Below are 115,343 nucleotides of genomic sequence, written 5' to 3' on the forward strand. Positions count from 1 at the left end.
TGAATTCTAAAGCCTGTACCATAAGGCATCGTGATACTTTCACGCATTGCTTTATAGTGTAAGGTCAACATGCGTTTTACGGTCATTTCAGGTGACATCGAACGGACCATTTGCATGACACAAACTGAAATAATTGGTCCAATCACCGTTGCAATTGAAGCATCGAAAAAGGTGACTTGATCCATCATATAGCGGTTTTGTAAATTCAATCCCATGACAGTACTCATAATCAGCGGCAAGCCCAGTGCATGTAAAGGTGGATGCAAATACAACATCACACAAAACATAATGAAAGGTGCCAATACGATAGCTAATTCCCAAAAAGCGGTCACATGAGGAAAAATGCCATAAGCATAAATAAAAACCAGAAATGCAGCATAAACACTGGCACGAATAAAAATTTTTAATGCAGGTACAGGATCATCCATGAATGTCAGAATACAGGCAGTAATTGCCGCCATCTCAGCCAACATAAAGCCCATTTTCCAACCGCTTAAAATCCAGAATGTACAAGCAAGTAAGGTGGTGAGAAATGCGGAAATTCCACCTCGAACAGCAACACCGTAATCACGATGCAAACTTGGATAGGTGGTGGTTAATGGTGTAATGGATTCTGGTAAGGTGTTGTCTCCCCGTTGCATACATTGCCAAATCAATTTCACCGCACGCACATTTTGAATAAAATGACGAATATCCATTTTCAAGCTGCCCAGAATAATCTGTTGCTCAGGAGATGCATGATCAACAATGGCTTGAAAATCGGATTCAAAATGCTCAGGTAAATGTTTTAGCTGATGTTCAAGAATGACACGTTCATTATCTAAAAAGTCATCTACATTACGATGAAACTTTTGCAAATACGGACGATAGTTCAGATCAATTTGATCCAACTGTTTCATTCTTTCAGACATCGCGACCAAATTTGCCACCAACATCGTCACTTGATGCAATAGTTCCTGTAATGGCTTGGTCATCCCTTTAAATTTAGATGTTTCATAACTTAAATGCACCGCCATGGTATGAATATCAGTGGTGTCACGTGTGATATTTGCCAAGAGCTGAGTATAATTTTCAGAATGTTGAGCATCTGACAAAATAGAGTCAAATGCCTGTTTTGTGTCTTGCATGGTTTTAGATACGCGCATTTGAATAACAGGTCCAATATGCATGGGAAATATCGTTGCTGAGACAACTGCACTACACACAACGCCCAAGGAGATTTCTAAAAATCGCCCCACTGCCATATCAAAAATTGAAACGGTATCAATGTAAAAAATTGAGTTAAAACAAATAATAACTGCGGTATAACCTGCCAACATCACCACATAACTGCGTGGTGAGCGATCAATTAAAGACAAATAAAGACACAACCCTACCCAAGCTGCCAAGACAAAAGTAAATAACCACGGCGTATTGACCAAATGAGGCATCACGGCAATTGCAAAAATCGCCCCAAACAAGGTCCCTAAAATCCGATAAATACTTTTAGATGCCAGCATTCCCGAATACGGATTAGCAATCACAAAAACTGTACCAATCGCCCAAATGGGATAACTGAGGTTGAGTTCAAACGCAATATATAACGCCAACATGCCAGCAATAAATGTTTTAGTCGCAAAAATCCAATCCAGTTTATTGGGTCTAAAAGCCAATAGTGGTTTGATTAATAACATGTTTGCGACTCACGATGATTGAATAATGTTGGTTTTTGAGCTGTACGATTTATCTTTTGTTTTATTCACGACCAAAAAAACGCACTGCTTAAAGAAATAAACAGTGTGATGAATAAAAACTGAATAGAGGAACAAATTTAGGATTTTGCTCAGTACAACCATTGAGTAGAGAAAGACTCAATTGACAATGAAAATTTATGCTCAAAATTTAAACTATTTTTCAATAGATAAATTTCGTCATTGGATATTCATGTAGACAATTTTTTCAAAAAACCTCAAATAAGTCAATAAAAATATCTTATTTTGATAATAAACCACAATATAGTTTAAATCATTACTTAAATGTAGTGCATTTTCTCAAAATTAGCACTAAAGTAAAAAATCTAGAATCATTTGCAATTACATTGCAAATTCGGCTGTTTTTTCTTGAACAATTTGTTATAAAGTAACATTAATTTTTTATTTTTTGATTCTCACTTATTGAGTAGGTCATCAATGGCACTTTCAAGTTTTGGCAAAATTCTCACCGTCTTAGATTTATTTTCGGTGTCTCGCCCAGTAATTAATGTCGATGTGATTTGTGAAGAGCTTGGTCTATCGAAACCGACCAGCTATCGTTATTTGAAAGAATTAGTGTCGGCTGATATTTTGCAACGTTTAAATGGAACCTCAGGTGACTATACACTGGGTCCTAAAATTGCAGTCATGGATTATATTTCTAGAACGACAGATCCATTGGTGCGTATCAGCAAGCCATTTATGCAAGAAATCTCAGAACGTACAGAACTGTGTTGCCTGTTGACACATTTAAATGATGACTACTGTATCGATGTTCATCATGAGGTTTATCGTGATGAAACGTTATTATCTTATGGGCGTGGTTGTCCTCGTCCAGTATTTATGGGTTCATCACCCAAAGTGATCATTGCCCATTTACCTAAGCAAAAAATTCATGACTATTACAATCGTTTTGCGACCCAACTGGCAGAGGTCAACTTTGCTGAAAATGCTGAAACTTTTATCAATAAAATGAAAAAAATCAAAAAACAAGGCTTCTATTTTTCGCAAGGTGAATTAGATCCAAATGTTTCAGGTCTGTCTATTCCAGTTAAATTCTCAAGCAAAGAAGCACCTTTAGCGCTTACTGTACTTGCCTCTAAAAATCGTTTTGAATACGTCAATACTCAAAAGCTGATTGAAACCTTACAAGATTCAGCTGCTCAAATCGAAAAACGTTACCAAGCTCTTTCTGCCAATGATCAACTTTCTGCCTTTCATCCACAAGAAGGAATAAATTGATAATTTAACATTTTGTAATGTTTTTCTCTCTTGATAATGTTTTTACATTCTCATAATATGATTATGTTCTTCAGTAATCCATGATATTTTGGCATTGTTTTTCAGAAAACAATGCCTCCTCAGAGTAAGAAAGCCTATGCCCTTAAACATAGGCTTTTTTATGCGTACTAGTTTATTTATGATTAGACGACTTGTATTAAAAATTTGATTTACCCAGATGACCTAAAAAAAATAATTCAGGTGATTGGCGAATCATGCTTTTTTAGAAATAATCCAAATATCAAACAATAAAATCATCATTATTTTTCAAGGACTGCTATGAATATTCTTATCGTTCACGCTCACCCTGAACCACTTTCGTTTACCACAGCACTTAAAGATCATGCTGTGCAAGTCTTAGAAAACATAGGACATGCTGTAGAAGTCTCAGACTTATACGCAATGAACTTTAATCCCGTTGCATCTCAAGCAGACTTTGATAGTCGAAGCAACCAAGAATATTTGAATTATGCTTTAGAACAACGTCACGCATCGAAAACCCATGATCTTGCACAAGACATTCAAATTGAAATTGAAAAAGTGCAAAAAGCAGATTTATTAATTTTCAGTTTTCCCATGTATTGGACTTCTGTACCTGCCATTTTAAAAGGATGGATTGATCGAGTCTTTGTTTCAGGTATTTTTTACGGTGGTAAACGTTTTTATAATCATGGTGGTATGTTAGGCAAAAAAGCAATGCTCAGTTTTACCCTCGGTGGTCGTGACCATATGTTCGGGCAAAACGCAATTCATGGCGCTATTGACGATTTATTGCTTCCTATTCAGCGTGGCACACTGGCTTATGTTGGATTTGACGTACTACCTCCATTTATTGCCTATCATGTACCCTATATTACCGATGAAGCTCGCCAGCAATTATTACAACAATATCAGCAACATTTGCAGAATTTAGAACAGTTACAAGCTTTAGAATTTCCAAAACTAGAACAGTTTGATGACAAACTTTATCCACTTTAACAAGTATTCGTTGAGATAAAAAAAGCCATTATTTCGTAAATATCATTACTGCGATTCAGTTGGATAAAAATAGCGAAAAGTCAAATTTACCCGTGGCTCCACCACGCGTGTAGATTTGGCGAGCATATGTTTCCAATAACGTTGTGTCCTTCCTCGCATCAGAATCAACTGTCCACTTTGTAAGCTTAAATCTACCTTTTCAGCTTTCCATTTGTGTTTGAAACTAAACTTTCGTGTTGCACCAAAACTCAGTGAGGCAATCACAACATTTCTTTCTGGCGACTCCAAAGAAGGCTCATCATCACTGTGCCAACCTACGCCTTGTGTGCCATTTTCATATAAATTGGCAAGACATGAATTATAAGTATACCCAGTCAATTGCTCGATATGTTGCTTTAGTCGGAATAATGCGGGATTCCAAACATGTGCCTGTTTTGCCATGCCTGAATAATGATATTGATAATGATCATCGCCATACCACACCACTTTACGCTCAGTTTGATAATATTGCCCATGCAAATACACTTCATCGTGCTGCCAAGCCAAATGTTGTAAGAAATAAAATAAATATTTTTGACTTTGTTCATGGTCTAAGATCAAGCCAAAATCCTTCACTTCCCCATCACAAGGCAGTAAATTATCTTTCGCTTCAGGTTCAAACAGTTCTAGATTCATCGCTAAACAATCATACACATGTCTACTTAAAGTTTACTTTAGCGCTTCACAATTCAAAACACATGAAGTACTTGTGACAAAATTTATTCAGTTCTAGACTAAAAGCAAACCTAAAAAGCAAAAACTTATGAATTTATGGCAATTATTTCTAAAACTACGCCCCTTTGTACGTCCCTATCGCTGGCTCGTCATCGTGACCTTACTGTTAACACTGATCGGTTCACTGACTGCACAGGTCAATGCACTGACCCTTAAATATGCCGTAGACAATATCAATCAGCTGATTCAAGCAGGACAAGGGTTGGCGGATGGATGGCATATCATTATCACCATCACCCTTGTTTTATTGGGAAAGGAGGTCATCAATGCCATTGTGCAATTCGGGCAAAAGTCATTTGGTGAAAAACTAAGGATTTTAATTTCACAAGACCTTTCGCAAGGAATCATTGAGAAATTCATTACCTATCGGCTGGCTTTTTTCGATCAACAGAATAATCAAGCAGGCAAATTACAAACACGTATTGATCGTGGAGTCAGCTCACTGACTCGTCTTGTACAGATCTTTTTTATTGATATTTTACCGCTATTTAGCAGCGCAATTATCGCTTTAGCTTTAATGTATTATGCCAATTTTTGGGTCGGTTTAGTTGCTACCATTATTGTTCCTATTTACTTCTGGTTGACCTTTAAACAGTCGCAAAAACTGTCTGGTAAACGGCGTGCATTGCGCGATAATTTTGAAAAAAAGAATCAAGGCATTCTCAGTATTATCAATTCAATTACTGTCATTAAATCCTTTAATAAAGAAAGTGTTGAATCAACCAAACAGTTGAATCTACAAAAATCACTCACCGAAAATCAAATGCAAACCCGCCAAACCAGCTATCTTTTTGATGGTTTGAAAACGTTTATTGAACAAGTGGGTGTGGTTTTCATCATCATTTTAACAGCTTATTTTGTGTTAGATGGTCAAATGAGTATCGGTATGATCATGTACCACGTGTTGTTGTTTAATAATGTCTCTGCACCTATTCGTTCTTTACATCGTATTTATGATGAAATTAACTCGGCAATGATTTACTCCGAAAGCTTCTTTAATATTTTAGAAGCGGACAATGAGATCGAAGCCAGTGGCTCACGACAACCTAAAATTCTAGGCAAATTTGAACTTGAACATGTCGATTTTACCTATCCCAATGGTTATCAGGCTTTGCATCATATCAACATGACCATACAACCTAATAAAATCACTGCATTGGTGGGCTTATCAGGCGCAGGAAAATCTACACTGATCAGTTTATTAGATAAATTTTATCTTCCGAATGCAGGCTGTATCAAACTGGATGGGATTGATTTAGAAGAAATTGACACCCACTACCTCCGTGAACATATTGGTTTAGTGCTACAAAAAAATCATATTTTTCAGGGTTCTATTTTAGAAAATATTCGTTATGGCAAACCTCAGTCCAGTAATGAGGAAGTAATACAAGCTGCAAAAAAAGCTTCAATTCATGAACAGATTTTAAAACTGCCACATGCCTACGAAGCTGATGCTTTATTGTTATCAGGTGGTCAGCAACAACGCATTGCGCTTGCCCGTATGTTTCTTAAAAATCCACCCATTATCTTTTTAGATGAACCTACAGCAAGTTTAGATGCAATCGCGGCTGAACAAATTAAACAAAGTCTGGACGAAATCAAGCAAGGTCGAACGGTGATCATGATTTCACATAGTCTTTCGCAAATTATTGATGCTGACTACACTTATGTCATGAAGGATGGACAAATTGTCGAGCATGGCGAACATCATGAGCTTTACCATCAAGATGGCACTTATAAAGAAATTTTTGATGCCATGGCAAAAAGTTTGAATATTGAAAAAATTGCTCAAACTTTTGAAGATGATACTGAGGAAGAAACCCATAGCTAATGATAGTGATGGACTATTGTTCAAATCAGTGTATTTAAACATTCAGTATTCAATCGCACTATGATGAAAATAGTCTCGTTCTATCATTATGTTATACAATTATTAAACAATGATTTGATTGAATAGCTTCAACCCTAAATAGAACAAGATAACCTGAGTTCGATAAAAATCCTTGATGAAAGATGATACATCCAAAACGCCTGATTATTCATACAAGTGATTTGGATGATTCATTTATTTTGTATTTTTGAATCATCGATGGTCTTGCGATCGTGAGGCGACATGGATGTCGCCATGTTGAGCGGGGGTATAAGGATGTACCTCTCGCTCAACGAAAGATTTTTGTCACTTTTCATCTCTGAAAAGTGAGGCATCGCCTAAACTTTAGCACTAAAGCGTGGCAGTGCAAGCTCTAGATCATCAAACAATCTATTGATCGCTTTCATTTTATTGATCAAGAGAAATGAAACGCTATTGATGGTTGCGCTTGCGGAGCTCCGCTCCTCATCCTAAAATTGGATGAAAACGCAGCAAGACTCCATAGAGATTTATTATTTTTCAATGAGTAGAAGATTTAATTACATCAAACTCAGGTCAAGATAAGACCAATAAAAAAAGCCATTCTCAATTGAAAATGGCTTCTTTGTTTCGACAAAATGACTCTTAAACTTTGAAATGGTTCAAAAGCACATGCAGATTAAGTTATTTCCATTTAACTGCTTGCACTTCTGATTTTTTAGAAGTATCAGGTTCATTGGTACTACAACCGCACCCACCACCACAACCACTCACCATTGCAGGCTGAGTCCATTGTGCTAAACGCGTCCAACCTCTCGCTTGAAAGAATTGAGACAGTTTAGAAAATACCGAATATGCCGACTTAGGAAATACTTTCTTAAACACAAAGATCGCACTCCATATCACCAATACCGCAACAATCAATGATTCAATCATCTCGAACTCCTTTAGCTCAAAGGTTTAAGGTTTTTTAATTCACCTTATAGACCAAAATAGCGTGATGCAATTTGATAAGTCAGGAATGCCATAAGATATGCTAGACCAAATAAATATATGGTCATACCTGCCACAGTTTTCCACGAACCTGTTTCACGTCTTACTGTTGCCAATGTCGCCAAACAATGAGGTGCATAGATAAACCACACCAGTAATGATAAACCTGTTGCCACTGTCCAGCTCAAGTCACCTTGGCTGATCAAATGAGATAGACCTTGAGCAACAGCATCATCATCTGCTGCTGACAATGCGTAAACCGTACCCAATGCAGCAACAACAACTTCACGTGCAGCCATCGCTGGAATTAAGGCAATACAAATCTGCCAGTTAAAACCTAATGGTGCAAAGATCGGTTGCATGACATGCCCCAGCATCCCTGCAAATGAATAGTCAATCGCAGGTAAAGTTGCGCCTTCAGGCGGTTGAGGGAAAGTACACAAGAACCATAACAAGATCGACAAAGCGAAGATAATTCCACCCACACGCTTTAAGAAAATCTTGGCACGGTCTAATAACCCAATCCAAACGCTTTTTATATCAGGAATACGATAACTTGGTAATTCCATCAATAACGCATGTTGAGATTTATCCTTTTGGAAAAATTTCAGTACAGTTGCAACAATCAGTGCACTGACAATGCCTGCCATATACAGACCAAACAGCACCAAGCCTTGTAGGTTCAGAAAGCCCCAAACCATTTTTTCCGGAATAAATGCTGCAATTAACAAAGCATATACAGGTAAACGTGCCGAGCATGTCATCAGTGGTGCAACCAATATCGTAACCAAACGATCTCGCGGATCACTGATACTTCGTGTCGCCATAATACCTGGTACAGCACAAGCAAAACTTGATAATAATGGGATAAAAGCTCGACCACTTAAGCCAGCTTTAAACATCAATTTATCCAGCAGAAACGCAGCACGTGGCAAATACCCAGATTCTTCTAAGACCAAAATAAAGAAGAATAAAATCAGAATCTGTGGCAAGAAAACCACCACACTACCTGCCCCCGCGATCACACCATCAACCACCAAACTATTAAGCAATGGCTGTGAAATAAATTGTCCAATCCACTCACCAAACCAAGCAAAGAATTCTTCAATTCCATCCATAAATGGTGCAGCCCAAGCAAAAACGGCTTGGAACACGACAAACATCATGAGTGCAAGGCTTAGAAGCCCTAAAACAGGATGCAGGAAAATTTTATCGAGAAAATCAGTACGTTTATCTTCATGATCTACAAAAACCACCACATCCTTTAAGATTTGATCGATTTTTTCATGATTAGAACCTGAAAGCTTCACATCACTCAATTCTGCGCTTGGGGTACGGAATTTCTCATCTTCCAAAGCCGCCATCAGGTTTTCAATACCAGCATTTCGCACAGCAACTGTTTCAACGACAGGAATACCTAAACGTTGTGATAGTTTCTGAGTGTTGATTTGCATACCACGGCGACGAGCCTCATCCATCATGTTTAATACAAGTAGAATTGGTTTGCCTTGTTCAATCACTTCAAGAACCAGACCTAAATGCAATTTTAAGTTGGTCGCATCGACCACACATAAAAACGCTTGTTGATCTTGTTCATCTGTAATTTTACCCAAGACCACATCACGGGTAATGGCTTCATCTGGACTTGTTGCATTTAAGCTATACGTTCCAGGTAAATCTAAAACACGAACCGCGCGACCTGAAGGTAAATTAAATGCTCCAACTTTACGTTCAACAGTCACCCCTGCATAGTTGGCAACTTTTTGGCGTGTTCCAGTAAGGTGATTGAAAAGAGAAGTTTTACCGCAGTTAGGATTTCCCACTAAAGCAATACGTAAAGTTTCGCTCATGCGGAAGCCCCTTCTAATGCCTGATGAATTTCAATTTTCTGCGCTTCCACTTTACGTAAAGCAAATCGAGTAAAACCAATTTGAATTAAAATAGGATCACCACCAAAAATCCCTTTTGTGATCACTTGTACACGTGTGCCAGGCACAAAACCTAGTGTTTCCAAACGGCTTGCCACTAAATCTGGCTGATTGACATTATCTTCTGAGGTGCGACTGACCTTTGAGATAATGGCAGTTTGCTTTACTTTCAAGTCTGACAAACGCACTGCAATTAACCCTAAAATGAATACGATATATAGTTTATTATACATACAAATGAGAATAATTACCAAGTAAGGTTCATTACAATTCTCATTCACTTTAGGTATTCGACTTCTTTATTTTTTTAGTCTACATTCATCTCACAGAGACGCTTTAAACTTTGCTAAGACCATGTTAAATAAGAAACCACGTATTCCAACTGCAGTTGCCATTCCTGAAAATTTAAGCTTTTTACAAGGTTTTCGTGATTATTTAATTGCTCAAACGGTCAGTCCGCATACAAGAAATGCCTATTTATCCGACTTAATCCAATGTAGTGAATGTGTAAATACTTATTTACCCGATTGGACACATGACGATATTTCCGATGTCCTCATAGAATTGACCAAGCAAGGTAAAAGCCCACGCTCGATTGCACGCTCACTTTCAGCACTCCGTTCATTTTTTAAATTTTTACGTGAGCAAAAGATTCGTTTAGATAATCCAGTTGCCATGCATAAAACTCCCAAACTTGGACGAGCATTGCCTAAAGATCTATCTGAGCAAGATGTAGAGGCGCTGATCCAAGCACCTGATATAAGTACAGCATTGGGCTTACGTGACAGAGCCATGTTTGAAGTTCTCTATGCTTGTGGATTGCGTGTATCAGAACTTTTAAATTTAAGACTCGATTTGATCAATTTAAAACAGGGTTATTTAAGAATTACAGGTAAAGGAAATAAAGAAAGATTGGTCCCATTAGGTGAGGTTGCTTGTGAATGGGTTGAACAATACCTAAATACCTCTAGACCGCAGCTGTATAAGTCAGCAACCGATTACTTATTTTTAACCCAGCATGGTGGCATCATGAGTCGGCAAAACTTTTGGTATGCCATCAAACGCTATGCTTTACAGGCAAACATTCAAGCAGAGTTATCACCACATACACTCCGCCACGCCTTTGCAACACATCTACTCAACCATGGTGCTGATTTACGTGTGGTGCAAATGCTTTTAGGGCATAGTGATCTATCCACCACTCAAATTTATACTCATGTGGCACAGGTGCGTATGCAGCAATTACATGAAAAATATCACCCACGCGCATAAGATTTTCAAATGGAAGTAATACTGATAATTTACATCCCTTAATCAAGTTTTAAAGTATGGCTTTGATTTTTTTGCTATGCTAATTCCCCACACAATAATGCTGAAGAAACATAAAAGAGTTATTTATGCAATTGAATCGTTCAAAATTGATGTTGGCTTGTCTGATTGCAAGCACGATGGCAGTGAGTGCTTGTTCAAAAACGCCAGACTCAAAAAAAGATGACACTTTGACTGCAACAGCACCCGCAACTGGTGAGGCATCAAATTTAACTGAACGTGACGCTAAACAACGCCTCATCCAAACACTACAAGCCAATTTCAAGAAAGCAGGCGTGAATGCTAAAATCTTGGATGCTAAACCGACTGAAATGCCAAATCTGTATTGGATCAGTATGGAAGGAATGAGTTCAGTCTATGCCACTGCTGACGGTAAATTTTTAATCCAAGGTGATGTCATTCGTTTAGGCGGTGAAAAACTCAGTAGTATCGGTGACAAGCTTCAAGCAGCTGAAAATAAAAAACACTTTGCTGATTTAAATGTTAAAGACCTCTTGGTTTATCCAGCACAAGGTAAAGTTAAACATGTGATTTATGTGTTTACTGATGCAAGCTGCCCGTATTGCCATAAACTGCATGAACATATTGGTGAAATCACCGCAAAAGGTATTGAAATACGCTATATCCCTTGGCCTCGTGGCGAACAGTTTATTCCAACCATGGAAAGCATTTGGTGTAGTGCTGATCGCCATAGCGCATTCAATCAAGCCATTGCAGGTACTGCCCTTCCACCTGCAACATGTAAAAACCCAGTCCGTGACCTTTATGCTTTAGGTTTAAGAATGGGCGTAAATGGTACCCCTGCAATCTACAATGCAGATGGTGAATATCTGGGCGGTTACATGACAGCTGATGAAATCGAAAGCCGTTTAAATAAATAATTTTTATCAGTAAATTTACTATTATTTATAGCTCAATATAAAGATGCGCCAGACTCTAGAGTCTGGCGCATTTTTTAGCTATGATCTAAGCTTAATATAATTTATATGCATAATTGGAGTGTGACGTGAAACCAGTTCGTCTGGCAATACTCGGTCTAGGAACCGTAGGCGGTGGAGCCCTTAAACTACTACAAGAAAACGCTGCTGAAATTAGACGTCGCACCGGTCGAGAAATTGAAATTACCCACGTAGGCACTCGTCGTCCACGTCCAGATCTAAATTTACCAGCAAGTGTGAAGCAAAGTGCAGATCTGTTAGAGATCGTTCGCCAACCCGATGTAGACGTTGTGGTTGAAGTTATGGGCGGAATTCATCCTGCTTATGAAGTCATTATGGAAGCCATCAAACATGGTAAACAAGTGGTGACTGCAAATAAAGCCTTACTTGCTGAACATGGTAATGAGTTATTTAAAGCAGCAGATGATCATCATGTACAGATTGCCTATGAGGCAGCTGTTGCAGGCGGCATCCCAATTATTAAAGTCATTCGTGAAGGCTTGGCAGCCAATAAAATTGAATGGCTTGCAGGTATCATCAACGGAACAGGTAACTTTATCCTCACAGAAATGAGTGAAAAAGGTCGTGCCTTTGCTGATGTTCTCAAAGAAGCACAAGAGCTAGGCTATGCAGAAGCTGACCCAACATTCGATGTTGAAGGGATTGATGCGGCACATAAACTGACGATTCTTGCATCATGTGCATTTGGTATCCCTTTACAGTTTGACAAAGTCTATACTGAAGGAATTACCAAAGTAACGGCACAAGACGTTAAATATGCTGAAGAGCTTGGGTATAAAATCAAACATTTGGGCATAGCACGTCGTTCAACTAAAGGCATTGAATTGCGTGTTCATCCAACATTAATTCCTGAAGAAGAATTGATCGCCAATGTAAATGGCGTCAAGAATGCAGTATTGGTACAAGCCAACGCTGTTGGACCAACACTTTACTATGGTGCGGGTGCGGGTGCAGGTCCAACTGCCTCTGCTGTGGTTGCTGATGTGGTCGATATTGTTCGTGACATCATATATACAGAAGATGGCTCAGGTACAATTCCACAATTGGCTTTTGAAGCCCTTTCAGACTTGCCTATTTTATCTAGTGATGAAATGACTACAGGTTACTATTTGCGTTTAAATGCTGAAGACCAAACAGGCGTACTTGCAGATGTCACCACTATCTTAAGCCGTACAGGAATCAGTATTGATGCAATTATGCAGCAACCTCGTTTAAAAGATTTAATCCCGATTGTGATTTTGACAGATCCAATCGTTGAATCAAAAATGAATGAAGCGATTGCACAAATTCAAGCCTTACCTGCTATTCATGGCGAAATCGTACGAATTCGTTTAGAATTGCTCGATAACTAATCGGATTTAATCCTCCCCTCATCTGCATCGATAACAAAGATGCAGATAAATTCGCCATTTCAAACAGACCAAATGGTGAATTTAGCTTCTTTGATAAGAGGCTAGAGGCGAAAGAATACCTTTATTTGCTCTACATACAACTGGAACACCATCATGTCTAATGCCAATCGCTATACAGGACTTGTTGATCGCTATCGTGACCGCTTACCCGTATCGAAAACTACACGTGCTATCTCTTTAAATGAAGGGAACACGCCTCTCATTAAATTAGACAACATTCCACGTCTTATTGGCAAAAATGTTGAAATTTATGTGAAATACGAAGGTTTAAACCCAACGGGTTCATTTAAAGACCGCGGTATGACCATGGCTGTGACCAAAGCAGTTGAAGAAGGTTCTAAAGCGATTATTTGTGCATCTACAGGAAATACCTCAGCGGCGGCTGCTGCTTATGCTGCGCGTGCAGGAATCAAAGCATTTGTCTTGATCCCAGAAGGCAAAATTGCCATGGGTAAAATGGCTCAAGCGATGATGTACGGTGCGATTACCATGCAAATCCGTGGTAACTTTGATGATGGTATGCGTCTAGTGAAAGAAGTTGCAGATAAAGCGCCTGTAACTATTGTAAACTCGATCAATCCATATCGTTTGCAAGGTCAAAAAACCATTGCCTATGAAATTGTAGAAGCACTTGGTCGTGCACCTGATTACCATTGCTTACCTGTAGGAAACGCAGGGAATATCACTGCACATTGGATGGGCTATACTGAAGCAGTGGCGAACCAACCCGTTGAAGCGTTTGAACAAGTGGTTTATGACGCTGAAACAGATCAGTTTACAGGTCCAAATCCTGAAGGTCGCCCTATCATGGTCGGCTATCAAGCTTCAGGTGCTGCACCATTCCTACGTGGTGGCCCAGTTGAAAATCCTGAAACGGTTGCAACAGCAATCCGTATCGGTAATCCACAAAGCTTTAATCATGCAAAAGCCGTTGTACGTGATTCAAAAGGTTGGTTTGATGAGTTAACTGATGCTGAAATCTTAGAAGCGCAACGTTTACTTTCTATGTATGAAGGTGTATTCGTTGAACCAGCATCGGCTGCATCAATCGGTGGTGCTATCCGTGATATTAAAGCAGGTAAAATTGCGGAAGGTTCTGTGATTGTTTGTACTGTAACTGGTAATGGCTTAAAAGATCCAGATACTGCCATCAAACAATGTGAAGATGCTGTTATGTTGTCGATTGATGCGACCTTGAATCAAGTTCGTGACTCAATTCTTTCAAATATGTAATAACGCCTTCGCACTAAAAAACCAGTTGTTCGCAACTGGTTTTTTTATGTCCAACATCAACAGTTACTTGAGTCACTTCATCATTTTGGTTTTATTCTTATTCAGCATAAACTCATATTAAGATGAAGCGCATATAATTTAAAGGCATTCCTTTTTGATTTAAGTTTCTAACAGACAAAAAAAGCTCCTCATGTCGAAGAGCGTTTTTGAAACCCAAATACTTAAATACGTTTTGGTAAATTACTCACCCAATTCAATAAATTGGTTGCGTCATTGGTACGTGCCTGAGAAGAACTTGCACCCAATAACACTACAACAGCTGGACGACTATTCACCGTAGTGTGCATCACTACACAACGTCCAGCTTCATTGATATATCCTGTTTTGGAAATATTGATATTCCATCCACCATTACGAACCAGTGCATTGGTATTATTTGACTTCAGGATACGATAGCCTAAATTGAAATCATAATGCGCTGTAGTCGAGAATTGACGAATTAAGCCATACTGAGATGCCGCACTCACCAAAATGCCTAAATCACGCGCAGAAGACACATTATGAGGATCTAAACCTGTAGACTCGACATAACGTGTAGACGTCATACCTAATTGACGCGCTTTCGCGTTCATGGCTGCAATAAATGCTTGTCGCCCACCCGGATAGGTACGTGCTAAAGCTGCTGCAGCTGGATTTTCAGATTTCATCAACGCCACAAGCAACATTTCAGCACGATTCATGCTATCGCCAACTTTTAAAGTTGAGCTGGAGTTCTTACCACCTGCTCCAGCAAAATCAATTTGTTGAAGTGTAATCTCTTCTGACATATTCAAACGTGCATCTGCTGTAATCACCGCAGTCATTAACTTGGTAATAGAAGCGATTGGCATCGAAGTATTGGTATTTTTACTGTAAAGCACTTCACCCGTTGTTGCATCCATCACGAGTGCAGCACGAGCATTAACTGAAGGTTGACTGTTATAACTATTGGTATCATAAATCTGCACAGACTTGTTAGTCAGTGTTGTTGGTGCAGCATTTGATGGACGAATTGTTGTGGTTAAAGTAGTTGAGCCTTTAGGTGAAATATCTTCACCATCATCATCAACAGAGTCGCCATTTAATAATTGGCTTGCGTCGGAAGATGACCAACTTACACTCGCTTGTCCGCTTCCCCCTGAATTCATGATGATTTCAGCAAAACTTGTTGAACTCAAACTGAGTAGTACTGACAAACTCAGCACATGCATTAACGTTTTTTTTGGTTTTTTCACGATAACTTACTCACCTCAGGGAGGTATTCACAAACTTGCTAATTACCTCAAATATGACTTACATTTACACTCAAACGTGACTATATTAAAACGAATATTTCAATCACAATGTATTGTGCGCAAATATTGAATAGATATTAGGAATAGGATTGCCAATTTTGTTATGTCATTGCAAGTCTTTTTTGCTTTATGTAACAAAAATGTTGATATTGGAAAATTTAAGGAGGTGTAAGTGATTACTGTTTTAGTGGTAGATGACCATGAATTAGTAAGAACAGGCATCTGCAGAATGTTAGAAGATCAGACTGATATTCAAGTCATCGGACAAGCAGAATCTGGTGAAGAAGCCATTACCATTGTAAGGCAGCAACACCCTAATGTCGTTCTTTTAGATGTCAATATGCCTGGTATTGGCGGGGTAGAAACGACCCGTCGTTTATTACAAACTGCTCCTGATACCAAAGTTTTAGCGGTAAGTGGTTTAGCTGAAGAACCCTACCCGTCTCTGCTACTCAAAGCAGGTGCACGGGGTTATATCACCAAAGGTGCACCCATTACAGAAATGGTCCGTGCAATCAAAAAAGTCATGCAAGGTGGAAAATACTTTAGCGCAGATATTGCAGAGCAACTTGCCAGCTCATATTTATCAGATACCCAAACTTCACCCTTCGACGCACTTTCAGAACGAGAAATGCAAGTTGCGATGATGGTGGTGAATTGTGTCAGCGCTCAAGAAATTTCAGACAAACTCTTTGTGAGTGTAAAAACGGTCAATACTTATCGTTACCGTATCTTTGAAAAACTGGGTCTCGATAGTGATGTCAAACTTACTCATCTAGCCATACGTTATGGTCTAATTAAGCCATAAATCTTATAAAACAATGATCTACCTTTGAGTGTGAGTATGTCGTCTACGGTATCTGTGCCTATTTATCAAACAATTTACCGTCTAGGCACACTTTACTCAGGTTATCGACTGATTATTGCCTTTTGTTTAATCATTATTTTTCTGATTACCTTAGAAAATCAGCCTGTTCACTACGAATACCCAAGTTTATATTTTTATTCGATTGCGACCTTTACCATCATTGCAGCATTGCAAATGATGTTGTTGAAATTTTACCCTCATGGCGTTGCACAGCAGTTTATTGGCTTTTTTATTGTTGATATTCCATTCCTCAGTATCTTGGTATTTGCGCTGAATGGTCCAAATTTAGCCATCAGTATTTTATTTGTGATTGCAGTCTTTACTGCAAATTTTTTACTGAGTAAAAACAAAGCATTATTTATTACCTTAGTGTCTGTCATTGCCATTATCTATCAGCAATTTCTGGGCAGTTATTTTGATTTTTCTAATTTAAATAATATTAGTAATAGTGCCTTATTGGCTTTCTTGTTTTTTATGGTGTACGGAATCGGGCAAATTGCAATCAACCGTTTTCAGGTTCTTGAGTCCTTAAATACGTACCAATCTTTAGAGCTTTTTAAGCTACAAAATATCAACCGCTATATTTTAGAACAAATCGAAGTCGGTTATTTGGTACTCGATGAAAAATGTAAAATTATTGTCAGTAATCCTGCCGCATGTTCACTATTAGGAATATCACCCCTGTATGCACATGAACAATATCATTTATCCAATTTCCAGCCTGATCTCTATGAAATTCTAAAAGATGCGATGTTTCGAGATGGTGAGCGTTTTCAATTTGAATCACAGCAATCCTCATTTACCGTTGATATTCGGGTACAAAAACTGATTGTTCCACATCAGGCGCTGACACTTCTTGTACTTGAAGATGCACAAAAAATAAATCAAAAGGTACAACAGCTTAAACTTGCAGCATTGGGACAATTATCAGCAAGTATTGCTCATGAAATTCGTAATCCACTCGCTGCCATTGCGCAGGCAAATGATCTTTTTCTGATGAGTGATGAACAGCAGCAAGCATTACTCCATCAAATGATTACCAAGCAGACTGTCCGTATTAACAGTATTATCAAAGATACTTTAGATATGGCAAAAAACAAAAAAACCCATGCCAGTCAAATCGACTTACCACTATTTTTAGAAGATTTATTGTTACACGATTTAAGTGATGCTCAAGCTAAAATCCAAACTGAAATTGAAGCAGATCTTGTGATTTATTTTGATGATTCTCAATTAAGGCAAGTACTTGTCAATCTATTGCGTAATGCATTACGCCATAATGATCAAAATGCGGAATACGTTTTGGTCAAGGCGTTTAAAAATGACACGCATATTTGTATAGATGTGATTGATTATGGGAAAGGCGTCACAAAACAAGACCTTTCACAATTATTTCAGCCATTTTTTAGTACCGAAATCAATGGAACTGGTTTAGGATTGTACCTATCGCAAACTATATGCGAAGCAAATCAAGCGAAATTAATTTACGTTGAGCAAAAACAACAAGGGGCATGCTTTCGTATCGAATGCCCACGCATGGATTAGATTAGGTTTTTGGGGATATGACTACACGACAACCATTGGTGTTACTTGTAGATGATGAACAAGATTTATGTATGTTGATGCAAATGAGCCTATCGCGAATGGGTATCAAAACACATATGGCACATCATTTACAGCAAGCCAAATATTTTTTTAGTGAATATAAATATGATGCCTGTATTACAGATTTAAACTTGCCTGATGGGAGTGGTTTAGATTTAGTCAAACATGTATCGCAACATTATCCTAAAACGCCAATCGCTGTACTCACAGCATATGGCAATATGGAAATCGCAATTGCATCACTTAAAGCTGGGGCTTTTGATTTCGTTAGCAAACCAATCAATCAACTACATTTACAGCAACTTTTACAAAAAGCTTTACATGTTCCTCAGTTGAGTGAAACTGTAACTAAAGCCCCACTTGAAGAGTCCATGCTCATTGGCGACTCGCAAATCATTCGTAAATTAAGAGAATCGATTAAAAAAATTGCCCGTTCACAAGCACCTGTTTTTATTACAGGGGAGTCTGGTACAGGGAAAGAAGTGGTTGCGAATCTTATTCATTTACTCAGTAACCGCAGTGATAGTCCATTTATTGCAATCAACTGCGGGGCTATCTCTGAAGAACTGATGGAAAGTGAGCTTTTCGGACATAAGAAAGGCTGTTTCTCTGGCGCAACGCAAGATAAACAAGGCTTGGTTCAGGCTGCCAATGGTGGCACATTGTTCTTGGATGAAGTCGCAGAATTGTCTTTAGCCATGCAAGCTAAACTTTTACGTGCTGTTCAGGAAAAGAAAATCCGTCCTTTGGGTAGCGATACTGAAATAGAAGTTGACTTTCGAATCATCAGTGCAACGCATCAAAATATCGAAGCTCTGGTTGAACAAGGGAAGTTCCGCCATGACTTGTTTTTTAGAATCCATGTCATGGATATTACACTCCCGCCATTACGTGATCGCGAACGTGACATCTTGATTTTAGCCAATCATTTTATTCAACAAATTTGTACTGAATGGCGAATTCCGAGCAAATCATTCACAGATGCAGCAAAAGCATTTCTTTTACAGCAACATTATTCTGGTAATGTTCGTGAACTGCGCAATATTATTGAAAAAGCCATCACGATGTGTGATGAGGATTCTATCGATATTCAACAACTCCAACCTGCGCCACAACGGAGCAGTATTAACAAAATTGAATCCTTTGAGTCTGTTCCGACCAACCATACGGCGATTGAACTTCCAAACAAAGCACCGAATATTCCGAAAGAAGGCTTGGAGCAATATTTGGAAAATGTTGAAAAAGAAGTCTTGTTATCTGCATTAAATCAAACCCATTGGAATCGGACCTTAGCTGCGAAAAAACTCGGCATGACCTTTCGATCTTTACGTTATCGTTTGAAAAAGTTTGGTCTAGATACTGATGATGAATAGAATCTGCTGATATTGATCTCGAACAATAATAAATTTTGTTCATAATCAAAAAAAGCTGAGCATCAAATACTCAGCTTTTTTATGTCATTCACATTCGATCAGCGATGTTTTAATAATTGGTCTGCAACATTATTTAAATAAGTTTCTTCTTTTTGATCCAATGCCCAAGGATATTCCCAATTCGGACGAATCCCCTGCCCATCAATCATATTGCCATTCGGGGTATAATAATGCGAAACAGTCATCTGTAAAGCTGCGCCATTTGGCAACGGAAATAACTTCTGTACCACACCTTTGCCATAGCTTTTCTCACCTGCCACCCATGCACGTTGATGTTCTTTCATGGCAGCAGTAAATACTTCAGCTGCTGAAGCAGAACGACCATTGATCAAAATACCCAATTTAATATTTGAAAATTCATCACCGGGTAGAGCCTGAAACTGTTGATTTCCTTCGGAACGACTTTTGGTTGAAACAATAATTCCCTGATTTAAAAATAAATCGGCTGTTTCAACGGCCGCAGAAAGTAAGCCACCCGGATTATTACGCAGGTCGAATAAAACTGCCTTGGTTTTTTGAGTGCTATATTCTTCGATTAATCGTTTAATTTCGTTCGCAGTATCTTGTTGAAAAACTTTAACTTTAAGCACCAAAACCTGATTATGCAACATCACAGGTTCAATATCAGCAACATCAAGCTTACGATTTCTGACTACTGTGATTGCAGGGCTTTTCTCATTCAGTTGTAATTGAAATGTAGAGCCGATCGAACCATGCAACAAATCTTCGACTTGTTCTGCATTTAAATTTTTCAACTCTTGATTTTCAATTTTAAAAATGGTGAATCCATTTTTTAAACCTAATTTAAATGAATCAGCATTGTCTCGTAGATTCTGAATTTTCCACTGATGAATATGGCTATCAAAGCCCAATTCAAAGTCTGCTGTTGCAAGATCACTCTCGGTATATTGCATCAGTTGTTTATATTCTTCAGGGCTTAAATAACGCGAATAACGGTCTAAGCCACCGACCAAGCCTTTAATAGCTTGCAGGAACAGTACATCATCCGGCTTTTCTTGAACATAGTTGTCTTTGACAATCCCATAAATCTGAACAAATTGTTCAATTGATTCAATTGGAACTTCTGCAATGCTTTCTTCAACATCACCATCAAAATCAAGTGTGGCAGCATTTTCGGCTGCCCAAACGGAATGGCTTCCACAAGTTAATAACCCTGTTAATACAGCAACATACTTCCAAGCTTGAACCATTCCCGCACCTAAATTTGAATAATGATATTTAGACTTTTAACGTAATTAAATTGCGACCTTGCATTTCTTTCGGTACAGGAAGCTGCATTAAAGTTAAGATTGTTGGAGCAACATCTGCAAGCACGCCATCTTCTGCAATTGCTGCTGAAGTCGGACCAACATAAATAAACGGTACAAGTTCTGTGGTATGTTGAGTATGCACCTGACCACTTACATAGTCTTGCATTTGCTCAACATTACCATGATCGGCAGTAATCAACATATGTCCATGTTTTGCCATAACAGCGTCATATAAACGCCCCAAACTTACATCAACTGCTTCAACTGCTTTGACTGCCGCATCAAATACACCTGTATGCCCGACCATATCACCATTTGCATAGTTCACGACCAGAAGATCAAACTCACCTGAGTTAATCGCCTCGACAAGTTTGTCAGTGACTTCAGGTGCGCTCATCTCAGGTTGTAAATCATAAGTCGCGACTTTAGGTGACGGGATTAAAATGCGCTTTTCCCCAGGGTATTCATCTTCACGTCCACCACTAAAGAAGAATGTCACATGGGCATATTTTTCTGTTTCCGCAATACGCAATTGCGTTTTACCTAAAGATGAAAGGTACTCACCAATTGAATTTTTTAATTCTTCTGGCATATAAGCCACAGGCGCATCAATAGTTGCTTGATAGCGAGTCAACATGACAAACTTTGACAGTTGAGGAACCACTTTACGCTCAAAGCCAGCAAAATCTTTTTCTACAAAAGCTTTGGTGATTTCACGGGCACGATCCGCACGGAAGTTCATAAAGACAATGCTATCACCATCTTGAACTTTGGCGATGTCGCCAATACGGGTTGCTTTTACAAACTCATCATTTTCATTTGCTGCATAGGCCTGTTCTAAACCTTCAGTTGCTGAATCAACAACACGCAAAGCTTCACCTTCAGTCATTAAGCGATAGGTTTGCTCTACACGGTCCCAGCGATTATCACGATCCATTGCGAAGTAACGACCAATCATTGTCGCAATACGACCTTGTTGAGGGTACTGTGCGAAGACTGCATCCAATTTTTCCAAAGAAGGTTTTGCACTGCGTGGAGGAGTATCACGACCATCTAGGAAGGCATGTAAATAAACTTTTGCACCACGTTTTAAAGCCAACTCACACATTGCAATAATATGATCTTGATGTGAATGTACACCACCTTCTGACAACAAGCCCATAATATGGACAGCGCCATTTGCCGCTTTGGCTTTTTCTACAGCATCAATCAATACTTCATGTTCAAAAAAAGCACCAGTACGAATGTCTTTGGTAATACGAGTGAAGTCTTGGTATAACACACGACCTGCACCCAAGTTCATATGCCCCACTTCTGAGTTGCCCATTTGCCCATCAGGCAAACCAACGTCTTCACCTGAACCTGAAATTAAACTATGCGGATGCTTTTCTTGCATCATGGTTAGATTTGGCGTCTTGGCTGCTAAAAACGCATTATCTTCGACCGCTTCACGATGACCCACACCATCCATAATCACCAGAACGTGAGGGATTTTGCCAGCAGTTGCATCCGTCATGATTTACACTCTTTTTACTGTTTACAAATTAATCATCATATCTTACCGTTTTTTTACGGCAGACTCTATCCTTAGACAATGGCAATAACTGTTTGCCACAATCTAAAATTCTTATCTCATTCGCTGTAGTTGATTGCTATATACCGATTTCTTATATAACGATTTCTTATCGAGCCCGATACAATAAGTAGCTCCCTATACCAAACATAAATACGATCGGTAAAAAAACAAACCATGCGGGTGATGGAGCATAAATCAGACTGGCATAACCTAAAAAGTCCTGCACATAATAAAATGCCAAACCCACAAATAAGGCAATCACCAAACGGAATCCCATAGATTGCTGACGCAATGGTCCAAAAATAAATGAACAAGCAATCAAAACCAGTGCCAGCAAGGCAAAAGGTGAACCTACATTTTTCCAGAATGCCAATAAATAGGTTTTCGGTACTTGACTATATTCATGCATATAATCCATAAAACTTAACAACTGACTTGGTGCTAAATCTTCTGGATCAATCGTCACCATATGGACATACTTAGGTTGTAGCGCAAGAGCTAGATTTTGCTGATTTTGATCAACCACTTGTGCTTGACCATTGGCAAGTAAATTGACTTGAGCCGTCTGTTTTAAATTCCATTGCCCTTCTTTTAAAAATTGACCTTCTTCAGAATTGAGCAAAGATTTCATTCGATAATTTTCATCGAAATCCACCACCTGAACTTGTTTCAACGTACCTTGTGAATTGGCATAATCAATATAAATAAACCGTTGTCCCTCGCGTGTCCAATAGCCTTTTACTTCACCCAATGCTGCAACGCTACGGTGACTTTTAATGCTTTTGGCTTGCTCATTGGTATAAGGAATCACAAATTCACTCAAAGCAAAAGAAAGAATCACCAAAAGCATTGCAGAACGCATTACCCATCCAACAATGCGCCATAAGCTAATGCCTGCAGCACGCATGACAATTAACTCACTATTTGATGCCATAGAGCCTAAACCCAAAACGGCACCAATCAAAGCTGCAATAGGAAGGATTTCATAGAGATAACGAGGTGCCCCCCACAAAACATACTGCAATGCATTCCACGCTGTATAATTGTCTTTTAAGCTACTGAGCTCACCTAAATAGGTAAATAAAATTTGCAAAATGGAAAGCACAGCTGTTGCGCCTACCATAGCGAGTACTGTGGTCTTGGTCACATGTTTTGCGACAATTCTACGTGCTAACATTATGATTTCACTCGCTGTATTTGCTTCTTAATCTTCGGTGCCAACTTCTGCTTTCTTGAAAATAAAGCAGCGGCAATCGCATAGAACAAGAGTATTGCAGGATATGCCCAAATCCCAACTTCATCTTTACTGATCCTTGTTCTAATCGCCATCAACGCCACAATCAAACTGGCGAAAATCAATAAGGCTGGGAAGAGTTTAAGATAGCGACCTTGACGTGGACTGACTTCACACAAAGCCGTTGCTAACATTAAAGCTACAATCATTGAGAATGGGACAAATAACCGCCATCCCAATTCACTTTGTATGACTGGATCATCTTTATTTTCAAGTAATTTGCCAAAACCGAGTGCTTCAACCTCATCACTTTCAAACTTTGCTTCTTTATTATTTTCTAAACGTAAACGGTAGGTTTGAAATTCAGTTTGACTATATTTCGGCGTACCTGGATAAATTTCATAGCGTCGCCCCAGAACCAAGTCCACAACACTTGCAGTTTCATTCGCCATTTCCACACGGGTCGCTTCTTTCGCCAAAATCATGACATCAGGCTTACCTTCTTTCTCTGCACGCTGATAAAAGAAAATATCTTTAAGATTTTTTCGATCTTCAGACAGAGAACCAGCATAGATGGTATATGCACCCGATGAAATAAATTCTCTGGGTCGAACTAAATCAAATCCAGTTCGTACAGCTTGGGTAGAAACCAATTGCCCATACTGACGAAGTCCCCAAGGTGAAATCCAGATCATTAATGCACTTTGTACAAGCAAATAAACAATGGTTAATGGAATTAATAATCGAGCAACCTGAATGCGACTGATTCCACTCCCGTTGAGCACGGCCATTTCATGGTCAACATATAAACGACCAAAAACCAACATCAGCCCAATAAAGAAACCCAAAGGAAGGATTAAGGTCAAGAACTCAGGTAAACGAAATCCAATAATACTCAATAGAATACTTGGGTCTACACGCCCCATTGCAGCACGACCAAATTGCTTAATCAATTGCCCACCCATCATGATGAGTGTCAATAATGCAACCACCACTAAGGAGGTCGAAACGACTTGTTTGACAAGGTAGCGTCGAATAATCAAATTAATCTTCCAAATAAGGGTAGTATCATGACGTAGCGCTAGTTTACCCGAAGTTAAAATTATAAAACTAGATTGAAATTCTACCATTTGAAGTGGTTCAATGGTTTAATGATTTGAAATGTACAACAGGCACAAAGACAACATATGAAACTTACGATTAACACGTCATTTTCAGCGTCTACATCTCGCCAGGCGTTATTTATTCTGGTGGATTCTGAAAACTTAAAACAGGTCCAAGAAACATATAAAATCAATGACTTAAACACATTGATTGATAGCGTTCAATATAAAGCAAGCTTGAATGAAACTTTACCACTGATCGGAAAGCTAACTCAAGTTGCGCAATGTACCTTAATTGGTTTAGATAAAGCATCTGATGTCAAAGTTGCAAAATTAGCAAAAATCGCACAAACCATTATCAAAGCGTCACAAAAAAAATTCCAACAAGTCAGTATTGATATTTCTGCGCTCCCTTCAGGGTTGCACTATTTATTTGCATTAAGCCTGACTCAAGCCGCGTATGGTTATGATGAGTATAAATCTAAAAAGAATGAATTTAGCTTAGAAAGTATTGAATTTATTGCGACACAATCAGATTTAAATAGCGAAAAACTGCATTTGATCTCTGCTGTGCAAAAGGGTCAAAACTTTACCCGCGACTTAGGCAATTGCCCACCAAATATTTGTTTTCCAGAATATTTAGCAGAACAAGCGCGTGCTTTAGCCGCTGAATTTCCTGATTTGCTGAAAGTGACTGTACTCGAAGAACAGCAATTGGCTGATTTAGGCATGAACGCTTTTCTCGCTGTCAGCAAAGGTTCTGATCGACCAGGACGTGTAATTACACTCGAATATAAGGCAGATATAGACCAAGCACCAATTGTATTGGTTGGTAAAGGTGTTACTTTTGATACAGGCGGTATTTCACTAAAACCAGGCTTAGGCATGGATGAGATGAAATTTGATATGTGTGGTTCAGCATCGGTATTGGGTACTATCCGTGCCCTATGTGAAGCAAAACTACCGATTCATGTGGTCGGTGCAATTGCTGCCGCTGAAAACATGCCATCAGGTCATGCAACCCGCCCTGGCGATATTGTCACCACCATGAGTGGGCAAACTGTTGAAATTTTAAATACTGATGCAGAAGGTCGTTTGGTACTTTGCGATACGTTAACCTATATCAAGCGTTTCAATCCTGCGCTGGTTATTGATATTGCAACATTAACAGGTGCTTGTGTGGTTGCACTAGGTTCTGTTGTCTCAGGCTTATTTACACCTGATGATGAACTCGCAGAAGAAATTACGGCAGCAGGACACGCATCATTTGACCGTGTATGGCGTATGCCAGTTTATGAGGACTATCAAGAGCAACTTGACTCGCCATTTGCGGATATTGCCAATATCGGTGGTCCAAAAGCAGGCGCAGTCACCGCAGCGTGTTTCTTGGAACGCTTTACTCGTGATTACCGTTGGGCGCACTTGGATATTGCAGGTACAGCATGGAACTCTGGCGCAAACAAAGGAGCTACTGGTCGTCCAGTACCATTACTCATGCAATTCATTGCCAATCGTGTAAAAACTAATGGCTAAAATTAGCTTTTACTTGTTTGAAAAAAGCCCTGAACGACAAGTTGAAAGTGCTTGTCGTTTATGTCGTAAAATTCTACGAAATGCAGCTAAAATTTGGCTGCATTGCCCTGATGTGAATATGCAACAACAACTGGATGAATATTTGTGGTCTTTTGATCCCACTAGTTTTTTGGCGCATGGTATTGATCAAGTCGATGCACCGATCTGTATTTCCCCCAAACTTCCCGAATCATCTGAATGGATTGTGTTTAATTTTAACAGTCAAGCACTTGAACAAGTGACACAATTTAGTCACATTATAGAAATTATCGAAAATGATGAGTCTGCTAAGCAAGTTGGTCGAGAGAAATACAAAGCCTATCGACACATGGGTACTCAGCCTCAAACCTATAAGTTATAAATTTTAAACATTTTCCCAAGGAGATATGCGGTGACATTAAATGTCGGTCAAGATTTTAAAAAGCGTTGGTTAGACACGCCTGAGGCTGTACGCCAAACTTTTGTAGATGACCTCAATCGCATCTGTGATCTTCTCAGCCCAAAAACGGATGTACAACAGTGGTTAAGCAACGACCAACGTGAAATGCAAGTTGCTCAACTCAAAGTAGAACAAGCTTATGCTGACTTAAAAGCTCAATTGATCGAAGAAGCCCGTGTTCGTAAACAATTAGCACTAGAGAAAGCTTTAGCTGAAAAACGTGCACAACAAGATGCTTATAATTTAGAACTACAAAAAGATGAAACTCAGCAATATGAACAACAAACACTAAACTTACAAAATTTACGTCAGCAAATTGATCTTGAAATTTCAATTTATAGTGAAAAATATACCAAGAATCCTGATACACCAGCGATCGACTATGCCAATGGTCAATTTGCTGTTGCAGATGCACAGATCACCTCGGAGCTAGAAAGTGTCCGTCTTCGTCTTGAATTAGAAGCTGAAACATTGATTGAACAAGCGGTAGATGCCTTTCGCAGTAAACTTCAAACAGCAGCAAAAGATGAAATAGAATATATTTTAGCAAATTCCAATTTCTCAGCAGAAAAATAGAAAAGCTTATCTATTTTATATCTAAAGCCTTTTTGACTTGTCACGAAAATGCAATATCTTTGTCACAAAATAGTCATGCTAGATAGCCTTGATAAATGATCTTGTAACAATTAGGGCAAAATAAATGATGTGATAAATACTATTTTTATATGCTATAGCAAAGTATTTATCACCTTAATCAGGATGAATAAAATGGATCTGCTCAAGCAAATTTCGACCCGAATTGCTCAACTGCGTTCAGGAGAAAAATGGACCCTGTCTATACAAGATTTATTCATTAGTCGTGCAGATTTTCAATCACTGTCGGTATTTCTTTGTCGAGAATCAGAGAAAGGCAGTTTTTCACTCAAAAATACTGATCAAACCAAATCACGATTTGGTCATACATCACTCACCATTATCAAAAATTAATGTGTGCGGTATTGATAAAAGAAACGTCAAACCTGAGTCAAAATCAACTGCTCATCCTTAGGACTTTTTAATGAAGCATCACCTAGATGAAGCCCTATGTTATTTAAGCTTTAGCGGCAAAGTTTGGCAATAAAAGTTTGATATGATTCAACAATAGATTGATTTTATTGATCAGGAGACATTATATTTTATTGCAGGTGTTTTTAAGCAGATTGACCATATGTAATGATAGCACTTTCAAGTTGGTCAAGCTGAATCATATTTAAAAACATTGCTAAGCTGAATTCAAAAAAACGCTCCATAAAGAAAACGCTCAATGACGTTTTCTTTACTTCAAAAATGACAATATCATCCACAAATAATCTTTGAAATTAGCTTAGCTTCAATTCTAAGATGCTCATTTTGATCTGCATCAAGTTCAATTAAATATTTTCCATTGGAATAAAAAATAGTGTCATCTTTTAAAGCGAAGCTCATCACCCCTCGCTTTAATGTCGTCATTTCACCCGTGGGTGACATTTTAACCAACTCCCAAGACTTTGGAATCATGCCAGGGTATTTTTCTCCAGACTTCTGATTACGCTCTAAATTTTGTTGAGCTTTGATCAGATTACCTTCAACAAATAATTCTTCTTCTGACTTTTGTTGAGACTTGGCAGGATTATTCCCTGATGTTGTTTTTAACGATTCCCCTGTATAACGCTGTGTAAAAAAATCTAACCAGCCCACAATTGCCCGAATAATTTTAAATGGTGCAAAAATAATATCTTTTATTGTGGTCACTGGCGAATGATGACTACCATCACGTGAATAAGGTCTTTTAATAAAATATAAATTTCCTAAACTATCCATTTTAGGTTTAAAGAAATCAAATTTCGGGTCCGAAGCAACCGTTTGTAACTCACCTGTCCCCATATCTAAATGGTAGATTTCCTTTGGGCTATAAGCAATTCGATGCTCGCCATAAGCTAGACCACAAGAGTCATAATAAAGTTGCATAGTATCTTGTGGATCAAAACATGGATTTGAGTCCTGACAGTCGCCTTCAGTTAAATACTGTGTCCGATTCGCGTCTAAAGGTAAAATACAAATATGGCGCTCATAACCATTTGAATTGACAGAGAGTGCTAATCGTTTTTTCGCTTCATCATATGCCATGTCCTGAACCACAAAATCATTTTTTCTGAGTATTAAACCTTCTGTTTCTTGCAAGTCATTGAGAGATTTAACATTAATTGATGTTCCTTCTTGTAAGCATGCGGTATAAATCATTTTATGATCCGATGTTAAGACCACATCGGTTGGAAAAATATAATTTAAATCAACTTGATCATCTTGTGAAAAATTTCCCGTAAACTGAGCACCGGTACCTTTGGTTTTCCACTCTTTACGCTGCTGAATCTCAACTAGATTTTTCTTATATTGGTCAATCGCTTGGCAAGGTACGGTTATACTTTTATTTCCATCCAATAAATATAAATTTTGATTTGATAAATAAAACAATGATGACATAAATATTCCTTTGTTCTACTGATGACGATGTAGTTGACGAGAACGTCACAACAGTATTTTTTCTAATCTTGTTCTTCAGCAATATAGCATAAGATCACAGTCAATCTTATATTTTAGTCTTGGTACACAGCAAATAATTTAAAATCAAATACTTAAAAATTTTTTAACAGACTAGCTATATGTTGCAAGTTTTCTTGAATGGTATAAGTTCTGATCACGAGTAACGAGAAAAGCAAAGGGAAAGTAAATTATTTTATCTTTGAATGATGTCGTAATGGTGAAATACATTAATTTCCCATTACGACCATAAGTTAAACAACAACTTTTGTTTCTTAAGGTTGCTTCAAATAAGGCCACGCTGCTTTGAGATAAATAAACATCGACCATAACGTCAAAATGACTGCTGTATACAGTAATGCGTAAGCTAACATTTCAAGAGGTTGCCAATTTAACAGAAATACCGTGATCGCAATCATTTGAAATGCTGTTTTATATTTACCTACAGTCGATACCGCAACATTGGTACGTGCACCTAATTCAGCCATCCACTCACGTAATGCTGAAACGGTAATCTCACGAGAAATAATTACAATTGCGGCAAACGCCATTGCGATCGTAGGTTGCCATTGCACCAATACAATTAAAGCTGCTGCAACCATCAATTTATCTGCAACGGGATCTAAAAAACGCCCAAATGCTGAGGTTTGGTTCAAGGTTCGAGCCAAATAGCCGTCAAACCAGTCCGTCACAGCAGCAATCACAAAAATTGCAGTCAAAATAATATGTCGTGTCATGCCACCTGTATGTCCACCTACTCCAATTGCAGGTGGCCAATAGGCGATGATTAAAAAAACTGGAATTAACGCAATCCGAGCAAGCGTCAAGATATTTGGAATATTCAGGATACGACCTGTAGTCATAGACACCGCCAGTGAGTCCCCTATTTACCCAATTTAATGGTAAATAATCATGTAGAGTAAAGCTCTATTTCATTCATACTTTATACGATTCACATAAAACTGTCGACTAGGCAAATACAGTAACTGTCTGTCTTGCAATCGCAATGAGGCGATTTTGCTCGTCCCATAAGTAGGCATGCTCTGTTGCATAGCCATGTTCAGCAAAGTCTGTGATCACTTGATATTTAAACCAATCATTCAACTGATTGTTAAGTGGATGAACCAAGGTGACATGCCAAGTGAGTGAACTGGCAGGCGCGGGTATTTTAAACATCGGCAAGACTCCTGGTGGCCAAACATCCATCAGCGTCAACAGATCTGCAACATGCATTTCACGATTACTGTGTAGATCAGGGTCAAAACGACAACGCCCAGCAAAATCAGGTTGCTTACTGCCTGACATGGGATAATTACCCTCGGTCCATCCCAATTGAAAATTCTTTACACATTCAGGAAAAGGTAAATACTTCGGCACAATACTCATTTGATCAAGTGATGGAAAATCAGGCACTTGCGGCTCTCTTGCGACCTGAATTTTTGAATCGCGCTGACTTCCAAAACTGGCAATAAGAATACTTTGCACAGCTTCATTTTGCCAAAGTCGAACCTCAATTGTTGTCACAGACTTGCCTTGACGAAGAATTTCAGCAGTTAATTTAACTTGTGCTTCTTCAACTGGACCCACAAACGTAATGCTACAGCTAAGCAGCTTTTTCCCAGTATCAGCAATGGTAGTGATGGCTTTATGAATCAACATACCAGCGACAAGACCGCCAAAAATTGTACGTCCTTGTAACCATCCTTGAGGAATATCAATCCATTGCTTTTGCTCAATCTGCTGAAACAGCGATTCTAATGACATGATCTGTCCAATTTTTTGACCTTTGCTGTACTGTTCCATATTTAAAGCAAGATGAAAATGATCAATGACTCATGCGTCAATGGTCGTTTTGGCAAATGTACCTTATCCCTGATAACAATGTATTACGGATAACAGGGGCAGTTTACTCATGCAAAACTTTATAAATCATACGTGCCATGACATCACCAAGACCCGGAACATTTTTTAAATCATGTTCTGAAGCCTTGAGTACACCTTGAATACCACCAAAATGGGTAAGTAAATCACGGCGGCGTTTTGGTCCTAAACCAGGAATTGCTTCAAGCACTGAACCACCTCGACGTTTATCACGCTTAGCGCGATGTTTGGTGATGGCAAAACGATGCGCTTCATCGCGGACTTGTTGAATCAAATGCAGGGCTTTATGGTCTTCTGGGAGTTGTATTTTTGTACCATCGGTAAAATGTAAGGTTTCTAAACCCGGTTTACGCCCCTCACCTTTAGAGACTCCAACCATAAACGCTTCTAAGCCCAACTCTTGCATCACTTCCATCGCCATATGTAACTGACCTTTGCCCCCATCGATCAGCAATAAATCGGGCAACATGGCTTTTTTATAACGTCGAGTCAGTGCTTGACGCATCGCAGCATAATCATCACCACCTGTAATGTCTTCGATGGAGAATTGTCGATAATCGCGCTTACGTGCCCCACCTGCATCGAACACCACACATGAAGCAATCGTTGCCTCACCCATCGTGTGGGAAATATCAAAACATTCAATACTGTCAATTGGGCGACCACACACTTGCTCAAGCTGATAAAAACGCTCATTTAGCTCTAAATGGTTGGCAAGTTTACCTTTGATGGCATGCTGTACATTCATTTCAGCCAACTCCAGCCATTCAGCACGTGTTTCTCGAACATTGTGTTTAATCTGAATTTTCTTTTCGAATTGTTGATGCAATGCTGCTTCTAATTCTTTCCGATCAGAAACCTCAACATTCACAATCAATTCAGCAGGGACTTCATCTGCCACTTGGAAATAGAAATTGGCAATAAAATCTGCCAACATTTGCCCCAGATCATCACCAAGCATATCTGGAAAATAACTTTTTCCACCCAGCATTTTGCCATTACGCACATGCATGATCTGTACACAGGTCACTCCTGCCTGATAGGCAATTGCCAAGATATCAGCCTCGCCTTTCACTTTATAAATGGCTTGTTGTGCCTGAACATCTCTAAGTAAAGCCATACGATCACGATAAAATACTGCTTTTTCAAATTCTAGATTCTCGGCAGCCTGTTCCATTTTTTGAATCAACTCCTGATTCAACTCTTTGGTATCACCATTGAGAAAGCGAATCGAGTTCTGAACGTCTTCATGGTAGGCTTCTGGGCTAATCAGTCCAACACAAGGTGCAGTACAACGTTTGATTTGATATTGTAGACACGGGCGTTTGCGCTGTGAAAAATAGCTATTTTCACACTGACGTACATTAAATAATTTCTGTAAAACGAGCAGGGTATCTCGCGCATTATATGCACTGGGATAAGGTCCAAAAAACTTACCCACTTGGTGTTTCCCTTTACCTCGTCCTGAGGCAATACGCGGGTAAGGTTTATCTGCGGATACAAAGATATAAACATATGACTTATCATCACGCAGCATAATGTTATATGGTGGACGATGCAGCTTAATTAGATTTTGTTCAAGCAACAATGCTTCTGTTTCAGAACGAACTACCAAGGTTTCAATATTATAGATTCGTGCAACCAATGCTTGAGTTTTGGGATGTTCAATGGTTTTGACAAAATAACTTGATACACGATTTTTTAGATTTTTGGCTTTTCCCACATATAACAATTCGCCATCTTTTCCCAGCATTTTATATACACCAGGTAAGGTGGTCATATGGGCTAAAATCTTTTCAATATTTGCACGTACGTTTTCGTTCACATTAAACCTGTTGTTCCGCTCTACACCTCATAATGTGATGCTTTAAAGTCTATTTTCAAGCATTTTTATTGTATTTAATTCTGAAACTGATTGTTAAAAATGAGGCTTTAACGATTAAAATATTTTTTTTAAAATATTGCGGCATTCGTTACCTCGCTCATTCGTTCTTCATCATATAATTTTGTTTGTGGATAAGGGCGATCGACATAGATTGGCGGAGCAGAAAAACAACCTCTAAACAGCCATTGTTTTGGATCAAAACGCTCCTCTTCTAGTGTATACCAGTCTTCACTGGTGTAATCTTTATTAGGATAGTAATCAGAATTCACGGTATATTGCGCGATTTGATCCTTTTTACAATGTATTGAAGCACGTGCAGAATCTACTTTATATTCACCCTGACCATCTAGAATATAAACAGGTGAAATATATTGATCTTGTGAAAGTTCAATTAAAAACTCATAATCTGAGTCAACCTTAATCGCCTTAGCCCAAACATCAGCAATATAAACCGGCTGTTGAAAACGTGCTTGTTCAAGCCCTGAAAGCGTTAAATAACGATAACGACCACCATCGTCATGCGCATTATATGCATTGATTAATGTTCCTTGAGGAAATACAAAACCATCATAAACATAATCCACTGGCAATATAAAACGTTTACGTTTTTCTTTATTTTCCATCGATACATTGACCTCATCACTTACTCGTTCTGACAGAAAAAACAGATAGATATTCCAGATATTGAAAACCGCAAAGAATACTAAAAAACCTTTTACTTTCAGTGACAAAAAATGCTGATCTGGAACCTTATTGATAAATTTTTGAATGAAATAGTTCAGTCCCAAGACAACCAAGATGATGCATGAAATCCCCCCTAATATTGGGCAGATAAATAACAAAAAGAATTGTAGAAAGCTAAAAGTACCAATAGGGATCATTATTGTTCTCGATGGTTCATGTTTAATTTAATGCTTAAGCCGCGTTTTCTGATGCCTATACTGAAGTAGATTCAATCGTTATTTGATAGCTTGTTGTTTCTCTACAGCCGCAATAAAGGCATGCTGATTTCTTGGAGAAATCAGAACCTGCTTAATTTCACCATCTTTACTATATTCAATTTTTAACCGATCTAAAGATAAAGCAGGTGATGCAATCGAATGATGAGTAGGTGTGATCTTTTGAATGCTTGCCAATGGAATATGCCATTTTAAAAATAAGCAAGAAATACTCAATATTCGGTCTTGAATCCTATAGCGAGTATTGAATGCAGGCCACCAAATCACAGCAATCGTGAGAATATAAACTATTGTATGCTCAGGATATTCAACCATTGTTCCTTTGGCATACATCGTAAACAGCAATTGAACCAGTAAACCTGTCATTGCAATTAAGAAACCTAATACCCACCAATCAATTTTAGTATGAAATTTTTGCATCACGTTCTTTATCATTTGTTTTACAAAATAATATTCTAGCTGAAATATGATCATTGAATCATTTATTTATACAATAAAAAAACGCCCAAAATGGGCGCTTTAAATCAGATTAGCTTTTGAATAAAAGCAATAATCTGCGGCATATAAGGACGAATAAAAATCAGGAAGAAAATACCCAACATCAAGAACCATTTTAAAAAATAGTACAATGAGCGATTGGATTTTTTCAGCGCTTTCGCCTTGATACGAATTTGATAAACATAACCAAAAACTTTATTTAAACCGCCAGTTTGGTCGCCTGCTTCGTTTGGAGAGCTGGCAGCCGTCATAACTTTTTTACCAAACCAATGGTTAAAGCGCTCCATTAACTTGGTTTTTAAAGGACGTTCAACATCAGCAAAGAAAATAATACGATTTTGATCCGTGGTATTTTCGGCATAGTGAATATAAGTTTCATCAAAAACCACACTTTCACCATCACGCCAAGAATAACGTTGACCATCTACGTCAATAAAGCAGCGGTCATCATTCGGCGTAATCAATCCCAAATGATAACGCAAAGAACCTGCATAAGGATCACGATGACGAACAAGACGACTATCAGGTGCAAGTTCAGTAAACATTGCTGCCTTGATGGTCGGCAAAGTTTTCAATAAAGCCGTTGTTTTTGGGCAAAGTTCCGCAGCAGATGGATGAGCAGAATCATACCATTTCAGATAAAAACGCTTCCAACCTGTTTTAAAGAACGAGTTAAACCCTAAGTCATCATATGTACTTGAAGCTTTAATTCCACCTTTAGCATATAAAGCTTGCGCTTCGTCGCGAATCATTTCCCAGTTTTCATCCAATACTTTTAAATCTTTAAAATATTGCGTGTCGATATACGGCTGATTCGGCACTTTTGAAAACATATACATGAGAAAGTTAATCGGTGCGAGTATCGTTGAATGATCAAAAAATTGACGATAAAACGAATGTCGTACTTTACCGCGATTTTGGATATACAAAGCAGAAATCACAAAAATCGCCAATATGATCCATTTAATCATATAGCACTCTTTTTTAAAAAATCGGGATGTTCTACAGCATTGTGAACATTAGAATTAGATAGCGTAACTTTTATTATATCAAATCTACAAATCAAAAAAACTAAAACCAAGTAATCAACTGTTTTTATTATATTTATTTTAAAAAACTCCAATGTACAATAATTTTTATACATTGAAGTTTGGATTTATTTACTTAATTACGCTTACCTATTAATTTAATTCCAATCAATCAATTTCAATGAACTTAAAGTAGAAGCAGCTGTTGAATTATAAACCGTACAACCATTTTTTAATCTTTCAATATTCAATTTTGGTATTCTTTCTTTATCTGTCGTGGTTCTACCTAATAGATTTTCCCACTGTCTAATTTCTTTACCGTTGGTCCATTCGATACGACTGTTGTACTCGGCTAAATATGTTTTATTTTGATATTTTACTGCAACAGCATCTTCGTCTCCAATGCCCAGTTCAATTTCATAAATCGTTGTCCAAGGAATCCCTTGCCAATTACCACTTTCGTAGCGATAACTCAAACCTAAAGGTTTGTAATGTTCATTTAAATAATCTACATAGCCAATATTATCTTGATTGAAGTCTTCAAAATCCTGATTAAATTCTTGGTTAGTCTCAAAGCTAAAATAATCTTGGTTATTCTTAGTTGAGATAATTCGATAACAATTGCTGCCTTTTGGAAAGTTTTCTTTACCATATGAAGCTAACAATTTTCGTGCTTCTCCATAATTGTTTTCATTGTCAAAGCCTAAGCTACGGTAACCAGGTAAAACCGTATCAAAAATATTTCTGCCAGAAATATCTACTTTTTCGAGCTTAATATCTGTTTTTACATCACCAATTAATGTTGATGTCCATGATGTGGTCGAATTCAATATGACTTTGTTAGTTGCAATATCTCGTGGTGTGTATAGCTTATTTGCTGTAAGAATATATTCATCCAAACTTGTATTTGATTGAAGGTTCTTAAACTGTTTATTAAAAACTTCGTAATACTCCATCGTTAAATTATCTGAGTCATCATTAAGCTCATAATCGACAAAATAATATCGAGTTCCATTTTCTAAATTGTCTTCGGTTGTTGTAGAGTTTGAGGAATTTGATGAAGAAGAATCTCCACCACCACCACAGCCGACGACAAGAAGACATACAGAAATAGCCATCAGCGTGAGTTTTTTGTTTTGTATAGGCATGATTAGTTCTTTTTTGTGATAAACGTCGCATAAAATATTATATATATAACAAATATTATTCAATTGTTTTTTAAGAATTTCTAAAAAATTAATTCATATTTAAGACTCAGTTGACCTAAATGACAGAAATAACAAACCTAATTTAATATTTCAGTTCAATCCTTTTGTGAAAGAATGCTCAATAAAATATAAATTAAATTTATAAAATATAAACACTTACACAAAAATCACTTACATTTCTTAAAATTCAACAGGTTAAATCAATATGATATCCAAAAAAAATTGATGACCCTTGCGTCACGGCTTGATACAACTTGTTAGGTTATTTTTAGATATAGTTATCGTAAGATTAGTGAAGTCGAAATGTGTGCGGGAAAAGCATACACACTTCAGAACATCAACTTAGAAGTCCTCCAAAAAAGGAGATCAGGGCATGATCCACGCTGGCAATGCCATTACCGTCCAATTGCTTTCGGACGGAATTGCAGAATTCCGCTTTGACTTACAAGGTGAGTCGGTTAACAAATTCAACCGTGCAACGATTGAAGACTTTAAAGCTGCTATTGAAGCTGTAAAAAATAACAGTGAAGTGAAAGGTTTAATCGTTACTTCTGGTAAATCTACATTCATCGTTGGTGCCGACATCACTGAGTTCGGTGATAACTTTAAGCAAGGCGAAAGTGCGATTGTAGAATGGGCAATGCCTGTTCATGAAATCTTCAATGCGTTTGAAGACTTAGAAATTCCTAAAGTTGCTGCGATCAATGGCATTGCTTTGGGTGGCGGTTTTGAAATGTGTCTGGTGTGTGACTACCGTGTCATGTCAACGACTGCAACTGTCGGCTTACCTGAAGTTAAATTGGGAATCATCCCTGGTTTCGGTGGTACAGTTCGTTTAAGCCGTTTGATCGGTATTGATAACGCTGTAGAGTGGATTGCAACGTCAGCAAATAAACGCCCTGAAGCTGCACTTAAAGACGGTGCAGTAGACGCTGTTGTCGCTGCTGACAAATTACAAGAAGCTGCGATTGATCTTGTCAAGCAAGCGATTTCTGGTCGTTTGGACTGGAAAGCAAAGCGTCAAGAAAAATTAGAGCCTGTTAAATTAGACATGCTTGAACAAATGATGGCGTTTAACTCATCTAAAGGTGTGGTACTGGCTAAAGCAAATCCAGCCCAATACCCTGCGCCAAAACTTCTTCTTGATTCACTTCAAGCAGGCGTTAGCCAAAAACGTGATGCTGCGTTAAAAATTGAAGCTGAAGCATTTGCTAAAGCAGCGATTACACCACAAGCAGGTGCTTTGATTGGCTTATTCATCAACGACCAAGTTGTGAAAAAAGCATCTAAAAAGCATGAAAAAGGTGCTCACCCTGTTAACCAAGCAGCTGTTTTAGGTGCGGGTATTATGGGTGGTGGTATTGCTTACCAAGCGGCGAGCAAAGGCACACCGATCATCATGAAAGACATTGGTAACCCACAACTTGCATTGGGTATGTCTGAAGCGAACAAATTGTTGACTAAACAAGTTGAACGTAAAAAGATGACACCTGCAAAAATGGGGGAAACGCTTGCACGTATCCGCCCAACTTTAAGCTATGACGAGTTTAAAGAAGTCGATATCGTGATTGAAGCGGTGACTGAAAATCCAAAAATCAAAGAAGCTGTATTGAAAGATACTGAAGCGAAAGTGCGTGACAATACGATCATTGCATCGAATACTTCAACGATTTCTATTACACGTCTTGCTCAAGCCTTGGCTCGTCCTGAAAACTTTGTCGGTATGCACTTCTTTAACCCTGTGCACATGATGCCGTTGGTTGAAGTGATCCGTGGTGAAAAAACTTCTGAAGAAGCAATTGCCACAACTGTAGTACTTGCTCAGAAAATGGGTAAAACACCAATCGTTGTAAACGACTGCCCTGGCTTCCTTGTTAACCGTGTATTGTTCCCTTACTTTGGTGCGTTTGACCTTCTTCTTAAAGATGGTGCTGACTTCCAGCAAGTGGATAAAGTCATGGAAAAATTCGGCTGGCCTATGGGTCCTGCATACCTCATCGACGTTGTAGGGATCGACACAGGTGTTCATGGTGCAGAAGTTATGGCTGAAGGTTTCCCAGACCGTATGAAGCCTGACTACAAAGGTGCAATCGAAATCATGTATGAAAACAAACGTCTTGGTCAAAAGAACGACGTTGGTTTCTATAAATATGAACTCGATCGTAAAGGCAAAAAAGCTAAAACTGTTGATCCAACTGCATATGATCTTGTTGCAACTATGGCAACAACTGAAAAACATGAGTTTGATCCACAAGAAATTATTGACCGTATGATGCTTGCGTTCTGTAACGAAACTGTTCGTTGCTTAGAAGACAACATTGTTGCAACTGCGTCTGAAGCAGATATGGCAATGATCATGGGTGTTGGTTTCCCTCCATTCCGTGGTGGTCCTGCGCGTTACATCGACCAAACTGGTGTAGCTGAATATGTAGCACTTTGCGACAAATACGCACACTTAGGTAAAGCTTATGAAGCGCCACAAATGTTGCGTGACATGGCTGCTAACAACAAAAAATTCTACGGTTAAGGAGCAACGTGAATGGCTACTTTAAATCCACGTGACGTTGTCATCGTTGATGGCGTACGTTCTGCAATGGGTAAAACCAAAAACGGTATGTTCCGTAATGTACGTGCGGACAGCTTATCTGCTGAATTAGTACGTGCTTTAGTTGCTCGTAACCAGTTTGATGTCAATGAAGTTGAAGATCTAATTTGGGGATGTGTGAACCAAACTTTAGAACAAGGTATGAACATTGGTCGTAACATCGTATTGTTGGCTGATTTACCAAAAACTGTTGGTGGTCAAACGGTTAACCGTCTTTGCGGTTCTTCTATGCAGTCTATTCATACTGCTGCTGCTCAAATTGCAACAAACCAAGGTGATATCTTCATCGTGGGTGGTGTAGAGCATATGGGGCACGTAGGTATGATGCATGGCATCGACCTTAACCCTGAAGCATCAAAACACTATGCAAAAGCATCTAACATGATGGGCTTAACTGCTGAAATGTTAGGTCGTATGAACGGCATTAGCCGTGATGAACAAGATGCATTTGGTGTTGAATCTCACCGTCGTGCTTGGGCTGCAACCCAAGAAGGTCGTTTTAAAAACGAAATCATTGGTGTTGAAGGTCATGATGCCAATGGCTTTAAAATTCTATGTGACATCGATGAAGTGATTCGTCCAGATGCAAACATTGAAGCATTTAAAGCATTGCGTCCTGTATTTGACCCTAAAGGCGGTACTGTAACTGCTGCGACTTCTTCTGCATTGTCTGACGGCGCGTCTGCAATGTTATTGATGTCTGCTGAACGTGCTCAAGCTTTAGGTCTTAAGCCACGTGCGGTGATTCGCTCTATGGCAATTGCAGGCTGTGATGCTGCAATCATGGGTTATGGTCCTGTTCCTGCAACTCAAAAAGCGCTTAAACGTGCTGGCTTAACGATGGATGATATCCAAACCATCGAGTTAAACGAAGCGTTTGCTGCTCAGGGTCTTTCTGTAATGAAAGGCTTGAACATCTATGACAAGCAAGACAAGATCAACTTGAACGGCGGTGCGATTGCATTGGGTCACCCATTGGGCTGTTCTGGTGCGCGTATCACCACAACATTGTTGAACGTGATGGAGCAACAAGATACACAAATCGGTCTTGCAACCATGTGTATCGGTCTTGGTCAAGGTATCGCGACAATTATCGAACGTGTTTAAATTTTAATTAAAACACCTCGAAAAAAATCCTCGCTTATTGCGGGGATTTTTTTATTACATTTAAGTCATTAATCAAATTTAAACTTTGAATTAATAAAATCTTAAATTAATATAAATAATGTTAATTAGCAAAATATTTATTTGGCTAACTTTCTAAAATATCTAAGAAAAAACGTCTTGATTATAAAAATGGATAAAGTGTGTGTTCATCATTTTTTATTGGATAAATAACGCTTAATCCATTCAAAAGATAAATCCATACAAGGTGAACATTATGATTTTCAGGAAGATATTATTATTTCTATGCTTATTCGCTGCCAGCATGTCGGTCTTTGCCCAAAACTGTCCACAAGGCATTCCTCAAGGTACACCGAGTTGTGTTCCACCTGATCAGCTTGGTTACTCCACTGCTCCGCCAGTAAATACCGCTTACTGGAAAAAAACGTGGGGGGCTTTAGCTCAATCACCAGATGTACCTATAGGCACTTCAACTGGACATTTTACCAAACGTGCTGCATCAAAAGAGGCAATAAATAAATGTAAATCTCAAGGTGGTAAAAACTATCAAATCATTTTTACTTATCAAAATCAATGTGCTGTAGCAGCAAGACCTGTTAATGAAAATAGTCAAATACGTAGAGCTTATCAAAGTGCGGCAACTATTGAAGAGGCTACACAACTAGTACTACCTTATTGTGCTGAAATTAATTATGGAAAGACCTGTGAAATCTTTTATTCAAATTGCACAGCACCCGTTTTAATACGCTAATTCAATTCATGCTCAATGATTTAGAGCGTTTAAAACAAGAATTCACTTCTCAACGAGTCAATCAGACTTAAAAGGACAATAATCATGAATAAAAAGAGATTTGTTTTAGCCTTTTTAACAGCATTTACATCGTTATCTACCTTTGCCCAAAACTGCCCACAAGGCATTCCTCAAGGTACGCCAAGTTGTGTTCCACCTGATCAACTTGGTTACTCCACTGCACCACCAGTCAATACGGCTTACTGGAAAAAAACGTGGGGAGCGATGGCATCTTCTCCAGAGATGCGTGAAATCGGTACATCGACTGGTCAATTTAGTCGTCGCTCTGCAGTAAAAGAAGCGATTCGTAATTGCAAATCGAAGGGTGGTAAGGCATGTGAACTATCACTCGCCTATCACAATCAATGTGTTGTAATGGCGCAACCAATTAGAGAGTTTGGTCAATCTTCATCTGTTACATCAATATCACAAGGCGCTCAAACAATTGAATATGCTTCTCAACTCGCCTTACCTACTTGCTCAAAGCTCAATGAAGGAAAAAAATGTGAAGTCTTTTATTCAAACTGTACTGAACCCGTTTTAATACGCTAATTCAATTAATAAATTAAAAGCCTAAAATAGTAAAAGCCAATCAACAGATTGGCTTCAACATATATTTAGAACACTGTTATATTGATTATTTAGGCAGACCACTTTGCCACTTATCACCTAACATCAAGTCTAAACGTGCTTTATCAAAATTCAACTGAAACGTTCCATTACGAACAGCTTCCAAAGCTTTATCACGGTTCATACCCATTGAAAGTGGTTCAATCATGGTAAATAAACCTGTAGTCGGGTCAGAAGACTGTAAACCATTTGCAACAGCTAACACATATTCTCTGAGTAATGCTGAAGGAATTTGATTAAAATTAGGTTCAAGCGCTTTAGGCTGAATATCCAATACACCGATATTATCGCCAATACTATAATTTTGAATTTCGTTCTCTTTTTTAATAACTTGATGTTGCAATGCTCTACGCACGGCTTTGTCTTCTTGATAAGGCGTAACACCTACCGCTTCCTGACGAAGCTCAGAATCTGCCATCACTTTAATTGTCGGCAATGACGCAACCTCTTCCGCCTGTACAGTGGGTAACCAAACAGACAATGCCGTTGCAAGTATAGAAACTTTGATAAAGTTCATACATTTCACCTAAAAAAATAAATCAAATTATCGATGCAATAAAATGATTTTTAAATGTTGAATATTGTCTATTAAATAGGCTATAACAATTTAAAGTTGGATTCACTAAAGCTCAGATAAACGGTAACGAGGTTTAACTTTCTTATTAAAAATCATATATATTTTCTTACTAAACATTCTAAATAAAAAAGCCATCATTTATATTTTACTGAGAGATGTTGTATTTTTTGGCATCTTTAAGATTTATAAATTTTCATTTTCAAGTGATCAATCAACTAAAATATTCAATAACCTTAGGCTTATAATTTTCATTCATCGACTTTTATAAACGTCTTGGCTTAGTCAAAAAACAGCATTCTAAGCTAGTCAATATTATTGAAATATAGATGGTCTGCCTATCTTGGGCGATATGGATAATCGTTCAGCAAATATTTGAATTGATTCTTTTTCATTATGTCGTCCAAATTTAGGAAAAAATAATTCAATATCTTCTGTATATGGCTCAAGTAATTTTTAATCTAGGTCACCGATATTCAATATATTGAAAAGACTTTCAGATCAGTTGTTGCTTCTGTTCAAAGTCCATCATTGCTTCAGCTTGTTTGGTCAGTGTATTGACGATAAACTCAAACAGTACTGTTACAGTCAAGAGGTATATGATGAACCTTGCTAAAGTTGCTGCACTGACTCAAATCAGTCCTCGTATGCTCCGTTATTATGAAGAATTAGGATTAATTCATCCTCTACGAACAGCAAATCATTATCGCTTTTATAGTCAAAAAGATATTGAAGATATTCATAAAATTAAAGTGCTCAACGATGCTGGAATGCATCTAAAAGACATTAAACTTTTACTGCCCTGTTTTGACTTGGGTGAGGAAAAATTTACTTTATGTCCAATTGCCAAATACGCATTAAACATGGAGTTAAAGAATATTTCAGAGAAAATTTTCAAGCTAAAACAATCAGAAGACTTATTAAAATCTTTTCTAATCATGGGAAAGGTTGAGTAAGAATATAATTTTCTAAAACTCACTTTCACTCATTTTATTGCGCTCAGATCATTCGTTATTTGATTGAAATAAACTGATCAATACATCAATGACTGTATTGATCGCATTGCTTACACTTTCAATGTTCAAGCACGCTGACCCGTTCTCTTTCTCCAGAATCCAAATCATTCCAAGATTTTCGCTCATCCCAAAACCAATAACCATTTTTATCCTTTGCGACACATCCAACATCAGCGCCACTTTTAAAAGTGGCATAATCAGCATCCTTAAGCTGACCAAAACGTTCTTCGTAAATATGATGGCGATCTTTGGCATAGCAATCGCCTAATAACTTAAAGGTTTTTGGATCTGCATCTTCCAAAATAGAAAAATTACCACCATCAAGCATGTTGAAATAACGATAAACATGACGTTTATCTTGATAAAAGTTGGAAGGGTTTAATCTCTTAAATGTCGAGCTATCAATTGTTCCTGTCAATGAAAGCTCGTTATCCCCACCGAAACCGAAATGTGTATAAAAACGATCGCTAAACATAGACAGACTCTTGCTGGGCTGAACATGTTCAGAGAATAAATGGCTGCAACGATTTGCGTAGTGAAACTTTAATGCCAATTGATGATGAGCATTGATATATAAATTATCCCGTACATGGACCCATTGTTTATTTTCCTGCTCGGCATTCAAGGCTGCTTGCTTCTCTTCGCTAACACATTTGTCGTACTCAATTTGTTCAGCACAGAGAATGGCTGCTATACCTAAAAACTGTTTCCAGCCATAAACCTTTTTATAACGATCAAACCCAAGAATTGGATCACGATCAATTTGATAGATACCAAAATGATAACGATATAATGCAACACTTTTGCAGTCTTGTTTAACCAAAAATGGCGTCTGATAGACATAACTTATGCCACCAACCAATAGCAGTATAAATATTGCAATAGGCATCCATCGTTTTATATTTCTCATTGATCCAATTCTATGTATTGAGTTCACAAAGCTTCTTGTAACACCTCAGCATTCTGTTCCTTTTTCTGATTGATCTGACTATTTAGTTTAAGGACGTCTTGATACAACTGGTTAAACTGTTTGACCTGGGCATCTTCTTTAAACAAAATTTGATTGCCTTGTTTCTGCCATTGATATTTTTTCAGCATGTCAAACATGGTTTCAGCTTTTCCTAAAATTTGTAATTCATTTAAAATCAACGCATTTTCAGGATCAAGTTGTGCACTTTGTTCAAGTTTATCTTGTAAAGGTTTTTTCAGATCTTTACGTAAAGTAGATTTTTTTAATTCAGCAAGCGCCTCGTTTTTATTTTTCATATTGTTCTGTTGATATTGTTGCATGGCTTGACGCACAGTTCCTAGCATCTGAGTGGTTTCAACATAATTTTGCTTACGGTCTGCATCCAAACGATTTACATCTAAAAAATGGTCCCACTTAGCCGCTGCAAGCTGATTTAAATAAGCATTTCGTGTATCAATATTCTTGATCCAATATTTAAGCAAGAACTCTGACAAAATTTTATAGTCACCTTTTAATCGAGCATCGTGAATATCAATATTGACAGGCTTAGCGCGATCTTGTGCTTGCTCTGAAAGTTGGCGCATCTTGTCGGTCATGACCATATCGAATGCTTGTCGATTTGCTTCTTCATTTTTGATTGAAGTATGGTCGTAGTAGAAAAATCCAATAATTGCCAGAAAAATGATACCGAACACGATCAAAATTCGACGCATACCAGTCTCCAAACCATGTTATAGATATCTTAGAATATCCTAAGCAACTCATTTCTGTATATTATTTCTACAAAATTATGATAAATAACGTAGTCTACTTTTGATGATCAAAATTTGACTTTAAATTTTCCTTACTGAACCCCATCATAAGCAGTAATTAGATTGTAGAGATTTCCTATGCGCGTAGATATTTGGTCAGATGTAGTTTGCCCATTCTGTTATATCGGTAAAAAACGTTTAGAAGCAGCGGCAGAACAAGCAGGTATCGAACTTGAAGTCCATTGGCATAGTTTTGAACTTGATCCAGATGCGCCACCACGCCAAGAAGTTTCAAACTCAGAACGTCTTGCGCAAAAATATGGTCGTACTATTGCAGAAGTTGAAGACATGCAACGTAATATTGCAACCATGGCACTTGAGGAAGGCATTCAATTTAATTGGGAAAATGCCAACTCAGGAAATACATTTAACGCCCATCGCATCATCCATCTTGCACAAAGCAAAGGACTTGGTTCAGAAGCGGAAGAAGCATTTTTCTATAGTTATATGACACAAGGCTTACCGATCGGTGAACGTGAAACCATTGAAGATGTAGCATCACGTATAGGTTTGAACCCTGTAGAAGTCGATGATGTATTGGACTCTGAAGAATATGCCGACTTTGTAAAATTTGACGAGCAAGTTGCCCATGAGCAATTGAAAGTCACAGGTGTACCATTCTTTGTATTTGATCAACGTGTTGCTCTTGCAGGTGCTCAACCTCGTGAAGTATTTGTTCAGGTCTTACAAAAAGCACTGGAAACTGCAAGTGATGAAGATGTTGAACAACAAGATGCTCCTGTCTGCAATGATGACGCTTGTGATGTACCGAATAAATAAATAGCAATATTGAAGAACTCTTCAAATGGAGTTCTTCAATATATATTTAGATCAAAGTTGAATATTCATTATTTGAAAAGTAAAATAAATTAGCATCTAAGAGCACAATATTATCAAACATTTCGATTACTTATTTTGAATTGACTTTTTAGATATATTTACGTGTCATTTTTGCAATACAGCGTTGCAAAAAAGCAACTATTCAGACTTTTTTTCTTAGATTATGATCAGCACATATTTTTCGTTTCCACGAAATTCTTGCGCTGTAGTTTCTTATTTTTTCTTGTTTTATAAGACAGAAGAGCCTCCCTTTGGGAGGCTTTTTTGTATATCACCAGATAAAATATCACTTGAGGATAAAAACAAAGTTATCCACAATCCTGAATGATTTTTAGACATTGAAGTGATTTTTTCTACTTTAAAATATATTCAAAATAAATCCTTCATTTTTAATTAATAATCAGTTTTACTGATGAAATGTACTTTTTGCATGGTTCTGCCCTTTGATTTATACACTTCATTTATCAATACTTTATGTTTTTTGTACCTATTCTCAGTATTGAATTGAAATTTACTGTTTTTTTCAGGCATAGTGATGTTGAAAATTAAAAACTGAATGACTCAACGTTTAAGAAAGTATGCATATGAAGAAAATTCCATCGTTAATTTTCTCAAAATTACCTTATGCCTTATTATTAGGTGGTCTTTTGGGGAATTCTGCTTTTGCAGAGCTAAATCATAGTCTCGATGCCAATGTCGATGCAAAGAAAGCTGACTCAAGCAAATCATTATCTTCGATTGAGGCAGAGGAAAAAGGCTTACTCAACTATATTCCAAAAATCGTTGACTCAACACCAACGATTTTTCCTGAACAATCTGATCAAGTAATTGTGCCTCCAACACAAGCCACAGAAGACCAGACATGGGCGGATAAAAAGCAGAAAAAACTCAGCGATTGGGTAGATCGTACAGCCAATAAAATGGATGGATGGTTTGGAGAAACTGACCCAACTCGCCCTGCAACTGCAACATTACGTATTTTGGTTGATAATCAGTGGAATAAGCATGATGGCTATGATGTAAATCCACGTATCCGAGGTAAGATTAAACTCCCTACCTTAGAAAATCGTTTAAGTGTGGTTTTTGGTGATGATTCATTAGATGATGAAATTGCCAACAATATTGCGATTTCAAATAATCATTCAGATGGTGATCCAAACAAAAGAATCGATGGTAAACAAATCAGAGATGATAATAGTTCGATTGCACTGCGTTGGTCACAACTGTCAAAACGTTTGCCCTTTGATTTAGATGCAGACTTAGGTATCCGTTCAGGGGATGATGTTTATGCGCGCTTAAAAGCACAAAGAGACTGGTCTTTGGGAAATGATTTTACCTTCCACGCTGAACAGATTTATCGTTATGGGATCGACAGTGAGAACTACCTAAGAACCAACTTAGAATTGACTCACGCACGACCAAATCAGCCGTTTATTTCCAACCAATTTTATCTGACCTATGCCGATGAACAAGACGATGATCTAACTTGGGATAACCGCACCTATCGTCAACATCAATTCTTTAAAAACAATCGTTTTAACTACGGTATTTATACTGGAGGTTATTATAATAATAATGACCTTAAACTGAACAGTTGGGGACCGTTTATCTCTTGGCGACAACCTGTTTGGCGTGAATGGTTCTATGTCCAAGGTGATTTAAATTATTTTAATGACCGTCGCGAAGACCGTAGCCACTTTCCAAGTGCCTTGGTTCGTTTAGAAGCGTTATTTTAAGCATTAGATGAATATTTAAACGCAACTGTGGATAAGTTCTTACTTATCCACTTCGCTTGAGACAAGTCTGTTGATCCGCACTAGCGTATAGCTTCTATAGTATAAAGTTCTAATTTAAAACTATATAAAGTTTCAATTGAATTCGGCATCGACATCGTTTCATAAGTCATGCGTCCAATCGCTCGGACTTCTTTTCCCACTAAATCATCATCTATTTTAAGACTTGGATGCACAGCTATGGGAAATGAACCACCACGCTGACCATCCGAGCTCGCCAATTCATAGTTTTTCCCACTTTTTTTTAATATTCCCAATACAGAAGTTTCAGTGCCTTGTCTTAGAAACATCGCATTGTGTACAGATAAATCTGTAGTATTGGCACGGCGTTTTTCAACAGCAGGAAGCTCATATGCGGATACTGGGGTTATCAGGGTAGAGCTCAAGACTAAACCGCTGATCAATTGAATTCTTTTAAGTTTGATCATTTTATATTTTTCAACAAAAAGCCTATCTTAAAGATAGGCTTTCTGAAAAACAACAACGATTTATTTCAATAATAAATTATTGATACGTTTTACATACTCAGCAGGATCATCTGGTAAACCGCCTTCTGCGATTACCGCTTGATCGAAAATCACATTGGCTAGATCATCAAACTGCGCAGAACCATCCAATTTTTTCACCAAAGGATGTTCTGGGTTAATTTCCAAAATTGGTTTAGATTCTGGGACAGCTTGCCCTGCTTGCTTCAACATACGAATCAATTGTGGAGAAAGCTCACCTTCGCTAGTGACTAAACATGCAGGTGAATCGACTAAACGAGTCGTTACACGCACTTCTTTAGTTTTGGCTTTTAAAGAATCTGATAGTTTCTCAACCACTGGCTTGAATTGCTCAGCCGCGGCTTCAAGTGCCTTTTTCTCTTCAGCATCTTGTAAGTCACCGAGATCAACAGCTCCTTTTGCGACATTCTGCATCGGTGTGCCATCAAACTCATGTACAAATTCCATTGCCCATTCATCAACACGATCTGCCATCAATAGCACTTCAATGTCTTTTTTACGGAACAATTCTAATTGTGGTGAGTTTTTAGCAGCAGCAAGGCTATCCGCAGTCACATAATAAATCGCCTTTTGCCCTTCTTTCATACGTGCTTTATACGCTTCCAATGAAGTTGAAACATCATCATTGGTCGATGTAGAGAAGCGTAAAAGTTTAAGAATTCTTTCGCGATTACCAAAGTCTTCACCCAGACCTTCTTTGATCACTGAGCCAAATTCAGCATAGAAAGTTTTGAACTTTTCTTGATCTACTTCATCTTCAGATTTCGCCAAAGCATCTAATGTGGTTAAAACACGGCGTGTATTACCTTCACGAATGGTTTTCACATCACGACTTTCTTGTAGAAGTTCACGACTGACATTTAATGGAAGATCTGCACTATCTACAACACCTTGCACAAAACGGAGATAGTTTGGAATCAAATTATCTGCATCATCCATAATAAACACGCGTTTTACATACAATTTAATGCCAGCTTTCGCTTCACGTGTGAAAATATTACTTGGTGCTTTGCTTGGAATATAAAGTAGTTGGGTATACTCCGTACTTCCTTCAACACGATTGTGTGCCCATGCAAGTGGTGCTTCGAAATCATGTGTCAGGTTCTTATAAAACTCAACATACTGCTCTTCTGTGATGTCGCCTTTACTGCGTGTCCACAATGCGCTTGCAGAGTTAATGGCTTCCCATTCATCCGTTTTAACGTATTGACCAGGCTTTTTCTCTTCGCCTTCAACCGCTTCTTCTTCCTGCCATACCTCTTTCTGCATTTCGATTGGCAAACTGATATGATCAGAATATTTATTGATAATTTGTTTTACTTTATAGGCTTCTAAATAGTCCAGAGCATCATCACGTAAATGCAAGATGATATCTGTTCCACGTGAAGCCTTATCAATTTGAGCGACTTCAAAATCACCCGTTCCACCACTGATCCAACGGACACCTTCAGATGCATCCAGACCCGCACGGCGAGATTCAACTGTGATTTTGTCTGCAACAATAAAGCCTGAATAAAAACCAACACCGAATTGACCAATCAACTGTGCATCGGCTTTTTGATCACCAGACAACTTAGACATAAAGTCTTTGGTTCCAGACTTGGCAATCGTACCCAAGTTATCGATGGCTTCTTGTTGGCTTAAACCAATCCCATTGTCTGAAATCGTAATGGTTTTCGCATCTTTGTCTAGACTGACACGTACGTGTAGGTTCGGATCATTTTCATAAAATTCTGGATGATTAATTCCTTCAAAACGCAATTTATCACATGCATCTGAGGCATTAGAAATCAGTTCACGCAGGAAAATTTCAGGATTTGAATACAGTGAATGCGTCACTAAATGTAAAAGCTGAGCCACTTCTGCTTGGAAGCTGTGCTTTTTTGAATTTTGTTGTGCGTTCTGTTCGCTCATAAAATCACTCCGTAAATTCATAACGCTTTTTTATCGAATGCTGTATGAAATGGAGTGGTTTGAGCATATTTCAATAGTAAAACCAAATTTTTTTTAAAATGGACCCTGTTCATAGACTCGATTCATATAAGTCTCAAGCTTTTGTTGTCGCATTTGATATGCATCGGTCAAACAACGCACATTATCCTGACATTGATTACGCAGTTGTAACCATTTCACTTGTTGGTCTTGAATGACTCCACGTGTTCCCATAGGAACTAATTTTCGGATAATGTTGTAGGTTGTCGCCATTTTAACATCCGCATCATTTAGACTGCGTTGTTCGCAGATACGGTGCTCTGTTTTGGTTTGGGCATGATCACAGTTAAAACTGGCTGCATGAGTAATTGAAATGCCGCTGCTAAATAAAAATATTATTGGAATTCGTAATTTCATATTCATTCAAAAAAATAAAGTGATGAGTTTTAGATTAAATTGATTTTGTACATTGTTATATAGTCAAAAATGACTATTTTTTATGGTTTCTTGTTTCAAACAAAAAAAAGATCGGTTTAAAAATAAAAAGCTCGGTATGTACCGAGCTTTTTAATGTATCTACTTAGAATCTATAGCTATAACCTAAAGTGTAGATTACTGGATCAATATCTAAGTCAAATTTTGCAGCAGTTGCACCATCCGCAGTCACTTTCACTTCTGGGCTAAGTTGCGCATAACGTGCATCAAAGAAAACCCCCCAGTTTTTTGCATCGGCTGGTTGGAAATTAAAACCAATTTGACCAGCAAAACCAAAGTCATCTTTCACTTTTACTTTCGTGCCAGTTAAAGCGCCAGTTGATTCTTCATCCCACGCAACAAATGCTGTACCACCTATACCAATGTATGGTGTAAAACGTGTTGAGTTTTTAAAGTTATATTTAAAAGTAACAGTTGGTGGTAAATGCTTAAGTTTAACTGCTTTTTCACCATCCAAATTTACATCATGGCTGATCGGTGCAGCTAACAAAAGCTCAGCTGAAAATGGTGTTTCACCAAAGAAATATTCTACTGATGGTGTAAAAGCATATTCATGATCAGCTTTCACAGTACCAACACCTGCAACATTGGTGTCTTGAGTAGGTGAAATCACCGAACCACCAACTTTGACTTGCCAGTCTGCAAATGAAGCAGAAGAAATTCCCATTAATGTAATAAGAGCAAGTTGCTTTAACATTATAAATACCCCGCGTTGTTATTAATTAACATTAAACATAGGTATTAATTATTTTGCAACATTTATTTAAATACAAAAATAATCTTTATTTTTAAGCAATTGTTATATAAATAAATTTATTTTAATCATATTAAAATAGTTGGTTTTAAAAACCAACCAAATTAATCAAGATTATTGAGAATTTTTCATAAAATAATCAGTTTATTATTATAAATTAATAATGCATACAAAATACATGTTATATTTAAAATATAAAATGTATTTGATCGGATTAAAAAACCATTCTCAACCAATCTGACCAATTATCCACCAACTTAATTTGACTCATTTTCACTCCATACAAAGCTAAAAGTGAAAGAACTTATCGTTATCACAAGTAGCGTTTTATTTTCTATCTTAACGATAATGCTGCCTCAAAATGATATTCTGATCTGTCAAAAATTGAGAGCAATCTCATTCCACTGGCGCCGATTAAAAGAGTTAAAAGCTAAGTCCATTGCCTCAGTTCCATAACTAAGACATATTGAAAGCATTAATAGTGTTGAAAACTACTGAAAAGTCTCACAATTACCTACTTAATGGTTTTAGAAAATATGAATAGTTTAGAAAGAGAAAATTTAGAATCACGAGAACAATCGGAACAAAAAGAATCTAGCACTGTAAGTGATATAATTAATTCTGCGGATCCTATCGATCTTGTCGATCTAGTGGTTGAAACGAGTAAAATTGTAGTCAATACCAGCAAGGATATTGTGTCTAACCTTGCAGATCACATTGATATTGATATCAGTTTTTAGAAAATTTAAAGATAGAAAACTCAGCAAAAAATCTAATTTAAAAGTGATTTGAAAATTAAAGAAAAAATCAGACTAAGCTATAAATTCATATAAATTTCAGTATAACCCTGTGGAATCATCGTACCTTGTTGAATACCTGCAATTAAATCAGCCCATTTATCTTCAACAAAATCCACTAAAGGCTCTGGATAATTTCCCGTTCGATTATAATTTTCCCACTGATCTATTGAAAGCCCTAGAAATTGCTCAATCGACTGTATTGCTGTATCAAGTGACTCATATTGAAGGTTAATGTCCACACCAGTGTCATCACCACTTCCATCATAAAAATAGTAAGATACTAATATTTTATTGTTTTTTAAAAAACCAATAACCCTTATGTACCGCCCATACTCTTCTAATAAGGTTCGATCTACGACAACAGGCTGAGTCATACCGACTTCAATATAATTAACTAATTCGTCTATATTCATATTTATGATTTCCCAATGATAACAATTGATGTCTTATCGCATCTGAAAATCAGATATTAGATATCTCACTACAGCAGACAAAAATAGTTCTTTTGAATCAAACCAGCAAAAAAAGCTGTTTAGATTGCATCATAAACAGCCTCAAATATTCGCTATAACACTCTATAAAACCATAGCTGCAATCCAGCCAAAGACCAATAAAGGAATATTAAAATGGATAAATGTAGGTACAACAGTATCCCAAATATGATCATGCTGCCCATCCACTCCTAAACCTGCTGTAGGTCCGAGTGTAGAGTCTGAGGCAGGAGAACCCGCATCACCAAGCGCTGCCGCAGTACCGATGAGTGCGACCGTTGCCAGTGGCGAAAAACCAAATTGCACACACAATGGCACATAAATCACTGCAAGCACAGGAACGCTTGAGAAAGATGAACCGATTCCAATCGTCACAAATAAACCAATGAACAGCATTAAAAATGCCGCCAAAGCTTTATTATCACCGATCAGATGTACCACACCATTGACCAAATGATTGATATCTCCTGTATGCGTCATGACTGAGGCAAATCCAGCAGCAGAAATCATGATAAAACCGACCAATGCCATCATGCGCATGCCTTGCACAAAAACATCATCCGCTTCTTGCCATTTAAAAATTCCTGCCGCGGACAATACAGCAAAACCAACCAATCCCCCAAGAATCATTGAACCAGAATACAGTTGCGAGATCAGCGTTAAAACGATTGCCAACAAAGCCATTAAAATGGTTTTCGTTGCAATTACAGGGGCTTGTTTGGCTTGCTGTCCTAAAGCAATACCATCTGCTTTGAGTTCTTCCACATTGACTGCACGAAGCGGTTTGTCTAAATCAATGGTGGTGATGGGTGCAACATCACGATCAACATATAGACGAGGTTTACGGTAACTGATAAATACTGCAACCAAAGTGCCGATCACCATACCAAGCACAGGAATTGCCATCCCGATAGGCATCATGCTTCGTTCTACATGAAGTTGATATGCTGCTCCGATTTTATTGATGTTACCCATCAAAATTTGCTCTAAGAAAATGGCACCAAAACCAACAGGAAGGAAAATGTAAGTTCCAACTAACCCTAATGTCAGGACACATGCTGCCGCACGGCGATCAAGTTTTAAATGGTTCATTACTTTTAATAATGGTGGAACCAGTACTGGAATAAAAGCAATATGGACAGGAATCAAGTTTTGCGAACAAATAGCGGCAATCAACAAAATTCCCAACAGTAAAAATTTTACTTTTGTTGCTTGTTTTTGAGTCGCTTCCATCCCCAACAAACCAATTAACTTGTATGCCAATAAATCAGGTAATCCTGACTTGGACAATGCCAAAGCAAAAGCACCTAATACAGCGTATGCCAATGCCACTTCAGCACCATCACCCAAGCCCGCATTAAATGCTTGAACTGTGTCAGCTAAGCTTAAACCAGCGACCAAACCACCTATAATTGCTGAAATGACCAATGTTAAAACAACAGAAACTCGTGCCAGTGATAAAATAAACATCACGGCAATCGCAATAACGACAGCATTCATAGAGAAATTTACGAAAATTTGAAAGGCGATATTTTATCAGATTCATATCAGCGAAGCTGTAAATTCATCCAATTGATGGTGAAATAACGAGGTAACCAGTATTGATCACCTCGATTCAGGGTATCAGCTTTTAATTATTTTTCAGTGCAAATTCTTGAATATATTGTGCAATTTCTTGAGGTCGACTCAGTACCGCCCAGTGATTTGCATTAACCTCAACACGTTCAAATTCAGTTGCCCACTTTGGCACTTCATCAATCAACGCAGGACTGACAAATTTATCTTTTAAAAGAACCACTGCTTGCACAGGGCAGATCGCAAAACGCTGACGTGGACGTGCTAAACGTGGTAAAAAATTAGCGCGATATAACCCAATACCATGTTCACCATCTTTCGCAATATTTGAGTTTAAAGGTAGATCTTTCGTCTTCTCCAATTGCGCTAAAATTGCACCCCAACGCTGTGGACTGAAAAAATGCCAGACGGTAGGTGCAAGAATCGGAAGTTGAAAAGCAACAATGTACCAAGATTTCAATAATTGTTTAAAAAATTTAGGTTTTTCATGTAAAAACTGCTCACGCATCCAAAATGCGGCATGATCTAAACATGGTCCCGACATGGTGGTATAAGACAAAATACGATTTTTAAACTTTGTTTCAGTAACCGACTCCCAAGATTGAATTGACCCCCAGTCATGGGCAGCTAAATGAAACTGACGTTCGGGCAGTAATTCATTGACCACACATTCCAAATCTAGCGATAACCGCGGTAAAGCATAATCACGGATACGTTTTGGAATAGAGGATTGCCCTGCGCCACGAACATCATAGGTCACAATATAAAATTTTGAAATCAATTGCTCTATAATCGGTTCCCAAACTTCCTGATTATCAGGATAACCATGCACCAAGACCAACGCGGGGTTTTCAGCATTCCCCCATGTTTTTGCATAAAGTTTTTGCTTATCCTGCGTCGAGATCCAATAAGTTTGCGCTTGCATTGAGTCACCTTTTATTGTTTTCACCATTGGCTATGATTTCGCTCTAGAGGGCATTTCGATCAATGCCACTTTGCCTTGAGTTCTTTATTATGGTTGAAAAATAGATAACTAGAATTGACCATGAATGCGCTAATCAAGAAACTACAGACAATTCCATTTGTATCTAGATTTATGTTGAATCATTTTTCTCCATACAAAGGTGCAGGAATTGAAATCGAAAAAATTGATCTGAAAAACTATCATATTCGGGTCAAAATGCCACTGACACGCAACAATCAAAACATTGTTGGGGTTCACTTTGGTGGCAGTTTATATTCGATGGTCGACCCATTTTATATGCTTCTTTTGATGCATCACCTTGGTCCTAAATACATGGTGTGGGACAAAGCTGCGAGCATTAATTTTCTATCACCCGGACGCAGTACGGTTTATGCCGATATTCGATTGGATGCTGCTGAAATCGAACATGTTAAAGATCTGGCACAGAACTATAAGCCTGTGTATCGTAACTACACATTAAATATTTTTGATGATTCAGGGTTACGAATTGCTGAAGTACAAAAAACCGTTTATATCCGTCGTAAGAATCCACATCCGTTAAAACGTTAATGACTTTAGTAGACGACATTCAATATCGTTTAAACCTGTTTAATGGTCTACTAAATAAGTTAAATATAAACGATAGAAATAAAAAAACGCTATGCTGAATCAATACAACATAGCGTTTTTATCGTTCATTGAGTGACTTATTTGTTTTGCTCAATGGCTGCACCTGCGCCACCACCAATTGCACCACCAATTGCAGCACCAGCGTCACCACCTAGAATACCTTTACCAATCACTGAACCAATACCTGCACCAACACCACTATAAGTTGCGTTGCGATTTGAACCATTACTTGCCTTGCTTCCTACAGCCGCGCCACCACCAGCACCGACAGCCGCACCAATACCATTACCTGCATGATTACCTAAGCCACCACCAACAGCACCACCAAGCGCTGCGGAACCGATACGCTTATCATTTGCAGACATGTTTTCACAACCTGTCAGCATCACGATAGGTAAAGCTACACACATCATGGTCATTATTTGCTTTTTCATGCTCTTATTCCTTCTGTTATTACAAAAAGTCAATCAAACAGCTCTTCCACTTGAAATTATCTCATGGAAAGTAAAGATAAATTCGTGAGGAAATGATTGCTTTATTGCATCCATTTGTAACTTTGTTTAACACTCGGCAATGACTTAAGCTTTGATCCAATCGCTACAAATGGTGCATTCATGGAAGGTAAATTGCTTATTTTACGGATAAAAGCATGAACTCGTTATCAAGCTCCTATAAACTATAGCTAAGACTGGAGCTTATCATGTCACAAACTTCCACTTTAAAACGGGGACTCAATACCCGCCACATCCGTTTCCTTGCTTTAGGTTCTGCTATTGGCACAGGTTTATTCTACGGTTCAGCCTCGGCTATACAGCAAGCAGGTCCATCTGTACTACTGGCTTATATGATTGCCGGTATTGCAATTTATATTGTGATGCGTGCACTAGGTGAAATGGCTGTCCATAATCCTGTTTCAGATTCTTTTAGTCATTACGCTTCTGAATATATCAGTCCATTTGCAGGTTTTACCACAGGTTGGACCTATGTCTTTGAGATGGTCATTGTTGCGATCGCCGATGTCACTGCCTTTGGAATTTACATGGGTTTTTGGTTTCCCGATGTTGCACGTTGGGTTTGGATTCTGTCTCTAATTTTCTTTTTGGGTGCGATTAACCTGATCCATGTCAAAGTCTATGGTGAATTGGAATTTTGGTTATCCATCGTTAAGGTCACTGCCATTATTGCCATGATTTTGGGTGGTTTTGGCATCATGCTCTACGGTTTGCATATTCCACATACTGAATTTAGTTCAGGTATATCGAACCTTTGGACACATGGTGGTTTCTTTCCCAATGGTATTGCTGGTTTTATTGCCTGCTTTTCTGTGGTTGTTTTTGCATTTGGTGGTATAGAAATCATTGGTGTGACTGCTGGAGAAACCAAAGATCCTAAAGTGGCAATACCTCAAGCCATCAATGCTGTTCCTTTTCGCATCATCCTATTCTATGTATTGACTATTTTTGTACTGATGTCGATTTTTCCTTGGAATCAAATCGGTTCTCATGGCAGTCCATTTGTGCAAATATTTGAAAGCCTAGGGATCAAATCAGCGGCTGCCGTTCTAAACATTGTGGTGATTACTGCTGCTGTTTCTGCAATTAACAGTGATGTTTTTGGCGCCGGGCGAATGATGTATGGCATGGCAATCAAAGGCAAAGCGCCAGCAAGTTTTGCCAAAACATCAAGAAATGGCGTACCGTTTATGACCGTAATCGTCATGGCAAGCGTGCTTTTGGTTGGGGTACTCTTAAATTACCTGATTCCTGAAAATGTGTTTGAAATCATTGCCTCGATTGCAACATTTGCAACTGTTTATGTGTGGTTAATGATTTTATTAGCCCAGTTTGGCATGCGGAAAAAACTCAGTGCTGAAGAAATTAAAAAGCTCGATTTCCCTGTAGTTGGATGGCCTGTTGCACCGATTTTAGCCACAGCATTTATGGTCTTTGTCATTGCCATGATTGGTTATTTTCCAGCCTCACGTCCTGCACTTTATGTTGGGGCGATTTGGCTTGCTTTATTGGCTGTTGCTTATCAACTCTGGGTGAAACCACGATCTTCATAAATAAAAATTTGGGTTTCACTGAACTTAAAACCGCTGAATTCCAGCGGTTTTTTTTGTTCCCTTAGTTCTGCGATTTATTAAAATTTATCATTCCGACTTGTACATTAATCGTTGTTTGATATTGATGATGATTGCAAATAGAACACCTATAATCCCTGTCAGTGCTAAAAGGAGAATGCCAAAGTAAAACAGTTCAGCCAAAATAATTCCCAATTTGTACTCATACAAAATTCTAAATAAATAACTGTTTTTAACACGGATAGACACCAATGAAGGATTTAAATGCCATAGGCTCAGTATCGTTGCAAAGCCAATGCAAAATGAGAAACAAGCAAAAATGATCACCGCATCTAAAGGTTTAAACTGATTGAGTTTAGGTTGCTCAACTTTATCGTCTTTATATATCGCATAAATAATCAGTAACGCCCACAGTGGACACAGCAAGCTCAGGTAGGTCTTAACAAACAGGCTAAATTGTTCCAGCTCACCTGTGGTGGTACTTTGAATTTTTAAAAATTGATTGATCCATTGCATCATATCAATTTGCCAACCATGTTCTAATGCAGGTACAGGCAGCAACATCATGAACAATAATGGACAAATCGTCATCAAAGTTAAGGTCTTCACTACAGTATTTATTTTCATTCTAGATTGATTTTAATTTCCATTTTTTGATTATATAAAAAAAGACGCCCTGAGGCGTCTTCTTCATTTCAAAAGCTGTTTAACTTAGAAAGAATCTTCGTTTAAAGCCTGAGAGAATGCTTGATCAACTTCGGAGAAGTCATTTACAAGCTCATGCTCAGCAGCTTCTGCTTCTTGACGACGACGTTCTAAGTGGTATGCAAGACCAGTACCTGCTGGAATCAAGCGACCTACAACAACGTTTTCTTTCAAGCCACGTAAATCATCTTCTTTACCTGTTACAGCCGCTTCAGTTAACACACGTGTGGTTTCCTGGAACGATGCAGCAGAGATGAACGAGTCAGTAGAAAGCGATGCTTTGGTAATACCCATCAATTGACGCTCATACTTCGCAGGGAACTTGTTCTGAGCCAATACCGCTTGGTTTTCGCCCACAACGCGGATGTAATCCACTTGTTCGCCTTTGATGAAGCTTGTATCGCCGCCATCAGTAATGTCAACTTTACGCAACATTTGGCGCACGATCACTTCGATATGCTTATCGTTGATTTTTACACCTTGTAAGCGGTAAACGTCTTGAACTTCGTTCACGATGTAGTTGGTTAATGCAACTTCACCTTTCAAACGTAAGATGTCATGTGGGTTCTGTGGACCATCAGAAATGGTTTCACCACGGTTCACATGCTCACCTTCAAACACGTTAATGGTACGCCATTTAGGAATCAACTCTTCATAAATTTCAGAGCCATCATCTGGTGTAATCACTAAGCGGTTCTTACCTTTGGTTTCTTTACCAAAGCTTACAACACCTGAAATTTCAGCAAGGATCGCATGCTCTTTTGGCTTACGTGCTTCGAACAAGTCAGCTACACGTGGCAGACCACCGGTAATATCACGAGTACGTGAAGTTTCTTGTGGTACACGACCAATGACATCACCCACACCAATCGTTTCGCCATCACGAACAGTCACGATTGTATTTTGTGGCAAGAAGTAGAACTGTTCGCCGCCATCGGTTGTATCCAACACGATTGCAGGACGTAAATCTTTACCAGAAGCAGGACGAGCTGTTACAGGTAAGATTTCAACAGTCGTCATACCTGTTGCATCATCAGTTTTCGATGTTGCAGTTACACCATCAGCAATTTGGCTGAAACGTGCTTTACCAGCAACTTCTGTTACCAATGGATGTGTATGCGGATCCCAAGTTGCAACAATACCGCCGCCTTCTACAGGTTGACCATCTTTGATCAAGATAGACGCACCGTATGGAAGTTTATAACGTTCACGCTCACGACCTAAGTCATCCGCAATACCGATTTCACCTGAACGTGAAACAGATACCAAATGACCTTTGGCATGTTGAACAGTTTTAACGTTATGGAAACGAACTGTACCTTTGTTACGTACTTGAACACTGTTTGCAGCAGAAGTTCGGCTTGCAGCACCACCCACGTGGAATGTACGCATGGTTAACTGTGTACCAGGTTCACCAATTGATTGTGCAGCCATAACCCCAACAGATTCACCTGGATTCACCAAGTGACCGCGAGCCAAGTCACGACCATAACATTTCGCACATACACCGAATGTTGAAGCACAGTTTACAACTGAACGTACTTTAACTTCGTCAACACCGTTATCTTCAAGGAACGTTGCAAGTTTCTCGTCGATCAATGTGTTACGTGGAAGAAGGACATCATCTGTACCTGGTTTCTTGACATCTTCAGCAAGTACACGACCCAATACTCGAGCACCTAAGTTCTCGATGACATCGCCACCTTGAATGAATGGAGTCATTACAAGACCGTCATAAGTACCACAATCTGGCTCAGTAATGACCAAATCTTGTGCTACGTCGACAAGACGACGTGTTAAGTAACCCGAGTTCGCAGTTTTAAGTGCTGTATCTGCCAAACCTTTACGCGCACCGTGTGTTGAAATGAAGTACTGAAGTACTGTCAAACCTTCACGGAAGTTTGCTTTAATCGGTGTTTCAATGATCGAACCATCTGGTTTAGCCATCAAACCACGCATACCTGCAAGCTGACGAATCTGAGCTGCCGAACCACGGGCACCAGAGTCAGACATCATGTAGATACTGTTGAATGATTTTTGCTTCTCATCTTCACCCTGTTTATTTTTAACAGTTGTGAATGACAAGTTATCCATCATCGCTTTTGCAACTTGGTCGTTGGTACGCGCCCAAATATCGACAACTTTGTTATAACGCTCACCAGCAGTTACGAAACCTTGCTCGAATTGTTGTTCAATTTCACGAACTTCAACTTCAGCTTTTTCAATAATTGCTTGCTTTTGTGGTGGAATCAACATGTCTTCCATACCCACAGAAACACCTGAACGTGTTGCTTGACGGAAGCCCAAGTACATCAATTGGTCAGCAAAGATAACAGTATCTTTCAAACCTAATTTACGGTAGCAAGAGTTAATCAATTTAGAGATGTTTTTCTTGGTCATCTCTACGTTGATTTGTTGGAAATCCATACCTTCAGGAACAACTTCCCAAAGTAAGCAACGACCCGGTGTTGTATCTACAACAATAGTTTGATGTTCACGGTTACCGTTGTCATCAATCACTGTTTGGTGTACACGCGCTTTAACACGAGCATGTAAATCAACTTGACCTGTCGCAAGTGCACGGTTTACTTCATGTGTGTCCGCAAACACCATGCCTTCACCTTTGGCGTTTACTGCATCACGTGTGATGTAGTAAAGACCCAATACAACGTCCTGAGAAGGTACGATGATTGGCTCACCATTTGCAGGTGACAAGATGTTGTTTGTCGACATCATTAACGCACGAGCTTCTAACTGAGCTTCAAGTGTTAATGGTACGTGAACCGCCATTTGGTCACCATCGAAGTCGGCGTTAAACGCAGCACATACGAGTGGGTGTAAACGAATCGCTTTACCTTCGATCAAAATAGGTTCAAACGCTTGAAGACCTAAACGGTGAAGTGTTGGCGCACGGTTCAACATTACTGGATGCTGACGAATTACAGATGCAAGAACGTCCCATACTTCTGGTGTTTCACGCTCAACCATTTTCTTCGCAGCTTTAATGGTAGTTGCTTGACCTGAAGCTTGTAATTTCGCAAAAATGAATGGCTTGAATAATTCAAGTGCCATTTTCTTTGGAAGACCACATTGGTGCAAACGTAATGATGGACCTACGGTAATCACCGAACGACCTGAATAGTCAACACGCTTACCAAGTAAGTTTTGACGGAAACGACCTTGTTTACCTTTGATCATATCAGCCAAAGATTTAAGCGGACGTTTGTTCGAACCTGTAATCGCACGACCACGACGACCGTTGTCTAACAATGCATCGACAGACTCTTGTAACATACGTTTTTCGTTACGTACGATAATGTCTGGCGCAGCAAGGTCAAGAAGACGTTTTAAACGGTTGTTACGGTTAATCACACGACGGTAAAGATCGTTCAAGTCAGAAGTCGCAAAACGACCACCTTCAAGCGGTACTAACGGACGAAGATCAGGTGGAAGTACTGGAAGTACATTCATCACCATCCATTCTGGCTTGTTGTTTGACTCTTTGAACGCTTCCATCAACTTCAAACGTTTAGACGCTTTTTTAAGCTTAGTTTCTGAAGTTGTGTTTGGAATTTCTTCACGTAAACGAGAAATTTCAGCTTCAAGATCGATATCTTTCAACAAGTCTTGAACTGCTTCAGCACCCATTTTAGCGCTGAATTCATCACCGTGTTCTTCTAACGCAGTAAAGTATTCTTCATCATTAAGAAGTTGGTACTTCTCCATTGGCGTCATGCCTGGATCAGTCACCACATAAGATTCGAAATACAATACACGTTCAATATCACGCAAAGTCATATCAAGAAGTAAACCGATACGGCTTGGTAATGATTTCAAGAACCAAATATGAGCAACAGGAGAAGCCAATTCGATGTGACCCATACGCTCACGACGAACTTTCGCAGTTGTTACTTCAACGCCACATTTTTCACAAATGACGCCTTTGTATTTCATACGCTTGTATTTACCGCACAAGCATTCGTAATCTTTTACTGGACCAAAGATTTTGGCACAGAATAAACCATCACGTTCTGGCTTAAACGTACGATAGTTAATGGTTTCTGGCTTTTTAACTTCACCGTGAGACCATGACTTAATCATTTCTGGTGACGCAAGACCAATACGGATGCGATCAAACTCTACTGGAGCATGACCGTCTGAGTCCGTCTTTTTGCGCATGATATCGAGCAAGTCTTTCAATTTTTTTCTCCGTGTGCCGAAGAGGCATTTTCTCTACGGCTGGGTCACAAATATTGTTTTTTCACTGAGATTTGGAATCTCCCCTGCCCCCTCTTTAAGAAAGAAGGGAAATCCCCCCTTTAACAAAGGGGGATCAAGGGGGATTTAGTCACCATTTTTCAGTTCAATGTTGATACCTAAAGAACGGATCTCTTTGGTCAATACGTTGAACGATTCAGGCATACCCGGATCCATATAATGGTTACCATCTACAATGTTCTTATAGATGCGAGTACGACCTTCAACGTCATCCGATTTCACAGTTAACATTTCTTGAAGTGTATAAGCAGCACCATAAGCCTCAAGTGCCCAAACTTCCATCTCACCGAAACGCTGACCACCGAATTGTGCTTTACCACCAAGCGGTTGTTGAGTCACCAGTGAGTAAGAACCAGTAGAACGTGCATGCATCTTGTCGTCAACCAAGTGGTTCAACTTGAGCATGTACATATAACCTACTGTTACTGGGCGGTCAAAACGCTCACCTGTACGTCCATCATACAATACTGTTTGACCTGTACGTGAGATACCACCAAGTTCAAGTAACTCTTTGATTTGTCCTTCTTCTGCACCATCAAATACTGGTGTAGCTAAAGGAACACCTTTACGCAAGTTACCTGATAACACCAAGATTTCTTCATCAGTCAAGCTATCAAGATCTTCTTGCTCGCCACCAACTTTGTTATAAATCTTGTCTAAGAATTCACGAAGTTCAAGAACAGTACGTTGCTCTTTCATCATCTTGTCGATCTTATCGCCAAGACCTTTCGCTGCCATACCCAAGTGAGTTTCAAGAATCTGACCCACGTTCATACGTGATGGTACACCGAGTGGGTTAAGTACCACATCCACTGGAACACCATGGATGTCATGCGGCATATCTTCAACTGGTAAGATGTTTGATACAACACCCTTGTTACCGTGACGACCCGCCATCTTATCACCAGGCTGGATACGACGTTTAACAGCAAGATAAACTTTAACAACTTTCAACACACCAGTTGTCAGTTCATCACCCGTTGAAAGTTTACGTTTTTTCTCAGCAAACTTCTCATCGATCTCGTGGCTCTTCTCTTTCAAGAACACTTGAATCTGCGTTAAACGCTCAGCAATACCTTCGTCTGCTGGTTGAACTTCTAACAGATCAACAAGCTCTAAGTTAGACAATACGTCTTCAGTTAGCTTGTCACCACGTTTCGTTGTACCACCACCATTTGACTCTTGACCTTTCAATAAACGCACAATACGTTCACGAGCAGCTTCTTCGAAGATTTTGAACTCTTCTTTCAAGTCTTTACGGTAAGCATCAAGTTGCGCTTTTTCAATTGCTTGAGCACGCTCATCTTTCTCGATACCGTCACGTGTAAACACTTGAACGTCAATCACTGTACCTTTTACGCTTGAAGAAACACGTAAAGAAGAGTCTTTTACATCCGCAGCTTTTTCACCGAAAATTGCACGAAGTAATTTTTCTTCAGGTGTTAATTGTGTTTCACCTTTAGGCGTTACCTTACCAACAAGGATGTCACCTGCTGAAACTTCAGCACCGATATAAACAATACCTGATTCATCAAGTTTAGATAAAGCTGCTTCACCCACGTTAGGAATATCTGCAGTAATTTCTTCTGCACCTAACTTGGTATCACGCGCTACACATGACAACTCTTGGATGTGAATCGAAGTCAAACGGTCTTCTTGAAGTACACGCTCAGATAATAAGATCGAGTCTTCGTAGTTATAACCGTTCCACGTCATGAACGCGACACGCATGTTTTGACCAAGCGCTAATTCACCACCGTCAGTCGATGGACCATCAGCAAGAACGTCACCACGACCTACTTTATCGCCCAAGCTCACAAGAACTTTTTGGTTGATACAAGTGTTTTGGTTTGAACGTGTGTATTTGATCAAGTTGTAGATGTCTACACCTGCTTCACCCGCGATCATTTCATCTTCGTTCACACGAATAACAACACGAGAAGCATCAACGAACTCAATACGTCCGCCACGTTTTGCGATTACACACACGCCAGAGTCATGCGCTACGTTTGCTTCCATACCTGTACCAACAAGTGGCTTGTCAGCAAGCAATGTAGGAACAGCCTGACGTTGCATGTTTGAACCCATTAATGCACGGTTCGCATCATCGTGTTCAAGGAATGGAATAAGTGATGCAGCAACAGAAACAACCTGCTGAGCAGATACATCCATATGCGTCACTTTTTCAGGAGGCATACGAACGAATTCACCTTGATGACGTACAGAAACGAATTCTTCAGTCAAGTGACCGTCTTTATCTACACCAGAATCGGCTTGTGCAATTACAGTGCCTACTTCTTCAATCGCAGATAAATACTCAACATCATCCGTTACACGACCATCAACCACTTTACGGTATGGTGTTTCCAAGAAACCGAAGTTGTTGGCTTTTGCATATACAGAAAGTGAGTTGATCAAACCAATGTTTGGACCTTCAGGTGTCTCAATTGGACACACACGACCATAGTGAGTTTGATGTACGTCACGTACCTCAAAGCCTGCGCGTTCACGTGTCAAACCACCAGGACCAAGCGCTGAAACACGACGTTTGTGCGTAATTTCAGACAATGGATTGTTTTGATCCATAAACTGAGACAATTGGCTTGAACCAAAGAATTCTTTGATTGCAGCTGCAACTGGTTTCGCATTGATCAAATCTTGTGGAGACAAGTTATCTGTTTCAGCTTGGTTTAAACGCTCTTTTACAGCACGTTCAACACGAACTAGACCAACACGGAATTGGTTTTCTGTCATTTCACCAACAGAACGTACACGACGGTTACCTAAGTGATCGATATCGTCGACTTCACCTTTACCGTTACGGATTTCTACCAATGTTTTCAATACATCAATGATGTCATCGTTAGAAAGAATACCTTCTACTTCACGAGACTTCTGATCTGTACCGACTTCATAAGGACGACCCAAACGACGATTAAACTTCATACGACCTACAGGAGACAAGTCATAACGCTCTGTAGAGAAGAATAAGTTATTGAATAAGTTTTCAGCCGCTTCTTTTGTTGGTGGCTCACCTGGACGCATGACTTTGTAGATTTCTACAAGTGCTTCTTCACGACCTGTTGTCGTATCTGCACGTAGTGTATCTGCAACAAACGAACCACGATCGATATCATTGGTGAACAAGATGTTAAATTGTTTAACACCACCTTCAGCGATTTTAACCAATACTTCATGGCTTAAAATGGTATTAGCAGCAATCACTTCACCATCACGTAAAGTAATATCTTCAGCTGTAATACGCTCATACAAGTATTCATCAGGAACAGAAAGTTTAGTTAAACCCGCAGCTTCCATTTGACGCACATGACGTGCATTGATACGTTTACCTTGTTCAACAATCACTTTACCGTCATTGTCTGCAATATCGAACTGCGCCATTTCACCGCGAAGGCGTTCTGGAACAAGGTCAATCTGATAGCTACCCATATCAAGATATACAGGTACTTTCTCATAGAACATATTGAGAATTTGTTCATTGCTATAGTTCAATGCACGTAGAATAACAGTCGCCAACAATTTACGACGACGGTCAATACGAACAAATACTAAGTCTTTAGCATCAAATTCAAAATCCAACCATGACCCACGGTAAGGAATGATACGTGCTGAATAAAGCACTTTACCACTTGAATGAGTTTTACCCTTATCGTGATCAAAGAAGACGCCCGGAGAACGGTGTAATTGAGATACGATTACACGCTCAGTACCATTGATTACAAAAGTACCATTCTCAGTCATGAGTGGCATTTCACCCATGTACACTTCTTGTTCACGTACGTCTTTGATAGATTTCGTTTCACGATCTTTGATGATCAAACGAATTTTAACGCGCATTGGTGCCGCAAAGGTTGAACCGCGAAGAATACACTCGCGAACATCAAACTCTGGTTTACCAAGACTATACTCAACGAATTCTAAAGCAGCATTGCCCGAATAACTTTCAATAGGAAAAACTGAACGAAATGCAGCTTGGAGACCGATATCTTCGCGATTTTTTGGAGTTTTGCCATCTTGCAAGAATGTTCTGTACGAGTCGACTTGAATCGCGAGCAAGTACGGAGCATGCATGACTTGGGGCAATTTACCAAAATTCTTACGGATCCGTTTCTTTTCGGTATATGAGTATGCCATCTGGAGTCCTCGGAAAGTAAACTAAGCCCGCCTGCAGAACGAACTTAGAAGGAATTACGCAGGTCGATATGACCACCACTTTTATACAAATGCTGCAAATTTCAGTGGTACAAAACGCTTAACAATATTTTTAAAACTGAAAAATATTGGTAAGCGTTTGATTATGTTTATTTATTTTAAAAATTGATGATTTTTATATCAATCAATCTAAAATCGAGCCGATTATTGTAACGCAAAAAGGCTGATGACCCAAGAGCCATCAGCCAATTTGTGGAGCCGATTATAAAAAAATCGACTCCCCTTAAGATTACTTAAGTGTAACTGTAGCACCAGCTTCTTCAAGTTTCTTCTTAAGTTCTTCGCCTTCTTCTTTAGAAACCGCTTCTTTAACAACTGAAGGAGCGCCTTCAACAAGATCTTTAGCTTCTTTAAGACCAAGACCAGTAGCTTCACGAACTGCTTTAATTACAGCAACTTTGTTAGCACCGAAAGAAGTCAACTCAACGTTGAATTCAGATTGCTCTTCAGCAGCAGCAGCGCCAGCACCTGGAGCAGCAGCTACAGCTACAGCAGCTGCAGATACGTTGAATTTTTCTTCGAAAGCAGAAATAAGTTCAACAAGTTCAAGAACAGTTTTTTCAGCAACTGCGTTTAAGATTTCTTCGTTAGTTAAAGCCATGAGAATAACTCCAAATGGATATTGAATGGTGTGTGAAAATTTTTAAGCTTAAGCTGCTTCTGACTCGTTTTTCTCTTTGAGTGCTGTAATAAGGCGACCCAATTTCGAAATAGGAGCTTGAAGAACATTGGCAAGCATAGTAAGTGCTTTTTCTTGGTTTGGAAGATTTGCGATAACGCTAACATCTGCACCTTGATAAACTTTGCCATCAAATGCAGCAGCTTTAAGTTCAAATGCTTTGTTAGTTTTAGCAAAATCTTCAAACAAGCGAGCAGCTGCGCCCATGTCGTCTTCAGAAGTTGAAAAAGCTAGAATAGTTGGACCAACAAGGTTCTCATCTAAAATAGAGAATTGAGTACCTTCAAGTGCACGCTTAGCCAAAGTGTTACGCACGATACGTGTTTTAACACCTAACTTACGAGCTTCTACGCGAAGTGTAGTCAATTGTTCTACTGTTAAACCTTGGTAGTCAGCAACAACAGCAGCAAACGCCACAGAAGCAACTTCATTTACTTCAGCAACGATCTGTTTTTTGTCTTCGATAAGAAGAGCCATTGTAAAACCTCCTAACGGTGATTTATGCAATCCACAAATGGACTGCACTCCCAATTCGCAAGTCAATTTCTCAACTTACACGCGGAGGAGGAATCAATCACACCACCGCGTCTACTCAGACTGGTATTTTAAGAAGCAAATCCTGAGACCTGCCTCGCCTGAGGTCTTTGACGCTGATAAACTTACATCTATCAATTCAAAGTCCGCCTGAGAACCCATCAGCAAGTAAACCTTGCCAACTCACAAGATGAGAAAACCTCGAATGAAGCTTTCCTCATTTTGCGCAAAGTTTAAAAACCATGTTTTAAACTTCACTCAGGACTTTAAAATTCTTTTATTGCAAATAATTATCTATAAAATAATTATTTAGTAACGTTCTGTACGTCTACAACAAGACCAGGACCCATCGTTGAGCTCAAAGTGATCTTTTGGATGTAGATACCTTTAGAAGTCGCAGGTTTTGCTTTCTTAAGGTCAGCAATAAGTGCTTCAACGTTTGAACGAACAGCTTCAGCAGTAAAACCTACTTGACCGATCGCAGCGTGGATGATACCCGCTTTGTCTACACGGTAACGTGCTTGACCTGCTTTTGCATTTTTAACTGCAGTTGCAACGTCAGGAGTTACTGTACCCACTTTAGGGTTTGGCATTAAGCCACGTGGACCAAGGATCGTACCTAACTTACCTACAACGCGCATTGCATCTGGAGCAGCAATCACAACATCAAAGTCTAAGTTACCTGCTTGAATGCTTTCAGCAAGATCATCAAAACCAACAACGTCCGCGCCTTCAGCTTTAGCAGCTTCAGCAGCAGCGCCTTGAGCAAACACAGCTACACGTACAGTTTTACCAGTACCTGCAGGAAGTGTAGTCGCGCCACGAACAACTTGGTCAGATTTACGAGGATCAACACCTAGGTTTACCGCAACATCCAAAGATTCTTTGAATTTTGCAGCAGGAAGGCTGCTAAGAACTTGTACCGCTTCTTCCAAAGTATAAACTTTGTTTGCTTCTACAGCAGCAGCAATGGCTTTTTGACGTTTAGTTAACTTTGCCATGTCTTATAGCTCCACTTCCAAGCCCATAGAACGCGCAGAACCAGCAATGGTACGTACACGTGCGTCTAAATCAGCACCAGTTAAATCTGGTTCTTTAGTAGTCGCAATTTCTTCTAATTGAGCACGAGTCAACTTACCAACTTTAGTTTTGTTTGGTACAGATGAACCCTTTTGAATACCAGCAGCTTTCTTAAGAAGAATAGATGCAGGTGGAGTTTTCATGATGAATGTGAACGACTTATCGTTGTACACAGTGATCACTACAGGAATTGGAAGACCTGGTTCAACTTTTTGTGTAGCAGCATTGAATTCTTTACAGAATGCCATGATGTTCACACCACGTTGACCTAGTGCAGGACCGATTGGTGGAGATGGATTCGCTTTACCAGCTGGAACTTGCAGCTTGATATAGCCGTCAATCTTCTTAGCCATTTCAAATTACCTCTGGGTACAAACGCCTTTTAGAGCTCCCCAAGTTTTCAAGTAACGATACCGTTACAACAACAATGCCCGATCCATAACAAATCGGGCGCTTTTGAACAATTCAAATTAAATTGTTTTTTCGACTTGGCGAAATTCCAATTCAACTTGAGTTGGTCGATTAAATACGTTAATCGTCAACGTTAAACGTGATTTTTCGTACTGAACTTCTTCCACCACACCTTTAAAGTCTGTGAATGGACCGTCAGTAACAAGTAATTCTTCACCCGGCTCGAACATCGTCTTAGGACGAGGTGCTTCACCTTTGTTGTGCACACGTGCAAGAATCGCATCAGCTTCTTTTTGCGTAATTGGTGCTGGTTTTTCAGCTGTACCACCAATGAAACCCAATACTTTTGGACATTCTTTAACAATGTGCCAAGTTTCATCATTCATTTCCATTTCAACTAATACATAGCCTGGAAAGAATTTACGCTCTGATTTACGTTTCTTACCATCCTTCATTTCTACCACTTCTTCGGTAGGAACAAGGACTTCACCAAAACTATCAGCAACAGCGCTACGCTGGATTCGATCATTAAGTGAACGCATCACTTGTTTTTCATAGCCTGAATAGGCATGAATAATGTACCAACGTTTCATAGCTCTCTTACCCGATAATAAACTTCATAAACCAACCGATGATATAGTCAAAACACCACAAAATAATTGCGGCAACTACAACAACGAGGAGAACCTGCCATGAAGTGGTTACTGTTTCATGTTTCGTAGGCCAAGTGACTCGACGCAATTCGATACGCGAATCTTTAAGCAAACGAACAAAGCCTTTGCCTTGATGGGTGGCGTATAATAAACCTAAAGCTACGATGATACAAGCTATAATTACCCCAATACGCACCCAGATACTATTTGCTGGTGCCCAATACGCTGGAAGATATTGATTTGTCATCAAAGCACAGCCAAATAAAGCCAATGCAATGATCCACAAAATAAAATCAAATGGAGAACTTGTCTTCACCATTTCAGCTGAATTGTTGCTTTGAGGAATTGCCGCGCCGCCTGTTGCGTCACGTGATTTATCGTTCGACATTTTTGTACTCGTCGTAGGTTTCGCGACTTATTATATGACCAGTTTAGCCGACATCAAGTTTTTTATTTAAAAACTGGCAGGTCAGGAGGGACTCGAACCCCCAACATTCGGTTTTGGAGACCGACGCTCTACCAATTGAACTACTGACCTAATAAGCAAACCGAGAGCCGAAACTCTCGGTAAGAAAAAACATTTTAGCGATTATGCAGTTACTTTAGCAACTACACCAGCACCAACTGTACGACCACCTTCACGGATCGCAAAACGTAGACCTGGGTCCATTGCGATTGGGTGGATCAATTCTACTGACATTTCAACGTTGTCGCCTGGCATTACCATTTCAACACCGTCTTGTAATTGGATTGCACCAGTTACGTCAGTTGTACGGAAGTAGAACTGTGGACGGTAACCGTTAAGGAACGGAGTATGACGACCACCTTCTTCTTTAGAAAGTACATATACTTCTGCGTCGAATTTAGTGTGCGGCTTGATTGTACCTGGTTTAGCAAGTACTTGACCACGTTGTACGTCTTCACGCTTAGTACCACGTAAAAGTACACCACAGTTCTCGCCAGCACGACCTTCGTCTAGAAGTTTACGGAACATTTCTACGCCAGTTACAGTTGTTTTAACTGTATCTTTAATACCAACGATTTCAACTTCTTCGCCTACTTTAACGATACCAGATTCTACACGACCTGTTACCACTGTACCACGACCAGAGATTGAGAATACGTCTTCGATTGGCATCAAGAATGCTTTGTCGATTGCACGCTCTGGTTCTGGGATATAAGAGTCAAGCGCTTCAACAAGTGCAAGAACTGCAGATTCGCCATACTGACCAGCATCACCATTAAGTGCAGCAAGTGCTGAACCACGGATGATTGGAGTGTCATCACCCGGGAAGTCATAAGTAGAAAGAAGTTCACGAACTTCCATTTCTACTAATTCAAGTAATTCTTCATCATCAACAAGGTCACACTTGTTAAGGAATACAAGAATATAAGGTACACCTACTTGGCGAGAAAGAAGGATGTGTTCACGAGTTTGTGGCATTGGACCATCAGTCGCAGCACATACAAGGATCGCACCGTCCATCTGAGCAGCACCAGTGATCATGTTTTTAACATAATCGGCGTGTCCTGGGCAGTCTACGTGAGCGTAGTGACGGATTGGAGAATCGTATTCTACGTGTGAAGTATTAATTGTAATACCACGTGCTTTTTCTTCTGGTGCAGAGTCGATTGCTGCGTAGTCTTTAGCTTCACCGCCGTAAGTTTTTGCACAGATAGTTGCAATTGCAGCAGTTAAAGTTGTTTTACCATGGTCAACGTGACCAATTGTACCCACGTTTACGTGCGGCTTATTACGTTCAAACTTAGCCTTAGCCATTTGTTCTTCCTCGTTTATGTCGAACACGAGTTAAACAACTCAGCATCGACAATCGTCTAAAAAACTAGACACCTAATACTTGAAAAGCAGACTAATAAGCCTGCTTTTTAAAAACTGGTGTAGAATAATCTACTAAATTGTATCTGGAGCTCTTATCGAGATTTGAACTCGAGACCTCTCCCTTACCAAGGGAGTGCTCTACCACTGAGCTATAAGAGCAATCATCTTCGATGGAGCGGGAGACGAGGGTCGAACTCGCGACATGTAGCTTGGAAGGCTACCGCTCTACCAACTGAGCTACTCCCGCTTAATGTTGGTAATTAACCACTTATCGAAGTTAATGGTGGTGAGAGAAGGATTCGAACCTTCGAAACTTTCGTGGCAGAGTTACAGTCTGCTCCCTTTGACCGCTCGGGAATCTCACCATTTACACTTACTTTCAGTGCCGTTCCTCTACATTATAACACAAAACTTTAAGATGGTGCCGGCACACGGATTCGAACTGTGGACCTACTGATTACAAGTCAGTTGCTCTACCAACTGAGCTATGCCGGCGTTTCTTAGTGTTTCGTACGTTTCGTATCGGAACGGTGTGCAGTTTAGCAAAACTCAGAATCCTTGCAAGTGTTTTTTTTAAAAAAAACCCCAAAAACTCATAAAATCAATCCGTTTGATGATAATTCAACCGCTTTGATCACTGCGCGAGCTTTTATTTGGGTTTCATTCCACTCTGATTCAGGATTTGAGTCCACAACAAGCCCCGCTCCAGCCTGTACATAGACTTTATTTTCACGAATTACACAGGTTCTAATCGCAATCGACATGTCCATTTCACCATGCCAGCCTAAATAACCAACAGCGCCACCAAAAATACCACGCTTTACCGGTTCAACTTCGTCAATAATTTCCATCGCGCGAATTTTTGGCGCGCCAGAAAGTGTCCCGGCTGGGAAAGTTGCTTTAAAAACATCCAAAGCGTCAACATCATCCAACACTTCACCCTGCACATTGGAAACAATATGCATGACATGTGAGTAACGCTCGATCACCATTTGATCAGTCACTTGCACTTTACCGATTTTTGAAACGCGTCCAATATCGTTACGCCCCAAATCAATCAGCATTAGATGTTCTGCAATTTCTTTTTCATCAGAAAGCAAATCTTTTTCCAGTGCCAAATCTTCTTCTTTGGTTTTTCCACGAGGGCGTGTTCCCGCAAGTGGTCGTACAGTCGCAATACCATTTTCAAGGCGGGAAAGAATCTCTGGTGACGAACCTACAATATGAAATGGTTTTTGGTCAGCAATGGTCTGTCCTTGTACTAGGAATAAATAAGGAGAAGGATTCAAATGGCGTAAGGCACGATAAACCTGTAATGGATCACCATCGAAATCCGAGACCATTCGATGCCCAGGTACAACCTGCATCACATCTCCAGCACGAATATATGCTTTGACTTTTTCAATCGACTCTAGAAAACGGTCATGCCCAGTTAAAGATTCAAAATGTGGTGCTGTATGTTTTTTTGCAACCAAACTGATCGGCGTTGCCAATATGGCTTCCAAAGCATCGAGTTGTTGTTGTGCCTTGTTATAAGCTTGTGGATCATTAACATCTGCATGTACGATCAAAAACAAAGTGTCTTTTAAGTTATCAAACACCACCACTGTCTTTGACAGCATCATCCATAAATCAGGTAACCCAACAGGGTCAGCTTCAGGCACATTGCTTAAGCGTGGTTCAATATAACGTACTGCGTCATAACCAAAATACCCAACCAAGCCGCCTGTAAAATTTGGCAACGCAGGTAAATCTTGTTGCGTAGGCACTTTAAACTGTGCCTGAAAGTCACGAATATATTGAAATGGATCAGTACATGTCTGTGTCTCAACTCGCCCATCTGGAAATTTAACTGTAAGTTGTCCAGCATTGCAGGAAAATACAGTTGACTCACCCAGACCAATAATCGAGTAACGTGCCCAGTTTTCGCCCCCCTCGACAGATTCAAATAAATATGCCTGTTGGTGCTGTTGTAACCGTGCAAATACAGACAATGGCGTATCCGTATCTGCTAAACGTTGGCGATAAACAGGAAGCAGGTTATATCCCGCCGATTTTAATTGTTCAAATTGCGCTAAAGTTGTCATGAGGAATTCTCTCTATTTTCGATATTACTAAGTATTGATTTGCATACAGCTCACTTAGTGACGCCATCGAAAAGTACCTTTTCCATTCATTCCTCTTTCCTTTTCTCACAACAATTTCAAATATAGGGGTTAAGCCAAAAGCTCTGTTAAATCGTCGACCACCTGTTGCGGTTGACAAAGATGAATATCTTCACCGTGATTATAGCCATAGCTGACCACAATACAATCAACCTCTGCACGGCGGGCAGCTTCTACATCATTACTTGAGTCACCAATCATCAATGTTTTATCGACTGAAGATTGGTATGTTTCCACACAATACAACAATGGTTTTGGGTGTGGTTTTCGTACTTCAAAACGATCTCCACCAATCACATCAACAAAATAGTGATCCATTTTTAATTCTTCTAAGATTTTTCTGGCAGGCTGTTCAGGTTTATTGGTCACACAAATCAGCTTCTTGTTATTTTGTATTCCCCAATCTAAAAACGCTAAAATCCCAGAGAATGGCTGAGTATCTACACATGGTTCGGCATTGTAAATTTCCAAAAATGTATCAAGCAACTGCTGATGCAATACGGGATCAACCTCGCCTTTTAAATATTTTAAAGTACTTTCACAAAATAATGATGTGCCTTTGCCAATCCAAACGCGGACTTGTTGCTCAGTGATTAAAGGAAGATTTAAACGTGCCAAACTCAGATTCATAGCACGATATAAATCAAATGCTGAATCAACCAATGTTCCATCCAAATCAAATAAAATAAGTTCACGTTGGTCTAGCTTTGCCACATTCATGCTGTACACCTAAAATAATTTTTTAAAACTTATTGCACTAAAAATAAAATCCAACTTTAGTCTTTGTATAGACTTTACATAAAACAAAGGCATGCGATTGCATGCCTTGAGTGTATCGCATTCACAGATTATTTAAACAACAGCCATGCAATAATTGCCAAAATGATTAAGACAACCACCGTCATCAAGCCAACTTTGGCATTTTTCTGAGTTTCTATCTCTTTTTCAACGCGTGCTTCTGGCGCTTTAACTTGTTCAATGTCAGGTTTTATTGGCGTATGAATGTCAACACCATCAGGAATTGGAGCTGGCTTAGGTACAGCTACGCCTGATGGCATTCCTTCACGAGTGATTTGTACATTACTATCTCGTGCCGAAAGCTCTGGCATGCCCTGTTCACTCATTTTTTCTGCCGCACTCGGTTCAACTGATACAGGTGTATCAAGTTCTGCGGTTGCAATAGCCTCAGCAGGCTGTTGTACTTGTTGTTCGGCTGGTTGTGAAACTGATGGTTCAACTTGTGCAATCGCTGGTTCAGCATCTGCAATGATAGAGGTAGGCTCTATGATCGGTTGCTCAGCCACTTCAACTGCTTTTACAGGTGCAAGTACATTGAATTTAATACTGGCAAATTGAACAATATCGCCATCCATCAACATTTTATCTTGATCGATACGTATATCGTTCACAAAAGTTCCGTTTGATGACTTTAAGTCCTGTACCCATAATGCATCGTCTTTCAATAAAAATGCGGCATGGCGACGTGAGATTTCCGCAGACTGCAATAAAAGATCCGCATCTTGATGGCGACCCACCAACATGTCACGGCCAATCGTCACTTCCTGTCCTTCTAGCTCACCCGAAATTGCTTGTAATTTCCAAGTCATCGTCATTCTCTCATTCCAATTTACATTTATTTTAACACGACACATCTAGAGTTCTAAATCAACTTAAAACCATACTTTAGCTCATGAATCAAACAAGCCATTGCAACAAATTAACTGTAAATCTTAAACATTCAATCAAACAACTGATTTAATTTTAACACTTAAAATATCCGCTACTGCTTACGGATATCGTTGGGTTCCTCTGCAACAGGGGTTGTAACCGCATTGCTTTTGTTTGGATTTGTTGCTACGCCACCTGCGGGTACTTTCTGATATTGACTGGATGGCTGTGCCGTCGGCTGTGGTTGAATCAGTTTAGGCTGAGTATTTGGTGATGAGGTAATAGGCAAGCGCTGTTGGAATACATCATCAACATTGGCAGGCAGTTTGGCAAAATTCCCATCTTTATCCATCGCCAATTGCAAGCTGTATAGCTGGTCATAACGCTGTTGGGATAAACGACGTATTTCTGCATCACCACCCACTATTGTTGGATGTATAAACACTAAAAGATTACGTTTAATATTCGATTTACCATCTGCTCTAAACAGACGCCCTAAGCCAGGAATATCGCCCAAGAACGGTATAGACTGACGTGAATGTTCGCTATCATCTGAAATCAAGCCACCCAATACGACCGTTTGCCCATGATCAGCAAGCACTGTGGTTTTAATCGCACGTTTACTGGTCACCAAATCCTGAGCTTGCCCTTTACTAGATTTGACCCCTGAGACTTCTTGTTCGACTTCCAAACGAATTGAACCACCCTCACCAATATGGGGAACAACTTTTAAGGTGACCCCGACATCTTTACGTTCTATCGAAGTATAAGGATTGACCGTTCCGCCCGTGCCTGTAGATACCGACCCTGTTACAAAAGGTACATTTTCACCCACAACAATATAAGCTTCTTCATTGTCCATGGTCAGAATAGAAGGCGTAGAAAGTAGATTTGATTTCGTTCGTTCTTTTAATGCCTGAATCACTGCACCATAGAGCTTACGAGAACCATCTGCCCCTTCTTTATAATCCCCTAAAATAAGCGACGTACCTGGACCGACAGCACTTCCTAAACCAGCCGCACCACCTGATAGATAGCCTGCTGCCAATTTAGCTAAACTTGTACCCACATTAGAGAAATTGACAACCCCCACACCACTACTAATGTCACCCATTGCCCATTGCACACCCAATTGATCTGTATCATTTCCTGACACTTCAAGGATAGTTGCCTCAATCAATACCTGTTGACGGCGTACATCCAATTGCTGGATGGCGGCTTCTATTTCTCGCATCAATTGTGGTTCGGCTTTGACCACCAAGGCATTTTGTGCACCGTCCGCAATGATACTTACCCCATTAGCATTAAAGCTGGTGACACTGTTTTGATTATTGTTATTGGAATTGCTATTTAAATTAATCCCCGGCGTTGAAATAGTACTCCCTGAGCTGGAATTTGAAGAAGAGTTATTACTGTTATTGTTTAAATTACTGCTATTACTAGAATTATTATTGGTCGAAGAATTATTTGAATTTGAATTGACTGCTTGCCCAGTGACTAAGCCTTGTAAAATTTCAGAGAGATTTTTTGCACTGGCGTATTTGAGTTTAAATACTTTTAGTCCACCTAAACGATCTGCTGATGGCACATCGAGCATTTCAATCATATTACGAATACGTTTGCGTGTACCTGTATCGCCTTTAATTAAAATACGGTTGGTGCGTACATCTGCAATAATACGTACCCGTGCCCCTGCGAAATCTTTTGATGCGCCAGTCGCACTCATTGCATCCAATTGTTTAATGATTTCTTCAGCCTGACTTTGCTGCAAAGGTACAGCTTCAATATCATTTTGTCCTGTACCATCCAAATTACGAATGATGGTTTCAAGTTGATAAATATTTGCCGCTCGATCTGAAACAATTAACGCATTGGTGCCTTGTATGGCTGCCAAATGAGCAAATTGAGGCATTAACGGTCTAAGTGCAGGAATTAAATCATTTGGATTAGTATTTTCTAACCAAATTACCCGTGTGACCACCTGATCACCGCGTGCATTATTGCGTGGATCATAAGGAACACCAGAGTTTTTAACATTACTGTCAGGCACTAAACGTATGGTATTGCCTGATGGAATCGCCACTACACCATTGACATTGAGCACACCTAAAAATAGGTCATAAACTTCGTTTTTATTGAGTGGTTTGTTTGAAATAACAGTTACATTGCCACGTACGCGCGGATCAACAGCAAAGTTTTTACCCGTAATATCTGCAACTTCATTGATAAAAGCCGTGAGATCAGCATCGCGTAAGTTAATCTTCCACGTCTGAGCATATGTTGCTGTACTAACTGCAACCATCATGGGTGCTGCTGCAACGATAGCCCAGAGTGGTCGATTGTGAGTCAAAAAAGCCATAACTTATTATCTATCCTAATTTTATTTGTAGTCCTAGCCACTTACAAACTTTGCTGAATGGTCATCACCTGATCACCACGCTTAATTTCAATTTTTACTTTTCCTTCACGCTTTGCTTGTTCTAGCAGTTGAACATCACTCTGTCCTTGACCGACTGACTGCCCATTGAGTGAAAGAATGCGATCCCCAGACCGAAGTCCTAATTTATTTCGAAGTGCTGCGGGGGTTTGTTCTGTCACCTCATAGCCTTGTCCGCTATTGGTGTTCACCCCCATGTTCTTTAGATATTGTTCTCGATTTTCATTCATTCGATCAATTGCCTGCCCCAACGCATTCTGACTGGTATTTTGTGGTGGCGGTACAGCTTGATCTGGATTACTGGTTGGTGTTGCCATATTCGAATCTGCAGGCTGCCCAGGTAAAGGCTGATATAAATTATCCAAACCTGTAAAACGTAACTCTTTACTATTATTGCCACCTTGGCTTAAAACGATATGATCCCAATATACTTCTGACAACTGATAACTGGTGCCTTCTATGGTTTCACCAACCACATAACGATCTGCCGTTTCCTTTACTTTAATCACAGCCGATGAAAAGCGTGCAGGATAACTCACCACAACACCCTGCAATACCATTGGAATGCTGTCATCTGCTGTTGCGCTTGAACCCACTTCATTAAACAAGGAAAAACTTGAAATATTAGGAACTTGTGCTTGTTGCGAGCCTAGACTCACTTGTTCAGGTTGCATCACTTGAGGTGGTGCGACCACCCACCAAAAAATAGAGGCTAATTTCCAACACAATGCCAAAATCAATATAAATAAGGCAACAGGTGCGAGATGTTCTGCTTTTTTCCAAGAAATGTTTTCAAACTGTTCTTTTATATTCATTAGAAACCACCTTGAATCAGTGGTTGTCTTGAACTGATCACAAATGTATCCAGTCCAGCTTTTCCATCATAAGATGGAACATTGAGTAACATTCTTTGGGTCAATTGTACATCCAACATCATACTTGGATCTAAACTAATATTCGCCATTTTTTGACTGCGTTGATCTTGAATATCAAAAATCAGTTTACCCGCTTCATCTTTTAGCTGTGCATTTAAAGAAGGGATATTCATTTGATCTTGCCGTTGACCAAAAGTATAGCGAAGTTCACCACCAGCCCAATGCAGCTGACCATCAACATCACTAAATCCAGTATCTTTTTTAAAACGAAGGCTCATGTCCGAAATCTGTATGGCGTTTGCAGGCCATTGCCAGTTGGCTATATTTTTCAATGTTTCAGGAGCAATCTGACCTTGCATTTGATTAACAATGATTTTTTTACCCAAGCCATAGCCCACAACCCCACTAAGTTGCGTTTGTCCACTATGAACCTCAACATTTGCCCCAACACGCAATAAGATTAAATCCCAAGGACGCGTACGCCATGAAACTGACCCACGTAAATTACCTTTATGCCAATCCGCTTGCCCTTGCCAAATATTGCCACTGACATTGTGTAAGGTTTGATTATTTTTATAAAATTTAGCAATTAACCATGTTGCAGGAACTTGTAAAAGTACAAAAATTAAAAAAGCGACAACTCCAGTAATCCACCAGGTCATCTGTTTTGATTTTTTATTCATCCAGCTTTACCATCATTGATTTATTCTTCCATGCAAGATGATGCCCTCTTGTTTATACATTATGCATAATTTTTTCATATCGCCAATTCACTCGTATAAAAAAACCAAGCAGTTTTGCTTGGTTCTTTTATTTTATCGTCATTGAATGACACTTAGATGAAGATTAGATCAAGAAATCTTCTAATTTAGCGCCTTTTTCAATTTCAGCAACCAACCAGCGAGGTTGCTTACCACGACCCGTCCAAGTTTCAGCTGTATTTTTCTTATTGCGGTAGCGTGGCTCAACAGCTTTACGTGTTGTCTTTTTACGTTTTTGAGCACCATACTCAATAAACTGCTCTAGGCTTAAACCCGCAGATTCTGCAATTTCAACAATCTTATTATAAGCATCTTCGATCGCTTGATCTTTTTTACTCTCAATTAAAGCTTCAGCTTCAGCTGTTAACTTTCTTAACTCTTCAACAGATAAATTACTAATATCAGGCATCATTAACACTCCACATTAAACTTCGCAAATATATTTAAAATAAATTCACAGCAATAGTATTTTTATTTATACCAATTGGCAATACATATATTCCCCAATAAATACATAAAACAACAAAAAATGATTATAACATGCCAAAAATGTTTATTTATCCCAGTCAAAATAAACATACAACAAAAAGTAATTTTTGATACACGTTTTAAATATAATGATGATAACTGTAGCGTTTTTATAAATTCAGCAAATTGTTTTGAACTGTTGCTTCGAGATCAATTATAACTTTTCTTAAATTTTCAGGTATTAATGCTTTTTTCATAGAATCTTTATCTACAAATACGATGACCGCTTCACCATCGGCAACAATCTCCTGTTGCTGTTCACTGAATAATACATAATGCATGCGTATTGCACTATTGCGCATTTCCGCTATACCTGCACCAATATGTAGCACATCTGGATAAAATACTGGTTTTAAATATTTACATTGACTTGAAGCAACCACAGTTAAAACATCTTGTTCAAATACATTTAAACGATCAAAATATGCAATACGTGCACTTTCTATATAACGATAATACTGCACATTATTCACATGACCAAAAGCATCCATATCTCCCCAAGCGACCTTTTGTTCATAAACGATAGGGAATTGTGCCAATAGATTCATAATGTATTCTCAAATTTTAAACTGAATGTAGTTGCTGTCTTTTTCAAAAATTGAATTCAATTGCTGAATTAATTCATCATTGCCATTTAGAGTGGCTTTAATCCGTAAATAATTCATCAAAATATCATTTGGATATAATGCTAAGAGCTGATCCGCTTCTGTTTCACGTTGTGTCGCCGTATATATATGCCACTTTGCAAAACTAAATACAGGAATATTTATATACTTACTTTCCAGATGAATAATCTGTTGTTCCAGATATTCATAATCTGGATTTTGCCGAAGCAACTGTTGTTGAAACCATAAGTAGAAAACATCCTGATCGAATTTCTCATCCAGCAATTGAATGGCAAGTTGTTGCTGTTGCTGTGCCAGCTCAGGTAGACGAGTAATTAACTTCAACCATAATACTTTGGTGTCATAGGGCATTTGATCAAGTAAAGGTGCGATTTCAAAAAACTTGTGCTGTAATAACTCCAAGTCCTCAAATTGCGCTTGGTCATAGCAACCTAAAAGCTGAATCAACCATTGTTGTTTGGTCGCGACTTCCAACTGTCCAAATTGACTTGAATGTAAATAGTGCCAAGGTGACTGGATTGCAAACTGTCCCCATAATTTTTGTACTGATAATTTATAACTTTCTGAAAGTTGACTGAGCCATGGCGACAACTCATGACCATTTAAAAACTCAAGATGTGTCAAAGCTTGCTGACTGTCATGCTGCGCCAAATAAATTTCGATACGGAGAATTTCGGCTAATTCAAATGCTGAGGGTGGGCTATTTTCCAAAACTTGCAAAGCTGCTGCATAATCACCTTGCTTGAACAATATTCGGGATTGAATAATCGCTTTTAATAAACCCGATTGATCAAAAATATTTTGAATAACCTGTTCTTGCTCATCTTCACCATCTAATAACCACAACACACCCAATTGTTCAAAGGGATGCAAATCACTAAAGTTTAAAACCTGTTCTAATTTTCTTTTTTCTCGGCGTAAGTAACGGTTTAAGGCATACCACATCACATGCATAAGAAAGCTGATGATAACGCCTAAAAATAACAACACCCATAAGTTCGTCTGGATTTGAATATTATGCCAAAGCACATAAACATAACCTGCCCCTGCGGTATAACTGAGTACACTTAAAATCGCAAAAATAATCAGGCTAATAAAGGCATAGATCAAGAAAATATGTTTCATCTCACAACCCCAACACTGCCAAGCTATTCAGCTTAGGAACAGGAGATTGTGAGCTCTGTTTAATTTTTAATAATTGTTGTTTGATGTTCTGACTCGCAGCATCAGGCAACAGTTCAAGCTGTTGAATCGCCTGATTCAGCATGGCTTTATATTCAACATTTTGACCTTTAACTAGAAGTTGTTGAGCGAGCAAGAGTCTCAATTGAGTTTCTTTTAAAATAAAGCGGCGATTGCTCAATTCTGGTGTATCCGCACTAAGTACATCGACCTTGAACCATTTCTCCCAAAAGTGGGCACTCTGACTGGTATTTAATTTGAGTTGATTATTTTTCAGTTCTGCAGTCAAACTTTGATCAACTTGTTTGATTAAGCTATCCAACTGATCTTGCTGTGCATTTCTTTCAATCACAAACTGTTGGATATTCTGCATATCTTGAGCAATGCTTTGATGCAGACTTTGCTTGACTGCCTCTGCCAATGCGTATTGATCTAAAGATTGGTTAATTTGGGTTAAATGCTCCAGCGCGTAGACAAATTGCTGTTGTTGTATCGCAAACTGAACCAACTCGAGTTGCTGTTTAATCAACACACTTGGGTTGATTCCCGTACTGGGTTCTTTGAGTACAGGAGGTTGCTTGCTTGTTTCTTGACTCGGTTCATCCGCTTGTCTTTTTACTGCCACCAATTGATCGTTCAAACTGGCATTTTTTTGTTCACTTTTATGAAGTTTTTGTTGAATCTCATCCAACTGTTGTGAAACATGATAGAAGTCATAACTCAACTTAATGAGCCATCCTAGAGCGATCAACAATAAGATATAAATAAACTTCTTCATAATTTCCTTTGCAACTGCACAATGCTATGTAGAATTGCTTTTGGTTCTAGCGTTAAAATTTGAGTGATATTAAAACATTTTTGAGTCGTATTTTTATCATGCATTAATAATTGATACAAACGCTCACCCAAAACTAAATAATGACAGGCATCAACCAAATGAGGATGCTTTTCTGTCAACGCCAACCAATTTCGCCAGCTTGCTTCACTACTGATACAAGTCCAGTAAGGCGGCTCAAATTGATTTATTTGATTGAGCAAAGCAGAAAACTGTATTTGGGTTTCTGGTGGGCATAAACGCTCGTATAAAACAAAGTTTAAAACATCAATATGACGTTCTTGGCACTGTTGCATCATAAATTGGCGACCACCTTTACCGCGCCAAAATGCAATTTTCTGAATATTCTCTATGCTGTTAAATATCGGTAAACTCAGCATACCTTCGGAGCTTTCCACTTCGGGTACATGACTTGCTATCCCAAACTCAGCCAAGCATTGAGCCGTTTTTTTTCCAACAGCAATCCATTGAATATGTTGAATTTGTGCAAGTGAGAGTCCTGACTGTTGTAGATATTGCATCCCAATCTGCACAGCCATCGGGCTGACTACGACGATACACTGTGTTGTTAAAAGTTTTGAATACAGTGTAGCTAAAGTACTGTCATATGGACGGGGCTTTAACGCTAATAAAGGCAAATCAACCACAGTAAAACCTGATTGACGCAAGCATGCTGTTAAAGGCTCAGCTCGGTCAATCGGACGTGTATTGATAAACAGCATCGCAATCCAATTACTGTGTTTGATACAGTGCTTTAAGTAAATCCCCAGCACCAAGTTGCAATAAATCTTGTGCGAGTTTTACACCCAACTGCTCTGCTTGTTCGGCAGTACCACTGACCTTGCTACACAGCAATGTCTGACCGTCAGTACTTCCAACACGACCTTCTAAAGACAATACTTGATTGTCCAGTGTTGCAAAGCCTGCAATTGGTACCTGACATCCACCCTCAAGATAAGCATTGAAGGCGCGTTCAGCACGTACACACGCATTGGTTTCATTGTGCATCAAAGGCAGAATCAGATTTAAAGTTTCAGGGTCATTAGAACGACACTCTAAACCTAATGCACCTTGTCCCACAGCAGGCAAGCTGAGTTCTGGTGCGAGACTATGACGGATACGTTGTGCAAGCCCTAAACGCTTTAACCCAGCACTGGCGAGAATAATCGCATCATACTGACCTGCATCAAGCTTAGACAAGCGTGTACCCACATTGCCTCGTAAATCAATCACATCCAAATCAGGACGCTGTTTCAGAATTTGACATTTACGGCGTAGACTGGAAGTACCAAGTTTGGCACCTTGAGGTAAATCTTCAAACTTTGCATAATGATTTGAAACAAAGGCGTCAAATGGATCTTCACGCTCACAGATCACCGCCAGCTCTAAACCTTCAGGCAATTGCATAGGGACATCTTTCATAGAATGTACAGCTAAATCTGCACGTCCATCCATCAATGCTGCTTCAAGTTCTTTGACAAATAAACCCTTTCCACCAATCTTAGCCAAGGGCGTGTCTAAAATTTTGTCACCTTGAGTGACAAAAGTCACCAACTCTACTTTGATATGCGGATGCAATTGTTCTAAACGATCACGAATATGTTCTGCCTGCCACAATGCAAGCGGGCTTTGTCGAGTTGCGATTTTCAAGGTTTTCATCATTTCAGTTTTGCCAAACTTTTAAACACTCTAAACTTACCCTGCAATCTTAAAAATGCAAGTAAATTATCAAAATGATTTATCTTTCACACAAAACTATAAATTCTGCATGCGTTCCCTAAGCAATGGTAAATGTCGACGACTCACCGCCAGACGCTCCTCAAGCTCACGGCATCGCGCTTGATACTGTCCTGAAGCAACCATTTCCAGACCATCCAAATAATCCAAAGAAATGAGTGCATTACGGTGTATTCGTATAAAACGATCTGAAAATTCAGTTTCCAAATCCTTTAAGGTTTCATCAATCAAAACGCTCCCATTTTTATGGCGAACGGTGACATATTTTTGATCTGCTAAAAAATAATAAATATTTTCAACAGGGATCAGTTCCAAACCTCGATAGGTTTTTGCAGCAATTTGCTGCCTTTGCACTTTTTCTTCCATGAGTTCTTTTTTTTCTATCTGAGTTAATTGAGCTTGCGTCAGTTTAGTCACATTCCCTAAAACTGTTTCCAATTCATCCTTGGCAATTGGCTTTAACAAATATCCTTTTGCTTGAGATTGAATCGCCTGTAAAGCGTGCTCATCAAACGCTGTACAAAATACGATTGCAGGCATCGGGTTAAAATGCGCCAAATGTTGCGCACAACTTAAGCCATCCATTTCTGGCATCTGAATATCCAGCAACACGACGTCAGGCTCAAACTGTTGAACCATCTCCAATGCTTGCTTTCCATGTTGTGCTGTGGCAATAACCTGATGCCCAAGTTGCGACACCAACCGTGATAAGCGTTCCACTGCAAGCGGTTCATCATCACAAATCAGGATGTCCATTGCTCCTCCTTACCCAAATACCTACATTATTTATTTTTAATACATGTCCCAATCATCTATTTTTATACTGATATTGAATGACCATTGTAAATAATCCATTCCCTGCATAATTCCGAAAATAAACAGAATCGCCAAAATGTGCTTTTAAACGCTGTTTTACATTTTCTAAAGCAATTCCATGCCCTTGTCTCACTTTTATTCTATCTTGTAAAAATGGGTTGGTAATGACTATATTGACTTGATTTTGCAATATTTCAACCAGTATCCCAATCTTGGCATCTTTCATTTGGTTTTCGACCCCATAAAAAATACTGTTTTCAATTAAGGGTTGCAGGGTTAATAATGGAATTTGCACATATTCCAATAATCCTGGCTGTGGAATATTCCACTCGACATTTAAACGCTCGCCCAAACGGATTTGTTCAATGGCAATATATTGTTTCGATAATTGTATTTCTTCTTTTAAGGTCACCAATTTTAATTCTTGAAAGCTTGCTCTAAACAATTTTGACAAGTCAATCAGCATTTGTTCTGCTTTATCTGGATCAATTGCAATTAAACTCACCACACTGTTTAAACTATTAAATAGAAAATGAGGATGAATTCGCGCCTGCATGGCTTGAACCCGTGCATTTAATTCACTGTGTTGTTGTAAAACGGCTTGCTCGCGAATATACATATAACGCAAACAAAATGCACCGAGTAATATCCCATAACTTAAATGCAAAATAAGATTATGACTGATATCGCTTGTCGAAATATTTTGTAAAGAAAAATGAACAGCCCAATAATGCACAATATTCAGCACCAAAGTTGTGCACATGACGATGACCTGTAAAAGTATAAAACTGAAAATCATCACCGACAAATAAGTATATTGCGCTAACCTTTTGGCAAATAGATCTTGAAAGGCAGCAAATGCCAATAATATCCAGTTAATATATAAAATATATTCTAAAACATGCCAAACATTTAGATTGCTCCACGACTGTGCTTCTGCCAGTGCTAATAAAAAAGCCAATACATTACTGGAAATAAATAATTCCAATAAATACTGACGATGCCCCATTTTGCTAAAAAAATACGAAGGCTGAAAATGCGAAGTAGATTTTCTTGATGAATGATTGTGCTTTACTTCGGCAAGTGAGGCTGAATTTGTTATACTGCGTTTAGTTCTACTGCTTTTTTTCCTACTGAGCCGATATGACCACATCTTCTAATTCCTCTAATCCGTCACAAGCCCAAACTTCAGGCATGTGGGGCGGTCGTTTCTCTGAAGCTACTGATGCCTTTGTTGCTGAATTTACTGCTTCTGTCCAGTTTGACCAACGCTTTTATAAACAAGATATTGCTGGCTCTATTGCACATGCAACTATGTTAGCAAAAGTTGGGGTGCTTACAGAACAAGAACGTGATGACATTATCAATGGTTTGAATACAATTAAAACTGAAATTGAAGCAGGTCAATTCGAATGGCGCATCGATCTTGAAGATGTGCATATGAATATCGAATCTCGCTTGACTCAGCGTATTGGTATCACAGGCAAAAAGCTACACACCGGGCGTAGCCGTAATGACCAAGTTGCGACAGATATTCGTCTCTATGTTCGCGATGAAATTGACGCAATTTTAAAATTACTGGAAAAACTACAAAAAGGTATTCTTCGCTTAGCCAGCAACAATACCCAAACCATCATGCCTGGGTTTACTCATTTACAAACTGCACAGCCTGTGACTTTTGGTCATCATTTAATGGCTTGGTTTGAAATGTTGGTACGTGACTCTGAGCGTCTGATTGACTGTCGTAAACGTGTTAACCGTATGCCTTTGGGTTCAGCGGCATTGGCAGGTACGACCTATCCGATCGATCGTGCGTTCACTGCGGAATTATTAGGTTTTGAAGCAGTTGCTGAAAACTCGCTAGATGCTGTATCAGACCGTGACTTTGCCATTGAATTCAACGCAGCTGCTTCACTGATCATGATGCATTTATCACGTATGTCAGAAGAATTGATTCTTTGGACGTCTGCACAATTTAAATTTGTGAATATTCCAGACCGTTTCTGTACTGGTTCTTCGATCATGCCACAGAAGAAAAACCCAGATGTTCCAGAATTGGTTCGTGGTAAAACTGGTCGTGTCTATGGCGATCTTATGAGCCTGTTAACCTTGATGAAAGGTCAACCCTTGGCATATAACAAAGACAATCAAGAAGACAAAGAACCATTATTTGATGCCATTGATACCATCCGTGGTTCATTGATGGCTTTCGCAGACATGATTCCTGCACTGGTACCAAATGTTGATGTAATGCGTGAAGCAGCACTTCGTGGCTTCTCTACTGCAACAGATTTGGCAGATTATCTGGTTAAAAATGGGGTCGCTTTCCGTGATGCCCATGAAATCGTAGGTAAGGCAGTTGCATTGGGTGTTCAGGAATCTAAAGACCTTTCCGAATTAACGCTTGAACAATTACAGCAGTTCTCTGATTTAATTCAGGCAGATGTATTTGAAAAAGCATTGACATTAGAAGCTTCAGTGAATGCCCGTAACCATATTGGTGGGACTGCACCTGCTCAAGTGGCAGCGGCGATTGAACGCGCTCATACACGTTTAGAAAAACTTTATGCATAAGGAGTTTTGATATGACTCGACAAGTATTTTGCCGTAAATATCAAAAAGAGTTAGAAGGTTTAGACTTTGCACCTTTCCCAGGCGCAAAAGGACAGGAATTATTTGACACTGTGTCTAAACAAGCTTGGCAAGAATGGTTAAAGCATCAAACCACATTGATTAATGAAAAACGTTTAAATGTATTTGAAGCGGATGCTAAGAAGTTTTTAGAAGAACAACGTGAAAAATTCTTCAATAATGATGAATCGTTGGAAAAAGCTGAAGGGCTTAAACCAGAGTAGTATTCAAAGATCTATACAATGGTCATTTGAAAGCAACCTGTGTATTGTGCTTCATAAAGAAATCCCCTGATGGGGATTTTTTATAGTCTATTGATGCTCAAAAGAACAAAGCACTTAAAACATTGCCAGAATCTAATCGCATTTCTCTAAATGAGATTAAATTAATATACGTTCAACTTAACGCTATTCTTTCAAATATTTTATATAGCGCTTAGGTTGTAGAAAGATTTTGTTTTCCCTTCTACCAATTTGACCGACATCTATCAATTTGACCAGCATCGCTATCGCGTTTGGCGACATGGATGCCATAGATTAAGCTGTACTAGCTTAGCTCTGATTTGATACTCATCAAACCCCATTAGCTACGCTGATCGTGCCATGTGAGAAGTGCGATTTTTGTTTTTGTAGACATAAAAAAAGGAGTCTTGGAGACTCCTATAAACTTCAGAAACGACAGCTATTTGCATTCTGAAACATATCTTGATGCTAGCCAGTATAATCATGAAAACATGTTATACATTGACCAAACATACATATTTTGTGACAAATCACGACAATCGAACTGATAATTCGCGCTTTCAGATCAATGGAGACAAGAATAGCGCTCCAAACCAATCAGATGAGTCAAAGCTAAACTTTAACAAAACACAAGATCAGGCGACTGAATCTACACGGTTCGCCGAATGTTCTTCAATCACTTGTGGTTTTTTCTCAACCCATTTTGCAGGAAAATACTTTTCAACGGTTGTTGAAACCCAGTGTGCAATCGGCTGAGGTAGCGTGATTCCCAACGGATTTTGCTCTTGTAAATCTGCGGATGAGATCACCCGTGTTCCCATCAGATAGTCAAACCACGGCTTGGTCACACACCAGTTTGCATCTTGATTTGCATTCATATGATGATCATAGTGCCAAGGAATTTTCTTCATCGCCCATGCTGGCTCTAAATGTGCACGGCGGTGAATATAATAATAATTACATGCACTATATAAAGATGCAGCCACCATGCCTTTTGAAATCGGATAAAAAATTAAACTCGCAGCACCTGCAACCACTGCCAATGAAACAATTTCATTTTTGGTGCGCCAATTCGATATACCTTGCACATAACCATCATCATGAAAATCCTGCTTACGGACTTCGCGATGATGTTCCCAATGCGATTTCATACTTCTTGGAACAGGGCTAAAACGTGGCTTTCCAGGACGGTGCTGACCATGCAAAATATAATTATGTGCAATCCACTCAAAGCCGTTCGCAAAGACCAATCCAACTAAAAAGCCTTTTAACATGTTTTTTCTCCTCTGCTTATTTTTTAATATAAAACTGTGCTGAAAAAAGATATTGACATGGAAAAGTATTTTCATTGACAAATCACGACATGAACACTATAGAAAATCTATCACCAACCCCATAAAATGCGACTTGTTTGCTGGATTTAAACTCGCTTAAAATAGCACCAAGTTTGATCTTACATGATGTAAATCGCACAACAACAAGATGTGTCAATGATGCTATTAAAGGATTATGCAGGCTCCGTTTATGGAGGGCTTGGGCAATTACTCTATACCTTTAGCGAAGCTAGAGGCTTAAACATTTCACCCAAGTTACAACAGGTTCAAAATCTTGAACGCTTTGACTATACCGTTTGGCGTGAAATTTTGGATGAGATACAGTCACAAGTACAAAGCCCTGCTTTAGGGCTAGAAATCGCACCTTATGTACAACCGAAGCATATAGGGATTATTGCCTATATTGCACAGTCCTGTGACAGTTTAGGAGAAGCCCTCAGCCGCTATCATGATTTTCATCGTTTAATTTATGATGGTAGCCCACTTAAAGTCGAATATTATGATGAACAACATATTTCGGTGGGTTGGGCAAATCTACCGGCTCACTTCACCACTCAAATCACGGATGAAATCGCGATTGCTGTGATGATTCAATTTTTACGTTTATTTGTTTCTGACAATATTCAACTTTATCAAGTCAATTTTATTCACCAAGCACCCAAAAATAGCATGGCATATGAAAGCTTTTTCAATTGTCCAGTAAAGTTCCAACAACCAAAAGTTGAGATGATCTTCCCTATTTCTGCTTTAACCATTCCGGTTAAACAAAGTGACCAAACCTTACAAAAGTTGCTGATGCAACAAGCACAAGCTCTACTGGACAGCTTGCCGAATACCACCCAATTAGATGAGCGCTTACAACAAAGTATTTTATTGGGGCTACAAAAAAATAATTATCAAATTAAGGAAGTTGCCAAGCAGCTCAATATGTCTACACGCCAATTACAACGTCATTTACAAAGTCAAAATACCACCTATCAACAACGTGTCCAAGATGTTCGGCAACTACTCGCCTTTCAATATTTGCAGGATCGCTATTTAGGACTACATGAAATTGCTTTGCTTTTGAGCTACTCCGAACAAAGTGCCTTTCAACGTGCTTTTAAACAATGGACTGGGCTCACACCGCAACAATGGCGACTTCAAAATCGAAATACTTAAACATCATCGTGCCTGATTTAAATGATAAATATTTATTAAATTTCCTCTATTAATGCTTTATTTAGATCATATTTTTGGCAAATCTTTGCGGTTTTTTCCACAATTAAATCAGAACATTAAGTGATAGTATTATCAATAAATTATATTTGTGATTCAATTTTCATATTTTTAAACTATGATAATGATGCTGAAAATATAAAGTTGTACCTCATCGAAAGATTATCAACTATTTAAAAAATAGCGACATAACCCATTCCGTTCAAAAAAATAAATAGGAATCAATATGAATAAATATCTTGCAGAATTTATCGGAACCTTTTGGCTGGTCTTTGGAGGATGTGGTAGCGCGGTACTTGCTGCTGCTTTCCCAGAATTAGGCATAGGTTTTGCTGGTGTAGCACTGGCATTCGGTCTTACAGTACTTACTGGTGCTTATGCACTCGGTCATATTTCAGGTGGACACTTCAATCCAGCAGTCAGTGTTGGTTTATGGGTGGGTGGTCGTTTTGATGCCAAAGACCTCGTTCCATATATCATTGCTCAAGTCGTCGGCGGTATTCTCGCGGCTTTTATCTTATATTTAATTGTTCAAGGACAGGCTGGGTTCGCTGGAACAGGTGGCTTTGCAACCAACGGTTATGGAGATTTGTCTCCTGGAAAATATTCTTTGGTTTCAGCATTGATCATTGAAATTGTTTTAACCGCAGTATTCTTAATCGTAATTTTAGGTGCAACGGATAAACGCGCACCAGCAGGCTTTGCACCGATTGCGATTGGTTTGGCGCTAACCCTAATCCATTTAATCAGTATTCCTGTAACCAACACTTCCGTCAATCCAGCACGCAGTACCGCGGTCGCTTTATTTGCAGAAACCGCTGCATTGAGCCAACTGTGGTTATTCTGGGTTGCACCGATCGTGGGTGCTATAATTGGTGCAATTATTTATAAAGTCGTTGGAAATGAAGCACGCAGTTAAATGCTTTGGTTTAAACCACACACATTGAACTTTAATTCAGTCTGTTAAATTTTAAAAAACCTGCTGAAGCAGGTTTTTTATCTCAATCTTTAAATAGAAATTAAATCAATAGCGCTTAAAGAAACGGATTTTCTATTTCACCTTCATTTTGACGAACAATCTGCGCGGGCAGATCACTTTGCTTCTCCAAAGTTGCCACAATGTCATTCAAATAACTTTGTAAAACTTTAGCAGCTTTTAAGCCTGCTTGATCCTTAGTAATCTGCAAGTTGCCATAGACATTGATACAATCCAGTTGATTTTCTAAGGTCAAATCATGAATTGCATGCGATTCCGTATCATTTTCAAAAGCTTTAAACATTTTAATTTTCTCTATTGTTAACGTTATAAACAAAAACCTGCTTGTATATACTCTTTTAAGCACCATCATACCCAGCCTCTCGCAAAGCGAGTAGCCACTTTCAATATCCATATGATTGAGCTTTGATCATCATTTTTTGATGGATAAAACAGCTCTAGTATAGATAGATTCTCCTCTAATACGGCTTTAATTATTTCAAAATTTGTAAAATATAATGCAACAAAGCTTCAGCCAATTGTTTTACCAAGGCATCTTTGGTTTCTTCATCTACTTTAGGCAACTCAATATTGCTGGTCGATGTAGAACGACTGGCAGGCTGGAATTGCTTTTGTACCGTGGTAATCTGATCCTGTGGCACAGCTTCAGCACACTGACTTTCTGCATCCCAATGAGAATATTCGATTTCTTTATTGGCTTTTACTTGATTGGCATTTAAAGGCAATTTATAGGTATTGCGCTTTTGTTCTTCGGTGAGCTGTGGAAATAAGTTCATTCCTAGCTGCTCTTCCAAATAACACACGCTGACCACTTTGACCTGCAATGAATTATTATTAGGCGCGTAATAAGCACCAATAATGCCATGTTTAGGCAAATAGATCGCTTTAAAGACAGCGGTTGGAACAATCACACCACGACCAATGGTTTTAAGTTTTTTGCCACTAAATAATGGTCCCGTAACCACATAAACATCTTTCTTTTGTTTGGTCACAATCGCACGTGTTGCTTCCTCTAACTCTCGCCAGACTTGCTGATTATTTTTAGGCGCTTGCGGCACCATATTTGCCAAAGAAAAGCTATCAAACTGAGAGGCTTTGGTCGACATATCGGCATTGGGCGACATATGTCCACGGTCATAACCAGAACCACGATAATCAGACAGTAGTGCTCGATGCTGACTGCTGATTCGCTCCTCTTCATGGAAGCTGTCTTCACGTTTAATCTTTTGGCTTAACCGTTGTGGTGATAAATACTCCGCTGTCCAAAGTGGTGTTTTGGAAATGCCCGAATACATCACATTAAAGCCATTAAAACACAAAGGATAACTGTTCTTTTTTAAACTGTCTTTCATCAAGATCGGCGGTTGATCTCGATAGAACTGATTTAAGCACTCAGAATTAAGAGAACTGCCTTGAGTAAAAGGCAATAACTGCAAAATTTTCTCTTGACCAAATGCAATCGCAAAGCTTCCAGTAGCCACCAGACCCAACACCAATTTAACTACTGAATTTTTCAACAAAAATCATCCTAAGCCACATAACAGACAAGATATTCAGAACCAATCCATACTTGGTTTTTGAATTCAATAAAACAGCTTAACAAGCTCAGGCAACGAAAGATATTATGTGAATATTCAACTGAATAAAGCTTCTACAATTTTTACCTATTCAAACAATTTTTTAAATTTCTCAAGCATTGATTGCTTGCAAAAAAATTAAGAAATTAAATTACTTCCATCGAATGACTTGCTGCTGTCATCGAAATTATGGCATGTTAAAATCAGATCTTCGACAGCTTTGCGACACAATTTGTCGCAGGGTTTATATTCATCCATCATGTTTATGGAATAACAGACAGTGCAAATATTCCGACGATTCAAACTTCAAGCAAAATATGGGATGATACTGCTCTGTGCTTTGCTAAATTGCGCTGCTTTTGCTGCTTCACCAACCGCTAAGCAAAGTATTGAAAATCAGTCCAAACTGACAATAAAACCTCATTTACAGAATAAAAGCCAACACCACCAGCACTTAAAAACCACAGTGCCCCCAATTAAACCTGCTCCACGCATATTGGAAACCATCCCGAAAGATCCGAACTCAACTGAATCACGCCGAATTATCGATATTTCCCCACCTCCTCAACATCAAGACCTCTCGCAACGTCCATCGTCCGCACCAACATCAACGCAAGCCAATGATTGAAATAAAAAAAGCCAGAATGATTTCTGGCTTTTCATATTGTGAGACTTTTTAAATCTCGATTTGACTACCCATTTCAACTACACGGTTCGGTGGAATTTGATAGAAGTCACTCACAGGGCTGGTATTACGTTGCATTGAAATAAACAGTTTTTCACGCCATGGTGCCATACCCTCACCCACGGTATGAATTAAACGATCACGTGAGATAAAGAAGCTGATATGCATCATATCGAACTCAACTTCAAGTTGCTTATATGCCAATTCAAGTGCATTCGGAATATCTGGTTGATCTTTAAAACCATAATAAACAAAGACACGTTGGAAGCGATCATCTAAGACTTCAACACGAATCCGCTCTTGCTCAGGTACATAAGGCACATCACGGGTAATCACCGTCACCATGATGTTACGTTCATGAAGCACTTTATTATGTTTAATATTATGCAACATCGCATGCGGTACAATATTTGGATTGCCTGTTAAGAATACTGCTTGTCCGGGTACAAACTGAGTTTCATCACTCAAGCTGACGCTTTTAATAAATAGGTCCAGTGGCAGGGCATCTTTTTCCAAACGGTTAAAGACAATTTCCCGTCCAGTTTTCCATGTCATCAGAATGGTAAACACGATTGCACCGATTAGGATCGGCACCCATCCCCCAGAGATGATTTTTAATGAGGTTGAACCAATAAAAACACTGTCTATCACTAAAAAGGGCACCGCAAATAATGCCACTTTCCACTTTGGCCAACGCCAGAAACCATAAGCTAAAAATGCGATTAAAATCGTGTCACACAGCATAGTCATTGTGACCGCCACACCATAAGCATTGGCAAGGTTGGCACTGTTTTGGAAAATCACGATAAGCAATAGGATCGAAACAAATAGAATCCAGTTAATAAACGGCAAGTAAATTTGTCCCTGCTCAACATCAGAGGTGTGATGTACGGTTAAGCGTGGTAAATAGCGCAGTTGAATGGCTTGGTTTGCCATGGAAAATACGCCTGTAATCACCGCTTGGGAGGCAATCACTGCCGCTGCTGTTGCCAAGGCAATCATCGGATATAAACCCCACTCAGGCACGAGTAGGTAGAATGGGTTTTCGATCGCACTTGGATCACGTAGCAACAGCGCCCCTTGCCCTGCATAGTTGAGTAAGAGGCACGGCAATACGATAATAAACCAACCTAAACGAATCGGCAGTCGCCCAAAATGCCCCATATCAGCATAAAGTGCTTCCCCCCCTGTTACGGTTAAAATCACCGCTCCCATCGTTAAGAAGGCAACAAAAGGCTGATGAAAAATAAAGTTCAATGCCCAATGTGGACTCAGCATGGTGAGTACATACGGTGTTTGGCTAATACTGTGAATACCAATTAAACCGATGGATGCAAACCAAGTCAGGGTGATTGGACCAAAGAATTTACCCATGGTCCCTGTACCATGTCGTTGCACAAGGAACAGTGCGGTAAGGATTCCAATCGCCAATGGCATTAACCATTTGTTAAACATCGGTGTAGCAATACTTAGCCCTTCAATCGCAGAAAGCACTGAAATCGCTGGGGTAATGATACCGTCGCCAAAAAACAGCGATGCCCCGATAAAGCCTAAAGCAATCAGAAAGATTTTTCGGTTATCTGGGATTCGGTTGGAACGCAAGTTGAGCGCCAGCAAAGACATGATCCCGCCTTCACCATTGTTATCTGCTCGCATGATGACGGTAACATATTTAAAGCTGATGGTGAGCATCATGCACCAGAAGATCAGCGATAAGATCCCCAGCACTGTTGCTTCAGTGATGGCGATGTGTGCGGTGAGAAAACATTGGCGTAGGGCGTACAAGGGACTGGTTCCGATGTCTCCAAATACCACCCCTAGTGCTGCGAGTGTGATCGCAGGTAACGCGGCTTTTTTTGCAGTACTTTGCATAGATTCGTCTTCAAAAATTAGACACTATTTTTGCGCAATCATATCACTGTGAAATTTTTTTTGCTCTAACTCAATTGTTGCTTGGCAGAATTCTTTTTTTTGGTTATCATCCCTCGCCTTGGTGAAGTGTCCGAGTGGCTGAAGGAGCACGCCTGGAAAGTGTGTATACGTTTATAGCGTATCGAGGGTTCGAATCCCTCTTTCACCGCCAAATTTATTCCAACCTCATCCACTGGAAGCTAAAAAGCCTAAACTGTCGTGGTTTAGGCTTTTTTGTGATTAATTATCCTCTTTCTTATTCCTCTCCACAGTAATATATTCATTCGGTATTACGATCTGCTTTTCAATATTTTTAACTTTATAAGAAATTAAAGTATTTTTACCAATACCCTGAAATAAGACTTTGATATCTTTAAAAATAAATATTTGATCTTGGTTAAGTTCTTTGGTTGTCGTTTTAGGTAAATCAATTAAATTCGCATAAGGAGCTTTGATATAGAGTGTCGTTTTTTCAGTACGGACACCTGTTTTTTGCATTGTATAATCCAAAAATAACTTACCAATATCCCCAATCAAAAACATCGGTACAAGCGGTGTCAGAACAATAAAAAACGTCATTTGTATACTGTCTTTAATATGTATTTCTAATCTTTTAAGTTTGGTCGTTGCAAAGGTTTTAAGGTTATCACTCGCATTTGGATCATCAATTATTTCTTTTAAGTTTTCAAATTTATTACTAAATTCTTTTATTTTCAGCCGATTTATATAAAAAGGATAATAAAATAATGCAATGAAAGCAGATGTAAGCGCTACATATAGGCTAATTTTCCAATGTAATAACAGCAAACCTCGAATGACATATAAAAAGTAAATTGATATAAACAATGTAGTTATGCTGATCTTTGGAAAAGTGAGCTTTTTTCCTATTCTTATATGAGGTGGTAAATATTTATCAACTGTACTGAAAATTAAATATACCAATGGTGTAAGAGATATACCAAAGAAAAATAATACCATGCTCATTCCGCCATAGACGAGGGAACATGCCACAAAAATTAGTAAAAAAACAAGGGTATCACCAAAGCTAATTTCCGATGGTATGTAACCAATGCTTACTAGATACGCAACTAAACACATTATTCCTATTGCAATAATAGCTTTAATGCTTGTCAGTACAAGTTCATGCCACTGATTAAAATTATTTAAAAGTCTTGTTGCTAATTCATACATAAATTATTGAACCAATTCTAGTAATGATATTTTTAATTTCTCTAATTTAACTGCCTCTATTTCTAATTATATATTTATTGCTTAACTTGTCTTTCCTCCCAATCCTTATAACTTGTTTTTGGTTCGCCTAAAAGTTTCCATACAGTAGGTCCTGCAGTTGGACGACCAAATAACATCGCAGCTGGTGTTGACGTACTGGTAAAAGCAACATCTTGGGTAAACTCTATTTTCTCATCATCGATTCGAATCATTCCCTTATCTATTAAAGATTGACGTTGATTAATAATATAATTGTGTTGAGATTGAGTTTGTTGCTTCTTTCCAATAGATCCTTGGCGAACATAAAAAACTCCATCCTTGATATAAGCCTGCCCCGCTACTTTATGATCACGGCTTGAAATCATAAACTCTACATCACCACGCTCTTTTAAAGCTAATATAGAATTACTGTGATGATCAGGAATAGAAGTAATCGGTGTAAGAACATTTACGCCTAAAGCAGGTAAAACAAAACTTAAATTATCAAAGAACGTTTCCATATCCGAAATATCAGCATCAGATAGCTTTCCTGCATAGTTTTTAAGTTCTTGCTTATTTTCTAATTGGTACAAGGTTTTTTCTTTAATGAATTGATAGGTTCGATACTCTAAATAAGCACAATGTGTTTTGGTTAAAGTTGTATCCTTACATTGAACCAGAATCACAGTATCCCAAAAGTCTTTATTGTAATCATGGTGTTGCATTCTTAGGATACCATTAACAGTTTCCCCAATATAAACACTGTACTTTCCTTCAAGCTCTTGGGCTTTACTTATCAAAAAGTAAATTCCTGAGCCGTGTGCATCTTCTTTTTCAATCAGTTGTTTTAAACTTGCCCTTGGTGCTGCATAAACATAACCCGTCCAATTCATAAGCTCTGCTCTTACGATACCGTTATGCTGTCCATCTACATAAAACAGACGAATTTGACGACCACGCTTTTGCATTTTTTACCCTTAGAATGAATTGTCTTAAAAACAAATTTTTATAGGTTAATTTTATCTATCAAAAGCATATCATTAATTTAATAGTCACTTGCAAAAATATCTTTTCTAATCAGCATTAAAAACTATACACATTTAGTTCGATTTTTTAAATCACGATATTATTATCATAAATCAATTTATATATTTCATCTCGCCCACCACTCCCAATTGACTAAACCCACCCCAAAACTTATCATTCAACTGCTGACCTACATTGTCAGTCGGTTTTGACAGACCGTTTCCTAAGAGCACTAAAAGAGTTCATCTTTTGGTGTGAGTTCTCGTGCTCCCTCTGCGGTAGAACGGGAGGGGGACACCTTCGGGTGTGCTGATTCTTAGGTTCAGTCTGTCAACCCCTTTTCGTTCTGCCACCATAATCAATTGACAGTGATTCGGCAGGACTTCTTTAACCTAAGGAGTCAACCATGACTAAGCATTTCTTATTTTTATTCCTTTCTCAAAAACGTTTTAGGCATATCCCCTGCCTTTGGCAAAATTAATAGATTTTATTTCAGCTTAGATTGATCTAAAGGCATAACAGCTCTTTGGACAGGCAAGCTATGCCTTGAATTTGATCAAATCGCTGAATCTAAATTTAAAAAATAACCACAACAATAAATGAGAGAGAATGATGAACATTCACACTTCAATTTTAATCATTACCTGTTCACTCCTGACACTCGGTTGCGCCAGTAAATCAGAACGCGAGTTTATCAGTGGCTGTCAGTCTACAGGTATGGACCGCAGCGCATGCAAATGCGCCTATAAAAAACTCGAAAGCAAATACGGAGAAGACAGTTTAAAGAACAACCTCTACACACTGACCCAGAGCGAATCATTTCAATACGACTTGATGCAAAGCGGTCTGCAATGCTTGAGGGAGTAAGTCATGAGAACGATAGCAGCAATCGTTTGTGTGATCGTGATCATCTGTTTTCTAGGGCTTCCCTTTATCGGCTTGATGATCATGTTTGGACTGTTTTACCTACTTCTTAAATTTGCACTTGGGGGAAAATAAATGAATACATCCATTACATCTTGGCTCATTCGTGGTTACTTCATCATTGGCTTACTATTTGCCCTCTACCAAAACTATTGGGGATCACAAAGCTATAAATCATTTGCCTACCATTTAGGGCAAGGCGTGATTTGGCCTGCGGTGATGTTTCCTTCTGTGGGTAAATTTATTGGTGGTGTACTGATTCTTTTGATTGTGGGCGGATTACTGCTCAAGCCTAAATAAACTTTAGCATTGATCAGCTATTAATAAAAAACTAAAAAGGAGAATGACATGAAACTTCAGCCACAAATCATCATCAATCTAATCATGATCGTCGCACTGATCGCGATTATTTATATTTTATTCAATCAATCCAAGTCAAACCCACAAGAAAATGATCATGAGACAATCATCCAGTCTGAACCAACACAAAAGTCGGCGTCAGAAGTCGCAATAGATAAGGTATCTGCACAACCTTCCGCTAGCCTTACTTCATCAGCTCAACCAATACAAAGCGTTAAAAAGTCATCAAACTCAGTGATTAAAATGCAGCATTGTGGAGCAAATGAATACAGTGTTGATTGTTCTAACACTGCATATCCACTGATTTGGTTTATGTATAGCGCTGACCCTAGACCCAATGTTGATCAGATGATCAGTATTGAATTTATGAAAGCCAATCAATTCAAAGACCTGTGGATCGACGAATTAAAAATTTCGACCCAAGATAACAAATCATGTCAAGTGGTTACGTGGGGAGCGGATGGTGAAAACTTAACTGATGAAGGCTTAAGTATTATTTTAGATCACTGCCCGATGAAACAAATCAAATCTGTAGACCTTAAAATAGAAGGTCAGGTTTATCGGTTCACTTAACTGTGATTGATCTGCTTAAAACATCAAGCACAAGTAACCTGTAATTTTTACTGAAACCGATCTGTTTTAGACACATCGGTTTTATTTCAATCTGATCGAATGGGATGATCTGAAATTGTCTGACTTCAATAAACTTGTTAGCTTGATCGAAAAATAAGAGCTTATCTCGTTTCAGTCGGCGTCACTACATCTGCTGACTGACACACCTCTAGCCACTTGACTTTGAAATCATCAATGGCTTTTTGACGGGTTAAAGGAATTTGATAAATCGGAACATCCTTTGCATCGTCAATCATACCTTTTAACAATACCTGTTCTTTTGCAGATAAGGCTTCAGGATTAAAATCAACATCATCCAGCGACAAACCACTTTGACGTAACTGCATTAACATTGCGGAGGTTTCTTCAACCAACTGACATTCATTCGGAACTTCAGCATGTGCAACCGAAACCAAAAATAATAAAATACTGAATCTTTTCATTCTCAATTGTTCTGTTTTTGACTTCATTGAGTTATACGATATTTAAACTGTTTTTTGAAGCAAATAGATACATATCCACTGAATGAATCAGACAATTCCCTATTTCAATTCATACTTTCTTGAATTAGTATCAAGTGAAAAGAACTTCTCGATATATGCAAAGGAGGTGAAATACAAAATAAAAATCATATAGATGTAATATTCTCTTTAGATAATGATGATGCAGTACCTATTAGCGATTCAAACAAGTTTATGACATAAAACTGCTATTCGGGAGCAACAATGAATAACAGCGCCAATTATGTAAGACAAGTCAAAAATGCTAAACGTGGTGGATACACCCCAACTATTGCCAAGGATGTAAATAAACATAAAATTCAGAAAGCTATCCAGTTGATTGAGCAATGGAGAAAACTCGCAAACGAATTGAAACCCCAAATGCAATTTGATATGGCAATCACTCTAGAAGAATGCGCACAAGATTTAGATCATATTTTGAGGAGAAAATAAGTCTATATTTTTAAATCGGATAAAGATTTATTCAAATTCACTAAAAACCATAAGGCTTACATTTCAGTAAGCCTTTTTGCCAGTACACAACCATTTCATCTCTATCGCATCCATCCACTTTAACTCATTTTTGCTAAGTGATTGATCCAACGAGACCATCCTAGAAGATGTTTGATACACAACCAACAATTCTAAGGAAAATCAAATCATTCAAGATCAGAAAAATATGGTTTGGATTTAAAAGCACTTAAAAAATAATATGTTTTTTTGAAATAATAAATGCTTCACTATTTACTTATCAATTCAACTTTGATAAAAATAATGCATATTATTTCACACTAAAAAATAAATACTATGAAAAACTTCCAAATCGTTTTATTTGCAATTTTACTGCTTGCCAATAGTGTGGTTTTTTCAATGACAATTTTTGGCTAAGTATCTAAAATCAGCACAATTCTAAAATTAGATGATAGATTGCTTAAAAAACCAATCTATACTGTACAAACTGGCATTTACTAGTTTAATTCTTTTAACCTCTCTTTCAATATTACAGCTTTCCTAAATACCTTAAAATCTTTGATTTTAAATAAAAAAACTTTAACTCACTCAAGTGCTTATTTTTTGGCTTGCATTCTTATCATTTTTCTGTAGAATTCTCGCCACGTTGCCGGCATAGCTCAGTTGGTAGAGCAACTGACTTGTAATCAGTAGGTCCACAGTTCGAATCCGTGTGCCGGCACCATTTTTTACTTAGCCTCGCTTTTTAGTGAGGCTTTGTTGTTTCTGAATGATGCTTTTTGCATCGTCATATTCGGTCTTCTTTTTCCGATTTCTTCAATTAAAAAATCTTATCTTTATGCTTTTATCGCACTGATCTGTATATAACGCACGATGCCCTCGTTAAATAGTGTTTCGCAGAGCTTGGCGGTCATCTGTATTTTGAATTGGTCCAATCCTCGCCCCATGTCTTTTCTAGCAGCAATATATTGACTAAACCCAGCAAATACCGCTGTAGAAATATCTTGAATCTCAATCTGCTTCAAATGATGTTGTTCGAGTGTTTCATGAATTTGCTGTTCTGTTTGCAAATCTTTGAAACGAACATCTGCTGCTTTTAACAGGTATTGATATTTTAGCTTTTGTTTTGAATTTAAATGAGCATCTGACAGCATCAAATAATGAAAGGCTAAACGTCCTTTTGAATTTAAAAGTGGTGCAACTGAAGTCAGAAATGAATTTAAATCACTATGGTAGGCTGCATCAATACACATCACCACATCAAAAGCTTGAGAGAAAAGGTTTTTATTTAAATTCAAAAATGATTGGCAATGAACTGCTTTAACACGGGGAAGTTGCTTTTGAATTTGCTTGACGCAGTGTGGTTGTAGCTCTACTGCTTCAAGATGCTGAATCTGATAATGCGTTAACCAATATTTTAAACTCGCACCTTGCCCACAACCCAAATCTAGCACACGATCATGCGATTGAAGTTGCACGGCGTCTGCAAGTCCTTGTGCAAGCTGTTGGCAGGCTTGGGGGTAGGAAGACGTTGTTACTGTCCACAAGCCGAGATTGGTCCAAGCACATTCAGCGGTATCGCCCAACATCTTTGCATTGATTGCATATTTATGTTTGGGAAGTTGTTGCTGAATTGCTTGAATCCATTTCATGTTTAAATGCTCAATCTGAAAGTGATGCTGACACACCACCCATCTGATTTAGCATTAATAACCGAGTTGTGGTGCGACCTCAACATTAGGCTTTAAACCTTTAAATGGCAATGGTGCATTAAATATCTCTGCAATATGCATTGCCGAAGTGACCGCTGACTCAAGGATAGGTAAACCGTCACAAGACCATGAACCACAATAAAAGACTTTGCGATTTGCCACTTTATGGCGCGCTTGCAACTCTTTATTCAATGCAACAGTTTCAGAGTCTACCACAGCTCGCGTTAAGGTCACTGTTGAAATAATTTTCTTAGGATCAATTGTCGTAACTGGACGCCAAGTTTGGAAGACTGGAGACTTACCCACCAGACTCGGTTCAATCGAGTTGAGCCAAACCGTGAACTGTTGCTTGGTAAATTTACGGTCCATCATATAGCTCAACACGGACCAGTCTTTACGGTTTGGAGGCATCACCGTTGGATCGGTGTGCATGACCAATTCACCCTGCTCAAATTTAAACTTTTTCAAAAGTTCAATATCATCAGCAAACTGTTCAACATTTAAAAAACTGTCCAATTTGTTGGTCGGGGTGGCAACCACAACACGATCAAACTGGAATTGCTCGCCTTGGGCATTTTTAACCAAAACAGCTTCGCCCTGTTCTTCAACCAGCGTAATTTCAGAACTGCTATGTATATCAATGCCTTCGATTAATTTATCGACAAAAGCAGGTGTACCGCCATGTAAACGAAGCAATGCATCGCCATCAGTTAATTGCTTTAAAAAGATTAACAACGGCTTTGCTGGCCATTCACCAATCGTTTTAGGGTCACAGGTACAAATTGTATAGAGCACTGGCATTACCGCACCATGCCAAAATACTTCTTCGATTTCATTCTGATTGATAAAATCTGCGAGAGTAATCTCTTGATTTTTAGATTTAAAAAACTGAGAAACTGCTGTTTTAAGTTGCAACATCCCTTTCACCAAACGCCATCCGTACTGCTTAATGCCTTTGCGGTTATTGATAATCGGAAAATTACCAATCCGAGTACGAGAGGTGGTCAACCATGTTTCTGTTTTATCTTCAAATAACCAACTGCACGCCATAAAAGTACGTACAGGAAATGTTTTTATACCCAAATGTGTCGCTAGGCTAAGCGTGTTTTTCCATAAATGTGGATTCATCACACGTAATGGTGCATCAATTAAGCCACCTTCAAACTCAATACTGTGACTATCCATCCCACGACCAGGTAATGCTTCAAAGATGGTAATGTGATGACCTGCATCTTTAAGAATTCTTGCGGTAGCTAGGCCAGCCATACCACTACCAATCACTGCAATATCCAAAGTTATTATCCGTGCGTAACCATTTTTTTTATTATGAGCTATAGCGGATTAAATCACGGTATTAAAAAGTTCCACATTTAACTTTTTTTGTTGGAATTTTTTTAGAAAAAAATGCCCATTTTAAGCTTACCATTCATCGGAATCCTAAATATTGCGAATGTATGCGATCTACATGATTTATATTTCATTTTTATTTTCATATATTGAAAAATTCTGTTAAAAACATAAAGATAATTTAACTATTTATTAAAAAATCGTTTACAAACCGTATTTTCTTATTTAAAATTTACAGCATAAAAATGATAAGCAAATCACATTTATAATAAAAACAAATAATTATGACTATATCGACAATAAAAGAAACTACAGCACAAAAAGGATCTCTATAGTGTGGAATAGAGATCCTTTTTTTTCAGTTTGAAATTTACCTATAGGATGAAAATTTTTGCTGTTGTTCGCATAATAAGCCTTGATCAATTTTTATCATTATGCTCAGAATTTAGGCAAACAACCCAATATGTGCTTTACTTCACATTTTTCATTTATTATGATGCATGCAATACATTAAAACCATCATATAAGAATAGCGATTTCGAATACAAGAAAACTACAGCGTAGAGAGCTTTTGATTGATGAGATCAAAGCTCTTTTTTCTTTTTCAGACCCGAACTTCATACAATTTCGAGTATAAAAAAGCGGATTTTACAATCCGCCTTTGTTTAAGCTTCTGCTGCAATTTCGCCGAATTTACCTTGATTGAAATCGTTAAAAGCTTGCACGATCTCTTCCTTGGTATTCATCACAAATGGACCATAACCCTGAATAGGTTCATTCAACGGTTTACCAGTCAACACCAAAAACTTAGCATCTTGCACCGCTTCAAGTTGAATTGTTACATCGCCATCTTGATCAAACATGACGATCGAACTGTCGAGTACTTTTTGCGTACCGTTGAGTAGCATTTCACCTTCAAGGACAACCACCAACGCATTATGGTCAACAGGAACATGAACAATTTGCGTATGGTCTGCTTTTAATTGACCATCCCATACATTCACAGGGCTAAATGTTGAAGCAGCGCCTTGTTGTTCAGCATATTTTCCAGCAATCACACGCAAATGCCCTGCATCATCATCAAAATGAATTACAGGAATATCTTGTGCAGAAATGGCTTGGTACTTCGGTTGAGTCATTTTATCTGCCGCAGGTAAGTTTACCCAAAGCTGAACCATTTCAAACAGACCGCCTTTTTCGGTAAACTCATGTGAATGGAACTCTTCATGAACCAAACCAGCGCCCGCAGTCATCCATTGCACATCGCCGGTTTTAATCGTTCCACCACCGCCATGTGAATCCTTATGCGTCACTTCACCTTGATATGCAATAGTTACGGTTTCAAAACCACGATGAGGATGCGAACCCACACCATGCTGTTCATGACTTGGTGCAAATGTGTAAGGTGCGGCATAGTCTAAAAGTAAAAACGGGCTGATTGCCTGACCTAGACGATCATAAGAAAACAAGCTTTTTACTGGGAAGCCATCACCCACCCAATGCATATTTTGATTGCGGTATACACCGATAATTCTTTTCATCTCAATACTCCTATCTCTAGGCTTTAATATGATTGTATTTTATGTTTTTTAAAGTGCTGAATACAGCAACCCATCAATACACTGTATCTCAAATATAGGACATTAAAGCCCAATACTCCCCCTTACATGCCCGATAATAATCTTATATATGGGATTATTTATCTCATTTTTTAGACTTATTTGTTCAATATAAACCCCCTAAGATAAAGTCCATACAAAGCAATTTGTTTTGTTTTTAAGCACAATTTAAACTTTTTTAAATTCAGGATATAAAAAATGGGCAAACCTTACGTTCGTTTAAATAAAGAAGATGCAGCCGTATTATTAGTCGATCATCAAACAGGATTGTTGTCTTTAGTACGTGATATTGATCCAGATAAATTTAAGAACAATGTATTGGCACTCGCAGCAGCAGCCAAATATTTTAACCTTCCAACCATTTTAACCACCAGTTTTGAAGATGGTCCAAATGGTCCGCTTGTACCAGAGTTAAAACAACTCTTTCCAGATGCGCCTTATATCGCTCGCCCTGGTCAAATCAATGCTTGGGACAATGAAGACTTTGTGAAAGCTGTAAAAGCAACTGGCAAAAAGCAATTGATTATTGCAGGGGTTGTGACTGAAGTTTGTGTGGCTTTTCCTGCCCTTTCAGCCCTTGAAGAAGACTTTGATGTGTTTGTGATTACCGATGCTTCTGGCACTTTCAATCCACTCACTCGTGATTCAGCTTGGGATCGTATGAGCAGTGCAGGGGCACAGTTAATGACTTGGTTTGGTGCTGCCTGTGAATTACATCGTGACTGGCGCAATGATATCGAAGGTTTAGGTACATTATTTGCCAACCATATACCTGACTACCGTAACCTGATCAACAGTTACAATCAGAATACTTCTCAAAAATAAGACAATCTGCTCTCAAATAGAAATGTAAGCGCTTACATTTCTATTTTGAGTGGATATGATTGAGTGTATTTTCCTATCAGTGATATGATCTAAACAACCCAATTCAGAGATATAGCTGTGCATTCTTTTGACGACTACTATTATTTTTATTTGGTTGTAAAGCATGGCGGATTTAGTGCTGCAAGTGAAGCCAGTAACATTACCAAGTCAAAACTTAGCCGACGTATTTTGGATTTGGAAGCAAAATTCAATGTCACTTTAATTCAACGTTCGACACGGCATTTTAAAGTCACACCTTTAGGGCAAGAATTTTTTGAAGAATGCTCCAAGATTATTGATCAAGCTGATACTGCACAGAATGTATTATTAAAACAAAAAGTTGAATTGCAGGGACTGATTAAAATTAGTTGCCCTCCCGTGATGTTAGAACACCAAGTTCGTCCTATTTTAAATCAGTTTTTAAAAAAATATCCCAAGGTCAATGTTGAATTAGCATTGACCAGTCGACGTATCGATATTTTGCATGATGATATTGATTTGGCGATTCGTACCAATTTCACCATGAATGAAGACTCTAGTATCATTGTGCGTGACATTATTAAAACCACGCATTGCTTAGTCATTAGTCCTGAACTTTTAGGCGACCGTGAAATTCAGCATGTCACCGAGTTATGTGAATTTCCAAGCATTGTTTTAGGTACAGACAAACAGCATTATCATTGGCATTTACATCATAACGAGCAACAAGAGGAAATCGATATTCCTCTGCAACCGCGTATCAAGAGCAATGACTTGATGGGTGCCTATTATGCAGTTTTGGATGGTTTAGGCATTGCCGATCTGCCTTATTTAACCGTAGAACAAGATATTGTTTCGGGTCGTTTGATTCATATTTTACCTGAATGGTGTTCCAATATCGGGACTGTACAACTGGTTTATGCATCCAGAAAAGGACAACGCTTAGTGATGGAAAAACTCATTGAGGATCTTGTTGAAGGCATCCGTGCTTATGCCCCTCAACAAGAGGGTTATGTTCTCTAAAGCCAATTTAAAAAAACCAGAAGTAGCACTTCTGGTTTTTTTTGAGACTAAAAATGATTGAACAATTAGATTTTACCAATCAGGTCAATTGATGGCGCAAGTGTCGCATCACCTTCTTTCCATTTTGCTGGGCAAACTTCACCTGGGTGAGTATGGACATATTGTGCAGCTTTGACTTTACGCAATAGCTCTTGTGCATCACGACCAATACCGCCGGCATTGATTTCTACGATTTGAATCTTACCTTCAGGATCAATGACAAATGTCCCACGGTCTGCAAGACCTTCAGCTTCAATCAGCACTTCAAAGTTTTTTGCCAATGCCCAAGTTGGATCACCAATCATTGGATATTGAATCTTTTTGATTTCGTCTGAATTGTCATGCCAAGCTTTATGGGTAAAGTGAGTATCTGTAGAGACTGAATAAATTTCGACACCCATTTTCTGGAATTCTGCATAATTATCGGCGAGATCACCTAACTCTGTCGGACAAACAAAGGTAAAATCCGCAGGATAGAAAAATACAACTGACCATTTACCAAAGAAATCTTTTTCAGACACTTCAATAAATTCACCGTTTTTATATGCTGTTGCGTTGAATGCTTTAACTTCAGTATTGATTAAACTCATGTGGTCTTCCTTCAATTCGTTTCAGGGATTGCTTATCTGTGAAGCCACTATACGAAAAATATTTAAATCGGTAAAACTGTAGTTTTTAATAAAATAAATCGGTTTTATGAATTAAAAGGATTTTCATGTTGTTCTTGCAAAGTTGCTTGACCTCGCAAGAATTAATCTGTAGATTTTCTTTTTGCGTGGACTTTAAAAAATGACGTTCTCAGCTATTTTGGAGCAATTCCAAAACCTTCCTTTTGGTACAGATGCCTTTAAACAACTGAAAATAAACTGTGAAGATCAAATTCTTGATTGCGAATCAGACTTTGAGAAAACAGCATTGTTTATCATTTATGGCTTTGCCAAAAACTATGTTTTACTCTATGAAGATCAAGCCATCACTGCTGAGTTTGCAACCAAAGCAAAATCACAATTACTCGATTATATGCATCAATTTAATTCAGCACTGAGCAGTAATAATAGCCAACAGATCATGCAAAGCTATAATCAAGTGAGCAATCACTATATGCACAGCTCACGTATTTTCTAAGCCGCTTTCAAAATACTGCCTTTTAGTTTTAGTGTCATCCCATAATACAACAAGGTTGATCATTCGACCTTGTTTATGACATCCGTAACGCCTCAGAATAGAAAACCCGTGATGATTGAGAACTACAAAATAAGTAAATTACCCAAAGCTTCTATTTCAAAGCCTCGATCATATTAATAACGACTTTTTTCAGCTTTTCTCATTTGAGATGGAGAATACCCAAATTGCTTTTTAAAACGATTGCTAAAATGACTACTTGAGCTGAATCCGTATTGTTCTGAAATGTCCATCATACTCGCTTTGGTTTGTTGTAAAGCTTGATGAGCCAATTCCAGACGACGTTGCATCACATATTGATGTGGTGGGATCTGCATGGATTGCTTAAACATATGTGCAAAATGATATTCGCTCAGTTGAGCTTGTTGAGCCAAATCAGATAGGGTCAAGCTTTGCTGAATATGCTGATCAATCCATTCCAATACGTGTTTGAGTGTATAAGGCGACAAGCCCCCTTTGATCTCTGGCGCCTGCCACTGAGCAGCACTATAATTTTTAATCAGATGATTGAGCAACAGTGTCGTGGCTGTACTCATTTGCAAGTGATTTTCACTGTGCTGCCAAGTCGTATTTAATAAAAAATGACGATAAATCATTGCGATCTGTGGATCAGCAACAAAAATTTGCGGATCTAATATAATTTGACTCGGCTCACGATCCCACACCTGTTCTGCTACACGTTGTAAGTGTTGCTTGGTATAGTAAAGATGCGCAAAAGTGAGCGGATCTCGTAGATCCCAAGTTGACTCAAAATCTTGAGGCATTAAGCACATATGATCTGGTCCACCGCCATTGTGCCAACCCTGTGCTGTCTTTTGATAACTGTGATAACCACCTTGAACATACATACTCAGGGTATGGTGGTTACTGCATACATTTACACGATCTTGGTTATTTTGCCACATGGCTAATTGCATACCAGAACCCAACTCGACCGAATCCAGCAGTTGAGCTTTGTGCTGTTGCAATTGATCGAAAATCTGATATTTCATCTTGTATACGCAGTACCAAATTTGAATATTGAGTGTAAGACTATAAATTTATTTTATCATTGATATAAAAATGTGAGTAGAAAAAAACCACAAGCTTATGATAGGCACCGCAAGCAGGTGCAAGAAATAGGTGGCTTAAATCAATCACAATAGTGCTGATCGTTTAGTTTGGTTGAAAGAATATGAATGCACTCCTATATGTATTGGTCGTGGTGATTTGGGGAACGACTTGGATTGCAATTACTCTGCAACAACAAAGTGGCATATCGGTCAATGTGGCGGTGTTTTGGCGCTTCTTTATTTCAGCAATGTTCTTATTTGCATTGATTATGTTGTGCCGAAAAAAGCAAAAGTTAGCTTTAAACGACCATTTATTTTGTATGCTGCAAGCTTGTTGTATTTTTGGTTTTAACTTTGTTTGCTTTTATTATGCAGTTCAATATATCAGTAGTGGTTTGGAAGCTGTCATTTTTTCGATGGCAGTGATCTTTAACACTCTGAATGCCAAGATTTTCTTTAAACAACAGGTTTCTACATATTTTTATCCTGCGGCTTTGCTCGGTGGTTTAGGTATTATTGCCTTGTTTTGGCATGATGTCGTGGGAAATAGTTTAAATCAATATACGCTGATAGGAATAGGTCTGTGTATATTGGGAACCTACGGCTTTTCTCTGGGGAATATGATCAGTGCACGCCATCAAAAAAAGGGGTTGGATATTTTTACCACCAATGCTTATGGCATGTTGTACGGTTCAATCTTAATGGCACTGATCGCGGTGATCAAGCAGGATGAGTTTTTCCCAAATATGCAATTCAGTGCAGTGAGTGCTTTACTATATTTGGCTATTTTTGGCTCAGTGATTGGCTTTACTGCTTATTTCTATTTAGTTGGGCGGATTGGTGCAGCTAAAGCGGCGTATAGTACCTTGTTATTTCCATTGGTCGCTTTGGTGATTTCGACCTTTTGGGAAGGGTATCAATGGCATATCAATGCTGTGATCGGGGTAATTTTAATTTTATCTGGTAATGCAATTTTCTTTATTAAATTGCCAAATTTTAGACTCCCTCGCATGCTCAACCGAAGCTAAGTGAAAAACGATAGCTTACTCTCTGCATGAAATAAAAATAGCCTCTCTTATTTACAAAATAACAGAGGCTATTTATTGAATTAAGTATTTGAGTTTAAAGAAATTTAAATTAAATCAACTTCAAATAAATAATTAAATATTGTACAAGTTAGAACGGCAGATCATCATCTAAATCTGCTGGAGCAGTTGCCGGCGCTTGTTGCGGTTTAGGCGACTGGAAACCCTGATTAACATTGTTTCCACCATTGCCATAACCACCTTGTGGAGCTGCATTACCATAGCCACCTTGGTTGCCTTGATTATAACCACCACCTTGGTTGTTATTAAAACCACCTTGTTGATTGTTATTGAAACGTGGTTGGTTATAGCCCCCGTTTTCACCTGCTTCACCTTGTTGACGGTTGTTATCCAACATCTGCATTTGCTCACCACGGATTTCCGTTGTGTAGCGTTCTTGACCATTTTGATCTGTCCACTGACGTGTACGTAAAGAACCCTCAATATAAACTTTCGAGCCTTTACGTAAATATTGCTGTGCAATTTCACCTAGGCGGTTATGCAATACAATACGATGCCATTCCGTTTGTTCTTTTCTTTCTCCGGAATTTTTATCTGTCCAAGATTCACTGGTCGCTATTGAAAATTGAGTGAGAGACCCCCCATTTGGGAATGTTTTCGTCTCAGGATCACGACCCAAAGTACCAACTAAAATAACTTTATTTACACCACGCATTAGATGTTATCTTCCTATTCGATTCTATGTTTTACTTTATAAGAGTTATGTTTAAATGGCTACCTCTTTCCCAAACAACTGCGTTAAATGTTGTCGCGCAGCATCATCAATCTGCTGTTTATCAACCTTTATATACGCCACTTGCTGGTCAGACATTACCACGACCTCTTCAATACCACGAATTGACAATAACTGAGAAGTCCAATTATCGGTTTGTTTATCCTCAGGTAATCGCAAAACGATTGATGTCAAATATCGTGGTTGAGCCAGCCCAAAGCTAATGAGCAACCAAAGTATAGCAATAGCTGCTAAAACACTCCAACCCATTGTTGTATTATTGAGCAAAATTAATTGCCCACCGAGTGTACCACCAAAAAAAGCACCTAAAAATTGAGCACTTGCGTTGACACCCATTGCTGTTGCTTTGGACTGAATCGGTGCAGCTTTGGACAACCATGAAGGTAATAAAGCTTCCATCACATTAAAAGCAATAAAGAATAAGCCCAGACCGAGCAATAAAATATATTTGGATTCATAACCAAATATAAGAATAACCAGACCAGCAATAATGCCTGCAATCGCTGTGAGAAAAATACTGCGCATCTTGCGATATTTTTCAGCAAGAATAATGCTTGGAAAAGCAAAAAATAAGCTAATCACCAACAGTGGTAAATACACAATGCCATGTTTGGCTAAAGGAATACCTGCAAAGTTAATCAACTGTGAAGGCACATAAATAAACATAGCAGTGAGCAATAAATGCAATGCGAAGACTGAAACATGCAAACGATTCAGATCACCCATTTTTAACACTTGTTTGAGCTGATTGAGATAGCCTTGTTTAAAGTTCTTATGATGACGAGTAGTTTTTGGCACCAAAAACAACATTGAAATTGCCAACAACCCCATCACGGTCGTGACCCAAAAAAGTCCTGAAATACCGACTAAACTGGTTAGCCAAGGTCCAAGGCTAAACGCAACTACAAAAGATAAGCCGATACTCATACCCATCACAGCCATGGCTTTGGTGCGATTTTCTTCGCGAGTCACATCTGCAAGCAATGCCATGACAACCGCTGATACAGCGCCAGCCCCTGCAATCGCCCGTCCAAGAATCACACCATAAATGCTTTCAGACATGGCTGCAATTGTGCCACCTAAAGCAAATAACAGTAACCCAAATACAATCAACGGTTTTCGACTAAAACGGTCTGCCCATAAACTGAAAGGAATTTGCAGAATTGCCTGACTTAAACCATAGACACCTACTGCTAAACCAATCAAGGCTGGTGTCGCATATTGATAAGACTGCCCCACCACGGAAAACACAGGGATAATCATGAACAGCCCCAACATGCGTAAAGCAAAAATACTACTTAATGCAAAGGTCGAGCGGCGTTCTAAAGGATTCATCATATCTACTGGCTTATCAAAACTGGCGAGCTAATTTTCAAACACATCATCGCATATTGTGGCAACTTTGTGGAAACATTGCGCATAAAAAAGAGCACTTTCAAAGTGCTCTCCCATTGTAATCTCTTTTATTAAAAAAGGATTAATCTTGTTGTTCAATTCGCTTGTTATATTGGATTGATGCGATCACAGCCCAGACAATAAAGGCAACACCGATCAATCCTGTCACCACTTCAGGTACATGGAGTCCAGTACCGCTTGCAATCATAATAAAAGCTAAAGCACCAATCGCATAATGTGCGCCATGCTCAAGGTAGACATAAGCATCAAGTGTACCTTTATCGACAAGATAAATCGTCATTGATCGAACGAACATTGCACCGATGGCCAAGCCCAACATGATGATGACCACATCAGAGGTAATTGCAAAAGCACCAATCACACCATCAAAACTGAAAGAGGCATCAAGGACTTCTAAATAAATAAAACCGCCGATACCTGCTTTGATGACACCTGTTGGAGCACCATTGGCATCGTGACCTACGGCATTGCCCTCTTCATCAACTTCAGGCTCACCACCCAATAAATGACTCAGCACTTGTACACCAATATAAATGACAATGCCCCAAATACCTGCCATGGTCACTACAAGACGTTTTGCCTCTTCAACATTGGCTGCCATCACCAACAAAGCAATGAGTGCGAGGAAAACCGACATCGCAGGCACATTGGCTAAATTTGCTAAACGCTTTTCAACCCACTTAAACCAGTGCGTGTCTTTACCTTCATCCAAGAAGAAGTTTAAGAAAACCAACAATAAGAATGCTCCACCAAAAGCAGCAATTTCTGCATGATGCGCTAATAATTTTGCTGAATATTGGATTGGATCATTTAAAGCCATTTTCACAACTTCAACCATGCCCATATCTGCGGTCACTGCAACGATCACAACAGGGAAAACCAATCGCATACCAAATACGGCAATCAAGATCCCAACTGTTAAAAAGATCATTTTCCAAAAATGATCCCAATTGCGTAATACAGAGGCATTGACCACAGCATTGTCAAAAGACAAAGACACTTCCATCACAGCCAAAATCGCTGTAATCGTCAGTGCTGACAGCATGGCTTGGACACCTGCATTGGGACCATGGGTAAAGCCCCAATATGCAGATATAGCCAAACACACAACCGTAAAAAAAATTGAGAAACCAAAATGTTTCATCATGAGAATACGACCTACGGAGAATAGTTTTTTAATCAGAACACTGAAATAAAAATTGGGTTTTTAATGCGCACATTATGACGACT

General features: G+C 38.8%; 107 protein-coding genes and 7 tRNA genes (1 of these 114 only partly in view). 40 read left to right on the forward strand and 74 right to left on the reverse strand.

What is annotated here, in order from left to right:
* Positions 1-1,673, reverse strand: the 5' portion of a protein-coding gene (locus I9192_RS20275; protein ID WP_005035359.1) for an FUSC family protein. The gene continues 412 nt to the left of window position 1, outside the view; only the first 1,673 of its 2,085 coding nucleotides appear in the window; its start codon is at positions 1,671-1,673; its stop codon lies beyond the left edge, outside the window.
* A gap of 495 nt (positions 1,674-2,168) precedes the next feature.
* On the opposite strand from I9192_RS20275, the gene I9192_RS20280 reads away from it, so the two are divergent.
* Together I9192_RS20280 and I9192_RS20285 are read left to right on the forward strand one after the other, a co-directional pair.
* The gene (locus tag I9192_RS20280; protein WP_004826344.1) at positions 2,169-2,972 is read left to right on the forward strand and encodes an IclR family transcriptional regulator; all 804 of its coding nucleotides are present in this window, start codon (positions 2,169-2,171) and stop codon (positions 2,970-2,972) included.
* A gap of 318 nt (positions 2,973-3,290) precedes the next feature.
* Entirely contained in the window at positions 3,291-3,989 is a 699-nt protein-coding gene (locus I9192_RS20285) for an NAD(P)H-dependent oxidoreductase (protein WP_005035356.1), read from the forward strand.
* 45 nt (positions 3,990-4,034) lie between these two features.
* Here the strand turns inward: I9192_RS20285 and I9192_RS20290 are convergent, their stop codons facing one another.
* Positions 4,035-4,664, reverse strand: a complete 630-nt coding sequence (locus tag I9192_RS20290; protein WP_010590788.1) for an alpha-ketoglutarate-dependent dioxygenase AlkB family protein — start codon at positions 4,662-4,664, stop codon at positions 4,035-4,037.
* Positions 4,665-4,791: 127 nt separating this feature from the next.
* Here I9192_RS20290 and I9192_RS20295 point away from each other — a divergent pair, with 127 nt between their 5' ends.
* Positions 4,792-6,594 (forward strand): ABC transporter ATP-binding protein, encoded by a 1,803-nt coding sequence (locus tag I9192_RS20295; RefSeq protein WP_005035352.1) that lies wholly within the window; start codon positions 4,792-4,794, stop codon positions 6,592-6,594.
* Between the two features lie 702 nt (positions 6,595-7,296).
* Here I9192_RS20295 and I9192_RS20300 read toward each other — a convergent pair.
* Genes I9192_RS20300 through I9192_RS20310 form a run of 3 tightly spaced genes read right to left on the reverse strand, consistent with a single transcriptional unit; the run spans position 7,297 to position 9,721 of the window.
* Positions 7,297-7,548 carry a DUF6587 family protein gene (locus I9192_RS20300; RefSeq protein WP_005035351.1) on the reverse strand — a complete coding sequence of 84 codons (252 nt, stop codon included), beginning with the start codon at positions 7,546-7,548 and terminating at the stop codon, positions 7,297-7,299.
* Positions 7,549-7,592: 44 nt separating this feature from the next.
* Entirely contained in the window at positions 7,593-9,455 is a 1,863-nt protein-coding gene (feoB, locus tag I9192_RS20305) for a ferrous iron transport protein B (RefSeq protein ID WP_005035349.1), read from the reverse strand.
* Positions 9,452-9,721, reverse strand: a complete 270-nt coding sequence (locus I9192_RS20310) for a FeoA family protein (RefSeq protein ID WP_010591216.1) — start codon at positions 9,719-9,721, stop codon at positions 9,452-9,454. Before I9192_RS20310 ends, feoB begins: the two co-directional genes overlap by 4 nt.
* 166 nt (positions 9,722-9,887) lie before the next feature.
* Here I9192_RS20310 and xerD point away from each other — a divergent pair, with 166 nt between their 5' ends.
* From xerD to thrC, 4 genes are all read left to right on the forward strand, one after another.
* Positions 9,888-10,805: a site-specific tyrosine recombinase XerD gene (xerD, locus tag I9192_RS20315; protein ID WP_005035345.1), complete on the forward strand. Its 918-nt coding sequence runs from the start codon at positions 9,888-9,890 to the stop codon at positions 10,803-10,805.
* A gap of 125 nt (positions 10,806-10,930) precedes the next feature.
* The gene (locus tag I9192_RS20320) at positions 10,931-11,743 is read left to right on the forward strand and encodes a DsbC family protein (protein WP_004826328.1); all 813 of its coding nucleotides are present in this window, start codon (positions 10,931-10,933) and stop codon (positions 11,741-11,743) included.
* 125 nt (positions 11,744-11,868) lie between these two features.
* The gene (locus I9192_RS20325) at positions 11,869-13,173 is read left to right on the forward strand and encodes a homoserine dehydrogenase (RefSeq protein WP_005035343.1); all 1,305 of its coding nucleotides are present in this window, start codon (positions 11,869-11,871) and stop codon (positions 13,171-13,173) included.
* A 153-nt stretch (positions 13,174-13,326) separates the two neighbouring features.
* A complete protein-coding gene (thrC, locus tag I9192_RS20330) occupies positions 13,327-14,466 on the forward strand; it encodes a threonine synthase (RefSeq protein WP_005035341.1) in 1,140 nt (379 codons plus the stop codon).
* A gap of 221 nt (positions 14,467-14,687) precedes the next feature.
* Here the strand turns inward: thrC and pbpG are convergent, their stop codons facing one another.
* On the reverse strand, positions 14,688-15,740 hold the full coding sequence (pbpG, locus tag I9192_RS20335; RefSeq protein WP_004826319.1) for a D-alanyl-D-alanine endopeptidase PBP7/8: 1,053 nt from the start codon (positions 15,738-15,740) through the stop codon (positions 14,688-14,690).
* A gap of 232 nt (positions 15,741-15,972) precedes the next feature.
* Between pbpG and gacA the strand changes: the two genes are divergently transcribed.
* From gacA to I9192_RS20350, 3 genes are read left to right on the forward strand one after another with little or no spacing between them, the layout of a single operon-like run.
* A complete protein-coding gene (gene gacA, locus I9192_RS20340) occupies positions 15,973-16,608 on the forward strand; it encodes a response regulator transcription factor GacA (protein ID WP_004718392.1) in 636 nt (211 codons plus the stop codon).
* Between the two features lie 36 nt (positions 16,609-16,644).
* Positions 16,645-18,213 (forward strand): sensor histidine kinase, encoded by a 1,569-nt coding sequence (locus I9192_RS20345; RefSeq protein ID WP_004826317.1) that lies wholly within the window; start codon positions 16,645-16,647, stop codon positions 18,211-18,213.
* A 17-nt stretch (positions 18,214-18,230) separates the two neighbouring features.
* A complete protein-coding gene (locus I9192_RS20350; RefSeq protein WP_005035339.1) occupies positions 18,231-19,646 on the forward strand; it encodes a sigma-54-dependent transcriptional regulator in 1,416 nt (471 codons plus the stop codon).
* Positions 19,647-19,744: 98 nt separating this feature from the next.
* Here I9192_RS20350 and I9192_RS20355 read toward each other — a convergent pair whose 3' ends face one another.
* From I9192_RS20355 to lptF, 4 genes are all read right to left on the reverse strand, one after another.
* A complete protein-coding gene (locus tag I9192_RS20355) occupies positions 19,745-20,917 on the reverse strand; it encodes a S41 family peptidase (RefSeq protein ID WP_042088582.1) in 1,173 nt (390 codons plus the stop codon).
* A gap of 28 nt (positions 20,918-20,945) precedes the next feature.
* Positions 20,946-22,493 (reverse strand): 2,3-bisphosphoglycerate-independent phosphoglycerate mutase, encoded by a 1,548-nt coding sequence (gene gpmI / locus I9192_RS20360; protein WP_005035335.1) that lies wholly within the window; start codon positions 22,491-22,493, stop codon positions 20,946-20,948.
* 166 nt (positions 22,494-22,659) lie between these two features.
* Positions 22,660-23,730 carry an LPS export ABC transporter permease LptG gene (gene lptG, locus I9192_RS20365; RefSeq protein ID WP_004826310.1) on the reverse strand — a complete coding sequence of 357 codons (1,071 nt, stop codon included), beginning with the start codon at positions 23,728-23,730 and terminating at the stop codon, positions 22,660-22,662.
* Positions 23,730-24,830 (reverse strand): LPS export ABC transporter permease LptF, encoded by a 1,101-nt coding sequence (gene lptF / locus I9192_RS20370; protein WP_010591214.1) that lies wholly within the window; start codon positions 24,828-24,830, stop codon positions 23,730-23,732. Before lptF ends, lptG begins: the two co-directional genes overlap by 1 nt.
* Before the next feature lie 144 nt (positions 24,831-24,974).
* On the opposite strand from lptF, the gene I9192_RS20375 reads away from it, so the two are divergent.
* The 4 genes from I9192_RS20375 to I9192_RS20390 all read left to right on the forward strand — a co-directional run bounded on the left by I9192_RS20375 (position 24,975) and on the right by I9192_RS20390 (position 27,888).
* Positions 24,975-26,423: a leucyl aminopeptidase gene (locus tag I9192_RS20375; protein ID WP_151801002.1), complete on the forward strand. Its 1,449-nt coding sequence runs from the start codon at positions 24,975-24,977 to the stop codon at positions 26,421-26,423.
* Positions 26,416-26,823 carry a DNA polymerase III subunit chi gene (locus I9192_RS20380; protein ID WP_005035328.1) on the forward strand — a complete coding sequence of 136 codons (408 nt, stop codon included), beginning with the start codon at positions 26,416-26,418 and terminating at the stop codon, positions 26,821-26,823. The genes I9192_RS20375 and I9192_RS20380 overlap by 8 nt, the downstream gene beginning before the upstream one ends.
* Positions 26,824-26,853: 30 nt before the next feature.
* Complete coding sequence (blhA, locus tag I9192_RS20385) at positions 26,854-27,477, forward strand: cell division protein BlhA (protein WP_005035326.1); 624 nt, start codon at positions 26,854-26,856, stop codon at positions 27,475-27,477.
* A 192-nt stretch (positions 27,478-27,669) separates the two neighbouring features.
* Entirely contained in the window at positions 27,670-27,888 is a 219-nt protein-coding gene (locus tag I9192_RS20390; RefSeq protein ID WP_004826300.1) for a hypothetical protein, read from the forward strand.
* Between the two features lie 203 nt (positions 27,889-28,091).
* Here I9192_RS20390 and I9192_RS20395 read toward each other — a convergent pair whose 3' ends face one another.
* From I9192_RS20395 to I9192_RS20435, 9 genes are all read right to left on the reverse strand, one after another.
* Positions 28,092-28,244: a hypothetical protein gene (locus tag I9192_RS20395; protein ID WP_154652949.1), complete on the reverse strand. Its 153-nt coding sequence runs from the start codon at positions 28,242-28,244 to the stop codon at positions 28,092-28,094.
* Positions 28,237-29,400, reverse strand: a complete 1,164-nt coding sequence (locus I9192_RS20400) for a hypothetical protein (RefSeq protein WP_005035322.1) — start codon at positions 29,398-29,400, stop codon at positions 28,237-28,239. Before I9192_RS20400 ends, I9192_RS20395 begins: the two co-directional genes overlap by 8 nt.
* 332 nt (positions 29,401-29,732) lie before the next feature.
* A complete protein-coding gene (gene pgsA / locus I9192_RS20405) occupies positions 29,733-30,320 on the reverse strand; it encodes a CDP-diacylglycerol--glycerol-3-phosphate 3-phosphatidyltransferase (RefSeq protein ID WP_004826293.1) in 588 nt (195 codons plus the stop codon).
* A gap of 106 nt (positions 30,321-30,426) precedes the next feature.
* Entirely contained in the window at positions 30,427-31,221 is a 795-nt protein-coding gene (locus I9192_RS20410) for a thioesterase family protein (protein WP_005035319.1), read from the reverse strand.
* A gap of 142 nt (positions 31,222-31,363) precedes the next feature.
* Positions 31,364-33,163, reverse strand: a complete 1,800-nt coding sequence (gene uvrC / locus I9192_RS20415; protein WP_005035317.1) for an excinuclease ABC subunit UvrC — start codon at positions 33,161-33,163, stop codon at positions 31,364-31,366.
* A 128-nt stretch (positions 33,164-33,291) separates the two neighbouring features.
* Positions 33,292-33,846 (reverse strand): hypothetical protein, encoded by a 555-nt coding sequence (locus I9192_RS20420; RefSeq protein ID WP_227567129.1) that lies wholly within the window; start codon positions 33,844-33,846, stop codon positions 33,292-33,294.
* A 336-nt stretch (positions 33,847-34,182) separates the two neighbouring features.
* Positions 34,183-34,602, reverse strand: a complete 420-nt coding sequence (locus tag I9192_RS20425; protein ID WP_005035310.1) for a PH domain-containing protein — start codon at positions 34,600-34,602, stop codon at positions 34,183-34,185.
* Between the two features lie 104 nt (positions 34,603-34,706).
* Entirely contained in the window at positions 34,707-35,651 is a 945-nt protein-coding gene (lpxO, locus tag I9192_RS20430) for a lipid A hydroxylase LpxO (RefSeq protein WP_005035309.1), read from the reverse strand.
* A gap of 215 nt (positions 35,652-35,866) precedes the next feature.
* Complete coding sequence (locus I9192_RS20435; RefSeq protein ID WP_005035308.1) at positions 35,867-36,856, reverse strand: hypothetical protein; 990 nt, start codon at positions 36,854-36,856, stop codon at positions 35,867-35,869.
* 433 nt (positions 36,857-37,289) lie between these two features.
* Between I9192_RS20435 and fadB the strand changes: the two genes are divergently transcribed.
* The 4 genes from fadB (at position 37,290) to I9192_RS20455 (ending at position 41,988) form a co-directional block, all read left to right on the forward strand.
* Positions 37,290-39,443: a fatty acid oxidation complex subunit alpha FadB gene (gene fadB / locus I9192_RS20440; protein ID WP_005035306.1), complete on the forward strand. Its 2,154-nt coding sequence runs from the start codon at positions 37,290-37,292 to the stop codon at positions 39,441-39,443.
* A gap of 12 nt (positions 39,444-39,455) precedes the next feature.
* A complete protein-coding gene (gene fadA, locus I9192_RS20445; protein ID WP_005035305.1) occupies positions 39,456-40,628 on the forward strand; it encodes an acetyl-CoA C-acyltransferase FadA in 1,173 nt (390 codons plus the stop codon).
* Positions 40,629-40,950: 322 nt separating this feature from the next.
* The gene (locus tag I9192_RS20450; protein WP_010591099.1) at positions 40,951-41,397 is read left to right on the forward strand and encodes a DUF4189 domain-containing protein; all 447 of its coding nucleotides are present in this window, start codon (positions 40,951-40,953) and stop codon (positions 41,395-41,397) included.
* An 84-nt stretch (positions 41,398-41,481) separates the two neighbouring features.
* Entirely contained in the window at positions 41,482-41,988 is a 507-nt protein-coding gene (locus I9192_RS20455; protein WP_005035303.1) for a DUF4189 domain-containing protein, read from the forward strand.
* Between the two features lie 85 nt (positions 41,989-42,073).
* On the opposite strand, the gene I9192_RS20460 is transcribed toward I9192_RS20455, so the two are convergent.
* The gene (locus tag I9192_RS20460; RefSeq protein ID WP_005035302.1) at positions 42,074-42,583 is read right to left on the reverse strand and encodes a hypothetical protein; all 510 of its coding nucleotides are present in this window, start codon (positions 42,581-42,583) and stop codon (positions 42,074-42,076) included.
* A gap of 659 nt (positions 42,584-43,242) precedes the next feature.
* Here I9192_RS20460 and I9192_RS20465 point away from each other — a divergent pair.
* Positions 43,243-43,596 (forward strand): MerR family transcriptional regulator, encoded by a 354-nt coding sequence (locus I9192_RS20465; RefSeq protein ID WP_005035301.1) that lies wholly within the window; start codon positions 43,243-43,245, stop codon positions 43,594-43,596.
* A gap of 118 nt (positions 43,597-43,714) precedes the next feature.
* Here the strand turns inward: I9192_RS20465 and I9192_RS20470 are convergent, their stop codons facing one another.
* Positions 43,715-44,566, reverse strand: a complete 852-nt coding sequence (locus I9192_RS20470) for a DKNYY domain-containing protein (RefSeq protein ID WP_227567128.1) — start codon at positions 44,564-44,566, stop codon at positions 43,715-43,717.
* A gap of 23 nt (positions 44,567-44,589) precedes the next feature.
* Positions 44,590-45,339, reverse strand: a complete 750-nt coding sequence (locus I9192_RS20475) for a hypothetical protein (RefSeq protein ID WP_005035299.1) — start codon at positions 45,337-45,339, stop codon at positions 44,590-44,592.
* A gap of 177 nt (positions 45,340-45,516) precedes the next feature.
* Here I9192_RS20475 and I9192_RS20480 point away from each other — a divergent pair, with 177 nt between their 5' ends.
* Positions 45,517-46,218, forward strand: a complete 702-nt coding sequence (locus tag I9192_RS20480; protein WP_004826262.1) for a DsbA family oxidoreductase — start codon at positions 45,517-45,519, stop codon at positions 46,216-46,218.
* 644 nt (positions 46,219-46,862) lie between these two features.
* Positions 46,863-48,014, forward strand: coding sequence for a hypothetical protein (locus I9192_RS20485; protein WP_005035298.1), 1,152 nt, complete (start codon positions 46,863-46,865; stop codon positions 48,012-48,014).
* 80 nt (positions 48,015-48,094) lie between these two features.
* Here the strand turns inward: I9192_RS20485 and I9192_RS20490 are convergent, their stop codons facing one another.
* The 4 genes from I9192_RS20490 to I9192_RS20505 form a co-directional block, all read right to left on the reverse strand.
* On the reverse strand, positions 48,095-48,499 hold the full coding sequence (locus tag I9192_RS20490; protein ID WP_005035297.1) for a hypothetical protein: 405 nt from the start codon (positions 48,497-48,499) through the stop codon (positions 48,095-48,097).
* Positions 48,500-48,559: 60 nt separating this feature from the next.
* Positions 48,560-50,491: a molecular chaperone HtpG gene (htpG, locus tag I9192_RS20495; RefSeq protein WP_005035296.1), complete on the reverse strand. Its 1,932-nt coding sequence runs from the start codon at positions 50,489-50,491 to the stop codon at positions 48,560-48,562.
* 93 nt (positions 50,492-50,584) lie between these two features.
* A complete protein-coding gene (locus tag I9192_RS20500) occupies positions 50,585-50,926 on the reverse strand; it encodes a lysozyme inhibitor LprI family protein (RefSeq protein ID WP_005035295.1) in 342 nt (113 codons plus the stop codon).
* A 163-nt stretch (positions 50,927-51,089) separates the two neighbouring features.
* Positions 51,090-51,701, reverse strand: coding sequence for an OmpW/AlkL family protein (locus I9192_RS20505; RefSeq protein WP_005035293.1), 612 nt, complete (start codon positions 51,699-51,701; stop codon positions 51,090-51,092).
* A gap of 593 nt (positions 51,702-52,294) precedes the next feature.
* Here I9192_RS20505 and I9192_RS20510 point away from each other — a divergent pair.
* Positions 52,295-52,498, forward strand: coding sequence for a hypothetical protein (locus I9192_RS20510; RefSeq protein WP_227549151.1), 204 nt, complete (start codon positions 52,295-52,297; stop codon positions 52,496-52,498).
* Between the two features lie 77 nt (positions 52,499-52,575).
* Here I9192_RS20510 and I9192_RS20515 read toward each other — a convergent pair whose 3' ends face one another.
* The 3 genes from I9192_RS20515 to I9192_RS20525 all read right to left on the reverse strand — a co-directional run bounded on the left by I9192_RS20515 (position 52,576) and on the right by I9192_RS20525 (position 55,549).
* Entirely contained in the window at positions 52,576-52,971 is a 396-nt protein-coding gene (locus tag I9192_RS20515) for a hypothetical protein (protein ID WP_005035291.1), read from the reverse strand.
* Positions 52,972-53,133: 162 nt separating this feature from the next.
* Positions 53,134-54,549, reverse strand: coding sequence for a Na+/H+ antiporter family protein (locus tag I9192_RS20520; protein ID WP_005035290.1), 1,416 nt, complete (start codon positions 54,547-54,549; stop codon positions 53,134-53,136).
* Between the two features lie 130 nt (positions 54,550-54,679).
* Positions 54,680-55,549, reverse strand: coding sequence for an alpha/beta fold hydrolase (locus tag I9192_RS20525; RefSeq protein ID WP_005035288.1), 870 nt, complete (start codon positions 55,547-55,549; stop codon positions 54,680-54,682).
* A 120-nt stretch (positions 55,550-55,669) separates the two neighbouring features.
* On the opposite strand from I9192_RS20525, the gene I9192_RS20530 reads away from it, so the two are divergent.
* On the forward strand, positions 55,670-56,158 hold the full coding sequence (locus I9192_RS20530; RefSeq protein WP_005035285.1) for a PaaI family thioesterase: 489 nt from the start codon (positions 55,670-55,672) through the stop codon (positions 56,156-56,158).
* A gap of 137 nt (positions 56,159-56,295) precedes the next feature.
* Here I9192_RS20530 and I9192_RS20535 read toward each other — a convergent pair whose 3' ends face one another.
* Positions 56,296-56,652, reverse strand: a complete 357-nt coding sequence (locus I9192_RS20535) for a hypothetical protein (RefSeq protein WP_004826248.1) — start codon at positions 56,650-56,652, stop codon at positions 56,296-56,298.
* A gap of 266 nt (positions 56,653-56,918) precedes the next feature.
* On the opposite strand from I9192_RS20535, the gene I9192_RS20540 reads away from it, so the two are divergent.
* Positions 56,919-58,283: an amino acid permease gene (locus I9192_RS20540; RefSeq protein WP_004826246.1), complete on the forward strand. Its 1,365-nt coding sequence runs from the start codon at positions 56,919-56,921 to the stop codon at positions 58,281-58,283.
* Between the two features lie 87 nt (positions 58,284-58,370).
* Here the strand turns inward: I9192_RS20540 and I9192_RS20545 are convergent, their stop codons facing one another.
* From I9192_RS20545 to I9192_RS20685, 29 genes are all read right to left on the reverse strand, one after another.
* Positions 58,371-58,928 carry a hypothetical protein gene (locus I9192_RS20545; RefSeq protein ID WP_005035283.1) on the reverse strand — a complete coding sequence of 186 codons (558 nt, stop codon included), beginning with the start codon at positions 58,926-58,928 and terminating at the stop codon, positions 58,371-58,373.
* 84 nt (positions 58,929-59,012) lie between these two features.
* A complete protein-coding gene (rpoC, locus tag I9192_RS20550) occupies positions 59,013-63,206 on the reverse strand; it encodes a DNA-directed RNA polymerase subunit beta' (RefSeq protein ID WP_004826243.1) in 4,194 nt (1,397 codons plus the stop codon).
* A 144-nt stretch (positions 63,207-63,350) separates the two neighbouring features.
* Complete coding sequence (rpoB, locus tag I9192_RS20555) at positions 63,351-67,439, reverse strand: DNA-directed RNA polymerase subunit beta (protein ID WP_004826241.1); 4,089 nt, start codon at positions 67,437-67,439, stop codon at positions 63,351-63,353.
* 307 nt (positions 67,440-67,746) lie between these two features.
* Complete coding sequence (rplL, locus tag I9192_RS20560) at positions 67,747-68,118, reverse strand: 50S ribosomal protein L7/L12 (protein ID WP_004826239.1); 372 nt, start codon at positions 68,116-68,118, stop codon at positions 67,747-67,749.
* 48 nt (positions 68,119-68,166) lie between these two features.
* Positions 68,167-68,673 (reverse strand): 50S ribosomal protein L10, encoded by a 507-nt coding sequence (rplJ, locus tag I9192_RS20565; RefSeq protein ID WP_004826238.1) that lies wholly within the window; start codon positions 68,671-68,673, stop codon positions 68,167-68,169.
* A 362-nt stretch (positions 68,674-69,035) separates the two neighbouring features.
* Positions 69,036-69,731 carry a 50S ribosomal protein L1 gene (gene rplA / locus I9192_RS20570; RefSeq protein ID WP_004826236.1) on the reverse strand — a complete coding sequence of 232 codons (696 nt, stop codon included), beginning with the start codon at positions 69,729-69,731 and terminating at the stop codon, positions 69,036-69,038.
* A 3-nt stretch (positions 69,732-69,734) separates the two neighbouring features.
* A complete protein-coding gene (rplK, locus tag I9192_RS20575; protein WP_001074682.1) occupies positions 69,735-70,163 on the reverse strand; it encodes a 50S ribosomal protein L11 in 429 nt (142 codons plus the stop codon).
* A 117-nt stretch (positions 70,164-70,280) separates the two neighbouring features.
* Positions 70,281-70,814, reverse strand: coding sequence for a transcription termination/antitermination protein NusG (nusG, locus tag I9192_RS20580; protein ID WP_004718486.1), 534 nt, complete (start codon positions 70,812-70,814; stop codon positions 70,281-70,283).
* A 7-nt stretch (positions 70,815-70,821) separates the two neighbouring features.
* A complete protein-coding gene (gene secE / locus I9192_RS20585) occupies positions 70,822-71,262 on the reverse strand; it encodes a preprotein translocase subunit SecE (protein WP_004826233.1) in 441 nt (146 codons plus the stop codon).
* 74 nt (positions 71,263-71,336) lie between these two features.
* Positions 71,337-71,412, reverse strand: a tRNA-Trp gene (locus I9192_RS20590).
* 51 nt (positions 71,413-71,463) lie between these two features.
* The gene (gene tuf / locus I9192_RS20595; protein WP_004718491.1) at positions 71,464-72,654 is read right to left on the reverse strand and encodes an elongation factor Tu; all 1,191 of its coding nucleotides are present in this window, start codon (positions 72,652-72,654) and stop codon (positions 71,464-71,466) included.
* Positions 72,655-72,798: 144 nt separating this feature from the next.
* Positions 72,799-72,873: transfer RNA gene (locus tag I9192_RS20600), tRNA-Thr, on the reverse strand.
* Positions 72,874-72,885: 12 nt separating this feature from the next.
* Positions 72,886-72,961 (reverse strand) — tRNA-Gly (locus I9192_RS20605).
* 34 nt (positions 72,962-72,995) lie between these two features.
* A tRNA-Tyr gene (locus tag I9192_RS20610) sits at positions 72,996-73,079 on the reverse strand.
* Positions 73,080-73,133: 54 nt separating this feature from the next.
* Positions 73,134-73,209: transfer RNA gene (locus I9192_RS20615), tRNA-Thr, on the reverse strand.
* Between the two features lie 98 nt (positions 73,210-73,307).
* On the reverse strand, positions 73,308-74,801 hold the full coding sequence (trpE, locus tag I9192_RS20620) for an anthranilate synthase component I (RefSeq protein ID WP_005035277.1): 1,494 nt from the start codon (positions 74,799-74,801) through the stop codon (positions 73,308-73,310).
* Positions 74,802-74,930: 129 nt separating this feature from the next.
* Positions 74,931-75,599 carry an HAD-IA family hydrolase gene (locus I9192_RS20625; RefSeq protein ID WP_200150013.1) on the reverse strand — a complete coding sequence of 223 codons (669 nt, stop codon included), beginning with the start codon at positions 75,597-75,599 and terminating at the stop codon, positions 74,931-74,933.
* A gap of 128 nt (positions 75,600-75,727) precedes the next feature.
* Positions 75,728-76,486, reverse strand: coding sequence for an FHA domain-containing protein (locus tag I9192_RS20630; RefSeq protein ID WP_200150014.1), 759 nt, complete (start codon positions 76,484-76,486; stop codon positions 75,728-75,730).
* Between the two features lie 173 nt (positions 76,487-76,659).
* A complete protein-coding gene (gene gspD, locus I9192_RS20635) occupies positions 76,660-78,906 on the reverse strand; it encodes a type II secretion system secretin GspD (RefSeq protein ID WP_200150015.1) in 2,247 nt (748 codons plus the stop codon).
* Positions 78,907-78,947: 41 nt separating this feature from the next.
* Positions 78,948-79,799, reverse strand: coding sequence for a type II secretion system protein N (locus tag I9192_RS20640; protein WP_004826224.1), 852 nt, complete (start codon positions 79,797-79,799; stop codon positions 78,948-78,950).
* Complete coding sequence (gene gspN / locus I9192_RS20645) at positions 79,799-80,542, reverse strand: type II secretion system protein N (RefSeq protein WP_200150016.1); 744 nt, start codon at positions 80,540-80,542, stop codon at positions 79,799-79,801. The genes I9192_RS20640 and gspN overlap by 1 nt, the downstream gene beginning before the upstream one ends.
* Positions 80,543-80,705: 163 nt before the next feature.
* A complete protein-coding gene (locus I9192_RS20650) occupies positions 80,706-81,032 on the reverse strand; it encodes an H-NS histone family protein (protein WP_004826222.1) in 327 nt (108 codons plus the stop codon).
* A 226-nt stretch (positions 81,033-81,258) separates the two neighbouring features.
* On the reverse strand, positions 81,259-81,696 hold the full coding sequence (locus I9192_RS20655) for an acyl-CoA thioesterase (RefSeq protein WP_004826221.1): 438 nt from the start codon (positions 81,694-81,696) through the stop codon (positions 81,259-81,261).
* A gap of 9 nt (positions 81,697-81,705) precedes the next feature.
* Positions 81,706-82,899, reverse strand: a complete 1,194-nt coding sequence (locus tag I9192_RS20660) for a YfgM family protein (RefSeq protein WP_005035264.1) — start codon at positions 82,897-82,899, stop codon at positions 81,706-81,708.
* A 1-nt stretch (position 82,900) separates the two neighbouring features.
* Entirely contained in the window at positions 82,901-83,734 is an 834-nt protein-coding gene (locus tag I9192_RS20665) for a hypothetical protein (RefSeq protein ID WP_200150017.1), read from the reverse strand.
* Entirely contained in the window at positions 83,731-84,513 is a 783-nt protein-coding gene (locus tag I9192_RS20670) for a uroporphyrinogen-III synthase (protein ID WP_005035260.1), read from the reverse strand. The genes I9192_RS20665 and I9192_RS20670 overlap by 4 nt, the downstream gene beginning before the upstream one ends.
* 10 nt (positions 84,514-84,523) lie before the next feature.
* Positions 84,524-85,450, reverse strand: a complete 927-nt coding sequence (gene hemC / locus I9192_RS20675; protein WP_026040287.1) for a hydroxymethylbilane synthase — start codon at positions 85,448-85,450, stop codon at positions 84,524-84,526.
* A 96-nt stretch (positions 85,451-85,546) separates the two neighbouring features.
* Positions 85,547-86,284 carry a LytR/AlgR family response regulator transcription factor gene (locus I9192_RS20680; RefSeq protein ID WP_004826215.1) on the reverse strand — a complete coding sequence of 246 codons (738 nt, stop codon included), beginning with the start codon at positions 86,282-86,284 and terminating at the stop codon, positions 85,547-85,549.
* Positions 86,285-86,336: 52 nt separating this feature from the next.
* Positions 86,337-87,497 carry a sensor histidine kinase gene (locus tag I9192_RS20685; protein ID WP_026040288.1) on the reverse strand — a complete coding sequence of 387 codons (1,161 nt, stop codon included), beginning with the start codon at positions 87,495-87,497 and terminating at the stop codon, positions 86,337-86,339.
* Here I9192_RS20685 and argH point away from each other — a divergent pair.
* The gene (argH, locus tag I9192_RS20690) at positions 87,488-88,918 is read left to right on the forward strand and encodes an argininosuccinate lyase (protein ID WP_004826213.1); all 1,431 of its coding nucleotides are present in this window, start codon (positions 87,488-87,490) and stop codon (positions 88,916-88,918) included. The two genes, I9192_RS20685 and argH, sit on opposite strands and share 10 nt — an antisense overlap.
* An 11-nt stretch (positions 88,919-88,929) precedes the next feature.
* A complete protein-coding gene (locus I9192_RS20695) occupies positions 88,930-89,199 on the forward strand; it encodes an oxidative damage protection protein (protein WP_004826212.1) in 270 nt (89 codons plus the stop codon).
* Between the two features lie 653 nt (positions 89,200-89,852).
* Here I9192_RS20695 and I9192_RS20700 read toward each other — a convergent pair.
* Entirely contained in the window at positions 89,853-90,491 is a 639-nt protein-coding gene (locus I9192_RS20700) for a sterol desaturase family protein (RefSeq protein WP_004826210.1), read from the reverse strand.
* 216 nt (positions 90,492-90,707) lie between these two features.
* Between I9192_RS20700 and I9192_RS20705 the strand changes: the two genes are divergently transcribed.
* The gene (locus I9192_RS20705) at positions 90,708-91,712 is read left to right on the forward strand and encodes an AraC family transcriptional regulator (RefSeq protein WP_200150018.1); all 1,005 of its coding nucleotides are present in this window, start codon (positions 90,708-90,710) and stop codon (positions 91,710-91,712) included.
* 283 nt (positions 91,713-91,995) lie between these two features.
* On the forward strand, positions 91,996-92,688 hold the full coding sequence (gene aqpZ, locus I9192_RS20710; RefSeq protein ID WP_005035252.1) for an aquaporin Z: 693 nt from the start codon (positions 91,996-91,998) through the stop codon (positions 92,686-92,688).
* Positions 92,689-92,803: 115 nt separating this feature from the next.
* On the opposite strand, the gene I9192_RS20715 is transcribed toward aqpZ, so the two are convergent.
* Both I9192_RS20715 and I9192_RS20720 read right to left on the reverse strand, forming a co-directional pair.
* Positions 92,804-93,049 carry a hypothetical protein gene (locus I9192_RS20715; protein ID WP_005035250.1) on the reverse strand — a complete coding sequence of 82 codons (246 nt, stop codon included), beginning with the start codon at positions 93,047-93,049 and terminating at the stop codon, positions 92,804-92,806.
* A gap of 190 nt (positions 93,050-93,239) precedes the next feature.
* Complete coding sequence (locus I9192_RS20720; RefSeq protein ID WP_005035248.1) at positions 93,240-94,286, reverse strand: DNA/RNA non-specific endonuclease; 1,047 nt, start codon at positions 94,284-94,286, stop codon at positions 93,240-93,242.
* A 337-nt stretch (positions 94,287-94,623) separates the two neighbouring features.
* On the opposite strand from I9192_RS20720, the gene I9192_RS20725 reads away from it, so the two are divergent.
* Positions 94,624-94,971 (forward strand): hypothetical protein, encoded by a 348-nt coding sequence (locus I9192_RS20725; RefSeq protein ID WP_228289329.1) that lies wholly within the window; start codon positions 94,624-94,626, stop codon positions 94,969-94,971.
* 48 nt (positions 94,972-95,019) lie between these two features.
* Here I9192_RS20725 and I9192_RS20730 read toward each other — a convergent pair whose 3' ends face one another.
* Positions 95,020-96,900: a potassium transporter Kup gene (locus I9192_RS20730; RefSeq protein ID WP_004826198.1), complete on the reverse strand. Its 1,881-nt coding sequence runs from the start codon at positions 96,898-96,900 to the stop codon at positions 95,020-95,022.
* A 120-nt stretch (positions 96,901-97,020) separates the two neighbouring features.
* On the opposite strand from I9192_RS20730, the gene I9192_RS20735 reads away from it, so the two are divergent.
* A tRNA-Ser gene (locus tag I9192_RS20735) sits at positions 97,021-97,111 on the forward strand.
* Between the two features lie 68 nt (positions 97,112-97,179).
* Here the strand turns inward: I9192_RS20735 and I9192_RS20740 are convergent.
* Both I9192_RS20740 and I9192_RS20745 read right to left on the reverse strand, forming a co-directional pair.
* A complete protein-coding gene (locus I9192_RS20740; protein WP_200150019.1) occupies positions 97,180-98,130 on the reverse strand; it encodes a hypothetical protein in 951 nt (316 codons plus the stop codon).
* Between the two features lie 74 nt (positions 98,131-98,204).
* Positions 98,205-99,116, reverse strand: a complete 912-nt coding sequence (locus I9192_RS20745) for a GIY-YIG nuclease family protein (protein ID WP_151714016.1) — start codon at positions 99,114-99,116, stop codon at positions 98,205-98,207.
* 670 nt (positions 99,117-99,786) lie between these two features.
* Here I9192_RS20745 and I9192_RS22425 point away from each other — a divergent pair.
* The 4 genes from I9192_RS22425 to I9192_RS20755 are packed head-to-tail and all read left to right on the forward strand — an operon-like array spanning position 99,787 to position 101,031.
* A complete protein-coding gene (locus I9192_RS22425; RefSeq protein WP_080740844.1) occupies positions 99,787-100,041 on the forward strand; it encodes a hypothetical protein in 255 nt (84 codons plus the stop codon).
* A gap of 3 nt (positions 100,042-100,044) precedes the next feature.
* On the forward strand, positions 100,045-100,173 hold the full coding sequence (locus I9192_RS22480; RefSeq protein WP_009585514.1) for a hypothetical protein: 129 nt from the start codon (positions 100,045-100,047) through the stop codon (positions 100,171-100,173).
* Positions 100,174-100,398, forward strand: coding sequence for a hypothetical protein (locus I9192_RS20750; RefSeq protein WP_005035236.1), 225 nt, complete (start codon positions 100,174-100,176; stop codon positions 100,396-100,398).
* Positions 100,399-100,446: 48 nt separating this feature from the next.
* Positions 100,447-101,031 (forward strand): hypothetical protein, encoded by a 585-nt coding sequence (locus tag I9192_RS20755; RefSeq protein ID WP_200150020.1) that lies wholly within the window; start codon positions 100,447-100,449, stop codon positions 101,029-101,031.
* A 161-nt stretch (positions 101,032-101,192) separates the two neighbouring features.
* Here I9192_RS20755 and I9192_RS20760 read toward each other — a convergent pair whose 3' ends face one another.
* The gene (locus I9192_RS20760; protein ID WP_171478383.1) at positions 101,193-101,540 is read right to left on the reverse strand and encodes a hypothetical protein; all 348 of its coding nucleotides are present in this window, start codon (positions 101,538-101,540) and stop codon (positions 101,193-101,195) included.
* Positions 101,541-101,795: 255 nt separating this feature from the next.
* On the opposite strand from I9192_RS20760, the gene I9192_RS20765 reads away from it, so the two are divergent.
* Both I9192_RS20765 and I9192_RS20770 read left to right on the forward strand, forming a co-directional pair.
* The gene (locus I9192_RS20765) at positions 101,796-102,023 is read left to right on the forward strand and encodes a hypothetical protein (RefSeq protein ID WP_004826172.1); all 228 of its coding nucleotides are present in this window, start codon (positions 101,796-101,798) and stop codon (positions 102,021-102,023) included.
* Between the two features lie 666 nt (positions 102,024-102,689).
* Positions 102,690-102,765: transfer RNA gene (locus I9192_RS20770), tRNA-Thr, on the forward strand.
* A gap of 112 nt (positions 102,766-102,877) precedes the next feature.
* On the opposite strand, the gene I9192_RS20775 is transcribed toward I9192_RS20770, so the two are convergent.
* The 3 genes from I9192_RS20775 to I9192_RS20785 all read right to left on the reverse strand — a co-directional run bounded on the left by I9192_RS20775 (position 102,878) and on the right by I9192_RS20785 (position 106,641).
* Positions 102,878-103,693 carry an SAM-dependent methyltransferase gene (locus I9192_RS20775; RefSeq protein WP_200150021.1) on the reverse strand — a complete coding sequence of 272 codons (816 nt, stop codon included), beginning with the start codon at positions 103,691-103,693 and terminating at the stop codon, positions 102,878-102,880.
* Between the two features lie 54 nt (positions 103,694-103,747).
* Entirely contained in the window at positions 103,748-105,046 is a 1,299-nt protein-coding gene (locus tag I9192_RS20780) for an FAD-dependent oxidoreductase (protein ID WP_010590904.1), read from the reverse strand.
* 719 nt (positions 105,047-105,765) lie between these two features.
* The gene (locus I9192_RS20785) at positions 105,766-106,641 is read right to left on the reverse strand and encodes a pirin family protein (protein ID WP_005035224.1); all 876 of its coding nucleotides are present in this window, start codon (positions 106,639-106,641) and stop codon (positions 105,766-105,768) included.
* A gap of 276 nt (positions 106,642-106,917) precedes the next feature.
* On the opposite strand from I9192_RS20785, the gene ycaC reads away from it, so the two are divergent.
* Together ycaC and I9192_RS20795 are read left to right on the forward strand one after the other, a co-directional pair.
* Complete coding sequence (gene ycaC, locus I9192_RS20790; protein ID WP_005035223.1) at positions 106,918-107,544, forward strand: isochorismate family cysteine hydrolase YcaC; 627 nt, start codon at positions 106,918-106,920, stop codon at positions 107,542-107,544.
* Positions 107,545-107,661: 117 nt separating this feature from the next.
* Positions 107,662-108,585 (forward strand): LysR substrate-binding domain-containing protein, encoded by a 924-nt coding sequence (locus tag I9192_RS20795; RefSeq protein WP_200150022.1) that lies wholly within the window; start codon positions 107,662-107,664, stop codon positions 108,583-108,585.
* A gap of 65 nt (positions 108,586-108,650) precedes the next feature.
* Here I9192_RS20795 and ahpC read toward each other — a convergent pair whose 3' ends face one another.
* Entirely contained in the window at positions 108,651-109,214 is a 564-nt protein-coding gene (gene ahpC / locus I9192_RS20800; protein ID WP_005035218.1) for an alkyl hydroperoxide reductase subunit C, read from the reverse strand.
* Positions 109,215-109,413: 199 nt separating this feature from the next.
* Between ahpC and I9192_RS20805 the strand changes: the two genes are divergently transcribed.
* The gene (locus I9192_RS20805; protein ID WP_004826157.1) at positions 109,414-109,749 is read left to right on the forward strand and encodes a hypothetical protein; all 336 of its coding nucleotides are present in this window, start codon (positions 109,414-109,416) and stop codon (positions 109,747-109,749) included.
* A 173-nt stretch (positions 109,750-109,922) separates the two neighbouring features.
* On the opposite strand, the gene I9192_RS20810 is transcribed toward I9192_RS20805, so the two are convergent.
* Positions 109,923-110,798 (reverse strand): AraC family transcriptional regulator, encoded by an 876-nt coding sequence (locus I9192_RS20810; RefSeq protein WP_005035215.1) that lies wholly within the window; start codon positions 110,796-110,798, stop codon positions 109,923-109,925.
* A gap of 182 nt (positions 110,799-110,980) precedes the next feature.
* Here I9192_RS20810 and I9192_RS20815 point away from each other — a divergent pair, with 182 nt between their 5' ends.
* Positions 110,981-111,886, forward strand: coding sequence for a DMT family transporter (locus I9192_RS20815; protein ID WP_005035213.1), 906 nt, complete (start codon positions 110,981-110,983; stop codon positions 111,884-111,886).
* A gap of 148 nt (positions 111,887-112,034) precedes the next feature.
* On the opposite strand, the gene ssb is transcribed toward I9192_RS20815, so the two are convergent.
* From ssb to I9192_RS20830, 3 genes are all read right to left on the reverse strand, one after another.
* Positions 112,035-112,619: a single-stranded DNA-binding protein gene (gene ssb, locus I9192_RS20820; RefSeq protein ID WP_004826134.1), complete on the reverse strand. Its 585-nt coding sequence runs from the start codon at positions 112,617-112,619 to the stop codon at positions 112,035-112,037.
* A gap of 51 nt (positions 112,620-112,670) precedes the next feature.
* A complete protein-coding gene (locus tag I9192_RS20825) occupies positions 112,671-114,035 on the reverse strand; it encodes an MFS transporter (RefSeq protein ID WP_010590905.1) in 1,365 nt (454 codons plus the stop codon).
* A 139-nt stretch (positions 114,036-114,174) separates the two neighbouring features.
* On the reverse strand, positions 114,175-115,257 hold the full coding sequence (locus I9192_RS20830; protein WP_010590906.1) for a DUF475 domain-containing protein: 1,083 nt from the start codon (positions 115,255-115,257) through the stop codon (positions 114,175-114,177).
* Positions 115,258-115,343: the final 86 nt, after the last annotated feature.

It is taken from the genome of Acinetobacter bereziniae (assembly GCF_016576965.1).
Classification (GTDB): Bacteria; Pseudomonadota; Gammaproteobacteria; order Pseudomonadales; family Moraxellaceae; genus Acinetobacter; species Acinetobacter bereziniae.

What these genes read in the sequence shown, in the direction of transcription:
- I9192_RS20280 (WP_004826344.1), top strand. Translation starts at nt 2,169, where the DNA reads ATGGCACTTTCAAGTTTTGGCAAAATTCTCACCGTCTTAGATTTATTT.
- I9192_RS20285 (WP_005035356.1), top strand. Translation starts at nt 3,291, where the DNA reads ATGAATATTCTTATCGTTCACGCTCACCCTGAACCACTTTCGTTTACC.
- I9192_RS20290 (WP_010590788.1), bottom strand. Translation starts at nt 4,664, where the DNA reads ATGAATCTAGAACTGTTTGAACCTGAAGCGAAAGATAATTTACTGCCT.
- I9192_RS20295 (WP_005035352.1), top strand. Translation starts at nt 4,792, where the DNA reads ATGAATTTATGGCAATTATTTCTAAAACTACGCCCCTTTGTACGTCCC.
- I9192_RS20300 (WP_005035351.1), bottom strand. Translation starts at nt 7,548, where the DNA reads ATGATTGAATCATTGATTGTTGCGGTATTGGTGATATGGAGTGCGATC.
- feoB (WP_005035349.1), bottom strand. Translation starts at nt 9,455, where the DNA reads ATGAGCGAAACTTTACGTATTGCTTTAGTGGGAAATCCTAACTGCGGT.
- xerD (WP_005035345.1), top strand. Translation starts at nt 9,888, where the DNA reads ATGTTAAATAAGAAACCACGTATTCCAACTGCAGTTGCCATTCCTGAA.
- I9192_RS20320 (WP_004826328.1), top strand. Translation starts at nt 10,931, where the DNA reads ATGCAATTGAATCGTTCAAAATTGATGTTGGCTTGTCTGATTGCAAGC.
- thrC (WP_005035341.1), top strand. Translation starts at nt 13,327, where the DNA reads ATGTCTAATGCCAATCGCTATACAGGACTTGTTGATCGCTATCGTGAC.
- I9192_RS20345 (WP_004826317.1), top strand. Translation starts at nt 16,645, where the DNA reads ATGTCGTCTACGGTATCTGTGCCTATTTATCAAACAATTTACCGTCTA.
- I9192_RS20350 (WP_005035339.1), top strand. Translation starts at nt 18,231, where the DNA reads ATGACTACACGACAACCATTGGTGTTACTTGTAGATGATGAACAAGAT.
- I9192_RS20355 (WP_042088582.1), bottom strand. Translation starts at nt 20,917, where the DNA reads ATGGTTCAAGCTTGGAAGTATGTTGCTGTATTAACAGGGTTATTAACT.
- gpmI (WP_005035335.1), bottom strand. Translation starts at nt 22,493, where the DNA reads ATGACGGATGCAACTGCTGGCAAAATCCCTCACGTTCTGGTGATTATG.
- lptG (WP_004826310.1), bottom strand. Translation starts at nt 23,730, where the DNA reads ATGTTAGCACGTAGAATTGTCGCAAAACATGTGACCAAGACCACAGTA.
- I9192_RS20375 (WP_151801002.1), top strand. Translation starts at nt 24,975, where the DNA reads ATGAAACTTACGATTAACACGTCATTTTCAGCGTCTACATCTCGCCAG.
- I9192_RS20380 (WP_005035328.1), top strand. Translation starts at nt 26,416, where the DNA reads ATGGCTAAAATTAGCTTTTACTTGTTTGAAAAAAGCCCTGAACGACAA.
- I9192_RS20390 (WP_004826300.1), top strand. Translation starts at nt 27,670, where the DNA reads ATGGATCTGCTCAAGCAAATTTCGACCCGAATTGCTCAACTGCGTTCA.
- I9192_RS20400 (WP_005035322.1), bottom strand. Translation starts at nt 29,400, where the DNA reads ATGTCATCATTGTTTTATTTATCAAATCAAAATTTATATTTATTGGAT.
- pgsA (WP_004826293.1), bottom strand. Translation starts at nt 30,320, where the DNA reads ATGACTACAGGTCGTATCCTGAATATTCCAAATATCTTGACGCTTGCT.
- I9192_RS20410 (WP_005035319.1), bottom strand. Translation starts at nt 31,221, where the DNA reads ATGTCATTAGAATCGCTGTTTCAGCAGATTGAGCAAAAGCAATGGATT.
- I9192_RS20420 (WP_227567129.1), bottom strand. Translation starts at nt 33,846, where the DNA reads ATGGAAAATAAAGAAAAACGTAAACGTTTTATATTGCCAGTGGATTAT.
- I9192_RS20425 (WP_005035310.1), bottom strand. Translation starts at nt 34,602, where the DNA reads ATGCAAAAATTTCATACTAAAATTGATTGGTGGGTATTAGGTTTCTTA.
- lpxO (WP_005035309.1), bottom strand. Translation starts at nt 35,651, where the DNA reads ATGATTAAATGGATCATATTGGCGATTTTTGTGATTTCTGCTTTGTAT.
- I9192_RS20435 (WP_005035308.1), bottom strand. Translation starts at nt 36,856, where the DNA reads ATGCCTATACAAAACAAAAAACTCACGCTGATGGCTATTTCTGTATGT.
- fadB (WP_005035306.1), top strand. Translation starts at nt 37,290, where the DNA reads ATGATCCACGCTGGCAATGCCATTACCGTCCAATTGCTTTCGGACGGA.
- fadA (WP_005035305.1), top strand. Translation starts at nt 39,456, where the DNA reads ATGGCTACTTTAAATCCACGTGACGTTGTCATCGTTGATGGCGTACGT.
- I9192_RS20450 (WP_010591099.1), top strand. Translation starts at nt 40,951, where the DNA reads ATGTCGGTCTTTGCCCAAAACTGTCCACAAGGCATTCCTCAAGGTACA.
- I9192_RS20455 (WP_005035303.1), top strand. Translation starts at nt 41,482, where the DNA reads ATGAATAAAAAGAGATTTGTTTTAGCCTTTTTAACAGCATTTACATCG.
- I9192_RS20460 (WP_005035302.1), bottom strand. Translation starts at nt 42,583, where the DNA reads ATGAACTTTATCAAAGTTTCTATACTTGCAACGGCATTGTCTGTTTGG.
- I9192_RS20465 (WP_005035301.1), top strand. Translation starts at nt 43,243, where the DNA reads ATGAACCTTGCTAAAGTTGCTGCACTGACTCAAATCAGTCCTCGTATG.
- I9192_RS20470 (WP_227567128.1), bottom strand. Translation starts at nt 44,566, where the DNA reads ATGAGAAATATAAAACGATGGATGCCTATTGCAATATTTATACTGCTA.
- I9192_RS20475 (WP_005035299.1), bottom strand. Translation starts at nt 45,339, where the DNA reads ATGCGTCGAATTTTGATCGTGTTCGGTATCATTTTTCTGGCAATTATT.
- I9192_RS20480 (WP_004826262.1), top strand. Translation starts at nt 45,517, where the DNA reads ATGCGCGTAGATATTTGGTCAGATGTAGTTTGCCCATTCTGTTATATC.
- I9192_RS20485 (WP_005035298.1), top strand. Translation starts at nt 46,863, where the DNA reads ATGAAGAAAATTCCATCGTTAATTTTCTCAAAATTACCTTATGCCTTA.
- I9192_RS20490 (WP_005035297.1), bottom strand. Translation starts at nt 48,499, where the DNA reads ATGATCAAACTTAAAAGAATTCAATTGATCAGCGGTTTAGTCTTGAGC.
- htpG (WP_005035296.1), bottom strand. Translation starts at nt 50,491, where the DNA reads ATGAGCGAACAGAACGCACAACAAAATTCAAAAAAGCACAGCTTCCAA.
- I9192_RS20500 (WP_005035295.1), bottom strand. Translation starts at nt 50,926, where the DNA reads ATGAAATTACGAATTCCAATAATATTTTTATTTAGCAGCGGCATTTCA.
- I9192_RS20505 (WP_005035293.1), bottom strand. Translation starts at nt 51,701, where the DNA reads ATGTTAAAGCAACTTGCTCTTATTACATTAATGGGAATTTCTTCTGCT.
- I9192_RS20510 (WP_227549151.1), top strand. Translation starts at nt 52,295, where the DNA reads ATGAATAGTTTAGAAAGAGAAAATTTAGAATCACGAGAACAATCGGAA.
- I9192_RS20515 (WP_005035291.1), bottom strand. Translation starts at nt 52,971, where the DNA reads ATGAATATAGACGAATTAGTTAATTATATTGAAGTCGGTATGACTCAG.
- I9192_RS20520 (WP_005035290.1), bottom strand. Translation starts at nt 54,549, where the DNA reads ATGAATGCTGTCGTTATTGCGATTGCCGTGATGTTTATTTTATCACTG.
- I9192_RS20525 (WP_005035288.1), bottom strand. Translation starts at nt 55,549, where the DNA reads ATGCAAGCGCAAACTTATTGGATCTCGACGCAGGATAAGCAAAAACTT.
- I9192_RS20530 (WP_005035285.1), top strand. Translation starts at nt 55,670, where the DNA reads ATGAATGCGCTAATCAAGAAACTACAGACAATTCCATTTGTATCTAGA.
- I9192_RS20535 (WP_004826248.1), bottom strand. Translation starts at nt 56,652, where the DNA reads ATGAAAAAGCAAATAATGACCATGATGTGTGTAGCTTTACCTATCGTG.
- I9192_RS20540 (WP_004826246.1), top strand. Translation starts at nt 56,919, where the DNA reads ATGTCACAAACTTCCACTTTAAAACGGGGACTCAATACCCGCCACATC.
- I9192_RS20545 (WP_005035283.1), bottom strand. Translation starts at nt 58,928, where the DNA reads ATGAAAATAAATACTGTAGTGAAGACCTTAACTTTGATGACGATTTGT.
- rpoB (WP_004826241.1), bottom strand. Translation starts at nt 67,439, where the DNA reads ATGGCATACTCATATACCGAAAAGAAACGGATCCGTAAGAATTTTGGT.
- rplL (WP_004826239.1), bottom strand. Translation starts at nt 68,118, where the DNA reads ATGGCTTTAACTAACGAAGAAATCTTAAACGCAGTTGCTGAAAAAACT.
- rplJ (WP_004826238.1), bottom strand. Translation starts at nt 68,673, where the DNA reads ATGGCTCTTCTTATCGAAGACAAAAAACAGATCGTTGCTGAAGTAAAT.
- rplA (WP_004826236.1), bottom strand. Translation starts at nt 69,731, where the DNA reads ATGGCAAAGTTAACTAAACGTCAAAAAGCCATTGCTGCTGCTGTAGAA.
- rplK (WP_001074682.1), bottom strand. Translation starts at nt 70,163, where the DNA reads ATGGCTAAGAAGATTGACGGCTATATCAAGCTGCAAGTTCCAGCTGGT.
- nusG (WP_004718486.1), bottom strand. Translation starts at nt 70,814, where the DNA reads ATGAAACGTTGGTACATTATTCATGCCTATTCAGGCTATGAAAAACAA.
- secE (WP_004826233.1), bottom strand. Translation starts at nt 71,262, where the DNA reads ATGTCGAACGATAAATCACGTGACGCAACAGGCGGCGCGGCAATTCCT.
- tuf (WP_004718491.1), bottom strand. Translation starts at nt 72,654, where the DNA reads ATGGCTAAGGCTAAGTTTGAACGTAATAAGCCGCACGTAAACGTGGGT.
- trpE (WP_005035277.1), bottom strand. Translation starts at nt 74,801, where the DNA reads ATGACAACTTTAGCGCAATTTGAACAATTAAAATCGGCGGGATATAAC.
- I9192_RS20625 (WP_200150013.1), bottom strand. Translation starts at nt 75,599, where the DNA reads ATGAATGTGGCAAAGCTAGACCAACGTGAACTTATTTTATTTGATTTG.
- I9192_RS20630 (WP_200150014.1), bottom strand. Translation starts at nt 76,486, where the DNA reads ATGACTTGGAAATTACAAGCAATTTCGGGTGAGCTAGAAGGACAGGAA.
- gspD (WP_200150015.1), bottom strand. Translation starts at nt 78,906, where the DNA reads ATGGCTTTTTTGACTCACAATCGACCACTCTGGGCTATCGTTGCAGCA.
- I9192_RS20640 (WP_004826224.1), bottom strand. Translation starts at nt 79,799, where the DNA reads ATGAATATAAAAGAACAGTTTGAAAACATTTCTTGGAAAAAAGCAGAA.
- gspN (WP_200150016.1), bottom strand. Translation starts at nt 80,542, where the DNA reads ATGAATAAAAAATCAAAACAGATGACCTGGTGGATTACTGGAGTTGTC.
- I9192_RS20650 (WP_004826222.1), bottom strand. Translation starts at nt 81,032, where the DNA reads ATGATGCCTGATATTAGTAATTTATCTGTTGAAGAGTTAAGAAAGTTA.
- I9192_RS20655 (WP_004826221.1), bottom strand. Translation starts at nt 81,696, where the DNA reads ATGAATCTATTGGCACAATTCCCTATCGTTTATGAACAAAAGGTCGCT.
- I9192_RS20660 (WP_005035264.1), bottom strand. Translation starts at nt 82,899, where the DNA reads ATGAAACATATTTTCTTGATCTATGCCTTTATTAGCCTGATTATTTTT.
- I9192_RS20665 (WP_200150017.1), bottom strand. Translation starts at nt 83,734, where the DNA reads ATGAAGAAGTTTATTTATATCTTATTGTTGATCGCTCTAGGATGGCTC.
- I9192_RS20670 (WP_005035260.1), bottom strand. Translation starts at nt 84,513, where the DNA reads ATGCTGTTTATCAATACACGTCCGATTGACCGAGCTGAGCCTTTAACA.
- hemC (WP_026040287.1), bottom strand. Translation starts at nt 85,450, where the DNA reads ATGAAAACCTTGAAAATCGCAACTCGACAAAGCCCGCTTGCATTGTGG.
- I9192_RS20680 (WP_004826215.1), bottom strand. Translation starts at nt 86,284, where the DNA reads ATGGACATCCTGATTTGTGATGATGAACCGCTTGCAGTGGAACGCTTA.
- argH (WP_004826213.1), top strand. Translation starts at nt 87,488, where the DNA reads ATGACCACATCTTCTAATTCCTCTAATCCGTCACAAGCCCAAACTTCA.
- I9192_RS20685 (WP_026040288.1), bottom strand. Translation starts at nt 87,497, where the DNA reads ATGTGGTCATATCGGCTCAGTAGGAAAAAAAGCAGTAGAACTAAACGC.
- I9192_RS20695 (WP_004826212.1), top strand. Translation starts at nt 88,930, where the DNA reads ATGACTCGACAAGTATTTTGCCGTAAATATCAAAAAGAGTTAGAAGGT.
- I9192_RS20700 (WP_004826210.1), bottom strand. Translation starts at nt 90,491, where the DNA reads ATGTTAAAAGGCTTTTTAGTTGGATTGGTCTTTGCGAACGGCTTTGAG.
- I9192_RS20705 (WP_200150018.1), top strand. Translation starts at nt 90,708, where the DNA reads ATGATGCTATTAAAGGATTATGCAGGCTCCGTTTATGGAGGGCTTGGG.
- aqpZ (WP_005035252.1), top strand. Translation starts at nt 91,996, where the DNA reads ATGAATAAATATCTTGCAGAATTTATCGGAACCTTTTGGCTGGTCTTT.
- I9192_RS20715 (WP_005035250.1), bottom strand. Translation starts at nt 93,049, where the DNA reads ATGTTTAAAGCTTTTGAAAATGATACGGAATCGCATGCAATTCATGAT.
- I9192_RS20730 (WP_004826198.1), bottom strand. Translation starts at nt 96,900, where the DNA reads ATGCAAAGTACTGCAAAAAAAGCCGCGTTACCTGCGATCACACTCGCA.
- I9192_RS20740 (WP_200150019.1), bottom strand. Translation starts at nt 98,130, where the DNA reads ATGTATGAATTAGCAACAAGACTTTTAAATAATTTTAATCAGTGGCAT.
- I9192_RS20745 (WP_151714016.1), bottom strand. Translation starts at nt 99,116, where the DNA reads ATGCAAAAGCGTGGTCGTCAAATTCGTCTGTTTTATGTAGATGGACAG.
- I9192_RS22425 (WP_080740844.1), top strand. Translation starts at nt 99,787, where the DNA reads ATGAACATTCACACTTCAATTTTAATCATTACCTGTTCACTCCTGACA.
- I9192_RS22480 (WP_009585514.1), top strand. Translation starts at nt 100,045, where the DNA reads ATGAGAACGATAGCAGCAATCGTTTGTGTGATCGTGATCATCTGTTTT.
- I9192_RS20750 (WP_005035236.1), top strand. Translation starts at nt 100,174, where the DNA reads ATGAATACATCCATTACATCTTGGCTCATTCGTGGTTACTTCATCATT.
- I9192_RS20755 (WP_200150020.1), top strand. Translation starts at nt 100,447, where the DNA reads ATGAAACTTCAGCCACAAATCATCATCAATCTAATCATGATCGTCGCA.
- I9192_RS20760 (WP_171478383.1), bottom strand. Translation starts at nt 101,540, where the DNA reads ATGAAGTCAAAAACAGAACAATTGAGAATGAAAAGATTCAGTATTTTA.
- I9192_RS20765 (WP_004826172.1), top strand. Translation starts at nt 101,796, where the DNA reads ATGAATAACAGCGCCAATTATGTAAGACAAGTCAAAAATGCTAAACGT.
- I9192_RS20775 (WP_200150021.1), bottom strand. Translation starts at nt 103,693, where the DNA reads ATGAAATGGATTCAAGCAATTCAGCAACAACTTCCCAAACATAAATAT.
- I9192_RS20785 (WP_005035224.1), bottom strand. Translation starts at nt 106,641, where the DNA reads ATGAAAAGAATTATCGGTGTATACCGCAATCAAAATATGCATTGGGTG.
- ycaC (WP_005035223.1), top strand. Translation starts at nt 106,918, where the DNA reads ATGGGCAAACCTTACGTTCGTTTAAATAAAGAAGATGCAGCCGTATTA.
- ahpC (WP_005035218.1), bottom strand. Translation starts at nt 109,214, where the DNA reads ATGAGTTTAATCAATACTGAAGTTAAAGCATTCAACGCAACAGCATAT.
- I9192_RS20805 (WP_004826157.1), top strand. Translation starts at nt 109,414, where the DNA reads ATGACGTTCTCAGCTATTTTGGAGCAATTCCAAAACCTTCCTTTTGGT.
- I9192_RS20810 (WP_005035215.1), bottom strand. Translation starts at nt 110,798, where the DNA reads ATGAAATATCAGATTTTCGATCAATTGCAACAGCACAAAGCTCAACTG.
- I9192_RS20815 (WP_005035213.1), top strand. Translation starts at nt 110,981, where the DNA reads ATGAATGCACTCCTATATGTATTGGTCGTGGTGATTTGGGGAACGACT.
- ssb (WP_004826134.1), bottom strand. Translation starts at nt 112,619, where the DNA reads ATGCGTGGTGTAAATAAAGTTATTTTAGTTGGTACTTTGGGTCGTGAT.
- I9192_RS20825 (WP_010590905.1), bottom strand. Translation starts at nt 114,035, where the DNA reads ATGATGAATCCTTTAGAACGCCGCTCGACCTTTGCATTAAGTAGTATT.
- I9192_RS20830 (WP_010590906.1), bottom strand. Translation starts at nt 115,257, where the DNA reads ATGAAACATTTTGGTTTCTCAATTTTTTTTACGGTTGTGTGTTTGGCT.